General features: G+C 72.2%; 89 protein-coding genes and 1 pseudogene (1 of these 90 cut by a window edge). 35 read left to right on the top strand and 55 right to left on the bottom strand.

Going from position 1 to position 114,058, the window contains the following annotated elements; translation table 11 throughout:
• Both HEQ75_RS09925 and HEQ75_RS09930 read right to left on the bottom strand, forming a co-directional pair.
• Positions 1-4,393, bottom strand: a pseudogene (locus tag HEQ75_RS09925) (calcium-binding protein); the annotation flags it as partial.
• Positions 4,394-5,452: 1,059 nt separating this feature from the next.
• Complete coding sequence (locus HEQ75_RS09930) at positions 5,453-7,027, bottom strand: ABC transporter substrate-binding protein (protein WP_168029850.1); 1,575 nt, start codon at positions 7,025-7,027, stop codon at positions 5,453-5,455.
• Between the two features lie 104 nt (positions 7,028-7,131).
• Here HEQ75_RS09930 and HEQ75_RS09935 point away from each other — a divergent pair, with 104 nt between their 5' ends.
• Positions 7,132-8,565 carry an amidase gene (locus HEQ75_RS09935; protein ID WP_168029852.1) on the top strand — a complete coding sequence of 478 codons (1,434 nt, stop codon included), beginning with the start codon at positions 7,132-7,134 and terminating at the stop codon, positions 8,563-8,565.
• Here HEQ75_RS09935 and HEQ75_RS09940 read toward each other — a convergent pair.
• The 3 genes from HEQ75_RS09940 to HEQ75_RS09950 form a co-directional block, all read right to left on the bottom strand.
• Positions 8,557-9,798, bottom strand: coding sequence for an aminotransferase class III-fold pyridoxal phosphate-dependent enzyme (locus HEQ75_RS09940; RefSeq protein ID WP_168029854.1), 1,242 nt, complete (start codon positions 9,796-9,798; stop codon positions 8,557-8,559). The two genes, HEQ75_RS09935 and HEQ75_RS09940, sit on opposite strands and share 9 nt — an antisense overlap.
• Before the next feature lie 101 nt (positions 9,799-9,899).
• Positions 9,900-12,065: an alpha-ketoacid dehydrogenase subunit alpha/beta gene (locus tag HEQ75_RS09945; protein ID WP_328733499.1), complete on the bottom strand. Its 2,166-nt coding sequence runs from the start codon at positions 12,063-12,065 to the stop codon at positions 9,900-9,902.
• Positions 12,062-12,778: a GntR family transcriptional regulator gene (locus tag HEQ75_RS09950; RefSeq protein WP_168029856.1), complete on the bottom strand. Its 717-nt coding sequence runs from the start codon at positions 12,776-12,778 to the stop codon at positions 12,062-12,064. Before HEQ75_RS09950 ends, HEQ75_RS09945 begins: the two co-directional genes overlap by 4 nt.
• 79 nt (positions 12,779-12,857) lie before the next feature.
• On the opposite strand from HEQ75_RS09950, the gene HEQ75_RS09955 reads away from it, so the two are divergent.
• The gene (locus tag HEQ75_RS09955) at positions 12,858-15,161 is read left to right on the top strand and encodes a penicillin acylase family protein (protein WP_168029858.1); all 2,304 of its coding nucleotides are present in this window, start codon (positions 12,858-12,860) and stop codon (positions 15,159-15,161) included.
• 64 nt (positions 15,162-15,225) lie between these two features.
• Positions 15,226-16,767 carry an ABC transporter substrate-binding protein gene (locus HEQ75_RS09960; protein ID WP_168029860.1) on the top strand — a complete coding sequence of 514 codons (1,542 nt, stop codon included), beginning with the start codon at positions 15,226-15,228 and terminating at the stop codon, positions 16,765-16,767.
• A 9-nt stretch (positions 16,768-16,776) separates the two neighbouring features.
• Here the strand turns inward: HEQ75_RS09960 and HEQ75_RS09965 are convergent, their stop codons facing one another.
• From HEQ75_RS09965 to HEQ75_RS10005, 9 genes are all read right to left on the bottom strand, one after another.
• On the bottom strand, positions 16,777-17,727 hold the full coding sequence (locus HEQ75_RS09965; RefSeq protein ID WP_168029867.1) for an ABC transporter ATP-binding protein: 951 nt from the start codon (positions 17,725-17,727) through the stop codon (positions 16,777-16,779).
• Complete coding sequence (locus tag HEQ75_RS09970; protein ID WP_168029869.1) at positions 17,724-18,701, bottom strand: ABC transporter ATP-binding protein; 978 nt, start codon at positions 18,699-18,701, stop codon at positions 17,724-17,726. The genes HEQ75_RS09965 and HEQ75_RS09970 overlap by 4 nt, the downstream gene beginning before the upstream one ends.
• Complete coding sequence (locus HEQ75_RS09975; RefSeq protein ID WP_168029871.1) at positions 18,698-19,567, bottom strand: ABC transporter permease; 870 nt, start codon at positions 19,565-19,567, stop codon at positions 18,698-18,700. The genes HEQ75_RS09970 and HEQ75_RS09975 overlap by 4 nt, the downstream gene beginning before the upstream one ends.
• A complete protein-coding gene (locus tag HEQ75_RS09980) occupies positions 19,564-20,481 on the bottom strand; it encodes an ABC transporter permease (RefSeq protein WP_168029873.1) in 918 nt (305 codons plus the stop codon). Before HEQ75_RS09980 ends, HEQ75_RS09975 begins: the two co-directional genes overlap by 4 nt.
• Before the next feature lie 57 nt (positions 20,482-20,538).
• Positions 20,539-21,669: a hypothetical protein gene (locus tag HEQ75_RS09985; protein ID WP_168029875.1), complete on the bottom strand. Its 1,131-nt coding sequence runs from the start codon at positions 21,667-21,669 to the stop codon at positions 20,539-20,541.
• Between the two features lie 62 nt (positions 21,670-21,731).
• Positions 21,732-22,862 carry a trypsin-like serine peptidase gene (locus HEQ75_RS09990; RefSeq protein ID WP_168029877.1) on the bottom strand — a complete coding sequence of 377 codons (1,131 nt, stop codon included), beginning with the start codon at positions 22,860-22,862 and terminating at the stop codon, positions 21,732-21,734.
• Positions 22,863-23,220: 358 nt separating this feature from the next.
• The gene (locus tag HEQ75_RS29035; RefSeq protein WP_168029878.1) at positions 23,221-24,729 is read right to left on the bottom strand and encodes a S8 family peptidase; all 1,509 of its coding nucleotides are present in this window, start codon (positions 24,727-24,729) and stop codon (positions 23,221-23,223) included.
• A gap of 9 nt (positions 24,730-24,738) precedes the next feature.
• Positions 24,739-25,689 (bottom strand): hypothetical protein, encoded by a 951-nt coding sequence (locus HEQ75_RS10000; protein WP_168029880.1) that lies wholly within the window; start codon positions 25,687-25,689, stop codon positions 24,739-24,741.
• A 55-nt stretch (positions 25,690-25,744) separates the two neighbouring features.
• Positions 25,745-26,203: a hypothetical protein gene (locus HEQ75_RS10005; RefSeq protein WP_168029882.1), complete on the bottom strand. Its 459-nt coding sequence runs from the start codon at positions 26,201-26,203 to the stop codon at positions 25,745-25,747.
• A 106-nt stretch (positions 26,204-26,309) separates the two neighbouring features.
• Here HEQ75_RS10005 and HEQ75_RS10010 point away from each other — a divergent pair, with 106 nt between their 5' ends.
• Positions 26,310-27,539 (top strand): YcaO-like family protein, encoded by a 1,230-nt coding sequence (locus HEQ75_RS10010; protein WP_168029884.1) that lies wholly within the window; start codon positions 26,310-26,312, stop codon positions 27,537-27,539.
• 44 nt (positions 27,540-27,583) lie between these two features.
• Positions 27,584-29,626 carry a BTAD domain-containing putative transcriptional regulator gene (locus tag HEQ75_RS10015; protein WP_168029886.1) on the top strand — a complete coding sequence of 681 codons (2,043 nt, stop codon included), beginning with the start codon at positions 27,584-27,586 and terminating at the stop codon, positions 29,624-29,626.
• A 36-nt stretch (positions 29,627-29,662) separates the two neighbouring features.
• Here the strand turns inward: HEQ75_RS10015 and HEQ75_RS10020 are convergent, their stop codons facing one another.
• From HEQ75_RS10020 to HEQ75_RS10030, 3 genes are read right to left on the bottom strand one after another with little or no spacing between them, the layout of a single operon-like run.
• Positions 29,663-30,103: a hypothetical protein gene (locus tag HEQ75_RS10020; protein WP_168029888.1), complete on the bottom strand. Its 441-nt coding sequence runs from the start codon at positions 30,101-30,103 to the stop codon at positions 29,663-29,665.
• 25 nt (positions 30,104-30,128) lie between these two features.
• A complete protein-coding gene (locus HEQ75_RS10025; RefSeq protein ID WP_168029890.1) occupies positions 30,129-31,616 on the bottom strand; it encodes a peroxidase family protein in 1,488 nt (495 codons plus the stop codon).
• A complete protein-coding gene (locus HEQ75_RS10030; protein ID WP_168029891.1) occupies positions 31,540-32,607 on the bottom strand; it encodes a sulfotransferase family 2 domain-containing protein in 1,068 nt (355 codons plus the stop codon). Before HEQ75_RS10030 ends, HEQ75_RS10025 begins: the two co-directional genes overlap by 77 nt.
• A gap of 104 nt (positions 32,608-32,711) precedes the next feature.
• Between HEQ75_RS10030 and HEQ75_RS10035 the strand changes: the two genes are divergently transcribed.
• The 4 genes from HEQ75_RS10035 to HEQ75_RS10050 all read left to right on the top strand — a co-directional run bounded on the left by HEQ75_RS10035 (position 32,712) and on the right by HEQ75_RS10050 (position 36,898).
• On the top strand, positions 32,712-34,004 hold the full coding sequence (locus tag HEQ75_RS10035; RefSeq protein WP_168029893.1) for a sulfotransferase family 2 domain-containing protein: 1,293 nt from the start codon (positions 32,712-32,714) through the stop codon (positions 34,002-34,004).
• Between the two features lie 111 nt (positions 34,005-34,115).
• The gene (locus HEQ75_RS10040) at positions 34,116-34,904 is read left to right on the top strand and encodes a tellurite resistance TerB family protein (protein ID WP_168029895.1); all 789 of its coding nucleotides are present in this window, start codon (positions 34,116-34,118) and stop codon (positions 34,902-34,904) included.
• A gap of 69 nt (positions 34,905-34,973) precedes the next feature.
• On the top strand, positions 34,974-36,050 hold the full coding sequence (locus HEQ75_RS10045; RefSeq protein WP_168029897.1) for a mandelate racemase/muconate lactonizing enzyme family protein: 1,077 nt from the start codon (positions 34,974-34,976) through the stop codon (positions 36,048-36,050).
• Positions 36,047-36,898, top strand: a complete 852-nt coding sequence (locus HEQ75_RS10050; RefSeq protein ID WP_168029899.1) for a sugar phosphate isomerase/epimerase family protein — start codon at positions 36,047-36,049, stop codon at positions 36,896-36,898. Before HEQ75_RS10045 ends, HEQ75_RS10050 begins: the two co-directional genes overlap by 4 nt.
• Here the strand turns inward: HEQ75_RS10050 and HEQ75_RS10055 are convergent.
• Complete coding sequence (locus HEQ75_RS10055; protein ID WP_168029901.1) at positions 36,888-37,619, bottom strand: maleate cis-trans isomerase family protein; 732 nt, start codon at positions 37,617-37,619, stop codon at positions 36,888-36,890. The two genes, HEQ75_RS10050 and HEQ75_RS10055, sit on opposite strands and share 11 nt — an antisense overlap.
• A 177-nt stretch (positions 37,620-37,796) precedes the next feature.
• Here HEQ75_RS10055 and HEQ75_RS10060 point away from each other — a divergent pair, with 177 nt between their 5' ends.
• Positions 37,797-38,531, top strand: a complete 735-nt coding sequence (locus HEQ75_RS10060; RefSeq protein WP_168029903.1) for an SH3 domain-containing protein — start codon at positions 37,797-37,799, stop codon at positions 38,529-38,531.
• A 65-nt stretch (positions 38,532-38,596) separates the two neighbouring features.
• The gene (locus tag HEQ75_RS10065) at positions 38,597-40,264 is read left to right on the top strand and encodes a thiamine pyrophosphate-binding protein (protein ID WP_168029905.1); all 1,668 of its coding nucleotides are present in this window, start codon (positions 38,597-38,599) and stop codon (positions 40,262-40,264) included.
• A 7-nt stretch (positions 40,265-40,271) separates the two neighbouring features.
• On the opposite strand, the gene HEQ75_RS10070 is transcribed toward HEQ75_RS10065, so the two are convergent.
• The 9 genes from HEQ75_RS10070 to HEQ75_RS10110 form a co-directional block, all read right to left on the bottom strand.
• Positions 40,272-41,363 (bottom strand): isocitrate/isopropylmalate dehydrogenase family protein, encoded by a 1,092-nt coding sequence (locus tag HEQ75_RS10070; protein ID WP_168029907.1) that lies wholly within the window; start codon positions 41,361-41,363, stop codon positions 40,272-40,274.
• On the bottom strand, positions 41,354-42,046 hold the full coding sequence (locus HEQ75_RS10075; RefSeq protein WP_168029909.1) for a GntR family transcriptional regulator: 693 nt from the start codon (positions 42,044-42,046) through the stop codon (positions 41,354-41,356). Before HEQ75_RS10075 ends, HEQ75_RS10070 begins: the two co-directional genes overlap by 10 nt.
• A gap of 345 nt (positions 42,047-42,391) precedes the next feature.
• Positions 42,392-44,338, bottom strand: coding sequence for an NADH:flavin oxidoreductase (locus tag HEQ75_RS10080; RefSeq protein ID WP_168029911.1), 1,947 nt, complete (start codon positions 44,336-44,338; stop codon positions 42,392-42,394).
• Positions 44,339-45,316: a Bug family tripartite tricarboxylate transporter substrate binding protein gene (locus HEQ75_RS10085; RefSeq protein ID WP_168029913.1), complete on the bottom strand. Its 978-nt coding sequence runs from the start codon at positions 45,314-45,316 to the stop codon at positions 44,339-44,341.
• A 119-nt stretch (positions 45,317-45,435) separates the two neighbouring features.
• The gene (locus tag HEQ75_RS10090) at positions 45,436-46,404 is read right to left on the bottom strand and encodes an ABC transporter ATP-binding protein (RefSeq protein ID WP_168029922.1); all 969 of its coding nucleotides are present in this window, start codon (positions 46,402-46,404) and stop codon (positions 45,436-45,438) included.
• Positions 46,401-47,411, bottom strand: coding sequence for an ABC transporter ATP-binding protein (locus tag HEQ75_RS10095; protein WP_168029924.1), 1,011 nt, complete (start codon positions 47,409-47,411; stop codon positions 46,401-46,403). The genes HEQ75_RS10090 and HEQ75_RS10095 overlap by 4 nt, the downstream gene beginning before the upstream one ends.
• Positions 47,401-48,252 (bottom strand): ABC transporter permease, encoded by an 852-nt coding sequence (locus tag HEQ75_RS10100; RefSeq protein ID WP_168029926.1) that lies wholly within the window; start codon positions 48,250-48,252, stop codon positions 47,401-47,403. Before HEQ75_RS10100 ends, HEQ75_RS10095 begins: the two co-directional genes overlap by 11 nt.
• Entirely contained in the window at positions 48,252-49,256 is a 1,005-nt protein-coding gene (locus HEQ75_RS10105; RefSeq protein WP_168029928.1) for an ABC transporter permease, read from the bottom strand. Before HEQ75_RS10105 ends, HEQ75_RS10100 begins: the two co-directional genes overlap by 1 nt.
• A gap of 40 nt (positions 49,257-49,296) precedes the next feature.
• The gene (locus HEQ75_RS10110) at positions 49,297-50,895 is read right to left on the bottom strand and encodes an ABC transporter substrate-binding protein (protein ID WP_168029930.1); all 1,599 of its coding nucleotides are present in this window, start codon (positions 50,893-50,895) and stop codon (positions 49,297-49,299) included.
• A gap of 200 nt (positions 50,896-51,095) precedes the next feature.
• On the opposite strand from HEQ75_RS10110, the gene HEQ75_RS10115 reads away from it, so the two are divergent.
• From HEQ75_RS10115 to HEQ75_RS10130, 4 genes are all read left to right on the top strand, one after another.
• A complete protein-coding gene (locus tag HEQ75_RS10115; protein ID WP_168029932.1) occupies positions 51,096-51,848 on the top strand; it encodes an SDR family NAD(P)-dependent oxidoreductase in 753 nt (250 codons plus the stop codon).
• A 5-nt stretch (positions 51,849-51,853) separates the two neighbouring features.
• Entirely contained in the window at positions 51,854-53,914 is a 2,061-nt protein-coding gene (locus tag HEQ75_RS10120) for a hydantoinase/oxoprolinase family protein (protein ID WP_168029935.1), read from the top strand.
• Positions 53,911-55,875 (top strand): hydantoinase B/oxoprolinase family protein, encoded by a 1,965-nt coding sequence (locus tag HEQ75_RS10125; protein ID WP_168029937.1) that lies wholly within the window; start codon positions 53,911-53,913, stop codon positions 55,873-55,875. Before HEQ75_RS10120 ends, HEQ75_RS10125 begins: the two co-directional genes overlap by 4 nt.
• Positions 55,876-55,982: 107 nt before the next feature.
• The gene (locus HEQ75_RS10130) at positions 55,983-56,978 is read left to right on the top strand and encodes a Bug family tripartite tricarboxylate transporter substrate binding protein (RefSeq protein WP_168029939.1); all 996 of its coding nucleotides are present in this window, start codon (positions 55,983-55,985) and stop codon (positions 56,976-56,978) included.
• A 16-nt stretch (positions 56,979-56,994) separates the two neighbouring features.
• On the opposite strand, the gene HEQ75_RS10135 is transcribed toward HEQ75_RS10130, so the two are convergent.
• The 8 genes from HEQ75_RS10135 to HEQ75_RS10170 are packed head-to-tail and all read right to left on the bottom strand — an operon-like array spanning position 56,995 to position 67,674.
• Entirely contained in the window at positions 56,995-58,326 is a 1,332-nt protein-coding gene (locus HEQ75_RS10135) for an LLM class flavin-dependent oxidoreductase (RefSeq protein WP_209318468.1), read from the bottom strand.
• Between the two features lie 14 nt (positions 58,327-58,340).
• Positions 58,341-60,344: a hydantoinase/oxoprolinase family protein gene (locus tag HEQ75_RS10140; RefSeq protein ID WP_209318469.1), complete on the bottom strand. Its 2,004-nt coding sequence runs from the start codon at positions 60,342-60,344 to the stop codon at positions 58,341-58,343.
• A 10-nt stretch (positions 60,345-60,354) separates the two neighbouring features.
• Complete coding sequence (locus HEQ75_RS10145) at positions 60,355-62,127, bottom strand: hydantoinase B/oxoprolinase family protein (protein ID WP_168029943.1); 1,773 nt, start codon at positions 62,125-62,127, stop codon at positions 60,355-60,357.
• 12 nt (positions 62,128-62,139) lie between these two features.
• Complete coding sequence (locus HEQ75_RS10150) at positions 62,140-63,114, bottom strand: ABC transporter ATP-binding protein (RefSeq protein WP_168029945.1); 975 nt, start codon at positions 63,112-63,114, stop codon at positions 62,140-62,142.
• Entirely contained in the window at positions 63,102-64,106 is a 1,005-nt protein-coding gene (locus tag HEQ75_RS10155) for an ABC transporter ATP-binding protein (RefSeq protein WP_168029947.1), read from the bottom strand. Before HEQ75_RS10155 ends, HEQ75_RS10150 begins: the two co-directional genes overlap by 13 nt.
• Positions 64,106-65,005, bottom strand: coding sequence for an ABC transporter permease (locus HEQ75_RS10160; protein ID WP_209318470.1), 900 nt, complete (start codon positions 65,003-65,005; stop codon positions 64,106-64,108). Before HEQ75_RS10160 ends, HEQ75_RS10155 begins: the two co-directional genes overlap by 1 nt.
• Positions 64,992-65,969 (bottom strand): ABC transporter permease, encoded by a 978-nt coding sequence (locus HEQ75_RS10165; protein ID WP_168029951.1) that lies wholly within the window; start codon positions 65,967-65,969, stop codon positions 64,992-64,994. Before HEQ75_RS10165 ends, HEQ75_RS10160 begins: the two co-directional genes overlap by 14 nt.
• Positions 65,970-65,985: 16 nt before the next feature.
• Positions 65,986-67,674, bottom strand: a complete 1,689-nt coding sequence (locus tag HEQ75_RS10170) for an ABC transporter substrate-binding protein (RefSeq protein WP_168029953.1) — start codon at positions 67,672-67,674, stop codon at positions 65,986-65,988.
• A gap of 166 nt (positions 67,675-67,840) precedes the next feature.
• Here HEQ75_RS10170 and HEQ75_RS10175 point away from each other — a divergent pair, with 166 nt between their 5' ends.
• From HEQ75_RS10175 to HEQ75_RS10185, 3 genes are all read left to right on the top strand, one after another.
• Positions 67,841-69,580: a M28 family metallopeptidase gene (locus HEQ75_RS10175; protein WP_168029955.1), complete on the top strand. Its 1,740-nt coding sequence runs from the start codon at positions 67,841-67,843 to the stop codon at positions 69,578-69,580.
• Positions 69,577-70,974, top strand: coding sequence for a M20 family metallopeptidase (locus HEQ75_RS10180; RefSeq protein WP_168029957.1), 1,398 nt, complete (start codon positions 69,577-69,579; stop codon positions 70,972-70,974). Before HEQ75_RS10175 ends, HEQ75_RS10180 begins: the two co-directional genes overlap by 4 nt.
• Before the next feature lie 144 nt (positions 70,975-71,118).
• Positions 71,119-71,685 carry a histidine phosphatase family protein gene (locus HEQ75_RS10185; RefSeq protein WP_168029959.1) on the top strand — a complete coding sequence of 189 codons (567 nt, stop codon included), beginning with the start codon at positions 71,119-71,121 and terminating at the stop codon, positions 71,683-71,685.
• Between the two features lie 91 nt (positions 71,686-71,776).
• On the opposite strand, the gene HEQ75_RS10190 is transcribed toward HEQ75_RS10185, so the two are convergent.
• Positions 71,777-73,543, bottom strand: coding sequence for a PAS domain-containing sensor histidine kinase (locus tag HEQ75_RS10190; RefSeq protein ID WP_168029961.1), 1,767 nt, complete (start codon positions 73,541-73,543; stop codon positions 71,777-71,779).
• Positions 73,544-73,804: 261 nt separating this feature from the next.
• On the opposite strand from HEQ75_RS10190, the gene HEQ75_RS10195 reads away from it, so the two are divergent.
• From HEQ75_RS10195 to HEQ75_RS10225, 7 genes are all read left to right on the top strand, one after another.
• Positions 73,805-75,139, top strand: a complete 1,335-nt coding sequence (locus HEQ75_RS10195) for an imelysin family protein (RefSeq protein WP_168029963.1) — start codon at positions 73,805-73,807, stop codon at positions 75,137-75,139.
• Positions 75,140-75,141: 2 nt separating this feature from the next.
• Positions 75,142-76,557, top strand: a complete 1,416-nt coding sequence (locus HEQ75_RS10200) for a di-heme oxidoreductase family protein (protein WP_168029965.1) — start codon at positions 75,142-75,144, stop codon at positions 76,555-76,557.
• Complete coding sequence (locus HEQ75_RS10205; RefSeq protein WP_168029967.1) at positions 76,557-77,633, top strand: imelysin family protein; 1,077 nt, start codon at positions 76,557-76,559, stop codon at positions 77,631-77,633. Before HEQ75_RS10200 ends, HEQ75_RS10205 begins: the two co-directional genes overlap by 1 nt.
• Complete coding sequence (locus HEQ75_RS10210; protein ID WP_168029969.1) at positions 77,633-78,709, top strand: DUF1513 domain-containing protein; 1,077 nt, start codon at positions 77,633-77,635, stop codon at positions 78,707-78,709. Before HEQ75_RS10205 ends, HEQ75_RS10210 begins: the two co-directional genes overlap by 1 nt.
• A 103-nt stretch (positions 78,710-78,812) precedes the next feature.
• On the top strand, positions 78,813-79,340 hold the full coding sequence (locus HEQ75_RS10215; protein ID WP_168029971.1) for a MarR family winged helix-turn-helix transcriptional regulator: 528 nt from the start codon (positions 78,813-78,815) through the stop codon (positions 79,338-79,340).
• Positions 79,337-80,941 (top strand): benzoylformate decarboxylase, encoded by a 1,605-nt coding sequence (gene mdlC / locus HEQ75_RS10220; protein ID WP_168029973.1) that lies wholly within the window; start codon positions 79,337-79,339, stop codon positions 80,939-80,941. Before HEQ75_RS10215 ends, mdlC begins: the two co-directional genes overlap by 4 nt.
• Positions 80,942-80,991: 50 nt before the next feature.
• Entirely contained in the window at positions 80,992-81,963 is a 972-nt protein-coding gene (locus tag HEQ75_RS10225; protein WP_168029975.1) for a Bug family tripartite tricarboxylate transporter substrate binding protein, read from the top strand.
• 136 nt (positions 81,964-82,099) lie between these two features.
• Here HEQ75_RS10225 and HEQ75_RS10230 read toward each other — a convergent pair whose 3' ends face one another.
• From HEQ75_RS10230 to HEQ75_RS10260, 7 genes are all read right to left on the bottom strand, one after another.
• A complete protein-coding gene (locus HEQ75_RS10230; protein WP_168029977.1) occupies positions 82,100-84,052 on the bottom strand; it encodes an alpha/beta hydrolase domain-containing protein in 1,953 nt (650 codons plus the stop codon).
• A gap of 122 nt (positions 84,053-84,174) precedes the next feature.
• Complete coding sequence (locus tag HEQ75_RS10235) at positions 84,175-85,044, bottom strand: isocitrate lyase/PEP mutase family protein (protein ID WP_209318471.1); 870 nt, start codon at positions 85,042-85,044, stop codon at positions 84,175-84,177.
• A gap of 25 nt (positions 85,045-85,069) precedes the next feature.
• Positions 85,070-86,170: a mandelate racemase/muconate lactonizing enzyme family protein gene (locus HEQ75_RS10240; RefSeq protein ID WP_168029979.1), complete on the bottom strand. Its 1,101-nt coding sequence runs from the start codon at positions 86,168-86,170 to the stop codon at positions 85,070-85,072.
• A gap of 50 nt (positions 86,171-86,220) precedes the next feature.
• Positions 86,221-86,646 carry a hypothetical protein gene (locus HEQ75_RS10245; protein WP_168029981.1) on the bottom strand — a complete coding sequence of 142 codons (426 nt, stop codon included), beginning with the start codon at positions 86,644-86,646 and terminating at the stop codon, positions 86,221-86,223.
• Complete coding sequence (locus HEQ75_RS10250) at positions 86,643-87,395, bottom strand: DUF2786 domain-containing protein (RefSeq protein ID WP_168029983.1); 753 nt, start codon at positions 87,393-87,395, stop codon at positions 86,643-86,645. The genes HEQ75_RS10245 and HEQ75_RS10250 overlap by 4 nt, the downstream gene beginning before the upstream one ends.
• 76 nt (positions 87,396-87,471) lie before the next feature.
• Positions 87,472-88,383 (bottom strand): DUF6282 family protein, encoded by a 912-nt coding sequence (locus HEQ75_RS10255; RefSeq protein WP_168029985.1) that lies wholly within the window; start codon positions 88,381-88,383, stop codon positions 87,472-87,474.
• Positions 88,384-88,399: 16 nt separating this feature from the next.
• On the bottom strand, positions 88,400-89,188 hold the full coding sequence (locus tag HEQ75_RS10260) for an HpcH/HpaI aldolase family protein (RefSeq protein ID WP_168029987.1): 789 nt from the start codon (positions 89,186-89,188) through the stop codon (positions 88,400-88,402).
• Between the two features lie 162 nt (positions 89,189-89,350).
• On the opposite strand from HEQ75_RS10260, the gene HEQ75_RS10265 reads away from it, so the two are divergent.
• Complete coding sequence (locus HEQ75_RS10265) at positions 89,351-90,145, top strand: IclR family transcriptional regulator (RefSeq protein ID WP_168029989.1); 795 nt, start codon at positions 89,351-89,353, stop codon at positions 90,143-90,145.
• 87 nt (positions 90,146-90,232) lie between these two features.
• A complete protein-coding gene (locus HEQ75_RS10270; RefSeq protein WP_168029991.1) occupies positions 90,233-91,138 on the top strand; it encodes a cupin domain-containing protein in 906 nt (301 codons plus the stop codon).
• A gap of 271 nt (positions 91,139-91,409) precedes the next feature.
• Here the strand turns inward: HEQ75_RS10270 and HEQ75_RS10275 are convergent, their stop codons facing one another.
• Together HEQ75_RS10275 and HEQ75_RS10280 are read right to left on the bottom strand one after the other, a co-directional pair.
• Entirely contained in the window at positions 91,410-92,195 is a 786-nt protein-coding gene (locus HEQ75_RS10275; protein ID WP_168029993.1) for a DNA-binding transcriptional regulator, read from the bottom strand.
• A complete protein-coding gene (locus tag HEQ75_RS10280) occupies positions 92,192-93,202 on the bottom strand; it encodes an NAD(P)H-quinone oxidoreductase (protein ID WP_168029995.1) in 1,011 nt (336 codons plus the stop codon). Before HEQ75_RS10280 ends, HEQ75_RS10275 begins: the two co-directional genes overlap by 4 nt.
• A 224-nt stretch (positions 93,203-93,426) precedes the next feature.
• Here HEQ75_RS10280 and HEQ75_RS10285 point away from each other — a divergent pair, with 224 nt between their 5' ends.
• Positions 93,427-94,230, top strand: coding sequence for an amidohydrolase family protein (locus HEQ75_RS10285; protein ID WP_168029997.1), 804 nt, complete (start codon positions 93,427-93,429; stop codon positions 94,228-94,230).
• 17 nt (positions 94,231-94,247) lie between these two features.
• Here the strand turns inward: HEQ75_RS10285 and HEQ75_RS10290 are convergent, their stop codons facing one another.
• Entirely contained in the window at positions 94,248-95,462 is a 1,215-nt protein-coding gene (locus HEQ75_RS10290; protein WP_168029999.1) for an MFS transporter, read from the bottom strand.
• 4 nt (positions 95,463-95,466) lie between these two features.
• On the bottom strand, positions 95,467-96,042 hold the full coding sequence (locus HEQ75_RS10295) for a GNAT family N-acetyltransferase (RefSeq protein ID WP_168030001.1): 576 nt from the start codon (positions 96,040-96,042) through the stop codon (positions 95,467-95,469).
• A gap of 76 nt (positions 96,043-96,118) precedes the next feature.
• Between HEQ75_RS10295 and HEQ75_RS10300 the strand changes: the two genes are divergently transcribed.
• The gene (locus tag HEQ75_RS10300; RefSeq protein ID WP_168030003.1) at positions 96,119-97,021 is read left to right on the top strand and encodes a LysR family transcriptional regulator; all 903 of its coding nucleotides are present in this window, start codon (positions 96,119-96,121) and stop codon (positions 97,019-97,021) included.
• Positions 97,022-97,247: 226 nt separating this feature from the next.
• On the opposite strand, the gene HEQ75_RS10305 is transcribed toward HEQ75_RS10300, so the two are convergent.
• From HEQ75_RS10305 to HEQ75_RS10315, 3 genes are all read right to left on the bottom strand, one after another.
• Positions 97,248-98,663 (bottom strand): MmgE/PrpD family protein, encoded by a 1,416-nt coding sequence (locus HEQ75_RS10305; RefSeq protein ID WP_168030005.1) that lies wholly within the window; start codon positions 98,661-98,663, stop codon positions 97,248-97,250.
• Positions 98,660-99,619, bottom strand: a complete 960-nt coding sequence (locus HEQ75_RS10310; RefSeq protein ID WP_168030007.1) for a Bug family tripartite tricarboxylate transporter substrate binding protein — start codon at positions 99,617-99,619, stop codon at positions 98,660-98,662. Before HEQ75_RS10310 ends, HEQ75_RS10305 begins: the two co-directional genes overlap by 4 nt.
• 120 nt (positions 99,620-99,739) lie before the next feature.
• Positions 99,740-100,531 carry an SDR family NAD(P)-dependent oxidoreductase gene (locus tag HEQ75_RS10315; protein ID WP_235961477.1) on the bottom strand — a complete coding sequence of 264 codons (792 nt, stop codon included), beginning with the start codon at positions 100,529-100,531 and terminating at the stop codon, positions 99,740-99,742.
• Between the two features lie 94 nt (positions 100,532-100,625).
• Between HEQ75_RS10315 and HEQ75_RS29040 the strand changes: the two genes are divergently transcribed.
• From HEQ75_RS29040 to HEQ75_RS10345, 6 genes are all read left to right on the top strand, one after another.
• Entirely contained in the window at positions 100,626-101,417 is a 792-nt protein-coding gene (locus tag HEQ75_RS29040; RefSeq protein ID WP_168030009.1) for an IclR family transcriptional regulator, read from the top strand.
• A gap of 95 nt (positions 101,418-101,512) precedes the next feature.
• On the top strand, positions 101,513-102,712 hold the full coding sequence (locus HEQ75_RS10325; RefSeq protein WP_168030011.1) for a CaiB/BaiF CoA transferase family protein: 1,200 nt from the start codon (positions 101,513-101,515) through the stop codon (positions 102,710-102,712).
• Between the two features lie 13 nt (positions 102,713-102,725).
• Complete coding sequence (locus tag HEQ75_RS10330; protein WP_168030013.1) at positions 102,726-103,511, top strand: enoyl-CoA hydratase; 786 nt, start codon at positions 102,726-102,728, stop codon at positions 103,509-103,511.
• Positions 103,511-104,407 (top strand): alpha/beta fold hydrolase, encoded by an 897-nt coding sequence (locus HEQ75_RS10335; protein ID WP_168030015.1) that lies wholly within the window; start codon positions 103,511-103,513, stop codon positions 104,405-104,407. The genes HEQ75_RS10330 and HEQ75_RS10335 overlap by 1 nt, the downstream gene beginning before the upstream one ends.
• Positions 104,408-104,461: 54 nt before the next feature.
• Positions 104,462-106,033, top strand: a complete 1,572-nt coding sequence (locus HEQ75_RS10340; protein WP_168030017.1) for an ABC transporter substrate-binding protein — start codon at positions 104,462-104,464, stop codon at positions 106,031-106,033.
• Positions 106,030-107,469 (top strand): amidase, encoded by a 1,440-nt coding sequence (locus HEQ75_RS10345; protein ID WP_168030019.1) that lies wholly within the window; start codon positions 106,030-106,032, stop codon positions 107,467-107,469. Before HEQ75_RS10340 ends, HEQ75_RS10345 begins: the two co-directional genes overlap by 4 nt.
• Here HEQ75_RS10345 and HEQ75_RS10350 read toward each other — a convergent pair.
• The 5 genes from HEQ75_RS10350 to HEQ75_RS29050 form a co-directional block, all read right to left on the bottom strand.
• Complete coding sequence (locus tag HEQ75_RS10350; RefSeq protein ID WP_168030021.1) at positions 107,456-108,484, bottom strand: protein-glutamate methylesterase/protein-glutamine glutaminase; 1,029 nt, start codon at positions 108,482-108,484, stop codon at positions 107,456-107,458. The two genes, HEQ75_RS10345 and HEQ75_RS10350, sit on opposite strands and share 14 nt — an antisense overlap.
• Positions 108,485-108,494: 10 nt before the next feature.
• A complete protein-coding gene (locus HEQ75_RS10355) occupies positions 108,495-109,061 on the bottom strand; it encodes a chemoreceptor glutamine deamidase CheD (protein WP_168030023.1) in 567 nt (188 codons plus the stop codon).
• Complete coding sequence (locus HEQ75_RS10360) at positions 109,061-109,900, bottom strand: CheR family methyltransferase (RefSeq protein ID WP_168030025.1); 840 nt, start codon at positions 109,898-109,900, stop codon at positions 109,061-109,063. The genes HEQ75_RS10355 and HEQ75_RS10360 overlap by 1 nt, the downstream gene beginning before the upstream one ends.
• Positions 109,897-112,275 carry a methyl-accepting chemotaxis protein gene (locus HEQ75_RS29045; RefSeq protein WP_209318472.1) on the bottom strand — a complete coding sequence of 793 codons (2,379 nt, stop codon included), beginning with the start codon at positions 112,273-112,275 and terminating at the stop codon, positions 109,897-109,899. Before HEQ75_RS29045 ends, HEQ75_RS10360 begins: the two co-directional genes overlap by 4 nt.
• 94 nt (positions 112,276-112,369) lie before the next feature.
• A protein-coding gene (locus HEQ75_RS29050) for a methyl-accepting chemotaxis protein (RefSeq protein WP_209318473.1) crosses the window boundary here: on the bottom strand, positions 112,370-114,058 show its 3' portion. It continues 513 nt past the right edge of the window; the window shows 1,689 of its 2,202 coding nt (coding positions 514-2,202); its start codon lies beyond the right edge, outside the window; its stop codon occupies positions 112,370-112,372.

Below are 114,058 nucleotides of genomic sequence, written 5' to 3' on the forward strand. Positions count from 1 at the left end.
CCTCGGCATTGCCGTAGAGCGCATCGGCATAGATCGAGCCTTCAAGGTTCTCGATGCTGTCGTAGAGGTCGCCAAGGGCCTCGCCGGTGTTCGGCGAGTCAACGGACTGCACACCCAGTCCGACCGGCCGTACATCGTCGAGCGAGGCGGTCACACCGGAGCTGGCATGGGCGTAGCTGGCGGTGTCGATGCCCTCGCCACCGATCAGCTCGTCGCCGCCGGCACCACCCTCCAGCGTGTCGTTTCCGTCGCCACCCGCGAAGACGTTGTCCTCGGCGTCGCCGATCATCAGGTCATCGAGGCTGGTGCCGATGATGCCCTCGATCGCGAGGACCTCGTCGATGTTCACGCCATGGGTGACGTAGCCGAGGTCGAGCCTGACCTCGATCGCCTGGTCCAGGTCGTCGAAGACGGCCGTGTCGAAGCCCTCGCCGCCCAGCAGAAGGTCGTTGCCCTCGCCGCCGATCAGCGTATCCGCGCCGTAGCCGCCATCAAGGATATCGTCACCGCCGAGGCCCGTGAAGGTGTTGTCGACATAGCCACCGGCATAGCTCACGTCGCCGATGATCCAGTCATCCGCCAGCGTGCCGATGACATCCTCGATGCTCTCCAGCACCTGGCCGGTCGTGGCCTGGCCGCTTTGCTGCGTCGGGTCCAACGAGACCAGGACGCCGGCCACGAAGGCGGACGTGTTGTAGTTCACACGGTCAACGCCGTCGCCGCCGATCAGCGTGTCGGCGCCGAGCGTCGCATCGAAGCGGTCGTCGCCTTCGCCGCCATCCAGCAGGTTGGCCTCGTCACTGCCACGCATGGTGTCGTCGTAGTCGGTGCCGATGGCGCCCTCGATCGAATAGAGGTCGTCATCCTCCCATTCGCCTTCGGCATCCTCTTCGCCCAGGTCGATATAGAACGCTTCCTCCGCGGCGCTGTAGTCGACGATGTCGAAGCCTTCGCCGCCGGAGATCGTGTCGTCGTCCTCGCCGCCGATCAGCGTGTCGTTGCCATCGCCGCCCCGAAGGGTGTCCTCTCCGTCCGTGCCGGTGATGACGTTCGCCAGCAGGTTGCCGATCAGTTCCTGGTTGTCGCCCGTGCCGGTCAGGTTCTCGATGTTATCCCCCAGCGTGTAGCTGGGCCCGTCGGTCAGGACCAGGTCGGTCCCTGCCCCGAACAGCTCCACCAGCGTCATGTCGGGACCGTTGATGACATAGACGTCGTTACCTGAACCACCCGCCAGCGTGTCGTTCCCCGCGCTGGACACCAACTCGTCGTTGCCGGCACCGCCGAAGAGCGAGTCGTCGCTGCTGCCACCCGTGAGCGTGTCGTCATAGCTCGACCCGACCACGATCTCGATGGACGTCAGCGAGTCCGTCCCGATGGCGGTCCCGGTGGCGATGTTGGAGTCCAGCGAGACGGTCACACCCAGGTTGGAGTAGGAGTAATCCGCGGTGTCGATGCCGTCGCCGCCGTCGAGCTGGTCGTTGCCGGTGCCGCCGTGCAGCGTGTCGTTGCCCTCTCCGCCCAGCAGCTGGTCGTTGTTACCGCCGCCGTACAGCAGGTCGTCGCCCAGGCCGCCGGTGAGGATGTTGTAGAGATCGTCGCCGGTGATCGTGTCGTTGTGGTCGGACCCGATGACCCATTCGATGCCGTTCAGCGAGTCACCCTCGGCATCGGCGCCGGAGCCGGTGCCGGCCGTGAGATCGACCTCGACCGCCGCCGTGGACCCGGCATAGCTCGCCGTATCCTGGCCCGCACCGCCGTCCATGACGTCGCTGCCCCCGCCACCGATGAGCACGTCGTTCTCCAGGCCACCCTGCAGCGTGTCGTTGCCCAGGAGGCCGGACAGCGTGTCGGCAAGGTCGGAACCGGTGATGACGTTGTCGTCGCTGTTGCCGAGCAGCTCCTGGCCCGCCGATGTGGAGGTGCCGGTCAGGTTCTCGAGATTCGTCGCCAGGGTGAAGCTGGCGAGATCGGTCCTGACGGTGTCGATGCCTTCATTGGCATCCTCGACCAGCGTCATGCCGGCATAGGCGACCACGAAGGTGTCGTTGCCTTCGCCGCCGATCAGCGTGTCGGTGCCGGCGCCACCGGTCAGGGTGTCGGCATAGTCCGACCCTTCGACCGCCTCGATCCCCAGCAGCGTATCGCCCTGCGCGTCGCCACCGAGGCCGAAGCCGACGCCCCCCAGAAGGGTGACCTGCACGGCCGTTCCGGAGTCATCGTAGGAAACCAGGTCGTTGCCATCGCCGCCGATGAGCGTGTCGTTGCCATCGCCGCCGGCGAGCGTATCCGCGCCGGCTTCGCCGGACAGCACGTTCCCGCCCGCATCGCCGGTCAGCGCGTCGTCCTCGCCGGAACCGATCAGGTTCTCGATGCCGCTGAGCGTGTCACCCTCGGCCGCGCCACCGGATTGGAGCCCATCGAGGCTCAAATCCACCGTCACGCCGGCCAAGGAGCCGACATAGCTGGCCGTATCGGTGCCAGCCCCACCGATGATCACGTCTTCCTGGTTGCCGCCAACCAGGAGGTCGTTGTCGTCGCCGCCATCCAGGGTGTCGCCGCCGTTGCCACCCAGCAGGGTGTCAGCGCCCGAGAGGCCGTTGAGGATGTCGCCATTCAGTCCGCCGCTCAGCGAGTTGTCTGCCGTGGAGCCGTCCAGCGTGTCGGCTAAGGTGGTGCCGATCGCATGCTCGACGTCAACCAGCGAATCGCCGAAAGAACTGGTGCCGGCGGTCAGGTCGAGGATGAGTGCGGCACCGGTGTAGGTCGAGTAGTCCGCCGTGTCGTTGCCGTCGCCGCCGATCAGCGTGTCGTTGCCCTCGCCGCCGATCAGCGTGTCGTCGCCGCTGCCGCCATCCAGCGTGTCGGCGGTCAAACCGCCCAACAGGGAGTCGTTGCCGTTGCCGCCGGACAGCGAGTCGGGCCCCTCCAACCCACTCAGCGTGTCGTTTCCTGAACCACCCTGGAGCGTATCGATGTCGTTGCCGCCGACCAGCGAGTCATCGCCGCTACCGCCAGACAACATGCTGCCAAGGTCATTGCCAACGAGATAGTCGTCCCCGTCGCTGCCGATCACGCCTTCAATGCCGCTGAGCGTGTCACCCTCGGCATGGCTGCCGGTGCCCAGATTGGTGGTGAGGTTGACCACCACGGCACCCGAGGAGTCGGAATAGTCGGCGATATCGAAGCCCGCGCCGCCCACCAGCGTGTCTGCCCCAGCGCCACCGATCAGCGTGTCGGCGCCATCGCCGCCGGACAGGCTGTCGTCGCCCCCAGCGCCGTCGAGCTCGTTGCCATCCGCGGCACCGTTGAGGGTGTCCGCATGGGAACTGCCGATGAGGTTCTCGATGCCGTTCAGCTCGTCACCCGTCGCATCGCCGCCGTCCGCGGTGTCGAGGCCGAGGTCGATGACGACACCGGTCCCCGAGCCCTCGTAGCTCGCCGTGTCGATGCCGTCGGCACCGTCGATCAGATCGTTGCCCTCGCCGCCGCGCAGCGTGTCATTGCCGAGGTCGCCCAGCAGGGTGTCGTCGCCGAGGCCGCCGATCAGGCGATCGTTTTCAGCGCCGCCGTTCAGCGAATCGCCGCCGTCGCCGCCGTCGAGGCTGTCGCTGCCGGCGCCGCCACTGAGCGTATCAAATCCGTCGTTGCCGGTCAGCGTGTCGGCGCCGTCAGCACCAGTCACGAAGTCGCTGCCTTCGCCACCGGAGAGCAGGTCGTTGCCGCCGCCGCCCCCGATGGTGTCGTTGCCGCTACCGCCATCGAGCGAATCGTTGTTGTTTCCGCCGGCGAGCGAATCGTCGCCGTCGCCACCGCTGAACCAATGCGGTCCGGCGCTGCCCGAGATCGTGTCGTCGAAGTCGGTTCCAATCGCGAACTCGAAGCCCGAAAGCACGTCCGAGTCGCCGCCGGTGAGTGTGGCCGTGAAAGAACCGAGGGCGAGGTCGATGGGGCCCGACGCCCCGGAATAGTCGACGATGTCGTAGTTGCCGTCGCCACCATTCAGCGTGTCGGCACCCTGGCCGCCGATCAGCGTGTCGGCGCCGCTGCCACCTTCGAGCGAATCGTTGCCATCGCCGCCCTGAAGCACATCGTCGCCATTGTCACCTTCCAGGGTGTCGTTGCCCAAGCCGCCGTTGAGGATATCGTTCCCGCTGCCGCCGCCGAGTTCGTCGTTGCCATCGCCGCCGTTGAGTATGTCGTCGCCAAGGCCACCGGCCAGCGTGTCCTGGCCATCGCCACCAGTCAGGTTGTCGTTGCCTTCACCGCCATCGAGGATGTCGTTGAGGCCGAGGCCGTCCAGGGTGTCATTGCCCCCGAAGCCGTTGATGGTGTCGGCGACGGTGTCGTCGCCCAGCAGCACTTCGCTGGTTTCGTTGCCGTTGATCGCGCTCATGCTCAAGGTCCCGTCTTATTCGTGAATGCCGGCGCGTCGCACCGCGGCGTGAATGGAATTGCTTCAGCCACCCCAGGCGGGTGGCGGGATCGTCTCAGGCGGTCAGGGCCGCGCTGCGCCTAGGCGTCTCGCATGTCCGCGCACAGCGGCGTTCACACGCGCCAGACCGCCATCGGGGCGGGGCGCTGGCCGGCGTGACAGGGGCGCCTGGGCCGGCAAGGGGCGGCGGTGCGGGCCGCGCCCGCGGGATGGCCAGGACGAAGCCGGGACGAGGGTCGCCGCCGCCAGTGCAGCACGCGGCGACGGGCGCAAGAATTCTGGCACAGCCATTGTGTCAAGACGGCTCTCTTCCCCAATAGCCGAGGCGACGCTCCGACACTCCTGGGCCGGAATATGAAATGAACCGGCGCCTCCACGCGCCCGTCCCTCTCGGCTGTCGTCCATGAACATGCGCCTCCACCTGTTTTAGGCCGGATAAGCTTGGCTCACGGGAAAGTAACCGAGAGTGGTGGCTGCGCTTAGCCCCGTTTCTGTCGAGTATTGTAGGGCAAGGCGTCAACGACCGCCGGTCCGACAGGATCACGACGACACAACCTCTGCGTGCGACGCCGTCTCGCGGCCATCCGGCGGACCAGGCCGCGGCGCGATGGCGGGCGGCGCGCGGGCCGGCCGCAACTGGGATCACAGGGACGCGAAGCGCCGAGCAACGGCGCGCGCGATGGCAGCGCCCTGCCACCGCCTGGCAAGACCCTGGTCAGATGTGGATCAATTTCCACGCACGGGGCGGGAAGTTGAGCGCGCGGCGCAGGCCCGGGGCCGGCCATGCCAGCCGACATACTGCCTACATTCGCCTACAATACCCGATCAGGGGTGCAACAACCGCAGGCGGTCGGTTCGGTAGGCAAATGGGCTGCACCTGGGCGCAAGGCGCCGCGACCCCCGGCCGGCGCACCCTGCGCGGGGGTTGTCCGCGCAGGGTGGGCCCGGCGCTGCGCGGGCCTGGCCCGCGCCCCGGCGCGGGAGAGCCTGGGGGCGTGGCGGGGCAGGCGTCGCGGACTGCTACGCCTTCTCGACGTTCCAGAAGATCGGGAAGGAGGATTGCATGAGGCCGCTGAGCGAGGTGCGGTAGGCGGCGGGGATGGTGAACTGGCCCCACATGACGGAAGGCGTCAGCGCATAGGCCAGGCGCTGGATCTCCGCCGTCAGGCGCTGGCGCTCGGCCGGCGTCTCGGCATTGGCGAAGTCCCGCGTCAGGGCGGGGATGCGCGGGTCGCAGGACCAGCCGGGATAATCGGCGCAGGTATTGGCGACGTAGAAATGCGTCAGCGGCGTCAGCATGTCGACGCCGTTCGAGTAGACGGAGAACATGCTCCAGCCGTCGCGGCGCGCACGGCGGGCGAGCACCGTGCCCCAATCCATCTGCTGCTCCTCCACCGTGAAGCCGGCCGCCTTCATGTTCTCCACCAGCACCAGCGCCGCGGTCTGCGAGATGGAGCCCGCCACCTCCAGGAAGATCACCGGCTGGCCACGATAGGCAGTCCTCGCCAGTTCCGCCCGCGCCTCGGCGATGGAGAAGGTGGCGCCCTCGGCACCGGCGGTGGTGCTGTAGGGCGCGTCGCACATCCAGAAGCTCGGGCATTGCGGGGCGCGGAAGCGTTCCGGAATCCCGATCGCCTGCAGCACCGTGTTCTGTTCCACCAGCTTCCACAGCACGCGGCGCACGGCCGGGTCGTCGAAGGGCGGCGCCGCGTGGTTCAGGCGGAAATTGCCCTGGAACTGGTGCAGCCCACCCAGCGACAGCAGGCGGATGTCGCGGGAGCGTTCCAGGCGCTGGATCCAGTCGAACGGCACATATTGCTGGTAGTCGATCTCGTTCGCCAGCAGCGCCGTGGCACCCGTCGCCTGGTCCGGCATGACGCGCAGCGACAGGCTGTCCACCTTCACCACCTTGCCGCCGGCCAGGAAATCAGGCGCCTCCCGGCGCGGCACGTAGTCGGGGAATTTCTCCAGCACCATGTAGTTGCCGGGTCGGTACTGGTCCGGCCGGAAGCGGAAGGGGCCGGAGCCGATGATCTCCGTGATGCGCGCATCGCCCGGCGTCCGCGCCAGGCGTTCCGGCAGGATGAAGGGCACCGGCGCGTTGGGCTTGCCGAGCACGTCCAGCACCAGCGGGAAGGGCCGCTTCAGCACCAGTTCGAAGCCCAGCGTGCCCTTCGTGGTCAGGCTGGCATGCGCATCCCGCAGCATCCGCCCCAGCGCATCCTTCGGCATCCATCGCTGCAGCGACAGCACCACATCGGTGGAGGTGACCGGCGTGCCATCATGGAACTTCATCCCCGGCCGCAGGGTGAAGGTCCAGGTGAGACGGTCGGCGGAGGTGGTGTGGCCTTCCACCATCTGCGGCTGGATGCGGCCCTGGCCATCCATGGCGTAGAGCGTGTCGAAGATATGGAAGCCGAAGGTCCGGGTGATCGCCGCCGTGGTCATGTAGGGGTCGAGGATCACGACCTCCGATTCCAGCACCAGGTTGAGCTGGCTGGCAGCGCGCGCCCCGGGCGGGCGGATGAGGCCGGCGGCGGCCAGGGCGCTACCGCCTGCCATCAGGCCACGGCGGCCGATCAGGCTTTGGGACATGCTCCGATTTCCTCTTCCCTGGGCGGGGTTGGCCCCTCGCCGTTCGATATATCCTATGCCAGCATGATCCCCGGGAAGCGGGATGCGCAAGAAGGAAACGGGCGATGGACGATACGGATCTGCTGTTCATGCCGGCCACCCAGGCCGCAGCGCTGATCCGCCGGCGCCGCCTGTCGCCGGTGGAGTTGACGCAGGCGGTGCTGGCGGCGATCGACCGCACGCAGCCAAGGCTGAACTGCTTCGTGACGGTGCTGCATGACCAGGCGATGGACAGCGCGCGCCGGGCGGAGCAGGCGGTGATGGCGGGCGCGGCGCTCGGCCCGCTGCACGGCGTGCCGCTGCACATCAAGGACCAGGTGGATACCGCGGATGTCCTGACCACGCATGGCTCCGCCATCTTCGCCAGCAACGTGCCAGTGCGGGACGACGCGACCGCGGCGCGGCTGAAGGCGGCAGGCGGCATCCTGCTGGGCAAGACCACCATGCCGGAATTCGGGCACAAGGGCCTGACGGATGGGCCGGCCTTCGGCACCACGCGCAACCCGTGGGATCTCTCGCGCACCACCGGCGGGTCTTCCGGCGGCGCCGCGGCGGCGGTCGCGGCGGGGCTGGGGCCGCTCGGGCTGGGCACGGATGGCGCCGGGTCCGTCCGCATCCCGGCGGCCTGCTGCGGCATCGTCGGCCTGAAGGCGACGCTCGGCACCGTGCCGTGGGAGGCCTCCGCCGACACCTTCGCGAACAACGTCTATGCCGGGCCGATGACGCGCACGGTCAGCGACGCGGCGGTGATGCTTTCCGTCATCGCCGGGCCGGCCGAGCGCGATGCGCAGAGCCTGCGCGGGCCGGGCCTGGCGCCGCTGCCGCCGGGGCTGGTGGGCGGCGACCTGCACGGGCTGCGCGTGGGCTACATCGCGCGCGCCTGCAACGCGAAGGTGCAGACGGAGATGGCGGCGAACACGCTGGCCAGCCTGGATGTCCTGGAGGCGCGCGGTGCCCTGGTGGAGGAGGTGACGGACGCCATCGACTGGATGGAGTTCCAGGGCCGCATCATGTACCAGGCGGGCTTCTTCGTGAGCTGCACGCCGCATCTGCCGCAGTGGCACAACCGGATGGACCCGGTGCTGCTGGCCTTCATGGAACGCGGCGCGGGTTTTTCGCTGACCCAGTTCCGCGAGGCGCAATTCGCCCGCACGCAGCTGTTCCGCACGATCCAGGGCCTGTTCAACCGCTACGACATCCTGGTGACGCCAACGCTGACTCGCACCGCCCTGCCGGCGGATTTCGACGCCGCCGATGGCCAGATCGAGATCGAGGGCGAGCTCTGCGGCATCACCCGGCAGGGCTGGAGCAGCTACATGTACCCGTTCAACCTCACCGGCCACCCGGCGCTGACCATCCCCTCGGGCTTCGCCTGGGACGGGCTGCCGACGGCGGTGCAGTTCATCGGGCCCTGGGGCGCGGAGATGAGCCTGCTGCGCCTGGGCGCGATCCTGGAGGAGGACCGGCCCTGGGCGCATCATCGGCCGCCTTCAGGGTGACAGGCGCGCCACCGCGGCGAAGCCTTCCTCGGCCGCCGCCAGCCCGCGATCCACCGCCGCGGCATCGTGCGCGCAGTTGAGAAACATGTTGTGGCGCGGGTGGAAATAGGCCCCGGCAGCCAGCGCTGCGGCGCAGAAGGCCTCGCCGAGGCGGAAATCGACATCGCGCTCGAATTGCAGCAGCGGCATCTGCGGCGGGCCGGATTGAAGGATGGCAAGGCCGTGGCGTTCCGCGCCGGCCGCCAGCCCGTCGCGCAGGCGCTGGCCCATGGCCCGCATCCGGGCCGGGCCGTCGATGCGGTGCAGTTCCGCGATCGTCGCCAGCGCGGCCGCCATCGGCACGGCGCCGCACCAGAAGGAGCCGGTGGTGAACACCTCGGTGGCCGCACGGCGCAGCCACTCGCGGCCCGTCACGGCGGCGAGGGGGTGGCCGTTGGCGATCGCCTTGCTGTAGGCAGCGAGGTCCGGCCGCACGCCCAGCGTCTCCCACGATCCGCCAAGATGCAGCCGGAAGCCGGCGCGCACATCGTCCAGGATCAGGGCCGCGCCCTGATCGTCGCAGATCGTCCGCAGCGCCTGGGCGAAGCCGGGCGCCGGCAGGTCCAGGGTGCGGGCCATGTCGTGGCGGAAGGCGGTGACCAGGATGCCGGCCAGGTCGCCACGCGCCGCCTCCGCCGCCGCACGGACCGAATCCGCGTCGTTGTAGTCGTAGAACAGCAGATGCGCGCGATCCTCCGCGGTGACGCCGGCCATGGAGGGCGAGCACCAGGGCACCGCGCCGTGGTAGGAACCGCGGGCCACCAGCAGCTTGCGCCGGCCGGTGCCGGCGCGGGCGATGGTGACGCAGGCGGTGGTCGCATCCGTGCCGTTCTTCGACAGCAGGCACCAGGCGGCGTGCGGGATGGTCTCCACCAGCCGCTCGGCCAGATCCACCAGCACCGGCGCCGGACCGTTCATGCAATCGCCCAGCGCCGCCTGTCGCTGCGCCGCTTCCTCCACCGCCGGATGGTGGTGGCCCAGCACGATCGGGCCCCACGAGGACATGAAATCCACCACCTCCCGCCCATCGGCGTCCCACAGCCGGCAGCCCTCGGCGCGGCTGTAGTATTGCGGGTAGCCCTCGGGCAGCCGCGCGGCGTTGAGATGGCCCCAGAGCCCGCCCGGGATCACCCGCCCGGCACGCTCGCGCAGCGCCGCGTCGCGGCTGGTGTTGGCGAAATGGGATTCGGGCATCCGGCGCTCCATGGCATGGGATCTGGTCGTGATGGGCGTGCCGTCCAGGGTCGGGCAACGGGCGAACTTCCCGGAGCGCCGGCTTTGGCAGGCCGGCGCCGCTACCGCATCAGCCGCCGCAGACCCTCGGCCACCGTCGCGGCCTGCGCCAGCGCCGCCTCGTTCAACGGGCGGGAGACGACGGGCGCGGCGCGGCTGCCATGCACGCGCCCGATCTCCGCATCCAGCCAGTCGAAGCAGCGGCGCTGGATCTCGTCCACCCAGCGGGCGCCATGCGCCGTGCCATGCGCGGTCTGCTCGGCGATCAGCACGCGGTTGGTGCGGCGGATGCTGGCCTCGATGCCGGGCCAGTCCATGCCCTCGATATCCAGGCAGCGCAGGTCGAGGATCTCCGCGTCGACGCCGGTCTCCGCCACCGCCGCCTCCGTCTCCGCCACCATGGCGCCATAGGTCAGCACCGTGCAGGCCGCGCCCGGCCGGACCCGCCGCGCCGTGCCGAAGGGCAGGATATAGTCGAGGTCCCGCGGCACCGGCCCGCTGGTCTGGAACAGGCCCTGATGCTCGATCATCAGCACCGGATCCTCGCAGGCCAGGGCAGCGTTCATCAGCCCGACGTAATCATGCGGCGTCGAGGGGTGCAGGATGCGCCAGCCGGGATAGGCCGCGAACAGCCCGGACGGGTCCATGGAGTGCTGCGACCCATAGCCCGCCGCCGGCGAGACCCGCGCGCGCACCACCAGCGGAATGCCGAAGCCGCCGCCGAACATGTGCGCGAACTTGCCGATGCCGTTGAACATCTGGTCGGCGGCGACGATGGTGAAGTCGCCGAACATGATGTCCACCACCGGCCGCAGCCCGCACAGCGCGGCGCCCAGCGCCATGCCCGTGAAGCCGTTCTCGCAGATCGGCGTGGCGAAGACGCGTTCGGGGAATGTCTCCATCAGCCCTTTCGAGGAGCCGGAGACGCCGCCGCGCAGCCGGTGCACATCCTCGCCGATCAGCACGATGCGCCGGTCGCGCTCCATGGCGTGCAGCAGCACCGCGGCCACGGCGTCGATGTACTTCACCGTCTGCCGCGCCGCGGCGGGCACCGCATCGGCTTCCTGCACCCGCAGCCCGCGCAATTCGGCCAGGTCGCCGCGGATGCCTTCGTCGATGCTCGCCGCCGCCGGCAGCAGCCCGGCGCGCAGCCGCGGCGCATTGGCGCCGGGCGGCGTCTCCGTCAGCGCCGCGGCCGCGACGTCCACCGCCGCCTGCGCACGGGCCTGCAGCGCTGCCAGGCCGGCCGCGTCCAGCACGCCCATCCGCGCCAGGCGCGGCGGCAGGGTCTCGACCGGGTCGCGCGCCCGCCAGGCCTCCTCCTCCGCCCGGTCGCGATAGCCGAACTGGCTGCCCAGCAACGGGCCGGACTGGTGCAGGAAGCGGTAGCACAGCGCCTCCACGAAGACCGGCCCGCCCTGCGCCGCGATCCGCGCCCGCGCCCATTGCATGGCCCGGCGCACCGCCAGCACGTCCATGCCGTCGCATTCGAGGGCGGGCACGCCGAACATCGCGCCGCGCGTGGTCAGCCGGGTTTCCCGCGTCTGCTCCGCCACATGGGTGGAGACGGCGTAGAGATTGTTCTCCAGGAAGAAGATCACCGGCAGCCGGTAGAGCGCCGCCAGGTTGATCGCCTCCAGAGTCTGGCCGGCCATCAGCGTGCCGTCGCCGAAGAAGGCGACGGAGACGTTGTCCCGCCCCAGCACCTTGTCGGCCAGGCCATAGCCCACCGCATGCGGCACATTGCCGCCGATGATGGCGGAGGAGCCGACGATGCCGGCTGCCGCGATCCGCATGTGCATCGATCCGCCGCGGCCGCCATTGTAGCCCTGCGACAGGCCCATGATCTCCGCCATGGTGCGCCGCAGCGCGGTGCCCGCGGCATCCGGCAGCGCATCGCGCAGCGGGTCGTAGCCGGGGGCCAGCGTGGCGTTCAGCAGCTTGGCCAGGATCTGATGGTGCGCCCGGTGGGTGCCATTGATCTTGTCCCCGGTGCCGAGCACGGACATGGCGCCGACGGCACCCGCCTCCTGCCCGATCGAGGCATGGGCCGGGCCATGGATCAGCCCGGCGCCGTGCAGTTCCAGGATCTTCTCCTCGAAGCGGCGGATCAGCAGCAGCTGCTCCATCCAGGCGCGCAGCGCGGCGGGGTCCTCCGCGGCCCAGTCGGCCTCCTCCACCTCCAGGCGGAACCAGGGGGTCTCCGTGCCGATCGGCTGCTGCTTCACGGCATGCCGTCCTGCGCCAGCGCCGTCAGGTGGCGCAGCAGCCCGGCGCCGCCCTCCTCCATATCCGCCTGCACGGCGCTGCGCGTCGCCGCCGGATCGCGCGCGCGCAGCCCGTCCAGGATGTCGAGATGCCGGTGGCGGCCGGGATAGGTGGGGCGCGCATGCGGATACAGGTGGTTCAGCATCGGGCCGTTGCGCAGCCAGATGCCCTCGATCACCGCCAGCAGTTCCGGCATCGCGGCGGCACGGTAGAGGCCGTGGTGGAAGCGCCAATTGGCGCGCACCGCCGCCGGCCCCTCCTCCGCCGCCTCGGCGCGCACCAGCTCGGCATGGGCGCGTTCCAGGGCGCGGATCTCCCCGGCGGTGATCCGCACCGCCGCCTCCTCCGCCGCCAGGCCTTCCAGCGCCGCGCGCACCCGGCGCAGTTCGCGGTACTGCGCCAGGGTCAGGCCGGCGACGGTGATGGCCTTGGCCTGTTCCATATGCAGCGCGCGTTCGCGCACCAGCTGCATCACCGCCTCCCGCACCGGGGTTTCGGAAACGCCGAGCTGCAGCGCCAGCTCCCGCATCTTCAGGCGCTGGCCGGGGCGCATGCGGCCCTCCATCAGCGCGGCGCGCAGCTCGCCATAGACGCGGCCGGTCAGGTTGTCCCGGCCGACAGGGGCGAGGAAGGCGATGTCGCCCGGTTCGGGGCGGAGGAGGCTGGCGCTCATGGCGTCATCGTATTTGATATATCGACGCCAGGGCAATCCCATGGCCAGATGCGTGACTGGAAACGTCGGAAGGCCCCGCATGAACCCCAGTCCCGAGGCGCTGCGCGCCGCCCTGCCACCGCTGGATGGGGCCCTGCCCCTGCCGGGCCTGGCCGCGCCGGTGACGGTGCAGCGCGACGCCTGGGGCATCCCGCACATCCGTGCCGAGGGCGGCGCGTCGGACGCCTATCGCGCCCAGGGCTTCGTGCATGCGCAGGACCGGCTGTTCCAGATGGAGTTGAACCGCCGCCGCGCCCTGGGCCGGGCGGCAGAGTGGCTGGGCGCGGCCGCCGCCGCGGGCGACATCCTGGCCCGCCGCCTGGGGACGGAAAGCGCCAGCCGGCGCGACTTCGCCGCGCTGGGGGCGGAGGCGCAGGCAATGCTGGAAGCCTATGTCACCGGCATCAACGCCTTCCTCGACAGCGGCGCGCCGCCGGCCATCGAATACACGCTGCTGCAGGCGGTGCCGGAACGGTGGGAGCCCTGGCACCCCATCGCGGTGATGCGGCGGCTCGGCCTGCTGATGGGCTCGGTCTGGTTCAAGCTGTGGCGCGCCGCGGCGCTGCCGCTGCTGGGGGCCGACGGCATCGCGAAGCTGCGCTACGACGATGGCGGCCGCGACCTGCTGCTGGTGCCGCCGGGGGCGGAGGCGGCGCGCCTGGCCGCGGACCTGGATGCGCTGCGCCCGGCCATCCTGGCGCTGCTGGAGGCCGGGACGGTGGACCAGACCGGCGGCGGCAGCAACAACTGGGCGGTGGCGCCGGCACGTTCCGCCACCGGCCGCCCGGTGGTCGCCGGCGACCCACACCGGGTGTTCGAGATCCCGAACATGTACGCCCAAGGGCACCTGGCCTGCCGCGACTTCGACGTGGTGGGGCTGACCGTGCCGGGCGTGCCGGGCTTCCCGCATTTCGCGCATAACGGCCAGGTCGCCTGGTGCGTCACCCATGCCTTCGTGGACATCCACGACCTGTACCTGGAACGCTTCGACGCCGACGCCAGCCACAGCCGCGGGCCGGATGGCTGGGTGCCGGTGACCCGGCGGCAGGAGAGCATCGCCGTGCGCGGCGGCGCACCGCGGACGTTCGAGGTGCTGGAGACGCGGCACGGCCCGGTGATCGCGGGCGATCCGGTGCACGGCCAGGCGCTGGCGCTGCGCTCCGTGCAATTCGTGGTGACCGACCTGTCCTTCGACTGCCTGCCGCGCATGCTGCGCGCCGGCAGCGTGGCGGCGCTGTTCGAGGCGACGCGCGGCTGGGGGCTGATCGACCACAACCTGGTGGCCGGCGACGTGGCAGGGCAGATCGGCCATCAGGTCCGCGCCCTGGTGCCGGTGCGGCCGCGCGCCAATGGCTGGCTGCCGGTGCCGGGCTGGATCGCCGCGCATGACTGGGCCGGCATGATCCCGCATGCGGCGATGCCGCGCGTGATGGACCCGCCGGAGGGGCTGATCGTCACCGCCAACAACCGCATCGCGGCGGAGGAAGGGCCTGACTACCTCTGCACCGATTGCCACCCGCCCTATCGCGCGCAGCGCATCCTGGAGCGTCTGCGGGCGGAGCCGGAGGCGCGCAGCGTGGAGGGTGCGGCCGCCCTGCATGGCGACACGCTGTCCGCCAACGCGCTGCTGATCCGCGACCGGCTGGCCCGGATGGCGGCGCCCGCCGCGCCCGGCGCCGCCGCGCTGCGTCAACAGCTGTTGCAATGGAATGGCCGGATGGAGGCCGGATCGGCCGCCGCCACCGCCTATGTCGGCTTCCGCCGCGCCCTGACCGGCATCCTGCTGGCGCGCAGCGGGCTGGCCGCGCTGGCGGGCGATGCGCTGCTGGCGGTGCCGCCCGGCGTGGCGCCGGCGAACCAGCTCTGGTGGATGCTGCCGACCCTTTTGCGGAACGAGGATTGCGGCCTGCTCGGCGGGCTGGACTGGGATGCGGCGCTGCGCCAGGCGCTGGAGGAGGCGGCCAGCGCGTCGCGGCCCTGGGGCGAGGCGCACCGGCCGGCGCTGGCGCACCCGCTCTCGGCCCTGTTCCCGGACTGGGCGCCGCTGCTGGACCCGCCGGCGCTGCCGGTCGGCGGCGACACGGACACGGTGCTGGCCACCGGCTTCTTCGCCGCCGCGGGCGATGCCGCGGCCTATGGCGCGCTGTCGCGCTACGCCTTCGACGTCGGCGCCTGGGAGAACAGCCGCTGGTCGGTTTTCCACGGCGCCTCCGGCCATCCCGGCAGCCCGCACTATGCCGACCAGCATGCGGTCTGGGCCGGCACGGCGATGGTGCCGATGCTGCACGACTGGGCGCGCATCGCGCGGGCGGCGCGCTGGACGCAGACACTCGGCGCGCCGTGAACTCTGCTTGCGGGCGGGCGGCGCCGTTCCTAGGCTGCCCGGACAAGAACGGGAGAGCTGGAAGATGAGCATCGGACGCAGGCTGCTGGGCAAGGGCATCGCCGCCGCGGGGGGTCTCGCGATCCCCGGCCTGCTGGCGGGGGAAGCACAGGCGCAGCGCGGGCAGGACACGCTGCGGCTGGTGTTCCGCGACGCGGTGCCGAACATCGATCCCTATTTCAACAGCCAGCGCACCGGGCTGATCCTCGGGCACCAGGCGTGGGACGGGCTGGTGCATCGCGACCCGGAGAGCTTCCGCGTGGTGCCGGCGCTGGCCACGGAATGGCGCTGGGTGAATCCGCTGCTGCTGGAATTCACCCTGCGCCAGGGCGTGAAGTTCCATGACGGCAGCGACTTCACGGCGAAGGACGCGGCCTACACCATCAACACCGTCTCCAAGCCGGAAACCCGGGTCGCCACGCCCAGCAACTACGCCTGGATCGACCGCGCGGAAGCCGATGGCGACTTCAAGCTGCGCCTGCACCTGAAGCGGCCGACGCCGGCGGCGCTGGACTACCTGGCGCTGGTGACGCCGATCTGGCCGCAGGCGTACCGGGAGCGTGTCGGCGCCGAGGGCTACAGCCGCGCGCCGATCGGCACGGGGCCCTACCGCATCACCAAGTTCGATGTCGCCAGCGGCGTGGAATACGAGCGCTTCGATGGCTACTATGCGGGTGGGCCGAAGGGCAGGCCGGCGATCCGCCGCATCACCGTCCGCTTCGTGACCGATGCGGCGACCGAACTCACGGAGCTTCTGGCGCAGCGGGTCGACTGGATCTGGAACATGAACCCGGACCAGGTGGCGAACGTCAACCGCATTCCCTTCCTGACCACGCTGCGCCAGGAATCCATGCGCATCGGCTATCTCAGCCTGGATGCGGCCGGCCGCAGTGGCGACACACCGATGAAGAATCTGAAGGTCCGCCAGGCGGTGTGGCATGCGCTGGACCGGAAGACCATCGCGGAGAAGCTGGTCAGCGGCGGGTCCCGGGTGCCGGTCGCGCCCTGCTACCCCTCGCAGTTCGGCTGCAACGCCGATGCCGCCATCCAGTACGACTACAATCCGGAGAAGGCGAAGCAGCTCCTGGCCGAGGCCGGCTACCCGAACGGCTTCGACATCGAGCTGACCAGCTATGTGCAGCCGCGGCAATGGTCGGAAGCGGTGCAGAGCTACCTGCAGGCGGTGGGCATCCGCGCCCGGCTGAACCTGCTGCAGGTGGCCGCCCAGATCCAACGCGCCTGGCGTGGCGAGCTGGCGATGTCCATGGGCAGCTGGGGCAGCTACTCGATCAACGACGTCTCCGCCATCCTGCCGAACTTCTTCGGCAACACGAATGACGATTACGCCCGCGACGAGACGTTGCAACGGCTGCTGGTGGAAGGCGGCTCCTCCGCCGACGAGGCGGTGCGCAACGCGGCCTATTCCGCCGCCATCAAGCGCATCACGGAACAGGCCTATTGGGTGCCGCTGCACACCTATGTCAACACCTACGCCTTCAACCGGCAGCTCGACTTCAAGGCCTTCCCAGACGAACTGCCGCGCTTCTACCTGGCGAAGTGGAAATAGCCGGGTGCGCTATCCGGCCAGGTGGCACTCCACCTGGCCGGTCGGCAGCGCCGTAAGGCGCGGCGCCTGCGTCGCACAGGGCGCGAAGGCCTTCGGGCAGCGCGGGTGGAAGCGGCAGCCCGGCGGCACATTGGCCGGATCCGGCATGATGTCGCCCAGCCCCACATCCGGCACGCCCAGCCCCGGCTCCGGCGTCAGCACGCTGTCCAGCAGCGCCCGCGTATAGGGGTGCTGCGGATCGCGGAACAGCGCCTCCGACTCCTGGCGTTCCACGATGCGGCCGAGATACATCACCGCCACCTCGCTCGCCACATGCTCCACCACCGCCAGGTTGTGGCTGATGAACAGGTAGGTCAGGCCGAGGTCGCGGCGCAGCTCCGCCAGCAGGTTCAGGATCTGCGCCTGCACCGAGACATCCAGCGCGCTGGTCGGCTCGTCGCAGATGACGATGCGCGGCCGCAGCACCAGGGCGCGCGCGATCGCCACCCGCTGCCGCTGGCCGCCCGAAAGCTGGGAGGGGAAGCGGCCGCCCTGTTCCGCCGAAAGCCCGACGCGCTCCAGCGCCTCCGCCACCCGGCGCTGCATCGCCGCGCGCGGAATGTCGCCCTGCGCGGCCAGCGGCTGCGCCACGATGTCGCGCACGCGGCGGCGCGGATTGAGCGAGGAGAAGGGGTCCTGGAACACCGGCTGGATCAGCCGTGCCCGCGCGCGGCGGTCCATCGTGTCCAGGCGCTGGCCATCGACCAGCACCTCCCCCTCGCTGGGCGGCATCAGGCCGAGGATCATGCGCGCGAGCGTGGATTTGCCGCAGCCGCTTTCGCCGACCACGCCGAGCACGCTGCCCGCCGGCACGGCGAAGGACACGCCATCCACCGCCACCACCTCCCGCGGCCTGGCGAAAAGCCCCTGGCGGACGCGGAAGACGCGGCGAAGGCCGCGCACCTCGATGGCCGGATTCATGCGGCCTGCCGCCCCGCCCAGCCCGGCTGCAGCGTGCACAGCACCTCATGCCCCGGCGCGGCGGCACGGCGCGGAATGGCGCCGGCGCAGGCGGGCTGGGCGTGGTCGCAGCGGTCGCGGAAGGCGCAGCCGGCGAAGCCGGGCGGGATGCGCGGCACCACGCCGGGAATGCTGCCCAGCGGATCGCCGCGCTTCACCTTGCCCGGCACCGGCACGCAGGCCAGCAGCCCGCGCGTGTAGGGGTGCTGCGGGTCGCCGAAAAGCTGCGCGGTCGGCGCGCTTTCCACCACCTCCCCCGCATACATGACGGAGACGCGGTCGGCGATGCGGGCCACCACGCCGAGGTCATGCGTGATCAGCAGCACGCCAAGGCCGAGGTCCCGCCGCAGCCCTTCCAGCAGCCGCAGGATCTGCGCCTGCACGGTGACGTCCAGCGCCGTGGTGGGTTCGTCGGCGATCAGCAGTTCGGGGTCGCACATCAGCGCCATGGCGATCATCACGCGCTGCCGCAACCCGCCCGAGAGCTGGTGCGGGAACTGCCCGAGGCGCAGGCCCGGCGCGGTGATGCCGACGCGGCCCAGCAGCTCCGCCGCGCGGTCCACCGCCTGGGCGCGCGGCGTGCCGCGATGCCGGCGCAGCACCTCCGTCATCTGGCTGCCGACGGTGTAGGCCGGGTTCAGGCTGGTCATCGGCTCCTGAAAGATCATTGCCATGCGATCGCCGCGCAGCCGCGACATCGCCCGCTCCCCCAGCCCGCCGATTTCCTGCCCCGCGAAGCGCAGCACCTCCGCCTGCCGCCGGCCGCCGCGTGCCAGCAGCCCCATGATGGCGAGCGAGGTGACGGACTTGCCGCAGCCGCTTTCGCCCACGAGGCAATGCGTCTCCCCCTTCAGCACGCTGAGCGAGGCGCCGCGCACCGCCTCGGTGGTGCCGAAGGTAACGCGCAGCCCCTGCACCTCCAGCAGCGGGGTCATCGGGACAGGTCCGTGCCGAGCATGTCGCGCAGCGCGTCGCCCAGCAAATTCACGCCGAAGACCAGCACGAACAGCGCGATGCCGGGCACCAGGATGACCCAGGGGGTGAAGAACATGTACTCCTTCGCCTCCGCGATCATCAGGCCCCAGGAGGGCAGCGGCGCCGGCACGCCGAGGCCGAGGAAGGACAGCGCGGCTTCCAGCAGGATGGCCAGCGCCATCTCCAGCGTCGCCACCACGGCCAGGTGCGTGGCGATGTTGGGCAGGATCTCGCGCAGCAGCACGCTGGCGTGGGAGGCGCCGGCGCACCAGGCGGCGCTGACATAGTCCAGCGTGCGCAGCTGCATGGTGGTGGCGCGCGCGACGACGGCGAAGCGGTCCCACAGCAGCAGGCCCAGCACCAGGATCACCAGCAGGAAGCTGGTGCCGAGCAGCCCGGCCACGGCCAGCGCCACCAGCACCACGGGGATCGACAGCCGCGCGGTGATGGCGAACATCACGACATCGTCCACCCGCCCGCCATAGAAGCCGCCCAGCACCCCGATGGTGGTGCCGATGAGGCCGGAGGTGATGACGGTGGCCACGCCGATCACCAGCGAGATGCGCGCGCCATGGATGAGGCGGGAGAGGTAGTCGCGGCCAAGCTGGTCGGTGCCGAGCAGGTTCAGCGGCGTGCCGCCTTCCATCCAGCTCGGCGGCACCAGGCGGCGGGAGAGGTCGATGGCGTAGGGGTCGTGCGGCGCGATCCAGGGGGCGAGGATCGCCACCACCACCACCAGCCCCACCACCAGCGCGCCGAGCAGGAAGCTCGCGTTGCGCAGCAGCCGGCGCGTGGCGCCGACGCCCGGAAGGATGGCGCCGCTCACGCCGTGCGCAGCCTGGGGTCGAGCACGGCGTTCAGCAGGTCCGCCAGCAGGGTCAGCGCGATGTAGATCAGCGCCAGCACCAGGATCACCGCCTGAACGACGGGGAAATCGTTCTTGCTGATGCTCTCCCACGCCAGGTAGCCGACGCCGTGCATGGCGAAGACCGTCTCGATGACGATGGACCCGCCCAGCATGAAGCCCAGCTGCACCGCCGCGATGGACACGACCGGGATCGCCGCGTTGCGGAAGCCGTGCTTCACAAGGATGGACAGGCGCGAGAGCCCCTTGGCGCGCGCGGTGCGGATGTAGTCGGAGGCCAACGCCTCCACCATGCCGCTGCGCGTCAGGCGCATCAGCGACGGGATGGCGGAGAAGGCCAGCACGATGCCGGGCATGACGTAGTACTCCCAGCCCCCGGTGCCGGAGATCGGCAGCCAGCCCAGGTTCAGCCCGAGCACGACCATCAGGATCAGGCCGAGCCAGAAGGAGGGCATGGCCTGGCCGATGAGCGCCACCAGCATCACGCCGCGATCCACCCAGCTGCCTTCCCGTACCGCGGCGATGATGCCGAGCGGCAGCGCCACCACCAGCGCCATCAGCAGCCCCACCAGCCCGAGCGTCATGGTGATGGGCAGGCGATGCGCGATGAGGTTGGCGACGCGGTCCTTGAAGAAATAGCTCTCGCCGAAATCGCCCTGCACGGCGCGCAGCAGCCAGTCCAGATATTGCTGGGCCAGGGGGCGGTTCAGCCCATAGGCCTGGCGGATCAGGTCCACATCCTCCTGCGTCGCGTTCGGGCCGGCGATGGAAATCGCAAGGTCACCCGACAGGCGCGTGAGCAGGAAGCTCAGCGTCAGCACCGTCAACGCGACAAGGATGGCGACGGTGAGCCGGCGCAGCAGGAAACGGACCATCGCAGCAAGCCTAGTCGCCGCAACGGTCCGCTTGCAAGCGGCGGATTGCGCGCGGCGTCAGCGCGGGCCGGTCAGCATCCCGCGCAACGCTTCGCCCAACCGGGCCGAGACGTCGTTGGAGAGCTGGTCGCGGCGCAGCGCTTCACCGATCGCACGGATGAAGTCGCCGGATTGCTGCGCTTCGGTCAGCGTCACCTCGACCCGGAGATTGACCGGGTCCTGCACCACCAGCCGCGTCGTCGCGCCCGCCGCATCGATCCGCGGCACCGCCACATGGCCGCCGGCCAGCAGCGGATGGAATTCCGGCTCGTGCAGGATCTCGCGCCGGCAGTTCATTATCTCCCGGATGTTCGTGGCCAGCGCGCCGGCCCGGCAGGCGGCGGCCGGGGCCGCCAGCCGGCCCAGGTCGAAGACCTCGGCCAGCAGCGTGACCGGCCTGGCCGCGCCGGGGGCCAGGCTGCTCATCGCAACCTGGAACACCAGGCTCTTCGCATCATTGCGGCCGCGCTGCGCGCCGCTCTGGCCGAAGAACACGACCACGGGGCTGAGCCCGACATGGCCGAGCAGCGGCTGCGCTGCCTCCCCCGCCGGGCCGGCCAGCGTGAACTGCCGGTAGTACAGGCTGAATTCGGCATAGACCTCCGGCACCCCCAGCACCTGCAGCGCCGTGTCGCGCCGGGCGGCCCGGGCTGCCTGCCGCAGCCTGGTGTTGAGATCGTCAAGCGGGGTCTTCCACGCGCTCTGCGACGGCGCGAGCCCCAGCACCGGCGCGTCCGCGTCCAGATCCATGCTGGTCAGGCGCCCGCGCAGGAAGACCAGGCATCCCGCATCCGGCTCCACCCTTTCGCCCGCGAAGCGCAGCAGAGGGCCCCGACCGCTCGCGGTGCTGGACGCCCCATAGGAATCGGCGAACTGCTCCAGGTAGCGGCCGGCGATCTCGAAGGCACGCTCCACCGCCACGCCGGCGACAGTGGCGAGCACCGAGGCGGCGGCCTCGGCCGCCACCGCCGCGCCGGCCGATTCCATGCGCGCCCCGGCGGTGCTCATCGGGCAGGAATCGAACAGCAGCGCGACGGCGGGCGAGGCCGCGGCCGGCCAGGTCCGTGCCGGCGCTGCCTCCTGCGCCATGGCGCCGGCGGGCGGCGCGGCAAGGGCCAGGCCAAGGCAGGCCGATCTGATCCAATCCATCCGAAGCATGATCCTGGTCCTTCTCGAGAGGGTTGCCGGCACGGCAGCGGCCGGTCGGAGATTCACGGCCCGGCCCGGCGCTGCACCCAGCCGGGCACGGCGGTGCCAAGGTTCACGGCGATCGAAGGCATCCCGTCGAAATCGCCACGGGCACCGCAATCGCTTTCAGCCTCCGCCCGGCTGGCCTGGCCAATGCCGCCGGTATGGATGCCGAGCAGCGCCGCCTGCGCCGGCCGGCCGCCTTCGGCATCCGAAATCGCCAGCACCGGCCCGCCGCTCCAGCCGGCTTCGACGTTGCAGCCATAGAGGAAGCAGCCGCGCGCCGTGGTCCAGGCAATGCGGCAATCGGCCCGCACCTCGTGCCGCAGCAGGGGCGACCAGTTCTGTGCAGGCGTCACGCGCGGCGCCTCCCCGCTGCGCGCGTAGCCGAGCACCACCTGCAGGCCGACCAGGGTGATGCGCTGGAAGGCCTGCGGCCGCGCCATGGGCATCGGCGCCGCCACCCGCGCATCCGCCACCGGCGCGGCCAGCCGCAGGATGGCGAAGTCGCCGACCCGCTGCCGCCTGTGGAAGCTTCCCGTGGCATGATCCGGATCGACCACCGGCTCGGCGACCTGCAGGGGCCGGTCCGGCTCCGTCCAGCGCGCGAAACCCACGGCGATCCGTGGTGGCGTGCCGCCTCGGCTGCTGTCGAAGTCCGGGTCGTAGAGGCAGTGCCGCGCGGTTGCGACATGCTGCGCATCCAGCAGCAGGCCCGTGCAATGCACCCGCCCCGCAGTCGGACCGGTGCTGGCGAAGACCGCGCCCATGCGGGGATGGATGGCGGCCAGCGCGGCGGCGATGCGCGCTGCCTCGCCGCCGGCTGGCGGCGCGCGATCCAGCGGTTGCAGGCAGGCCTGGTCGTGCGCTTCCAGCAGCAGGCGGATGTCCGGCGTGCGGGCGCGGCGCAGCACCTCGCCGTAGCTGGGCCGCCGGCCGAACACGGCGCGGTAGATCGCGTCGGCCAGGGCCACCTTCGCCTTGTCGCACGCCGCGATGCCGTCCCTGTCCCGCAGATGGGCGTCGCGTGCCGTGGCCGGCAGGTCGCGGGATGGCGGGTCGAGCGGGGTGGTCGGCAACGCCGGTCCATTCGGCAGAAGCGGCGCGCGCGGCGCCGGGTCCGTGGCCGGCAGCGGCGCGCGGGTGTTCTCCATCTGGTGGGGGCCGCGATCGGGTGGGATCTGAAACTGGGTCCCGAGGGCGAAGGCCGGCAGGCGCCCTGGTCCGCCGAGCGTGGGAGGATCGAGCACGGCGCGTGGCGTCTCAATCACGACGGGCGGGCGCGGAATGAACGGGCCGGGCGTCGATATCCCCGGCGTCGATATCCCAGGTGGCGCGCCCGAGGAGGGCGCCGGCGCGCTGAAGCTGCCAGGCGCCCCGGGGCCCGGCTGTGCGGCGACGGGGGCGGACAGGCCGAGAAGGCAGGCGGCGACAAGCGGTTGGCGGTGCATTGTTCTCTCCCTTCGACATGGCGGTGTCCTGGCCCGGCAGCCGGTCAGGCCAGTGCGGGCGTCACGTCAGCCCCTGGGCCTCCTGGATGGCGCGGAGCAGGTTCAGCCGGCCGAATCCGGCATGGTTGTTGCGGCCGTTCCGGTAGGGGTACGGCCCGATGCGGTCGGCGGTGCGGCACAGCAGGTCCCGCACCTGGTCCTCCCGCAGTTCGGGACGGGCGGAGAGCACCAGCGCGCAGGCCCCGGCCACCAGCGGCGTGGCGGCCGAGGTGCCATGGAAATCCGCCCGGTAGACCCCGGGGCCCGTACCGCCCGGGCGGACGGAGGTGGTCAGGTTGCGCATGCCGGGCGCGGCCAGGCCGACGGTCGGGCCATGGCTCGTCGCCCAGCGGGTGACATCCGGATCGTTGAAGGTCTTCACCCGATCCTCCGGCGTGCTGGCCCCCACGGTCAGGACCTGCGGCAGCGAGGCGGGGAAGCCGACCGGCCCGCCATCATTGCCGGCCGCGACCACCACGACGCAGCCGCGGCCGCCACGCCCCCGGGTCCGCGCCTGCTCGATCTCGGCCGCAATGTCGGAGGAGGGCATGCAGAACCAGCTGTTGCTCAGCACATCGGCCCGGCCGGTCTGCCAGGCCCAGCGCAGGCCGCGCCACAGGTCGTTGGTATCGATCAGCGCATCCTGGTCGCTGGCAAAGCTGCGGCCGATGCGCACCGCCACCAGCGCACAGCCGGCCGCCACGCCGCGGATACCGATGCCGTTGCCGCCCACCGCCGCCGCAAGCCCGGCACAGGCCGTGCCATGCGTGTCCCAGCCATAGGGTTCCTGGTAGCCGTCGCCGTCGATTGCATCGAAGGTCGCCGCCACGGCGGCGGCCAGGTCCGGGTGTCCGGTATCGACGCCGACATCGAGCACGGCGATTCGGATCGCCGGATCGCCGCCGACCAGCGCCTGTGCCTCCAGCGCCTTGATCTGGCTCAGCGCGTATTGGTCCCTCAGCATCGGGTCCGGCCCGCCGCCCGGAAGCCGCGGGCCGGCGCCGCCGCCGAGCAGCACGAAGTTCGGCTCCGCATAGGCCACGGCGGGATCGGCCGAGAGGCGCCGGCAGATGGCGAAGACATCCGCCGCATCAGGGGCCCGGGCCAGGATGCGGGCCGTGTCCTGGCGCAGCGGCACCAGGCGGTGGCGCTGCAACAGCGGCGCCGGATCCGCGTCCCCCCGCATGGCGAAGATCACGCGCTCCGTCGGCACCACCTGCGCCGTGCCGAGGCGGAACACCGGCAGCGCGCGCGCGACCTCCGGCTGGCGGTCCAGCGCAGCGATCGCCGCGGCGGGCGCCGGCGCGCCGACGGCCTGCGGCAGCAGCGGCAGCAGCGTCAGCCGCTGCTTCGGCACCTCCCGCCGCGCCGCGAAGGGCTGCAGGCCGGGCACCGACGCAACGGCGCGCGCCCGCCCGCTTTTCGGCGGCGCATCGTGGAAGCGCAGGGCAATGGCCGTGGGGTCGAGCGGCAGGCGCACGCGGCGGCCGAGCGCCGTGTACTGGTAGGACATGGCGTCGATCCCCCGCACCGTCTGCTGCTATTGCGCGGCCTTGCCGATGGCCTGGATCTGGGCATCGAGCGCCGAGAGCGCGCCGAAGGCGCTCGACCAGCGATCCACCGGCTTGTTGGTCACGTCCGCGCCGCAGACCGGATGCAGGGCCAGCGTGCCCTCCTCCGGCAAGGGAAAGAGCTGCACCCGGTCGGGGTCGATGACGGTCAAGGTGGCGAGGACGTCCGGCGTTGCCGCCCGCGAGCCGCGGATCTCGAGTCGCACCGACATGCAGGTCGGCACCGGCCAGTAGGCCGCCTTCCGGGCCTGCGGCTGCTGCAGCAGCGCCGCGAACTCGACGCGTGTGATGCTGCCATCCGCGGTGACCGGCGGCCCGGCCCGGGTCACGCTCCAGCGGTAGCAATCGCCCGAATCGGGCACGCTGCGCGGCTCGGCGCCGATCATCGCAGGGCCGGCGAGGTCGATGTAGAAATCCGGCAGCGCCACCGCGGCGCAGGGCCCCTGCTGCCGCGCCGGCGGCGTGACGCGGTCGGCGCTGAGCAGCCCGCCGCCGAGGCGCAGGCCCGTCGCCACCACGCTGCCGATCTGGTTGATCCGCGTCACGGTCTGGTCTGTGAAGGTGTTCCCGACCGTGAGCGGAATGGCCGTGTTCTCGAGCGTGCTGATCGCCAGGACGTTGCGCGAGGCGAGATCCTGATACGGCCGGGCGCGGAAGCGCAGGCTGCCGGGCGTGGGCAGCGCGGCGATGCGGTAGCTGCCCGCGGCCGCACCCGGGGCCCGGTCGCGGCTCACCGCCAGACGGGTGATCGGCAGGGCGATGGGCAGGCTGCCCTGCTCGGCAGCGGCCACGGCGTCGGCGGGGGCGGTGACGGGGCCCTGCGGCTCCAGCACCACGGCGGATTGGCCGCAGCCGGCCAGGGCCAGAAGGGGAAGCAGGCCGGCCCGAAGCCCCGGGCTGCCGGCGATGGCGTTGCGCATGATGGATTCTCTCCTCGGCCCGCATCGGGGCCTGCCCAGGCTGCCTGCCATCCCGTCAAGGCAGCGTGAGGCGCGCGTGACCGGGCATGTGCCATTCCCCGATCCAGGGTTGCTGCGCCGCGCGGATGCGCCAGCGCAGGCCGGCCGCGAGCCGCCCCGCCGCGATCAGCCGCAGGGCCGGCGGGCTGCCGATCAGCCTGGCGAAGCCGCCCGCCGCGCGCCACCGCCCGGCGATCCGCAGGCCGGGCGACCAGTGGCCCAGCAGCTGGAAGAGGATCCCCGGGCGCTGCGGGGGCGCAGCGACGCGCTGCCCCAGCAGGGTCTGGCGCGGCGCCAGGCGCGGCGGCGCCGCGTCGGCGCCGGCCGCCCCGGCCAGGGCGATCGCCAGGGTGAGGCCCCCGGGACCGAAGCGGGAGACGATGAGCCAGGCATCCACCGCGCGGCGGTGGCGCTTCGAGCCGGGTGCGACGACGAGACGGCCGCGCATGGCGACGACGAAGCCATCAGGGGGCATGGGCAGGACCTGTGCGGTGTCCTTTTCCCTCGGCCAGGGCGCGTGAGCCCTGCGTGATTTGCCGCTCCTGCGCTAGGCTGAAGGCACCGTGGCGAAGGGAGGGCGCGTGGAACTGCCGCCGCAGGCCCTGTCGGAGGCCATGGCCCGGCTGCAGGGCGGGGGCGCCCCATCAGAGGGCGCCGCGGGCGGGCGCCGGCTGCTCGCCTGGCTCGGCTGGGAGGCGCCGGTCGAGGAGTCGCGCCGGCTGGACCGCATTGCCCTGCTGCGGGTGGCGCTGCTGTGCCGGCCGGTCTTCGGCCTCGTGCTGCCCAGCCGGCCCGGCCTCTGCGCCATCGGCGCCCGGCTGGACCTGGAGTCGGCAATCGGGGAGGCGGGCCTGCCGGTGCTCGGCGCGTCCGGGGTCGGGCTCACCCCGGGCCGCGCATTCGCCGCCTGCATGGGGGAAGCGGCGGAGCGGCTGGCCCAGGTGGAACGGCCGGAAGACCGCGACGGCGGGGACATGGTTGCGCTGTGCTCCTGGCAGGGTGAGCCGGCGGGGGACTGGCCGAGGGACCTGGTGTTCCGGCGCGCCGCAGCACGCCGCACCCTGCAGCCGGCCGCGCCGCTCAGCATCGGCTGCGCCGCCGGGCCCTGCTGGCCCTCGGCGCGGCGGGCCGCCCTGCTGGAGGTGATCGAGCGCGACGCGGTGGCGCTGTGGTGGCGCGGCGGCATCCCGGCGACGCGCCTCGCCGCGGACCATCCCGCCGCGCGCGCCGCCACCGCCCTGCTCCGAGAGGGCGGTGGCGTGCCGGCGGCGGGGGCCGAGATGCTGCTGGACCTCACCACCGATCTCGGCGTGCCCACCGTCGCCGCCATCGCCTTCGATGGATCGGGCAGCGGCTTCCTCTGCGGCACCGCCGCCGGGCCGCTGCTGGAGGAGGCGGCGCGCGCGGCGGTGATGGAGCGGCTGCAGAACGAGCTGGCCGTGGCCCTGGCCGCGGCGAAGCGGCAGGAATTCGGCGCATCGGCGCTGGGGCCGCGTGACCGGGCGCATCTGCTGCGCCACGCGACGGTGACCGCCGAGGCCCTTCCGATCATCGCCGCCGCGGCGGCGCCCCGCGGCCCTGCCCCGCCCGGCCCGGATTTTGCCGCCATCGCCGGCCGGCTGCAGGCGCGCGGCCACGCGGTGCTGGTGCACGACCATCGGCGCGCGGTGCCCGGCATCCCGGTGAGCCGCGTCCTCGCCACCGGCCTGGCCTGCGAACCCTCCACCGACCTGCCACCGCGCCTGGCCGCCGCGATCGCGCGGACCGGCGGCGGGCCAGGCCACCGAATGCGGGTTTCCCTGTTCGCGTGAAGCCTCCTACTCTGCAACGGTCTCTTACGGTGGGCGGGAGTCGCATGGAGGACGCAGCCGTCATCAGCGAGGCGCCGCCCGGCGCGCAACCGGATGGCGCGCCGCTCACGCTGATGCTGTTCGGGCCGCTGCGCCTGCTGCGCGGGGCGGAGGAGTTCCGCTTCCGCAACCGCAAGGCGCGCGCCGTGCTGGCCTGCCTCGCCCTGGCGGAGGGCCAGGAACTGACCCGCGAGCGCATCGCCGGGCTGCTCTGGAGCGAATCCGCCGAGGACAGGGCGCGTGCCTCGCTGCGACAGGTGGTGCACGAGATCCGGGAGGTGCTGCCCGCCGGCACGCTGCGCGCGGATCGCATGACCGTGGCACTGGAACCCGGCCGCATGCGCCACGACCTCGCCCCGCTGCTGGCGCTGCTGGCCGAGCGGCGGATCGATCCGCGGCTGCTCGACACGGCGGGGCTCGTCGACCAGTTCCTCGAGGATCTGGAGGATCTCGATCCGGCCTTCGCGGAATGGGTGCGGTCGCGCCGTGCCGCGCTGCAGGAAAAGCTGGTGGCGGAGTTGGAGGCGATGCTGCGGTCGGCGCAGGGCGCGCGGGGCCGCGCCGCTGCCCGGGCGCTGCTGAACCTGGATGCGACGCATGAGGAAGCCTGCCGGCGCGTCATGCAGGATGCGGCGCGGGAAGGCGACGTGGCTGGCGCACTGCGGGCCTATGAGGCGCTGTGGAACATCCTTGACCAGGATTTCGACATGGAGCCCTCCCCCGCGACGCAGGCGCTGGTGGCGGACATCAAGTCGGGACGGCTGCCGCCCGCGCTGCCCAGCGCCACGCCCCCGGCCGCCGCCCCCGCGGCGGAGCCGGACGGGTCGCGGATGGCGCTGCTGATCGAACCCTTCGTCGTGCATGGCGTGCCGGAGGGGCGCGTCTACCTGGTGCACGGCTTCCGCCATGACCTGATCGCCTGCCTGGTGCGATTCCGCGAGTGGTTCGTGGTGGATGGCGGCGAGCTTCCGGCGGCGGCGGCGCGGTCCTGGCGCGTCTCCAGCCGCTACGCCATCAGTGCCGTCGCCTATCAGGCGGGCGACCGGATCAGCCTGGTGCTGACGATCCGCGAGGCCGACAGCGGCGTGGTGATGTGGAGCGAGCGGTCGGACCTCGACCTGGCAAGCTGGGCCGAGGCGCAGCGCAGCCTGGTGCGCAGCATCGCCACCTCGCTGAAGGGCAAGGTCTCCGCCGCGCGGCTGGCGAACCTGCCGCTGCACCGCGGCGCGGCGCTGTCGGCGCATGACCGCTGGCTGCTCGGCCAGTCCGTCATGCGCGGGTTCCGCGGCGACCGTTATGCCCGGGCGCGCGAATTGTTCGAGGAGGCGATCGCCGAGGATCCGGATTTCTCGCCCGCGTACAGCAGCCTGGCGCAATCCTACAATGGCGGGCACATCGCCAATCCTGGCAGTTGGCGCAGCCGCGCGACGGAAGCGAAGGCCCTGGCCCTGGCGCGCCGGGCGGTGGAGCTGGACCCGCTGGATTCCCGGGCGCATCTGGTGATGGGCTGGTCCCTGGCGATGTCCGGCCAGGGCCCGCTGGCGGTGCCGCACATGCGCCGCGCCACGCAGCTCAACCCCTATGACAGCTGGACGCTGGTCTCCGCCTCGCTGTTCCACGCCTTTTCCGGCCAGCATGAGGAGGCGCGGCGCCTGGCCGATGCGGCGCTCGACATGTCGCTCGTCGTCTCACCGACGCTGTGGGGCTACCAGGTGGTGGTCGCCTATCTGCGCGGCGACGATGCGGCGACCATCGAGGCCTGCGACCGGGCGCAGGATGTCATCCGCACCCTGCCGGCCTGGCGCGCCGCCGCGCTGTGGAATCTCGGCCGACAGGAGGCGGCGCGGGCGGCGGCGGCGCGATTCTTCAAGATGGTGCGCGCCGCCTGGGTCGGGTCCGCGCCGGCGGAGGAGGAAGCGATGGCGCGCTGGCTGCTGCACCAGTATCCCTTCGCCGAAGCCGCCTCCTGGGAACGCCTGCGCCGCGGCGTGGGCGGCGCAGGCATCCGGGCGGAAGGGCTTCGCTTCGGCGCCTGGTACGGCGACTGACCGCACGGGCGCCGACGCCGCCATCCGCAGCGGGCGCTATTCGCAGTGGGCGATGGTGTAGTCGCCGATCCGCCGCGCCTGCAGGCGCAGCTTCTGCTCCGGCGTCGCCTCCTCCTGCGTGCCGTCGATGGGGTCGGGCTCGTAGAAGTCGGGCAGCCCGTAGGTCGAACCCGGCTGCGTCAGCCGGGCCTCCTTGGCGCGGATGAGGTCCGCCGGCGGAATGCGCAGCACCATCTCATTGGCGCGGTAGTGCACGACGGTCAGCGTGTCGACATGCGCCGGGATGTTCGGCCCGGCGCCCAGCGCCACCAGCAGGTCGCGCAGCTCCTCGATCGTCCTCGGCACCGGATGCAGCGTGCCGTTGGTGTAGATGCTGTCCTGCGTCGACCAGCTCTTCACCAGGTTGCCGAGGATCTCCCAGTTCTCGACGGTCATGGTCTCCAGCGTCGGTGCGGCGGGGGGGGTGGTGTCGCCCATGGTGGCGTGCTCCTTCAGGTTGCGGTCAGAGGAAGGCGGGGTCTGCGGCCTCGAGGCCGTGCTCGCGCGCGACGAAGCGGATCAGCGCAGGCATCATGGCCTGATCCGGCAGCCGGTCCGCAGCGACGGTGATGCCAAGCGCCCCGGCCAGCGCCAGCAGCGCCGGGCGGAGCGCCGGCTCCGGCCACTGCCCGGGCTGCTCGCCGGGCAGCGGGTCGCCCAGCATGGCGCCATAGAAAGTCTCGGCGAGAAGGATGGACCCGAGCGGGCCGAGCCTTGCGCCGCCATGCGTGTGCTCCGCCTCGAACAGGACGTAGAAGGGCAGCGGCGGGTCCGCCGCCAGGCTGGCGATATCCGCGGCGGGCAGCGGGTCGAAGCGGTTGCTGCGGGCGGCCAGCCAGGCGGCCAGCGCCGCGTGCCGGTACGCGGCATCGGCCAGGGGCTGGTCGTCGAAGGCATCGGTCCAGCCCTTCCGCGCCGCCTGCGCCGCGATCGCGTCATGCAGCGCGTCCACCGACCAGAGCGGCACGGTGGCGGCGCTCGCCAGATCCTGCATGGCCAGGCCATGGCCCGGCGCGGGGCCCTCGAACAGCTCGGGGTTGATGAGGGCGGCGATGTAGCGGGGCTTGATCAGAAGGCTGCGATTTGCCGCAGGCGTCGGGGCAAGCCCGTCGAAGAAGTCGCTCCAGCGGATGATCCAGTTCGCGCCGAGCGGCATCTGCGCCGCGCCGCGCGCGCTGGTCTGCCGCAGCGCCGCCTTGATGCCGTGCCGCGCTGCCGCGTTGATGCGGTATTCGGGGCGCACCATGCTGTGCGCCGCGCGCATGGCACCGTGCGAGAATTCCAGCGCCACGCCGGGCAGCGACCCGGGGCAGGCGCTGTCGGGGTCCAGCAGATCCGCCGCCGTCGCCCGTCGGTAGCGGTCCTGCACCGGGCCGTGCAGCAGCCGGGCCAGCAGGTCGTCGCGCAGGATGCGCCGGTAGACCAGCGTCGTCGCCGCCCTGGCCCAGGCGAAATGCGGCTCCCGCGCGCGGTCCGCCGGCCCGGCCGCCCGGCCGCCGGAGGACAGGCCGAGAAACGCGTTGTGCACCAGGTGCCAGAGCGCCGTCATCTGCGCCAGGATCGCGTGGTCCTCGTTGCGGGGATCGCAGATCAGCGGGTCGGTCAGCGGCGGCGCCGCGGCGTCCGTGGGGCCGGAGACGCGGGCGATGTCGCGCTGCGGCGCCGGCCCCGTCGCCCCCGCCGGGCGCCTCATCGGGCCGAGGCGCAGCGCGCTGCGGGTGATGTCCCTGGCATCGTCCGGCGCATAAGCGTGCGGCGAGGCGAAGGGGCCGAGCCCGTACAGCGTGTCCAGGCGCAACCGCGCCATGCGGCCGTTGCGGGCGGCGACCCGCCCCTGCGGCATCTGCCAGAACGGCGTCGGCGTCTGCACGCAGTCATGCGCCGCGAGTTGCAGCAGGTAGGTGTAGCCGGAGGGGATCGCCGGATTGCCCTCCCGCTCCAGGTCCGGCATGGCCGGGTGCAGGATGCGGGCCAGGCGCCACAGCGTGGCAAGGGACTCCGGATCGGTGCCACGCCGGCTGCGTTGCGCGGCATCCGGTGTCGCCAGAATGTGCCGGTAGCCCTCCAGGCCGGCGATGTCGACGGACGGCGCCGCGCCGGCCGTCCGCATGGGGCAGGTTGCCCAGGCATTTCCCCCATGCGCTCGTGCCATGCCCGATCACTCCGCCCGATGGCGGAGACAGGATCACGCGGCGCGTGAGTCCATCGTGATCGGCCGCGGCCGATGGGCGGGCGGGCGGGTCAGAAGGCGTAGCCGCCCCATTCCAGCTCCTCGTGGACCGCGCCTCCACGCAGCGCCGGAGGTCGGCATCGTAATAGGCGCGGTAGGGCGCATGGGCGCCGCGGTTGCGGTGCGGCAGCGCCAGCGGGCCGAGGCCGATGGCCTGCGTCACGGCGGCGAAATCCTCGGCCAGCCGCTCGAAGCGCATCAGCCGGTTCAGCTCCGCATCCAGCGCGCCGCCGGGCGTTGTGCGGATGAAGTCGCGCAGGGTGGCTTGGCGTGCCACCAGGTCCAGGAAGGCGGCGCGGTCGAAGCCCTGCACCTTGCCGGCGGCGACGCGGTGCGGCGAGAAATAGGCGCTGACCAGGCGCTCGAACGGGTTGCGGATGGTGGCGAACTTGTAGAGGCCGGCATACAGCGCCTGCGGCAGCGCCTGGCGGTAGTCGCGCAGCCGCGCATGCTTGACGGTGCCGAAGCGGTCGTTGCGGATATCGAAACGCTCCGTTCCGTCCTGCGAGCCGCTGACGGTCTTGCAATCCTCGGAATAGGGCAGCAGCGCCTCGGCCACGGAATTGCCGCCGGACTTGCCCCGATGGACGAACAGGAAGGCGTGCTGGATCGAGATCACGGGCGTCCTGCGTTCCTTCCATGGGCCGGTGGCCTGCCTGGCCAGGGGCCGGCACGCCGCCCCGTCGGGCAAGGCCACTCCGTCGAAATGCAACCCTTGCGTGCTATGCACCGGATCATTTTCAACTATGATGCAGCTTCGGTCAACGCCATGCCCGCCCCCGGCCGGCATTCCACCCACGGCAAGGTTCCAGGCCCGTGCAGCCGAAGCTTTTCCACCTGCATGTCTCGAAATGCGGCGGCACGTCGCTCAACGCCCTGCTGGACCTGCAGGCCCATGCCGAGCGCGCGCGGCCGGCCGGCGCCTTCTCCCGGCAGCTTCGCCAGCGCGGCGTCCAGCGCGTGGACATCGCCTGCCTGCAGGACCCCCTGCTGCGGCCGCAGATCGTCGAGGCGGTGCAGGAGAGCATCGACTGGTTCGACATCCTGCACGGCCATTTCGACCTCTCCCCCTGGCTGTCGGGGGAGGACACGGTCTTCACCGTGCTGCGTGAGCCGGCACGGCGGGCGCTGTCGCAATTCCATGACTATCGCCGCCTGGCACCGCACGACTATGCCCACAAGGCGGAGGACTGGCAGGCGGTGCATGAGGCCGCGCGGGGCGATGGCGGCTTCGCGCCGTTCCAAGCCCGCTGCGCCGCGCTGAGCCCTTTCCGCAGCATGTTCGAGGATCACCAGTGCCGCGCCCTGACGCAACATGAGGTGCCCCAGGCCGAATTCGATGCCATGCCGCCGGCGGCACGGGCCGAGGCGGCCTGGCGGACACTGCAATCCCGCTGCACCCGCTTCGGCGTGCTGGAGGAAGTGGACGGCCTGCTCGGCGCCCTGGCGCGCGACCAGGGATGGTGCCCGCCGGACCCCCTGGCGGTCAGCAACCGCGCAACGCCGGAAGGCGAGGACGACCCGGCGGGGCTGGCCAAGGCCGAAGCCATCACCCAGGGCGACCGCATCCTCTACGACCGTGCGGTGGCGGCGCTGCGCGACCGGCCCGGTTCCGCCTACACCATCGCGGAGTTCGAGGCGGAGTTCGCCGCCGCCCGCCTGGCCGGGCTCTCGCCGGCGCGGATCGGCGCGGAGCATGTCTTCGACATGAACATGCCGCTGCCGAGCCGCGGCCTGCATGGCCGCGACGCCGCCGGCACGCGGGATTGCTGCCGCTGGGTGGGCGCCCGGGCGGAGGCGCTGGTCTACCTGCCGGTGCCGGGGCCGGGCGCGCGGCTGACGCTGCGGCTGTACAACAAGGGCTGGGTCGATCCGGCGCTGCGCGCCGCGCTGACCGTGTCGGTGGATGGCGTGCCGGTGCGAACCAGCCCCGAGCCGCGGCGCGAGGTGGCGGAGGCGCTCCGCTTCCAGGCCACCAGCCGGCGCGGCTGGATGCGCATCGGCCTGCATTGCGCGCGGGCGATGACGGATGCCGAGGCCGGGCATGCCGGGAGCGATGGCCGCCGCAAGGTCTTCAACCTCTGGCGCTGCAGCTACGAGATCGGCTGAGCCCCGCGGCCTCGGCCGACGCACCGCCTGATGCCGCGGATTTGGCGCCGGTGCCTTCGGGGAATGCCCGGACGCCTTGCGAAAGCCCCCCCGCATCGCAAGATCCGGCCCATGATCGACGCCAAGGCCCTGCTCGAACGTTTCCTCGGCCCGCAGCCGAGCCACCCCGGTGCGGCCGGCGGCCCGCCGGAGCGGTCCCTGCCCGCCGCCCCGCCCGGCGCCTCTCCCTGGGGCAGCGCAACCGGCGCCGGCGGTGGCCTGGCGGAGGCCGCGCGCCAGGCGGTGGGTCGGGCCGGGGGCCTTGGCGGCATGGGCGGCTTCGCCGGCGGGGCGGCGGCCGGCGGCCTGCTGGGCCTGCTGCTGGGCGGCAAGAAATCCCGCGGCGGCAGCCTGCTGAGCCATGGCGGCGCCGCGGTGCTCGGTGCCCTGGCGCATCGTGCCTGGCAGAACTGGCAGACCGGCCAGGCACCCGCCACCGCCCCCGTTGCCACCCCGCAGGACCAGGCGGAGCCGCGCTTCCTGCCGGCGGCCGCCCCGGCCGCGGATGGCGGCCCCTTCGAACTGGCGCTGATCCGCGCCATGATCGGCGCCGCCCGGGCCGATGGCCATGTGGATGCCGAGGAACGCGCCCGCATCTTCGCCCAGGTGGAACGCGCCGGGCTCGACGCGGAGGCCCAGGCCTTCGTCTTCGATGCGCTGGACCAGCCGATCGGCGTGACGGAGGTCGCCGCCGCGGCGCGCACGCCGGAACAGGCCAGCGAGCTCTACCTGGTCTCCCGCCTCGCCGTGGATCCGGACCACCCGGCGGAGCGCGCCTACCTGGCCGCCCTCGCGCACCGGCTGAAGCTGGCGCCAGACCTGGTGCAGCATCTGGACCGGCAGGTGGACGCGGCGGGCTGAACCGCCCCCATCTCGTCCGCGGCCGCCCCTGCTGCCAGACTGGGCGCGTCGAGGCGGGGGATGGGCGCGATGAAGATCACCGGGGTTGAGACGCACCTGCACCGCAGCGCCTTTACCTACGGCGCCGGCGCGCAGGGCGGCGGCGGCAATCTGCGGCTTTCGGCCATCGACACGCTGCTGGTGCGGGTGGCGGTGGAAGGCGGCCTGCATGGCTGGGGCGAAGGCTTCGGCTTCACCCTGGCGGCCACGACGCGCGACGCGGTGGAGCGGCTGATCGCCCCGGCCTGCCTGGGCCAGGATGCGCGCGACATCGCCGGGATCGGCGCGCTGCTGCATCGGCGCTTCCACAATTTCGGCCGCAACGGGCCGGTGGGCTTCGGCATCGCCGCCATCGACATCGCGCTGTGGGACATTGCCGCCAAGGCCGCGGGCCTGCCGCTGCACGCGCTGCTGGGGCCGGCAGGCCGCCGCCAGGTGCCGGCCTATGCCAGCCTGCTGCGCTATGGCGATGCCGAGGCCGTCGCGCGCAACACCGCGCGGGCCATCGGCGCCGGCTATCGCCGCATCAAGCTGCATGAGGTGGACATGGCCTGCATCCGGGCCGCCCGCGCCGCCGCGCCGGCCGAGGTGCCGATCATGCTTGATGTCAACTGCGCCTGGTCGGACCCCGCCGCGGCGCGCGCCTTCCGCGAGGGCGTCGCCGGCATGAACATCGGCTGGTTGGAGGAGCCGATCTGGCCGCCGGAGGATTTCGCCGCGCTGGCCGCCCTGCGCGCCCTGCCCGGCTGCCCGATCTCGGCCGGGGAGAATCTCGGCGGCCCGGTGGATTTCGCCCGGGCCTTCGCGGCCGGCGCGGTGGATGTGGCGCAGCCCAGCGTCACCAAGCATGGCGGCCTCTCCGGCCTGCGCGAGGTGCAGGCGCTGGCGGCGGCGGCCGGCGTGGCGGTGGTGCCGCACAGCCCCTATTTCGGCCCCGGCCTGCTCGCCACCCTGCACTGGCTGGCGGCGGCAGAGGAAGCAGCGCCGATCGAGATCTACTTCGCCGACCTCGCCACCCCGCCCTATGGGGCGGCGCTTGCCGTGCGGGATGGCCAGCTGGCGGTGCCGCAGGGCCCCGGGCTGGGGCTGGAGCCGGTCGGGCTGTGAGCGGGGCCCTGGGCGCGCCGGAGCGCGCATGGCTGCGCCGGCTGGCCATCAGCCTCTACGGCGCGCCGCCGGACCTGCCGGTGGAGGATTTCTGCGCCCTGCTGGCACGCCACGGCATCGGCGGCATCGGCCTGACGCCGCCGGTCTTCGCCGCCCTGGCGCCGGAGGCCATCGCGGCGATGCTCACCCGGCACGGGCTGCGCGCCGCCTCGCTGAACTCCGCCGGCTACCTGCTGCACGCCGACCCGGCCGAGGCCGCCGCGCAGGCGGCGCTGGAAGCGCGGCTGCTGGCCACGGGACGGCTGCTGGGCGCGCCGGTGAACGTCATCCCCGGCGGGCTGCTGCACACCCGGCCCGGGCCGGGCGGCGCCGATCCGGCGGCGCTGCGGGCCGCCACGCGCCGCGCCCTGGCGGGGCTGGCGGCGCGGGCCGATGGCGCGGTGCTGGCGCTGGAGCCGATGCACCCCATGGCGCTCGGCCTGCGCAGCGTGCTGAACCAGATCGACGCGGCCCGGGCCGCGCTGGCCCCCCTGCCCGGCTTCGGCCTGACGCTGGACCTGTTCCATTCGCATTGGGATGCGGGGCTGGAGGCGCTGCTTGACCAGGCGCCGGGCCTGCTGCGGGTGGTGCAGATCTGCGGCGTGGACCTGCCGGCGGATGGCGGCCCGCCGCGGCGCGCCGCGCTGGACCGCGGGCAGGTCGATGTCGGTGGCTTCCTGCGGGCGCTGGACGCGGCGGGCTATGGCGGGATGCTGGAATACGAGGTGTTCTGGGACGCCATGGGCCGTCCCGCCGCGGAGGATCTGGTGCAGGACGCCGTGCGCGGCTTCCTGAGCCTCAGGGGATAGGCGCCGGCAATTCGCCCAGCAGCCGGCCGACGCCGGCAATCGGCGCGGTTTCGCCGAAATGCCGCAGCAGCGCCCACATCCCCGCCTGGTTGGTGGTGACGATGGGCTTGCCCAGCCGCGCCTCGATGGCCTGTGCAACGCCCAGGCAGGGCATGTTGCCGCCGGGCATCAGCACCGCCTGCGCCTCCGGGTGGTCGGCACCGCAGGCCAGTTCGATGATCGCCGCCGGCGACATCTCGGCGATGGCGAAATTGTCGCGGAAGCCGCCGAAGCGCGTCGCCACGGTCGCAAGGCCGCAAGCCGCCAGGTAGTCCAGGCTGGCGGCGGCGATCTCGGCCGGGAAGGGCGCGGCGAAGCCCACCCGCGTCACGCCCAGCGCCGCCAGCGCGTCCAGCACCGTCTGCGCCGCCGTGAAGGCCGGGGCGCCGTGGCACCAGCCCTGCATCTCCTGCCGGATCTGCGCATCCCACGCCCGGCCCAGCCAATAGCTGGCCGCGGTCTGGCACAGAAGCACGGCGTCGACGCGCGCATCGGCCAGGCTGGCGCTGGCGCGGCGCAAATCGGCGAGTTGTTCCTGCATCCCCGCCGCATCCAGCCGCGTCATCGTCAGCCGTGCGAAGTGGAAGGACAGGTTCGGCGGCATGAAGGCCGGGTAGTCGCGCTCGACGGAGGTGTTGGAGGACGGGATGAGCATGCCGATCCGGCGCCAGGGGCGGGCCATTTTCAGCGGCTCTGCAAGGCAACGGGGTGGGGCATGGGCGGGGGAGATCCTGGCGCGGTGGCAGCCAGGGTGCCGGGGCCGGCTTCGCCCCGCAACCGGGCGATGCGCCCGCGCAGCGGAACCTTCCGAACCGCGGCGCGTCCTGTCTGCTGCAACCGCCAGCCAGGCCCCCGATTCATGCGCCCGCGCGCCGTGCTCCCCATCCTGCTGATCCTCCTCCCGCTCGGGCTGCTGGGGGCCGTCGCGGCGGCGATACTGGGCCGTGGCGAAAGCGCACAGGAGGAGGCTGCGGCCCAGGCGGCGGCCGAGGCCGCCTCGGGCAGCCCGGCGGAACGCGCCGTCGCGGCGTTGCGCACGCATCTGGAGCGCACCGGGCAGGCCGGCGTGCTGGTCGGCCCCAAGGTCTTTGCGCTGGAGACGCCGGGCCAATGGGCGGTCTGCGCGCATCTCGACTCGCCACAGGGCCCGGACCTGGTGGCACGGGTGATCCCGGCCAGCGGCCGGTTCGGCGCCGGCGGCCGGGAGCCGATGGTGGTGCTGGAGGACGCGCCCGGCCTGTGGCGCGGCGGCACCCCCGGCATGCCGCGGCAGCGCTACTGTGGCAGCCCGGCGCCGACGCCCCGGCTGGCAGCGCCCGAGGCCGCGCCCGGCCTCACGCCGGCCGCCGCGCAGGAGGCGCCGCCGCCGGCGTCCGCCACGGTGGAGGAGGCCGCGGCGACGCCGGGCGTCACCGTCATCAGCCCGGTCCGCGTCCGCGCCGGCCCCAGCGGCGAGGCGGAGATCCTGTGGGTGGCCGAGCGTGGCCGCGCCTTCTCCGTGCTCGGCCATGCCCCCGGCGGCTGGGTGCAGCTGGGTGAAGGCAGGGAGCCGGCCGGCTGGGCGCATTCAAGCCTGCTCGAACCGACGCTCTGACCCCCGGGCGGGCTCGCCTGCGCCCGCCCGCCGCGCCAGACTGCCCCCGACCAAGGGGGAACACGATGAACGGCGCCGAATTCCTGGCGAGGAGCCTGAAGGCTTCCGGCCAGACGCATCTCTTCTTCGTCGATGCCGTGCTGCGGCGGACGCTGCTGGCGATGGAGCGCGTCGGCGTGCAGCCCGTGCTGGCGCATACCGAGAAGGCCGCCGCCTACATGGCGGACGCCTATGGCCGAATCGCCGGCCGACCCGGCGTGGTGGCGGCGCAGTCGGTCGGCGCGGCCAATCTGGCGGCGGGGCTGCAGGATGCCTGGCTCGGCCGCAGCCCGGTGCTGGCGCTGACCGGCCACAAGCCGAACGACCACCAGCAGCGCAACGCCTACCAGGAGGTGCCGCACGCGCCCCTCTTCGCGCCCATGACCAAGCATGCGGCGCGGGTGGAGACGGCGGCGGACCTGCCGCGGCAGCTGCGCCAGGCCTGGGCGGCGGCCACCGCCGCGCCGCCGCGCCCGGTGCATCTCGACCTCAACGGGCTGATGGGCGAATTCGTCGAGACCAGCGATACGGAAGCGGTGCCGGAGGCGCTCGGCGCCACCCTGGCGGCCTGGACGGCGCCGCTGCATCGCCCGGTGGCGGACCCGGCCTCGGTCCGGGCGGCGGCGGCGGCCCTGGCCTCGGCGCAGCGCGTGGTCATCGTCGCCGGCGACGGCGCCGCGCTGTCCGGCTGCGGGGGGGCGCTGCTGGCGCTGGCGGCGGCGCTGCGCGCGCCCATCGCCACCTCGCTCGGCGCGCGCGGTCTGATCGACACGCGGCATGACCTGGCCATCGGCGTGGTCGGCAGCTACGCGGCGCCGCCGGCCAACCAGGTGGTGGCGGCGGCGGAGCTGGTGCTGTTCGTCGGCTGCGACACAGGGGACCAGGTGACCCATGCCTGGCGGGTGCCGCGCCCCGGCGTGCGCGTGGTGCAGATCGACGCCGACCCGCTGGAATTCGAACGCAGCTACCCGGTGGAGGTGGCGCTGCTGGGCGACCCGCGGGCAACGCTGGAGGCGCTGCTCGAGGCCCTCGGTCAACCCGCGCGCGACGGCGCGCTGCTGGCGGAGGCCCAGGCGCTGATGGCGGCCTGGCGCGCCGCGGTCGCGCCGCGCCTGGCCAGCGAGGCCAGCCCGATCGACCCGGCGCGGCTGGCGGCCGAGATCACCCGCGCCCTGCCGGCGGACGGCATCCTGGTGGCGGATACCGGCTATTCCGGCATCTGGACCGGCACGCTGGTGGATCTGGCGCCGGGGCAGACCTATCTCCGCGCCGCAGGCTCCCTCGGCTGGGCCTTCCCGGCGGCGCTGGGGGCCAGATGCGCGGCGCCGGGGCGCAAGGTGGTGTGCTGGTCGGGCGACGGCGCGCTGTACTACCACCTGACGGAGCTGGAGACGGCGAAGCGGCGCGGCATCGCCGTGGTACTGGTGGTGAACAACAATTCCGGCTTCGGCCAGGGCTGGCCCAACTACCTGAAGCAGGCCGGCAACCGGCCCGTGGCGGCGGAACAGGTGCTGCGCTTCGGCCCCACCGATTTCGCCGCCATCGCCCGTCAGTTCGGCCTGCGCGGCATCCGCGTGGAACGGCCGGGCGACATCGCCGCCGCCCTGGCCGAGGCCCTGACGGCGGAGGAGACGGTGGTGGTCGATGTCGTCACCGACATCGACAGCCGCGCGCCGGAACCCTGGACGCCCTGACCGGGCTTCAGCCGGGAATCTCGGCGGCGATGGCGCGCGCCACCTCCGCCGTGCCGCTGCCGCCGAATTCGGCGCTGCGCAGCCCGCCGCGGAAGGCGGCATCCACCGCCGCCTCCAGCTCCGCCGCGGCGTCGCTCCAGGCCTGGCCGGCGCCCTCCGCCCCCAGCCAGTCCAGCATCAGCGCGGCGGAAAGGATCATCGCGGTGGGGTTGGCGATGCCCTTGCCGGCGATGTCCGGTCCGGTGCCGTGGCTCGGCTGGAACACCGCGTGGTCGTCGCCGATATCGGCGGAGGGCGCATAGCCCATGCCGCCGATCAGCCCTGCGCCGAGGTCCGACAGGATGTCGCCGAACATGTTCTCGGTCGGCAGCACGTCGAAATCCCAGGGCCGCCGCACCAGGTCCAGCGCCATGGCGTCGATGTAGTGGGTGGCGGCCGGCACCTCGGGGAAGGTCTGGGCCACTTCCAGGAACACCTTGCGCATGAAGGCGAAGCCGGTGAACACATTGGCCTTGTCCACCAGCGTCACCGTCTGCTTGCGGCCGAGCCGCGCGGCGCGGCGCTCCGCCAGGCGGAAGGCGAAGCGGGACAGGCGCTCGGTCGTCGCACGGGTGATCACCATGGTGTCCCGCGCCTCCCGGTCCTCGATGATCTCGCCGCGGCCGCGGGCGGCGAACAGGCCTTCCGTGCTTTCGCGCAGGATCACCATGTCGATCTGCGCGGCGCGCGCATCGGCCAGCGGCAGCTTCACGCCGGGGATGGCGCGGATCGGCCGCACCCCGGCATAGAGGCCGAGGCGGAAGCGCAGGTCGAGCTGCGGCGCGATCTCGGTGCCGTCCGGGTAGCGGATGCCGGGCCAGCCCATGGCGCCCAGCAGGATGGCATCGGCCTGCCGCGCCCGTTCGAACACCGGCTCCGACATCGCCGTGCCGGTTTCCTGGTAGGCGAAGGCGCCAGCCTGCAGCGATTCCGTCGACAGGCCGAGCCCATGCCGCCGCACCAGCTTGCCCAGCACGCCCATCGCAGCCTCCGTCACCTCCACGCCGATGCCGTCCCCCGGCATCACCGCGACGTGGACGCTGTTGCTTTTCAGACCCATGCAAGGCCGCTCCGTTCGATCAGGGCAATCAATTCGCTGCCGCCACGCCGGCGGTGGCGGTGGAACATCTCCCGCGCCGCATCGCCATCGCCGGCGGCGATCGCCTGCATGATGGCGCGATGCTCGGCGGTGGAGGCGGCGGGCAGCGGGCGCATGTTCAGCGTGAACATCCGGGCGCGGTGCGACTGGTCCCAGACCTGCATCGCCATGGCGGCCAGGCGGCCATTGCCGCACAGCTCCACCAGGCCGCGGTGGAAGGCCTCGTCGGCCGCCGCCCAGGCACGGCGATCCTCCGCCGCCAGCGCGGCCTCCATCGCCGCGCAGGCCTGGTGCAGCGGCGCCAGGGCGGCGGCGGGCAGGCTGCGGCGCGCCAGCAGCTCCGCCGCCGTCGGCTCCAGGCTGGTCAGCACCTCGTAGATCTCGCGCATGTCGGTGGCGGAAATCGGCAGCACGCGCATGCCGTGGCGCGGCGTGATGGACACCAGCCCTTCCTGCTCCAGCCGGATCATCGCCTCCCGCACCGGGGTGCGGGACATGCCGAGCAGCACGGCGAGCTCCGCCTCCAGAAGCTGGGTGCCGGGCGGCAGGGCATCGTCCAGGATCATGGCGCGCAGGCGCTGATGCGCGTCACCGGCGGCGGTGGCGGCGCGCGGTCGGGCGGGCGCCTCCAGCGGGGCCTGCATGACGATCCCTCCGGAGGGTGGCGGATTCAATAACGCATGCATTGTTTGCCGCGCTGCCCCGGAGGCGTCAAGGCCGGCTAGAGCCGGTTCACCGCCAGCGAAGACGGTGAAACGGCTCCAACGCATTGTCTCGACGCATTTTCCGAGTCGTCTTGCGAAGCCGCAAGGCTTGAAAATGCCCCAGAACCTGTGAACAGTTGGGGGTCGGGATGCGGCCGGCGAGGGATTATTGGTGCTGGGCAGGAAGACAGCGCAGCCGATGGCTATCCGTCGGCGAGCATGGCTGACGCACCCGGCGCGGAAAAGCACCGCCGGACGCGCCCGCAGCCCAAACGTCAACAGGCCCTAAACCGCCTCCCCCGCCCATTGGCCGTCCCGCACCGCGGAGATCATCAGCCGCGGCGCCTGGGCATCGCCAATGCGCAGCACCGGCAGCCCTGCCGCCTGCAAGGCGGGCGCCAGCGCCAGATCGGGGCGGCGCGGGGTGGACCAGGTGAACAGGGCCACGCCCGGCACCGCCGTCTCCGCCCCCGTCAGCAGGTGGCGGAAGCGCAGAACGCCGCCGGCGAAGGCCACCGGCTCCCGATGGATCAGCATCTCGAACCGGTCGCCCGCCGCGGCCAGGCGGCGGTGCACGCCCTGGGCGTAAAGTCCCGGCACGTCGCGGGCGATGCCATCGCGCGGCGTCAGCAGCAGCAGCCGGTCGAAGCGCTGCAGCAGCAATTCGGCGGCGGCGTAGGTGGCGGCGGTGTGGTCGTGGTCGAACAGCACGGCCAGGCCAGCGCGGGGCGCCTGCTCCGCCAGCAGCCCCGCCACCGCCTGGCGCAGGTCGCAGCCGCCGAGGCCAGGGGCGCGCGGCGGGCCCATCGCCGCGCCGGTCGCCAGCACCACCGCCTCCGGCGCCAGGGCCAGCACCTGCGCCGCGCTCTCCCCCTGCGCCAGCGTCACGCCGGCCTGCGCCACGCGCTGCGCCAGATGGTCCAGGAAGCGGCCGATATCGCCGCAGCCCGGCAGCGCCGCATGCAGCCGCGCGGCGCCGCCCAGCGCCGCGCCGCGATGCAGCAGGGTCACCGCATGGCCGCGTTCCGCCGCCACGGCCGCCGCCTGCATGCCCGCGATGCCGCCACCCACCACCACCACCCGTCGCGGCGCTTCGGCACGCGGCGGCGGCGGCGCGGCATCGGCCGCGGTGCCGCCGCGCGGATTGACGCTGCAGGCGATGGTGTTGGCGCGGTCGATCTCCCCCCAGCAAGCATTGCAGTAGATGCAGGGCCGGATCGCCGCCGCCCGCCCCGCCAGCGCCTTGACCGGCCAGGCCGCATCCGCCAGCAGCGGCCGCGCCAGCATCACCAGGTCCGCATCACCCGATGCCAGCAGCGCCTCCGTCATCGCCGGCCCGGCGATGCGGCCGATGCCGGCGAGGGGCACGCCGCCGGCGGCCTGGCGCAGCCCCGCCCAGGCGGCGCGGAAGGGCATCGTCGGCTCGTGCATGTCCGGCGCATGCATCCACAGGCTGGGCCCATGGCTGCCCTGGCTGAAGCAGAGCAGGTCCGGCGGCGTCTCCGCGACGATGGCCGCCGTCAGCCGCGCCGCCTCCGCCGGGTCGATCGAGCCCGGCACGCCGTCATCCGCCGGCAGCTTCAGCCCGATGATGAAGCCGGCACCGCAGCGGGCGCGGATGGCGGAGAGGATGGCGCGGGTGAAGGCGCTGCGCCCCAGGGCATCGCCGCCCCAGCGATCCTCCCGCAGATTGGTCACGGGGGAGAGAAATTGCAGCGGCAGGAAGCCATGCGCCGCCGAGATCTCCACCCCCGAGAATCCGGCGCGCTGCAGCCGCGCCGCGCTGTCCGCATATTCCTCGACCAGCCCTTCCACCTCGGCATCCGTCAGCGCCCGCGGCACGGTCCAGGACGCCGCATCCACCACCGCCGAGGGCCCCACCGCACTCAGCGCCCGGGCGTCGCGATGCGCGTTGCCGGCGTGCCAGAGCTGCCCGAGCAGCGCCGCCCCCTGCCCTTCCACCGCCGCCGCCAGCCGCGCCAGCCCATCCGCCTGCGCCTCGTCCCAGGCCGCGACCCGGGCCGGCACGGCGGCGGAACGGCAGGCGGCCAGCGCCTCCGTCACCACCAGCCCGGCGCCGCCGGCGGCGCGGGCGGACAGATGCGCGACGAGCGCCGGCGTCACCGCCCCGTCGCGCGGCATGCGCGAGGTCATCGCGGCAAAGCCGATGCGGTTGCGCAGCCGCCGCCCGGCCAGGGTGATGGGGTCGGCGAGGCGCGGGAAGTCGGTCATTCAGCCCGCCGCGGCGCCGGAGGCCTCGACCGCGCGGCGCCACTTCTCCAGCTCCTGCCGATGGATCGCCGCCGCCTGCTCCGCCGTGGTGCCGGTGACGGTGGCGCCGAGCTGCGACAGGCGCGCCTGGATCGCCGGCTTGGCGAGGGAAACGCGCACCTCGGCCGACAGCTTCTCGATGATCGGCGCCGGCGTGCCGGTGGGGGCGAACAGCATCACCCAGGCGCCGGCATCGAAGCCGGGCACGGTTTCCGCCACCGCCGGCACATCCGCCATCAGCGGCGAACGCTGCGCGCCGGTCACCGCGATGGCGCGCAGCTTGCCCTCCGCCAGGAAGCTCGGCACCGTCAGGATGCCCTCAATGCACATCTGCACGTCGTTGGACATGATGGCCTGCAGCGTCACCAGCCCGCCGCGATAGGGCACATGCGTCGCGTTCAGCCCGGTGGCCGCCCGCAGCATCTCCATCGCCAGATGGTTGGTCGCACCAATGCCGGAGGAGGCGTAGTTCAGCTTCCCCGGATTGGCCTTGGAATGGGCCACCAGCTCCGCCAAGCTGTGCACCGGCAGGCTGGGGGAGACCACCAGCACCTGCGGGAAGGTCACCATGTGCACCACCGCGGCGAAGTCCCGCTGCACATCGTAGGTGAGGTTGCGCAGCAGGGCCGGGCCGATCGCCATGTTGCCGGGCGAGCCGACGAGGAAGGTGTCGCCATCCGGCCGCGCCCGTGCCGCGATCTCCGTGCCGATGCTGCCGCCGGCGCCGGTACGGCTTTCCACGATGAAGGGCTGGCCCAGCCGCTCCGTCAGGTCCTGCGCCACCAGCCGCGCCACCACATCCACGGCGGAGCCGGGCGTATAGGGGAAGATCAGCCGCACCGGACCGCGCGGCCAGGCGGGTTGCGCCAAGGCGGGGGTTGCCAGAAGCCCGGCCGCCGCCAGGCCCAGGCCGCGCCGACCGATCGGGAATGTCCTCATGGCCTTGTCTCCTCCATGCTGCCGCTTCGCTGGCGGCTTGTGTGGCAGGAGGGTGCGGCCGCTTGCCCAGCCGAGGCAAGGCTGGCGCAGACAGGCAAGGGCTCAGTCGCGCCGCGGCATCACTCCGCGAAGTGGCAGGCGGCCGCCTGGCCCGGCCAATCCGCCCGCAGCGCCGGATCCTGCTGCGCGCACAGCGCCTGGGCGCGCGGGCAGCGGGTGCGGAAGCGGCAGCCGGAGGGCAGGTTGGTCGGGCTCGGCGGCTCCCCTTCCAGGGAGAAGGTGTCGGTCACACGGGCGCCGCCGATGCGCGGGATCGCCGCCAGCAGGGACTGCGTGTAGGGGTGGCGCGGCGTGGCGAAGATCCGCGACGTCTCGCCGATCTCCACCACCCGGCCGAGATACATCACGGCGACGCGGTCGCAGATCATCCGCACCACCGACAGGTCGTGCGAGACGAACAGGTAGGTCAGGCCGAATTGTTCCTGCAGCGACAGGAACAGCTTCAGGATCACCGCCTGCACCGAGACATCGAGCCCGGAGGTCGGCTCGTCCAGGATGACCACGGAAGGCTTGAGCGTGAGGATGCGCGCCAGCCCGACACGGCGCTGCTGCCCGCCGCTGATTTCATGCGGGTAGAGGTCCAGATGCGTCTCCGGCAGACCGACCGCGGCCAGGATCTCACGCACCCGCGCCTCGCGCTCCGGCTCCTTCAGCGCGGTGTGGACGATCAGCGGTTCATGCAGGGAGGCGCGGATGGTCCAGCGCGGGTCCAGCGAGGCGCCGGGGTCCTGGTAGCAATATTGCAGATGCTGGCGCAGGCCGCGGCTTTCATGCGGGCGCAGGCGCGCGATGTCCTGGCCCTGGAACATCACCTCCCCGGCTGTCGCGGTGTGGATGCCCATCAGCGTCTTGCCGAGGGTGGATTTGCCGCAGCCGGACTCGCCGACGATGCCGAGGATCTCGCCCGGCTGCACGGTGAAGGAGACATCGTCCAGCGCCCGCAGCCAGCCGATGCGGCGCTTCCACAGATTGCGCACGGGGAAATACTTGCGGAGGTCGCGCACCTCCAGGATCGGCGCGGCACTCATGCCTCGGCATCCGTCAGCCGGTGGTGGCAGCGCACGACATGGCCCGGCCCGGCCTGTTCCGGCGGCGGCCGCTGCGCAAGGCAGACGGCGGAGGCGCGCTCGCAGCGCGGGTTGAAGCGGCAGCCGGGGGGTGGGTCGATCAGGCGGGGGATCTCGCCGGGAATGCCGCGCAGCCCGGTCTCGGCGGAGGGCAGGCTGTCCAGCAGCTTGCGGGTGTAGGGGTGACTGGGCCGATTGAAGAACTCGGCGACCGGCGCTTCCTCAACCTCCTGCCCCGCATACATCACGGTGATGCGGTCGCAGATCTCATAGGCAGCGCCGAGGTCATGGGTGGTGAACAGCACCGCGACGTTGTGTTCCCGCGCCAGCCCCTTCAGCAGCTTCAGGATCTGCGCCTGCACCGTCACGTCCAGCGCCGTGGTGGGCTCGTCCGCGATGACCAGCTTCGGCTCCGGCAGCAGTGCCATGGCGATCATCAGCCGCTGGCGCTGCCCGCCCGAGACCTCGTGCGGGTATTTGCGCAGCAGCGCCTCCGGGTTCGGCAGCTGCACCTGGCGCAGCATCGCCACCACCCGCGCGTGATCCGCCTCGCGGCGCGCGCGGCCGGTGGGCGGGTTGGCGGTGCGGGCCAGCGGCGACTTCCAGCGCATCAGATCGGCGATCTGCGTGCCGATGGTGAAGACCGGGTTGAAGGCGGTGGAAGGGTCCTGCGGGATATAGGCGATCTCCCGCCCCCGCACCTCCGCCGCCAGACGGGCCTCCGGCAGGTCCAGCAGGTTGCGGCCGCCGAAGGTCACGCGGCCGGAATCGATGCGCGCCGCATTGGGTGGCAGGATGCCGAGGATGGCGCGCGCCAGCGTGGTCTTGCCGCAGCCGGATTCACCGACCAGGCCGCGGATCTCGCCCGGCCGGATGGCGCATTGCACGCCATCCAGCACCCGCGCGATGCCGGCATCCGAGGCGAAGGAGACGCGCAGATCCTGCACCGCGATCAGGTCACCGTCCACGGGAAGCCCGCCGCAGCCGGGGGTCGAGCACGTCGCGCAGGCCGTCGCCCAGCAGGTTGAAGCCCATCACCACGATGAAGATCGCCAGCCCGGGAAAGGCCGCATACCACCAGGCCATGGGCAGGTACTCCCGGGACTCCGCGATGGTGCGCCCCCATTCGGGTGTCGGTGGCGGCGGGCCGAGGCCGAGGAAGCCGAGCGTCGCGGCGGTGAGAATGGTGCCACCCATGCCGATGGTGGTGCGCACGATGATGGAGGAGGAGATGGAGGGCAGGATGTGCAGCACCATGACGCGGAAGGGCGAACAGCCCAGCGCGATGGCGGCCTCCACGAAGGTCTCCTTCTTGCAGGACCGGGTCTCGGCATAGACCAGCCGCGCCCAGAAGGGCCAGTAGGTGACCGACAGCGCCAGGATGACGTTCTCGATGGAAGGGCCGAGGGTCTGCGCGATGGCGATGGCCAGCACGATCTGCGGCACGGCGAGGAACACGTCGGAGCCACGCATCAGCAGGTCGCTGCCCAGGCCTTCGTAGTAGCCGGCGACGAGCCCGATCGGCACGCCGATCAGCACCGCGACGAGGATGGCGACCACGGCGATGGTCAGCGTGATGCGCGCGCCGAACAGCAGCCGCGAATAGATGTCGCTGCCCATGCGGTCCGTGCCCAGCCAATTGTCCGGGTTGGGCGGGCTGAGGCGGATCCCGGTGTGGAACTCCGCCACATCGGCCGGGTGGGTGGACAGGATCGGCGCCAGGATGGCGGCCAGCACCACCACCAGGATCAGCGCCAGCCCGAACATGGAGGCGCGATCCTCCGCCAGCTTGCGCAGGACTTGTCGCATCAGCGGGTCTCCCGCGGGTCGATCAGCCCCTGCAGGATATCGACCACGAGGTTCACCACGATGAACATGGTGCCGGCGACCAGCGTGAAGCCCATCACCGCGTTGTAGTCGGAGTTCAGGATCGAATTCACCGCGAAGAGACCAAGGCCGGGCCAGTCGAACACCGCTTCCACCACCACGGCACCGGCGAGCAGGATGCCGAAGATCAGGCCGATCTGCGTGACGGTGCCGATCAGCGCGTTGCGCAGAACGTATTTCCACACGATCTGCCAGCGCGGATAGCCCATCGCCGTCTCGTACAGCACATAGCTGCTCTCCAGCGCGTTCAGCACCCCGGCACGGGTGAAGCGCACGATGGTAGCGGCCGCCGGCAGCGCCAGGGTGGCGACCGGCAGCACCATGTGGTGGAAGGCATCCAGAAGCGTTTCCATGTCCCAGTTGATCAGGGAATCGATGACGTAGAAGCCGGTGATCGGCTCCGGCCCCCAGCCCTCCACGCGCCCGGTCAGCGGCGTGATGCCGAGTTGCATGGAAAAGAACAGCTGCAGCAGGATGGCGAACCAGAAGCTGGCGATGGCGAGGCCGGCGATGGTCACCAGCCGCAGCGCGTGGTCGATCCAGGAATTGCGCTTGAGCGCCGCGACCACGCCCAGCGGCACGCCCACCAGAGTCGCCACCACCACTGTCACCAGCGTCAGTTCCAGCGTTGCCGGCAGCCGGCTGAGCAGATCCTCCGAGACCGGGCGGCCGGTGTAGATGCTGCGGCCCATGTCGCCGGTGAAGATGGATTGCACGTAGCGCAGGAACTGGATGTGCAGCGGCTGGTCCAGGCCCAGCCGCTGGCGCATCTCCGCGATGGTGGCGGCGGAGGCGTTCTCCCCGGCCGCGAAGGCCGCGGGGTCAGCCGGAATCACGTGCGAGATGAAGAAGACGATCGCCAGCAGGCCGAGCAGCGTGGGGACGAACCACACCATCCGGTTGACGACAAGGACAAGGATCCTCACCGGGCAGCGCCGTACGCCGCCCGGGGTGGCCGACGCGACCTCACGTGATGCTGAGCCAGCGCATCTCCTGCCCATCGCCGATCGGGCAGAACCGCACGCCGCTGACATTCTTGCGGAAGGGCCCGTACCACTTGGTGTTGTGGATGAAGATCGCCGCCGCATCCTCCGACGAGATGCGCGCCACCTGTTCGTACAGCGGTGCGCGCTTCGCCTGGTCCGGCGTGGCCAGCGCCTCGTTCAGCAGGCGGTCGACCTCCGGGTTCGCGTAGTAGCTGGCATTGCCGCCGCGGTGGCGGTTGGTGTGCAGCAATTCGCCGGCCCAGTTGTGCGGATCCGCGTAGTAGGTGGAGCGCCAGAGGAACAGCAGGTCGTACATCTGCTCCGGGTCGCGCATCTTGTTGGACACCACGGGCCAGGGCTCGTTCAGCAGGCGGCTCGGGATGCCGGCGCGGGTCAGGCCGTTCTGCAGCAGGGACGCCGCCTGGATCGACTGCTCGTAGCCGATCATGCCGGCGACCACGATCTCCCGCATCGGGGCCTGGACGCGGGCCAGATACCACTTCGCCTTGTCGATGTCGTAGGTGTAGCCCGGCAGGTCCTTCGGCGCGCCCCACATCGGGTTCGGCACCACGCCGGTGTTCCGCACCACGGAGCCGCCGAGGATGTTGTTGATCCAGCCATCATAGTCGAAGGCATGGCAGAGCGCCTTGCGGAAGTTGATGTCGTTCATCGGCGCGCGCTGGTTGTGAATGCAGGAATAGAACAGCCGCGTGGATTCCGCCTCCATCACGTTCAGGTTCGCATCCGCCTGCAGCCGCACGATCTGGTCCTGCGGCATGTAGGGGTCGGTGCCCTGGAAGTCGCCGCGGATCAGCCCCAGCACGCGGCTGTTCACCTCCGCCACGTAGCGGAAATCGATCTCCGCGATGCCGGCCGGGCCGAGGAAGTGCTTGTCGAAGCGCTGCGCCAGGAAGCCGCGCGCCGGGTCGAACCGGCGGATGATGTAGGAACCCGAACCCGCGTCGTTGCGGCCGATGAAGGCCTGGCCCCAGTCTCCGTCCCGCTCGTTGCGCTTGAGCAGGGCACTGTTCACCACATAGATGTCGTGCGTGGTGGCGGCGAAGATGGCCGATGGCGTGGTCAGGTTGAACTGCACCGTGTGGCGGTCCAGCGCCTTGGTGCTGCCGGGCGCGACCAGCGGGGCAAAGAGCGGATAGGCGCCCTTCTTCACCGCCAGGATGCGCTCCATCGAATAGACCACATCCTCCGACGTCAGCGGCGCGCCGTCATGGAAGGTGACGCCCTGGCGCAGCTTGAAGGTGTAGGTCTTGCCGTCTTCGGATGCGGTGTAGGATTCGGCCAGCCACGGCTCCAGCTTCGGCGGGTTGTCCACCCAGCGCATCAGACCGTCGTAGCAGTTCAGCCGGTAGGCCACGCGCCCCACATCGAAGGTGGCGTGCGGGTCCATCGTGTCATAGGCGCTGCCATTGGCGAAGACGATGCGCCCGCCGCCGCCGCGCTGCGCTTCCGCGATATGCGGCATGCCGACGGCACCGGCGGTGCCCAGGGCGGCACCTGCCTTCAGCAGGTCGCGGCGACCGATACCCGCCACGAGATCCTTCGTGTCGCGCGTTGCCATTTGAGCATCCCCGTCTCTGGTCGCGGGATGCTGCACTTCGGCGAACGCGCCCGTCAAGCCGCGTTCGACAGGACAAAGGCGCCCCGCGCGGTTGCCGCCGGCGCTCGGCACCGATAGCGTTCGCGTCGGCGCGCCGCGAGGCGGCGCCGCACGCCGCCCCGCCGCCCCGCCGCCAAGGCCCGCCGAAAGGATCCACCCTGATGCCCACCGAAAGCAAGGTCGCATTGGTGACGGGTGGTGCCCGCGGCATCGGCCGCGGCTGCGTGCACGCCCTGGCCGAACGCGGCCATGACATCGTCATCGTCGATATGCTGCGCCCGGAGATGGAGCGCACGGCGGCGGAGGTCGCCGCCATGGGCCGCGCCGTGATGGTCGAGGAGGCGGATGTGGCCGACCACGGCCGCGCCCGCGCCATCGCCGCCGCCGTCGCCGCCCGCTTCGGCCGCTGCGACGTGCTGGTGAACAATGCCGGTCGCGGCAACCCCACCGGCATCCTGGACATCACCGAGGAGGGCTTCGACCGGACCATCGCGGTGAACCTGAAGTCCTGCTTCAACTACATCCAGGCCTTCGTGCCGATGATGCTGGAAGGCGGCGGCGGGCGCATCGTCTCCATGTCCTCGCTCAATGCGCATACCGGCGGCGTCACCAGCGCCGTCTCCAAATTCTCCTACGCCGCGGCCAAGGCCGGCATCATCGGCATGACCAAGGCGCTGGCCAAGGAACTGGGTCCCACCATCGCCATCAACTGCGTCTGCCCCGGCGTGATCGAGACCGAGGTCGGCAACAGCCTGACCAAGGCGCGCGGGCCGGAACTGGCCAGGAAGATCACGCTGGGCCGCCTCGGCACCCCGGCCGACGTGGCGCAGCTCGTCGCCTTCCTGGCCACCGTGGAGCCCTGCTTCATCACCGGCCAGGCCATCACCATCGACGGCTTCCAGTGGGAGATCTGAGCGCCATGGCGCCCCGCTCCTTCCGTGTCGGCGTCGATATCGGCGGCACCTTCGCGGATTTCTGCGTGCTGGACGAAGCGACCGGCGCGCTCTCCACCCTCAAGGTGCTGTCCACGCCCGCGACGCCGGGGCGCGAAGTGATCGACGGGCTGCAAGGCGCCCAGCAGCGTTTCGGCATCGCTCCCTCGGAGATCGCCTGGTTCACCCACGGCACCACCGTGGGCGTGAATGCCGTGATCCAGCGCAAGGGCATCCGCCTGGCCCTGTTCGTCACCCGCAACTTCCGCGACGTGCTGGAACTCGCGCGGCTGAAGACGCCCGACCCCTACGACCTTCTCTCCCGCCGTCCGGACCCGCTGGTGCCGCGGGAGCGGGTGATGGAGATTGAGGGTCGCCTGAACGCCGATGGCAGCGAGGCCGCGCCGCTGGTGGAGGATTCCGTGGTGGCGGCGCTGGCGGCGGCAGAAGCGGCGGGCGCGGAAGGCATCGTGCTGGCGCTGCTGCACAGCTACCGCAACCCGGCGCAGGAACACCAGGCGCGCGCCATCCTGCAGCGGCTGCGGCCCGACATGCCGGTCTTCTGTTCCGCCGATGTCTGGCCGATCATCCGTGAATACGAGCGCAGCATCACCGCGGTGGTGCACGGCCATGTGCAGCCGCGCGTCGCCTTCTACCTCGCCTCCCTCCAGGCGGCGCTCGCCGGGGCGGGGGTGGCGGCGGAAGCGATGGTGACGAAGTCCAATGGCGGTGTGATGCGCGCCGAACTGGGCAAGACCCGCTGCGTGGAGATGCTGCTTTCCGGCACCGCGGCCGGCGCCATCGGCGCCGCCTTCGTGGCGCGGGAAGCCGGCGTCGCACGGGCGATGAGCCTGGACATCGGCGGCACCAGCGCCGATGTCGCCGTCATCGCCGATGGCGCGCCGAGCTATGGCACCGGGGAGCGGGTCGGCGACTTTCCCGTCTACATCCCGACGGTCGCCGTCACCTCCATCGGCGAGGGCGGTGGCTCGATCGCCGCGGTGGATGCGCTGGGCCGGCTGACCGTGGGGCCGGAAAGCGCCGGCTCCACCCCCGGCCCGGCCTGCTATGGCCGTGGCGGCACGCGCGCCACCATCACGGATGCGATGTGCGTGCTCGGCTTCATCGGCCATGGCGCGCTGGGCTACAATGCGGTGCAGGTGCGCGCGGACCTCGCCACCCAGGCGGTGGACGGGATCGCGCAGGCGCTGGGCCGCACACGCCAGCAGGCGGCGGAGGCCATCGTGCAGGTCGCCGTCAGCGGCATGTACCGGGAGGTCAGCAAGCTCGCGGCACGGCAGGGCGTGGATCCGCGCGATTTCTGCCTGATGCCCTTCGGCGGCGCCGGCCCCATGCTGGGCGGGCTGCTGGCGCGCGAGCTTGGGATGCGGGAGATGCTGATCCCCGCCACGCCCGGCGTGCTGTCCGCCCTCGGCGGGCTGATCGCCGATATCCGCAGCGATTTCATCGAGACGGTCTATGCCGATCTCGATTCCGCTACCCTCCCCACCCTGCTCGCCGCCTTCGCCCGGCTGCGGGTGGAGGCGGAGCGCTGGATCCGGCAGGACCAGCGCTTCACCGGCGCCATCGCCTTCCGCCCCTCCGCCGAGATGCGCTACCGGGGCCAGTCCTTCGAGATCGAGGTTCCGCTGCAGGAATCCTGGATCGAGGCCGGCGACCTGGCGGCGATGACCGAAGCCTTCCACCAGGCGCATGAGACGCTGTACGGCCATGCCGACCGCGGCGCGCCGCTGCAGGCCATCGCGCTGCGCATCGTCGTCGCCGGCACCGTCCCGGCGCCGCGCCTGCCCGAACAGGCGCGCGTGGCGGGCACGCCCGAGGTGCTGCGGGAGGTGGAGATCTGGCTGGATGGCCGCGCGCAGCGCGCGCCGCTGTACCGCCGCGACGCGCTGCGCCATGGCCACCGCTTCGCCGGCCCCTGCATCGTGCTGCAGGATGACTGCACCAGCTGCATCCCGCCCGGCATGGCGGGCGAGGTGGACCGCATGGGCAATCTGCGGCTGACGCAGGAAGGCGCGCGCGCATGAGCATCGACCCCGTCACGCTGCAGATCTTCGGCAACCACGCCCAGGCGGCGGCGGAGGCGATGGCCTTCACCCTGTTCCGCACCGCGCATTCCACCTTCGTGAAGGAGACGGAGGATTTCACCACCGGCCTCTGCACGCCGGAGGGCCAGACCTTTGCCAGCCCGCGCGAACTCGGCGCCACCTGGTTCATCGGGCTGGAATACGGCCCGGTGATCCGCGCGCTGTCCGATTATCGCGAGGGCGATGTCGGCATGACGAACGACCCTTACAGCGGCTTCGTCTGCACCCATTCGCCGGACATCCATCTGTGGAAGCCGATCTTCTGGGAAGGCGAGCTGGTGTGCTTCGCCGTGGGGCACATCCACAACACCGATGTCGGCGGCGCCGTGCCGGCCTCGCTGTCCCGCGCGCTGACGGAGGTGCACCAGGAAGGCATCCGATTCCCGCCGGTGAAGCTGGTGGCGGAGGGGGTGCTGGACCAGCGGCTGCTCGACATCATGCTGCTGAATGTGCGCGCACCGACGCAGAACTGGGGCGACCTCAAGGCCCAGCTCGCCGCCATGACGACCGGCGAGCGCAAGGTGCACGAGATGATCCGCCGGTTCGGCCTGGCGACCTTCCGGGCGGGGATGGAGGGACTTCTGGATTTGGCGGACCGGCAGGCGCGGCGCGTGCTCGCCGGCATCCCGGATGGCGACCACGAATTCCACGACTACCTGGACGAGGATTCGCCGGGCGGCCTGCCCTGCCGCCTGCAGCTGAACCTGCGCATCCGGGGCGAGACGGCGGAGCTGGATTTCACCGGCTCCGACCCGCAGCTCACCGCCTCGCTCAACATGCCCACCGGCGGCTCGGCGCGGCACATCCTGCTGATGGTGGGCTGGAACTACGCGCTGTATTCGCTGGACCCGACCATCCTGCTGAATGGCGGGCTGCTGCGGGCTGCCACCTGCATCGTGCCGGAAGGCACGGTGCTGAACCCGGTCTTCCCCGCCGCCGTCGGCATGCGCTCCATGACCTGCATGCGCCTGCAGGGCGTGGTGATCGGCGCCTTCCAGCGCGCCGTGCCGGGCCGCCTGCCCGCGGGGCCTGCCAGCGGCGGGCCGATGCTGAATGTCAACACCACGGACAACCGCACCGGTCGCCGCGTGATGGCGGCGATCGACCCCATCACCGGCGGGGCCGGCGGCTCCCCGCAGGGCGACGGCATGGATGGCTCCGGCGCCAATAGCGGCTTCCTGAAGAACACGCCGGTGGAGATCAACGAGGCGGAGGTGCCCATCCGCATCCTGCGCTACGGGCTGGAGCCGGATAGCGGCGGCGCCGGTTTGCATCGCGGCGGGCTGGCGACGGTGCTGGAATTCCGCGTCCATGCACCGGGCACCGTCGTCACGGCGCGCAACCGCGACCGCACCCGCTTCCGCTCCTGGGGCGTGCAGGGCGGGATGCCCGGCGCGCCTTCCCAGTTCTGGCGCAATCCGGGCACGGCGCGGGCGGAGAATCTGGGCAACACGGATGTCGTCACGCTCGATCCAGACGATGTCATCCGCATCGTCTGCTCCGGCGCCTCCGGCTGGGGGCCGGCCTGGCAGCGGCCGGAGGCGGCGGTGCTGACGGACCTCGCCGCCGGCAAGATCAGCGCGGAAGCCGCCGCCCGCGACTATGGCGTGGTGCCCGGCGATGCGGCGGCAACCCAGGCGCGCCGCACGGCCCTCGCCGCCACGCCGCGCCCGGATTTCGACGCCGGGGCGGAACGCGCGGCCTTCGAGCAGGTCTGGACCGATGCGAATTACGCGGCGCTGACCGGGATCCTCGCCGCCCTGCCGATCCATTGGCGGCACTTCGCCAAGCGCCGCCTCTTCGCCGAGGTCGCCGCCAGCACGGCACGGCGCGGCGATGGGCAGGAAGTGCACCAGGCCTTCGCGGCGCTGCGCGCGGAATTCCCGCAGATCGTCGGCTGACGCGGCGCTGTTCCGCCCTTCGGAATTGCGCCACGCCCGGCTTGCCCACCCGCCGCACCACCCCCAGGCTAGCGCCGCCCGCAGGCGGGCCAAAGGGGAGGATTGCCATGACTGAACCCGGACCGCAGGGCACCGGCCGCCGCCGCGTGCTGGCGGGTGCTGCCGTGCTGGGCGCCACCGCCCTCGCCGCATCGCCGCTGCGCGCCGCCACCTGGCCCAGCGGCCCGATCCGCATCGTTATCGGCTTCGGCGCCGGCGGCCTGGCGGACCTGACGGCGCGGCTGGTCGGCGAACAATTGTCGCAGCGCCTGGGCCAGCAGGTGGTGGTGGACAACCGCCCGGGCGCCGGTGGCGCGGTGGCCGCGCGCGCCGCGGCGGCGGCGGAGCCGGATGGCCACACGCTGATGATCCTCAGCACCGGCAACGCCATCAACGCCTCGCTGTTCCGCAACCTGCCCTACGACCCGGTGGCGGATTTCACCGCCATTTCAGCCATGGTGTCCTTCGACCTGCTGATGCTGACCGGCGCCAATTCCCCGCTGCGCAGCGTGCAGGACGTGCTGGCGCGCGGCCGTGGCGGCGGCGGCCTGGCCATCGCCACGATCAGCCCCGGCAGCACGCAGAACCTGGCGGCGGAATGGCTGAAGGTGGCGGCCGGGCTGGACGCCACGGTGGTGCCCTACCGCACCACGCCGGAGGTGCTGACGGCGACGCAGCGCGGCGATGTGCAGATCGCCTTCGATTCCTACGCGGCCTCCCGCGGCGCCATCGAGGGCGGGCAGGTGCGCGCCCTGGCCAGCACCGGCGAAAGGCGGTCCCGCCTGCTGCCGGCGCTGCCGACGCTGCGCGAGGCGGGCCTCGGCGATTATGCCGTCACCGGCTGGAACGCGCTGTTCGCCCCCGCGCGCACGCCGCGCCCGGTGATCGAGACGCTCAGCCGGCACCTGGGCGACATCCTGGCCATGCCGGCGATGCAGACGCGCCTGCTGCAACTGGGCGTCGAGCCGGCCTACAACAGCATGGCGGAGATGACGGCCCTCCTGGCGCGCGACATCGCGCTGTGGAAGCAGGTGATCGACCGCGCGGGCATCGCGAAGCAGTAGCGCGGACCCGCCCGCGCTACCTCTCGTAGCGGTTCGGCGGCACCGGCAGGCCCAGATGCTCGCGTAGTGTGGTGCCGGTGTACGCCGTGCGGAACAGGCCGCGTCGCTGCAATTCCGGCACCACCATCGCCACGAACTGCTCCAGCGGCTTCGGGTAATGCGGCGAGAGCAGGGTGAAGCCGTCGCAGGCGCCCTGCTCCACCCATAGCGCCATGGTGTCCACGATGCGTTCGGGCGTTCCCACCAACAGGTGATGCCCCAGCGAGGTCGCCAGGTAGCGCGCCGTCTGGATGATGGAGAGGTTGTCCCGCTTCGCCTTGTCCATCAGGTGCCGCTGGCGCGCCTGCGCCGCGTTGCTCAGCGGCAGCGGCGGCAGGGGGGCGTCGGGCGGCAGCGCGAAGATGTCGAGGTCGCCGCACAGCCGCGCCAGCAGTCGCATGGAATTCTCATCCGAAAGCAGGCCCTGCAGGTCGCGATACTTCGCCTGCGCCTCCTCCTCCGTCGCGCCGATGATGGTCATCAGGCCGGGCATGATCTTGATATGTGCCGGATCGCGCCCGTGTCTTTCGGCGCGCGCCTTGAGGTCCCGGTAGAAGGCCTGCGCCTCCGCCAGGTCGCTCTGCGCGGTGAAGACCAGATCCGCGGTGCGGGCCGCGAGTTCCATGCCGGGGCCGGAGGAACCGGCCTGGGTGACCACGGGCCGGCCCTGCGGGCAGCGCGCCACGTTCAGCGGGCCGCGCACCTTGAAGTGCTTGCCCACATGATCCTGGAAATGGATTTTTGTCGGGTCGATGTAGTGGCCGCTCGCCTTGTCGCGGATCAAGGCGCCCTCACCGAAGCTGTCCCAGAGGGCGGCGACAACGTCGAAGAATTCCTCCGCGCGCTCGTAGCGCTCGGCATGCAGCATATGGTGGTCGGCGCCGAAATTCCCCGCCTCGTCCTCGATCTGGGAGGTTACCAGGTTCCAGCCGGCGCGGCCCTGGCTGATATGGTCGATGGAGGCGAAGCGGCGGGCGATGTTGTAGGGCTCGTTGTAGGTGGTGGTCGCCGTGGCGATCAGCCCGATGCGCTGCGTCACCACGGCGAGTGCCGCCAGCAGCGTGGTGGGTTCCAGATAGGCGGTGCGGCCCTGGCCCAGGCGATAGCGGCTGACGCCGTCCAGCGCGCCGCTGCCATTCACCGCGACGGTGTCCTGGAAGAAGATCGTGTCCATCTTCCCGCGCTCCGCCACCTGCGCGATGTGGACATATTCGGAAAAATCCATGTCGCATTCGGTGACCGCGTCCGGATGCCGCCAGCCGGCGGAATGGCTGCCCGGCGTGAACAGGAAGGCGGCGAGGTGCATCATCGGGTCGGCCCTTCTCAGCAACGGCGCAGCAGGATGGCGCCGGCGGGCAGCACCGTCGCCTCCCAGCCCGGCGGCACCAGCGTGGTGGCGTCCAGCTGGGTGAGGATGGCGGGGCCGCGCAGCACATCCCCCTGGCCGAGCGCGGCCCGGTCGTACAGCGCCGCCTCCGCGGTGCCACCCTCGAAATGCACGGGCTGCGTGGCATAGGGGCTGGCGCCCCTGCCGGCGGGCAGCGTGGGCAGCGCCGGTGGCGGCAGCGCGCCCACCGCCTCCAGCCGCAGGGTCACGATTTCCGCCCGGCCCTGCGGCAGGTCGAAGCCGTACAGCGCGCGATGCGCGGCGGCGAAATCCGCGGCCGCTGTCGCCCCGCGCCAGGGCACCGGCAGTTCGCCGCCCTGCCCCGCATAGCGCATCAGCACCACCCGCGCCGTGGCGCGCGCCGCCGGCGCCACGCCTTCCTCCGCGAACCAGGCTTCCGCCTCCGCCTCCAGCGCCGCGAAGCCGGCCTCGATGGTGGCGAGGTCCGCCTGGTCAGGCCGGACGGAGCGGCTGAACTCCGCGCGCAGGTCGGCCGAGAGCAGCCCCTGCGCGCAGAGCACGCCGGGCGCCGGCGGCACCAGCACCCGGTCGATGCCCAGCATCGCCGCCAGCGCGCAGCCATGCAGCGGCCCCGCGCCACCGAAGGGCACCAGCGCGAAGTCGCGCGGGTCGTGCCCACGCTCCACGGAGACCACGCGCAGCGCGCCGACCATGTTGGAATCGACCACGGCCAGGATGCCGCGCGCGGCCTCGTGCAGCGACAGGTTCAGCGGCGCCGCCACTTCCCGCATCACCACGGCCTCGGCCGCCGCAGCGTCCAGCTGCATGCGGCCACCGAGCAGGGCGGTGGGCAGATGGCCGAGCACCACATGCGCATCCGTCACCGTGGCACGCTGCCCGCCGCGCCCGTAGCAGGCCGGGCCGGGATTCGCGCCGGCGCTTTCCGGCCCCACGGCCAGCGCGCCTTCCGCCGTGACGCGCGCGATGGACCCGCCGCCGGCGCCGATCGTCACCATGTCCAGCATCGGCAGCGGCAGCGGCCAGTCGCCGACGGAACCGCGCTGCGTCAGGTTGATGGCGCCGCCCTGCATCAGGCAGATGTCGGCGCTGGTGCCGCCGATATCCACCGTGAGGATCTTCGGCACGCCCGCGGCCTCCGCCATCGCGCGTGCGCCGACGACGCCGGCCGCGGGGCCGGACAGCGCGGTGACGGCCGGCGCACGGCGGATGGAGGCAGCGCCGGCCACGCCGCCATTGGATTTCATCAGCAGCAGCGGCGCGGCGATCGCATCCTCCGCCAGCCTCTCCTCCAGCCGCTGCACATAGGTGGCGACGGCGGGCATCACCTGCGCGTTGAGGATCGCGGCCAGCGACCGCTCGTATTCCCGCACCACGGGCAGCACGTCGACCGAGGCGGTGACGGCGATGCCGGGCAGCGCCGCGCGCAGCATCGCCGCCACGCGGCGTTCATGCGCGGGCGCGGTGAAGGCGTGCAGCAGGCAGACGGCCACGGCGGCCACCCCGGCCTCGCGGCAGGCTTCCGCCGCGCGCAGCACGCTGGCCTCATCCAGCGGTAGCAGAACGCTGCCATCGGCCGCCACGCGCTCCGTCACCTCGAAGACGCGGGCGGGCGGCACGGGGCGCTGCGGCTTCACCCAGGCGTGCAGATTGGCGCGGCGCGGAATGTCCTGCCGGCCGATCTCCAGCACGTGGCGGAAACCCTGCGTGGTGACCAGCGCGGTGGCGGCCCCCTTGTTCTCCAGGATCAGGTTGGTGGCGATGGTGGTTCCGTGCAGCACGCGGCCGATACGCACCGCCTGTTCCCCCGCCGTCTCCAGCACCAGCCGCACGCCGTTGAGAAAGCCCTCGGAGGGATCATGCGGGGTGGAGGGGGTCTTGGCCGTCCAGGCCCGGCCGGTTTCGGAATCCTGCAGGGTGATGTCGGTGAAGGTGCCGCCGATATCGACCGCGACGGACAAGGGGCGCGGTTCAGTCGAGGGCATCGGCATAGCTCCGGCGATGGAAGGCGCGGGTTTCGGGACGCTGCGCGCGCAGCGCCTGCGTCGCGGCCTCGTCCACGGCGCGCCCGTCGATGACCACGCCGTAGGACTCGCGCGCCGCCGTCACGGACACAAGCCCGCCCAGCACATCCGCCAGCACCGCACCGGGAGGCCGGTCGAACGGGTGCCCCCGGCCACCGCCGCCGCCCGTCTCGATTCGCAGAATGTCGCCGAGCACCAGGCGGTTGCCGTCGGACAGCGGGCGCAGCGCGCGTTCGCCCGGCGTGCCGGGGTTCACCACCACCCGGCCGGGCCCGCCGGATTGGCCGCCCGCCGCGCCCCAGGGCGGATTCTCCACCCCGTCGATGCGGATGGCGAGCACGGCTTCCTCCGCCATCACCTCGTATTCGCGGACGATGCCGCAGCCGCCGCGCCAGCGGCCCGGCCCGCCGCTATCGCGGTTCAAAGCGTATTCGCGCAGCCGCACCGGGTATTCCAGCTCCAGGAACTCGACCGGGTAGTTCTCCTGCGCCACGAAATACACGCCGTCGATGCCGTCCGCGAAGCCGCGCGCGCCGTAGCCGACGCCGATGCCATCGCTCATCAGGAAGGGCTTCTTGTCCATGGTGCCGCGCAGGAGCATGATGACGTAGGCGGCATGCGCGGCCGGCGCCTCGCCACCCGCCACGGAAACCAGGCCGTTCAGCGCCGCCAGCATGCGCATCATGGTCAGGCCGCGCATGCCGAGTGCCGCGGGGAAACGCGGGAACAGCAGGGAGCCTTCGCGCAGCCGCACCTCGTCCAGCGATTGCGGGCCACCGGCATTGACCACCTGCGTCGGGTCGCCGCCGAGGAAATAGAGGCCGAGCGCCATGCCCGGCACGTCCGGATTCATGAGGAAGTTCACCGGTCCGGGCGACTGGTCGTCCGTCTCCGTCGCGTCCAGGATGAAGCGGTCATCCGGCGTGCGCGTTAGCGCGAAGCGCAGGCGCAGCGTGCCGCTGCCATGGCCGTCGCCATCGATGCGGTCGGTGAAGCGGTGCGTGCCCACGGGGAAGGTGCGCCGCAGCCGCTCCCGCACCGTGTCGCGCGTGCGCGCCAGCAGCTGCCGCAGCGCATCGGCCAGCACCGGCGCACCGAAGCGCTGCGCCACTTCCCGCATCCGCACCACGCCCAGCTCCACGCTGGCCATCAGCGCGCGCGTGTCGCCCTGCGCCTGCGCCGGGTAGCGGGAATTGCGGTAGAAGATGTTGAGCGCGGCATGGTTGATCTCGCCTTCGCGGATCAGCCGCGTCGGCGGGATGATGACGCCCTCGTGGAAGATCTCCGTCGCATCCGGGCTGATGGAGCCGGGCCGCAGCCCGCCGATATCCGCGAAATGCGCCCAGCCCATGACGAAGGCGACGCGCACATCGTCGAGGAACACCGGTGCCAGGAAGACCTGGTCGTTGGAGTGGCTGACGGCGCCGCGCGATCCGTAGCAGTCATTGTACCAGTAGAGGTCGCCCGGCCTGATCGTCTCGATCGGGAAGTCACGGAAAACGGGACCGCAGATGTCACCGAAGACCGGCACGTTGGACCCCACCGCCATCACGCCATCCGCATCGAACAGCGCGGTGTAGAAATCCTTCTTCTCGCGGATGAAGGCGGACATGGCGGTGCGCTCGATCAGCGCCTCCATCTCCGCCTGCGCCGCGCGGATGGCGCCGCGCACGATCTCGAGCGTGACGGGGTTGCAGAGCCGCGGGGCGACATCATCCATGCGCGGTGATCCTCAGGCGAGATGGCAGGCGGCGTGGCGGCCGGGGGCGATGGCGCGCAGCGGCGGCGCTTCCTCCGCACAGCGGGCGAAGGCCAGCGGGCAGCGGTCGCGAAAGGCGCAGCCGCTGGGCTGGTTGAGCTGGTCCGGCAGCCCGCCGCGGATCGGCAGGTCGCCGCGGTCCTGGTCCACCCGCGGCACCGGCACGGCGGCGACAAGGGCGCGGGTGTAGGGATGCGCAGGCGCGGCGATCACCTCCGCCGTCGGCCCGCTTTCGACGATGCGGCCGAGATACATGACGGCCACCGCCTCACACACATAGCGGATCAGCGCCAGGTCGTGGCTGATGTAGATGGCGGCAAGCTGCAATTCGTCCCGCGCCCGGCGCAGCACATTCAGCACGCCGGCGCGGACCGAGACATCCAGCATGGACACCGGCTCATCCGCGATGATCGCGCGCGGATGCGTCACCAGGGCGCGCGCCAGCACCACGCGCTGCAACTGCCCGCCGGAGAGTTCATGCGGGTGGCGGTCCAGATAGGCCTCCGGCGGGTCCAGCCGAACCCGCCCCATGGCCTCGCGGATGCGTGCCTCCTGCTGGTCCGGCGGCACGCCGAAATTGCGCAGCGGCTCGGCCAGGCTGCGGCGGATGGTGAAGCGCGGGTTCAGCGCATCGAAGGGGTTCTGGAAGACAAGCTGGACGCGGGAGCGGAAGGGCAGCAGCGCCGCGCCGCGCAGGGCGGAGACGTTCTGCCCCTCGAACAGCACGCTGCCGCTGGTGGCTTCCTCCAGACGCAGCAGCAGCCGCGCCGTGGTGGTCTTGCCGCAGCCGCTTTCCCCGACGATGCCCAGCGCCCGCCCGGCCGCAACCTCCAGCGAGACGCCATTGACCGCGCGCAGCACCGGCCTTTGCCCCCGCATCATGTCGCGCAGGCTGCGGGAGGCCGGGAAGGCCTTCACCAGATCATTCGCGGCGATCAGCGCGCCCATGTCGCGGCCTCCGAGGCCAGGGGCCGCAGCGCGGGCGCTTCCGGGGCACGCCAGCAGGCCACCTGGTGGTCCGGCGCGTGTTCCACCAGCGCCGGATCCTGGGCGCAGCGTGCCTCGGCGAAGGGGCAGCGCGCGGCGAAGCGGCAGCCGCCGGGCGGGTTGAGGAGCGAGGGTGGCGCACCCTCGATCGGCACCAACTCGCCGCCGGCACGCTCCAGGTCCGGGAAGGCGTTCATCAGCCCCATGGTGTAGGGGTGCAGCGGTGCCTCCAGCACGGCGCGTACCGGGCCGCTTTCCACCACCCGGCCCGCATACATCACCACGACGCGATCGCAGGCATAGGCCACCACCGCCACGTCATGCGTCACCAGGATCATCGCCAGGCCGAGCCGCGCCTGCAGGTCGCGCATCACATCCAGGATCTGCCGCTGCACGATGACGTCCAGCGCCGTCACCGGCTCATCCGCGATCAGCAGCGCCGGATTCAGCGCGAGCGCCAGCGCGATGGAGGCGCGCTGGCGCATGCCGCCGCTGAACTGGTGCGGCCAGTCGCGCAGCCGGCCTGCCTCCAGCCCCACCATCGCGAACAGCGCCGCCGCCCGCGTCCCCGCCGCGGCGCGGGACAGCCCGCCGCGCTCCACCAGCACCTCCTGCATCTGCGCGGACAGGCGCTGCACCGGGTCGAGCGCGTTCATCGCCGTCTGCGGCACGAAGGCAAGCCGCCGCCACAGCAGCTTGCGGCGTTCCGCCGGCGCAAGGGTGACAAGGTCCCGGCCCTCGAACACGGCGCTGCCGGCGGCGATGCTGGCGGCGCGCGGCAGCACGCCCATCAGCGCGCGGCCGAGGGTGGATTTGCCGCAGCCGCTTTCGCCGACCAGCCCGACGATGCCGGCCGCCGGCACGGTGAAGCTGGCGCCATCCACGGCACGCACCGGCCCGGCGGCGGTGCGGTAGTGCACCGCCAGGTCGCGGACATCGAGCAGCGCGTCCATCAATCCCCCAGCTTCGGAAACAACAGCTTCTCCGACCCGCGGGAGACCAGGAAACCGGCCAGCACCAGCGCCACGATGCACAGACCCGGCGGCACGAACCAGCTCCACACCCCGCGCGAGAGCGCCTGATTGGCGAAGGCGTCCTGCAGCATCAGACCCCAGGAGATGGCGGCCGGATCGCCGAAGCCGAGGAAGGAGGCGGAGGCCTCCGTCAGGATGGCCCAGCCCACGGCGATGGAGCCGTAGAGTGCCGCGAGCGGCGCCACCTGCGGCGCGATATGCACGAAGATGATGCGCCAGGTGGAACAGCCGGTGACGCGCGCCGCCTCCACCCATCCCCGCTCGCGCAGCGACAGGACCTGGGAGCGGATGACGCGCGCCGTGTTGGGCCACAGCATCAGCGCGACGGAGGCGACCAGCGTGGTGGTGCCCGGCCGCGTCAGCGCCGAGATGACCAGCACGAAGGGCAGGAAGGGCAGGCCGAGGATGATGTCGGCGATCCGCATGATCACCCGATCCACCCAGCCGCCCAGATAGCCAGAGAGCAGGCCGAGCAGCGTGCCGATCACCACCACGAAGAAGGCGGCCGTGACCCCGACCTGCAAGGCGGATCGGCTGCCATGGACAAGCTGCGAAAACACGTCCCGCCCGCCCGCCGTGGTGCCCAGATAGTGGGTGGTGGAAGGCGGCAGGTAGCGGGCCACGCGGTAGGCGCCGCGGAACAGGATCTCGCGCGGATCATGGGTGGCGATCTGGTCGGCGAAGATCGCGGTGACGATGAACAGCAGGTAGATGGCAAGCCCCGCCACGGCGAAGGGCTGCCGCCGCAGGAAGCCCAGCGTCGCCCGCACGAAGCCCGGCAGCACCGGCCGGCGTGCCACCGCGCTAGCGCCGGGCACCGACGGACACCCTCGGGTCGAGCCAGGCATAGAGCAGGTCCGCCACCATGTTCATCAGCACCAGCACGGCCGCGATCATGATGAAGGCGCCCTGCGCCAGGGGATAATCCGCGCCCTGCACGGCGGAGACCAGCACGCGGCCGAGGCCGGGCCAGGAGAATACCGTCTCGATCACCACATTGCCGCCGAAGGAACTGCCGAGGCCGAGCGCGAAGGCCGTCGCCACCGGCAGCAGCGCGTTGCGCGCCGCGTGGCGCATCACGATCGCCCAGCGCGAGAGGCCCTTCATCCGCGCCATGACGATGAACTCGTCGTTCAGCACCTCCAGCATCGTGGCCCGCATCAGCAGCAGCGGCAGCCCCTGCAGGTAGAGCGCCAGCGTCAGCGCCGGCAGGACCAGGTGCCAGAGGAAATCCACCGAGGTCAGCCGCGCCCATTCCGAGGTGAATTCGGACCCTGCGACATTGGCGCCGCCGGAGGGAAAGATGCCCCAGGCGAAGGACAGCCAGGACAGCAGCAGCATGCCCAGCCAGAATTCCGGCGCCGCGCGGGTGATGAGCGCGGCGGGGATGGCGATGCCTTCCGTCACCGTGCCGCGCGCGAAGGCCAGGAAGGCGCCGGCGACGATGCCGAAGGCATAGGCGATGACCAGCGCGGTGACGGTCAGCGCGGCCGTGTTGGGCAGCGCCGCCAGCAGGATATCCAGCACAGGTCGCTTCTGCAGGAAGGAGACGCCGAGGTCGCCGCGCAGCAGGCTGCCCAGGTAGATCAGGTACTGCTCGGGCAGCGGCTTGTCGAGGCCGAAGGATTGCAGCAGGTCGGCGCGCATTTCCTCGCTGAAGGAATCCGACAGGAAGTTCAGTGTCGGATCCCCCGGCATCAGCCGGAACAGCAGGAAGGTCAGCGTCGCCACCGCCCAGAGCACGAAACCAGCATGCGCGACCCGCGCGCCGAAACGCTTCACGAGGTCAGCCGGCCTCTCACTGGAAGGGCGTGGTGGTTTCGCGCACCCCGGCCGGGTAGTGCAGCCGGCCGCCGACCACGCGATAGCCGGCTTCCTGCAGCAGCCGCTTCGCGCCATCCAGGTTGCCGCCCGGCACGCGGCCGACGATGCCCGCATCGTGCCAGGCTTTAAGCGCCGGGGAGACCATGGAATTGGCCGGCACCGCCTGCCCGTTCCACGCCGCGCCGGCCATCATCTCCCGGTTCACGGCGGCAGAGAGCGCGCGGCGGAAGGCGGCGTCGCTGAAGGGCGCACGGCGCAGGTTCATGCCGACGAACTGGAAGCCGATATCCACCTCCTCCCGCACGGCGATCAGGCGCGGGTTCTGCGCCGCCATCTCCTTCACCAGGTCGGGGTCGCCGAAGTAATCGGCCAGCACGTTGATCTCGCCACGACGGAAGGCGCCCAGCGTGGCTTCCGTGTTGGTCATGATGCGCATGATCCAGCGATCCGCCTTGGGCTTCGCCCAATGGTTCGGGTTGGCTTCCAGCACCACTTCCTCGTTCACGCGGGAGCGCACGAAGCGGTAGGGGCCGGAGCCGATGGGCCTTGCCTCGACATAGGATTCGAGGTTCTCCGGCCGGCCCTGATACTCCGCCAGCACCGGCGCCCAGATCTTCTTCTGCACGATGTTCAGCTTCGCCAGCACGGCGATGCGGAAGGCGGCGTCCGGCCGCTTCAGCTTGAAGCGCACGGTCTTCGCATCGGTGGCTGTCACGCTGGCGATGTTCTGCACGAAGGGGCGGTACATGGGCGATTCATTGCCCACGCCCGGCGCCTCGAAGGAGAACACAACATCCTCCGGCGTCACGGGGTCGCCATTGTGGAAGGCCATGCCGTCGCGCAGCACGCAGTCGATGGTGGTGGCGTCCGGCTGCACCACGCGTTCCGCCGCCCAGGGCTGCGGCAGCCCGTCCGGGCCCACGCGCATCAGCCGGTCCCAGATCAGATCCGTCACCCAGCTGTCCGGCGCGCCGCTGACATAGAAGGGGTTGGTGGCCTTCACCGGTTCGGTGCTGTTGACGATGATGTCGCGCTGGGCGCCGGCGGGGGTCAGGCTGATCCAGTTCCAGAAATTGCGGATGCCGAGGCCGGCCTGCTTCACCGCGCTGGCCTCGACGAAGACCTGCTTGTTGAAGGCGTGCAGGTTCACCGGATGCACCAGGAAGGCATAGGGCTGGTCCTGGTTCACCACCTCCTGCACCTGGCGGACGATCTGCTGGCGGCGCGCCTGGTCCAGCTCGCTCCGCTGGGCTTCCGCCAGGCGGTCATAGGCCGGGTTGTTGTAGCCGACGAAATTGTAGCCGGTGGCGATGTTGGCCGAATGCAGCAGGTTGTAGACCATCTCGTCCGGGTCACCGCGCTCCGGCCGGCCGACCATCTGCCACATGGTGAAGTCCCAGCGCTGGCGATCGTACCAGACCACCTGGCTCATCTGCTGGTTGGGCAGCGGCCGCAGCTCAACCTGCAGGCCGAGCTTGCGCCATTCCTGGGCAATCAGCTCGGCCGCCTGGTAGGCCGCGGGGGCGGCCGCCTGCGGCCGGGTGATGAGCACCAGCGGGCGGATGGGATCGCCCGCCGCGCCCTGCGCCTGGGACGGCGCCGGTGCCAGTCCCTTGAACCCGGCCAGGGCCGATGCGGCGAGGAGGATGGAACGACGGTTCATGCGCGGGCCCCCGAAAACCTTCGCCGGATGTCAGCACATTCCATGCCAGACGCACCACAGAATCCTGCGAGCCCGGCGATCGCGCTTCGGCATCGCCCCAGGTGGCTTGCCTACCGCGCCGCCCGGTGCTGCCATCGGCCGCCGCGCCGCGAGAGGGGACCCCGCCATGCCGATCACCGCCGAGGAACAACGCTTCCTGGACGCCGTCACCCTCGACGCGCCCTGGGACCTGGTGACCACCTTCGCGGGGATGCATCGCTGGCGGCCGGAGGATGTGAACCAGGCCGCCGACATCATCGTGGAGAAGCTGCGCCGGCACGGCATCCCGGTGGCGGTCCACACGCCGGATATCTGCCTGTCCGTGCCGCTGGACGCCGCCGTGACGGCGGGCGGCGTGCGCTACCGCGCCAAGCCGCCCTCCTCCGCCCTGTCCGTGCCGGGCGGGCGCACCGCGCCGCTGGTGAAGCTCTCGGCCAATCCCAAGGCGCTGCGCTCCTACTCCCGCGACATCGCCACGCTGTTCGGCGGCTCCATCACCTCGGTGGAGGAGGCGAAGCGCATGGTGGGCGGGAAGATCGTCATCATGCAGGGCTTCGGCAACCCGGCGCTGACCAGCCTGATCGAGGAATGGGGCGGGGTGGGGCTGATCGCGGTGAACCCCGGCATCGACATCCACTGGGGCACCTGCACCACCATCTGGGGCAGCCCGGACCTGCATGACCTGCCGCGCAAGCCGAAGATCCCCGTCGTCGCCGTGAACAACCCGGACGGCCTGAAGCTGATGGCGCTGGCCGAGGCCGGCGGCGAAGCCACCATCATGACGGAGATGCTGGAAGGCTGGTTCCCGCAGAGCATCCCCGTGGTGAGCATCCCCGGCACCGAGGAGCCGGACAGGTTCGTGCTGCTGCACGGCCACTATGATTCCTGGGAGGTCGGCGTCGGCGACAACGCCACCGGCGATGCGACGATGCTGGAGATCGCCCGCGTGCTGTGGGCGAAGCGCGGCGAGCTGAAGCGCAGCGTGCGCATCGCCTGGTGGCCCGGCCATTCCACCGGCCGCTATGCCGGCTCCACCTGGTTCACCGATGCCTTCGCGCAGGACCTCGACGAGAACTGCCTGGCGCAGATCAACTGCGACAGCCCCGGCTGCCGCTGGGCCACCTCCTACCACCAGACCCGCGCCTTCTCCGAAAGCGCCGCGCTGGCCACGCAGGCGATCCGCGACGTGGTGCCGGATGCCGATATCCGCACCATGCGGCCGCCGCAGGCCGGCGACTATTCCTTCAACAACATCGGCCTGCCCAGCTTCTTCATGCTGTCCAGCACGATGCCGGAGGCCCTGCGGAAGGAGAAGGGCTACTACGACGTCTCCGGCTGCGGCGCGAACATCGCCTGGCACACGGAGAACGACACGCTGGAGATCGCCGACCAGGACGTGCTGATGACGGACATGAAGATCTACCTTCTGTCCGTGCTGCGCATCGCCAATGCGGAAGCCCTGCCCTTCGACTGGTCCGCCACCTGCGACGAATTCGACGCCACCATCGCCGGCTACGAGAAGGCGTCCCAGGGTGCCGCCGACCTCGCCCCCGCCCGCGCGGCCGTGGCCGGGCTGCGCGCGGCGCTGGCCGGGCTGGAAGCCGCGCCGCTGCCGGCGCGCAATGCCGCGGTGCAGGACCTGTCCCGCATCCTGGTGCCGATCAACTACACCCGGGAGGCGCGCTTCGCGCACGACCCGGCCTTCACCGTGCCGCCGCTGCCCGGCCTTGCCGTGGCGGCGGAATTGCCGACGCTGGAGGCCGCGCTGCAGAAGCCGGCGCAGGTCGAGTTGATGCGCGGGCAGAACCGCTTCGTCGCCGCGCTGCGCGCCGCCACGCGCCGCGTGCAGCAGGCCACCGGCGCATGAGCCGCGAGGCCGCCATCGCCGCCGCGCGCGGCATGCTGGAAGACGGCAGCCTGCTGGCGCTGCTGGCGCGGCGCGTCGCCATCCCGACCGCGAGCCAGGACCCGGACAGCGGGCCGCATCTCTGGCGCTACCTGGAGGCGGAGATGGCGCCGGACCTGGCGCGCATCGGCTTCACCTGCTCCGTCCACCCCAACCCCACCGGCAGGGGCGGCCCCTTCCTGATCGGCCGGCGGATCGAGGATCCGGCGCTGCCGACGCTGCTGACCTATGGCCATGGCGACACGGTGCGCGGGCTGGATGCCGAATGGCTGGAGGGGCTTTCGCCCTGGGTGCTGACGCAGCGCGGGGATCGGCTCTACGGCCGCGGCATCGTCGACAACAAGGGCCAGCATGCCTGCAACCTGGCGGCGCTGGAAGCCGTGCTCAACACGCGCGGCAAGCTCGGCTTCAACGTCACCATCCTGCTGGAGACCAGCGAGGAAGTGGGCTCCCCCGGCATCGACGAATTCTGCCGTGCGCATCGGGAGGCTTTGAAGGCGGATGTGCTCATCGCCTCCGACGGGCCGCGGCTGGTGCCGGAGACCCCGGCGCTGGTGCTGGGCACGCGCGGCGCGCTGGCGCTCGACCTGCGGGTGAAGTACCGCGAAGGCGGGCATCATTCCGGCAACTGGGGCGGTCTGCTGGCCAACCCCGGCGTGCGCCTGGCGCATGCCATCGCCGCCATCATCGACCGCGACGGCCATGTGCTGGCACGCGACATCCTGCCGGAGCGCATCCCGAACAGCGTGCGCGCGGCGCTCGCGCAGTGCCGCGTCGATGGCGGCGCGGACGGGCCGGAGATCAACCACTGGTGGGGCGAGCGCGGCCTGACGGCGGCGGAGAAGGTCTTCGGGTGGAACACCTTCGAGGTTCTCGCCTTCCAATGCGGCCATCCGGAAGCGCCGGTCAACGCCGTGCCGCCCGAGGCTTTCGCGCGCTGCCAGATCCGCTACACGGTCGATCGCGACCCCGCCACCTTCGTCCCCGCCATCCGCCGCCATCTGACGGAAGCCGGCTTCGACGACGTGGCGGTGGAGGCGGTGCGCTCCGGCGCCGAATGGGCGGCGACGCGGATGGACCCGGACGGGCCCTGGCCGCAGTTGGTCGCGGCCTCCATCCTGCGCAGCACCGGCAAGGCGCCGATGATCGTGCCGAATGCCGGCGGGTCGCTGCCGAATGACAGCTTCGCCATCACGCTCGGCCTGCCCACGGTCTACATCCCGCATTCCTACAGCGGCTGCTCGCAGCATGCGCCGAACGAGCATGCGCTGCTGCCGATCATGCGGGAGGGGCTGGAGATCGCGGCAGGCCTGTTCTGGGACCTGGGCGAGCAGGCCTGGCCGAAGCCCGCCTGATCGTCAGCGTGCCCCTGGCCGGGCCTTGTCACGCCGCCCAGGGCCTGCTCGGTCAGGCCCGCGCGCGCCGGGCGCGGAGGCTGCGCCAGGTCGCGGCGATGCCGCCCCCCTTCACAGCCGGGCCGGCCACCCGACATGCGCACCATGTCACGGTTGCACGCCTTGGCCCGCCGGGCCTTCCTGCTGTCTGCCCTGTCGCCCCTGTCGGCGAGGGCGGAGGCTGAGCCGGGCTGGGCGGCCTTGCGCCAGGGCGGCATCGTACTGTTCCGCCACGCCATCGCGCCCGGCGGCGGCGACCCGCCGGGAATGCGCCTTGGCGATTGCAGCACCCAGCGCAACCTGGATGCCGCCGGCCGGGCCCAGGCGCGACGCATCGGCGCCGCCTTCCGCGAACGGGGCATCGCGGTGGGCGCGGTGCTGGCTTCCGCCTGGTGCCGCGCGCAGGACACGGCGGCGCTGGCCTTCCCGGGCCGCGTGGCCGGCGAGCCCGCCTTCGATTCCTTCTTCGCCGATCGCAGCACCGTCGCCGCGCAGACCGAGGCGGCGCGGCGCCTGCTGCGGGGCTGGTCCGGCCCTGGAGCGCTGGTGGTCGTCACCCACCAGGTGAACATCACCGCGCTGACCGGCATCTTCCCGGCCTCCGGCGAGGGCGTGGTGCTGCGCCGGGCCGAGGGCGGGGATCTCGAGGTGGCGGGCCGCATCCAGCCCTGAGGAGCTTCGGGAAGGCCGCCGGCAGGATCGGGCGGCAACTCCCGCGGCACGGCTGCGCGCGCTGGACACGACGCCCGCGGCGGATCGGCGGTCAGCCGGCCTGCTGGCGGCGCGGGTGCAGGGGCAGGTCCAGGGTGCAGACCAGCCCCTCCGCCTGCCAGTCCAGCGTCACCGTGCCGCCCAGCTGGTGCGCCACCGTCGCTTCCAGCACGCGGGAGCCGAAGCCGCGGCGTTGCGGCGGGGCCGCCAGCTTCGGCCCGCCCGCCTCGGTCCAGGACAGGTTCAGCCGCTGCCCATCGCCCGCGGCCCCGTGCAGGCGCCAGGCGATCGCCACATGGCCGCCCAGGACCGAGAGCGCGCCATGTTTCAAGGCATTGGTCGCCAGCTCGTGCACCGCCATGGCCAGCCCCTGCGCCAGGCCCGGCGAAAGCCCCACGGCGGGGCCGGACAGCGCCACGCGCTGGTCAACCACGAAGGGGGCGATCTCGCCATCCAGCAGCGTCCGCAGATCGGCGCCGCTCCACCGGCTTTCGGCCAGCAGGGTCTGGGTCCGCGCCAGGGCGGCGACGCGTCCCTCGATCGCCCGGATGTAGCTGGGCAGGTCGGGGGCACGCGTCAGGCGCAGCGCCGCCTGCACCACGGCCAGCGCGTTCTTGGCGCGATGGTCGACCTCCCGCGCCAGCAGCGCCTGGCGTTCCTGGGCGCGCCGCACCTCGGTCACGTCCCGCGCCACCCCGGCCAGCACCAAAGGCGCGCCCGTGGCGGGATCGGTCTCCACGACGGTGCCGCGGGAGGCGATCCAGCGCCAGCCGCCATCCGGGCGGACCAGACGGAACTCCACATCGTAGCGCGCCGTCCGGCCCTCGATCACCTCGCGCAGCCGCGTCTCCAGCATCTGGCGGTCCTCGGGGTGGATCGGCGCCAGCCAGGTCTGCAGGTTGAAGCCCTCGGTCAGCTCCGGGAAGTCCTCCGCCAGCAGGCCTCTCCGGCTCGCCTGGTCGGCGCGGATGTCATATTCCCAGGTGCCGAATTCCGCCGCCTCCAACGCCAGGCGCAGGCGGGCCTGGCTGTTGCGCAGCGCCGCCTCGGCCTGCTTGCGCGCGGTGATGTCCATATGCGCGCCATAGGTCAGGTCCCGGCCGCCCACGCGGATGCCCTGCGCGCGCACCAGCACGTCCCGCACCGTGCCATCGCGGGTGCGGTGCCGGGCCTCGAATTCCTGCGCGCTCGGCCCCACCACGCTGCAGCGGCCACGGGCGCGGATGGCGGTGGCGTCGCCCAGCACGTCGATGTCGCCGATGCGCAGCGCGCAGAACTCGGCATGGCTGTAGCCGTAGTCCCGGCAGGCCCGCTCGTTCACGTCCAGGATGCGGTGCGTGACAGGGTCCAGCACGAAGACTGCGAAGGGGGAGGCATCGAACATCGCCCGCAGGCGCGCCTCGCTTTCCCGCGCCGCCGCCTCCGCCGCGCGCATCTCCGTCACGTCCACGTTCACGCCCATCATGCCCAGGAAGCGGCCTTCCGGGCCGAAGCGCGGGCTGGCCTCCGTCCGCAGGTAGCGATAGGTGCCGGAGGCATGGCGGTAGCGGGCCTCCACCACGAAGGCGGTCCGGTCGCGCAGGCTGGTGTCGAAGACGGCGAAGAGGTCGGCGGCATCTTCCGGATGCAGCGTCGCCTCCCAGGTGAAGCCCTCCGCCGAGGCGACGCCCCAGAAGGCGCGGAGCGCGGCATTGAGGTAGACGCAGCGGCCCTCCGCATCGCCGATCCACAGCATGGCCGGCATGGCTTCCGCGAAAAGCTGGAACTGCGCCACCTCGGCCGGAACGCCGCCTGCCCCCTCGGCGGGCGGGGGCTGCAACCCGTCGACGGGCGGCGACCCCGGCCGCGCGGCGGCCTGCCCCGCATCGATCGCCCGGCGGGGGCCAAGTCCGGGAGACACCCTACGAGGCTTGCGCGGGGCCATCCTGGTTCTCTCAGGCCGGGGCGGAGGGCTGTCAACACCGCATCGTCCCCTGGCCGCGGCGGGATCCGGCTGGCGCGACGCCTCGATGCGCCTGGTTGCGGCCTCGCCGGCGCGGGTCTACATGCAACTGGTTCTCAATCGCGGAAAGGTCCCGCCATGCCAAGCCGCCGCAGCGACACCGCGCGCCCCCCGGCCCAACGCTTCCCCGCGGCGCCTAGGGCCACCCGCCGCGCCCTGCTCGCCGCCGGCCTGCTGCTGCCGGCCGGCTTGGCCCGGGCGCAGGCCGCCCCCTCCAAACGCGCCATCCTGGCAACCTATGGCGACATGGCACAGGCGATGTATGCCGATGCCCTGGCCGCCGCCCGCGCCCTGCAGGCCGCCGTCGCGCGGCTGGTGGCGGCCCCCTCCGCCGCGACGCTGGAAGCCGCCCGCCAGGCCTGGATCGCCGCCCGCGTGCCCTACCAGCAGACCGAATGCTACCGCTTCGGCAACCCGGTGGTGGATGAATGGGAAGGCCGGGTGAATGCCTGGCCGCTGGATGAGGGGCTGATCGACTACGTCGCCGGCGACACCTATGGCGACAGCAACGACGAGAACCCGCTCTACACCGCCAACATCATCGCCTCGCGCCGGATCACCCATGCCGGGGAGACGATCGACGTCGCCACCATCACGCCGGAGGTGCTCGCCGCCCTGCATGAGATCGGTGGCGTGGAGGCCAATGTGGCCATCGGCTGGCACGCCATCGAATTCCTGCTCTGGGGCCAGGACCTGAACGGCACCGGCCCGGGCGCCGGCCGCCGCCCCCATACGGACTATGTGGTGGGGCCGGACAACACCGGCGGCAACCCGGAACGCCGCGCCGCCTACCTCACCACCGTCACCGCCATGCTGGTGGCGGAGCTGGAGGCGATGGTGGCCGACTGGGCACCGGACGGCGCCGCCCGCCGCGCCGTGACCGCCCAGGGGCCGGATGCCGGCCTGGCCGCCATCCTCACCGGCCTCGGCAGCCTGTCCTATGGCGAGCTGGCCGGGGAGCGGATGAAGCTTGGCCTGCTGCTGCACGATCCGGAGGAGGAGCATGACTGCTTCTCCGACAACACCCACAACAGCCATCTCAACAACGTGGTCGGCATGCGCGCCGTCTATCTCGGCGAATACCGCCGCACCGATGGCACCACGCTGCGCGGCCCGGCCATGACCGGCTTCGTCCGCGCCGCCCTGCCGGCGCTGGACCTCGAGATGCGGACGCGGCTGGACGCCACGCTGGCCGCCTTCCAGGCGATCAGGACGCGGGCCGAGACGGTGGAGGCCTATGACCAGATGCTGGGCGAGGGCAATGCCGCCGGCAATGCCCTGCTCCAGGCCGGCATCGACGCGCTGCTGGCGCAGACCCGCACCATCGAGCGCATCGCCGGCGGCCTGCGCCTGCGCACCAGCTTCGAAGGCTCGGACAGCCTGGACAACCCCGCGGCGGTCCGGCGCCCCTGACCATGCGCCTTCTCCTTCCGGCGGTCGCCCTGCTGCTGGCCGGCGCCGTCGCCGCGGATGACGGGCCGGACCCGGCGGAGCTCGCCCCCGGCGGCACCGCCACGGTGCGGGACACCGGCGATGCCCGCGCCTTCTCCCTGCCCTCCGCCAGCCTGGCGCTGGAACGGCAGTTCGACTTCAAGCTGGGCGACGGGGTCTTCCGCAAGCTCTGGGTCTCCTCCCCCTCCTCCACCACCAGTTCCGACGGGCTGGGGCCGCTGTACAATGCGCGCGGCTGCCAGTCCTGCCACCTGCGCGACGGCCGCGGCCGGCCGCCGGAGCCGGGGGAGCCCGCCTCCTCCCTGCTGGTCCGCCTGTCCGTGCCCCCCGGCCAGGCGCGCGGCCCGGGCCCGGCGCCGGGCTGGCTGCCGGCCGACCCGGACCCGACCTATGGGTTGCAGCTGCAGACCTTCGGCATCGCCGGCCACCCGGCGGAAGGTCGCGTGCGGGTCGACTGGACGGAACAGCCGGTGCCGCTGGCCGGTGGCGAGACGGCCTCGCTGCGCCGCCCCGCCTGGCACATCGCCGATTGGGGCTATGGCCCGCCGGCGCCCGGCCTGATGCTCTCGCCCCGCGTGGCCCCGCCGATGATCGGACTCGGCCTGCTGGAAGCGGTGCCAGCGGCGGCGATCCGTGCCGGGGCGGATCCGGAGGATCACGACCGCGACGGCATTTCCGGCCGCGCGGCGGATGTGTGGAGCGCGCATCTCGGCATCCCCGCGCTCGGCCGCTTCGGCTGGAAGGCGCAGGCGCCGACCCTGCCGGACCAGGTGGCGGACGCCTTCGCCGCCGACATGGGCCTGTCCACCCGCATCAACCCGGCGCATGCCGGCGAATGCACCGCCGCCCAGGCCGATTGCCGCACCGCCCCGCATGGCGCGCCGGAGGATGGCGGGCCGGAGGTCGATCCACGGCTGTTCGAGCTGGTGGTGTTCTACGCCCGCAACCTCGGCGTCCCCGCCCGCGCCGCGCCGACGCCGCAGGTGATGCGCGGCCGTGCCCTGTTCCGGGAGACCGGCTGCGCCGCCTGCCACCGGCCGAGCTTCACCACCGGCGCCATCCCCGGGCGGCCGGAGCATTCGCACCAGCGCATCTGGCCCTACACGGACCTGCTGCTGCACGACATGGGAGAGGGCCTGGCCGACCACCGGCCGGAAGGCGCGGCGGATGGGCGCGAATGGCGCACCCCGCCGCTCTGGGGGCTGGGCCACACCCTGCGCGTCAGCGGCCACACCCAGCTGCTGCATGATGGCCGCGCCCGCAGCGTGCTGGAGGCGATCCTCTGGCATGGCGGGGAAGCCCAGGCGGCGCGCGATGCCGTGGCCGCGCTGCCCCGCGCGGAGCGTGCCGCGCTGCTGGCCTTCCTGGAGAGCCTGTGATGCCCACCCGCCGCGCCCTCGCCGCGCTTCTGGCCCTGCCGGCCCTGGCGGGATCCGCATGGGCCCAGCCGATGGAGCCCGCGCGCGCGGCGCTGCGGGCTGCCGTCAGCCGGCACGTGCTGCCGCGCCACGCGGCCTTCACCGCGGCGGCGGCGGCCTTCGCCTCGGCGACCGCGGCGCTGCGCACGGCGCCGGAGGCGGCGCGGGCCGACGCGGCGCGGGCGGTCTGGGCGGCGCTGGCCCTGGCCTTCCAGGGCATCCGACACCTCCGCTTCGGGCCGATGGAGGCCTTCGACCACGGCTTCCGCATCACCCTGTTCCCGGACCCGCGCAACGCCACCACGCGCGAACTGGCGGAGCTGCTGCGGGAGGGTGACCCCGAGTCCATCACGCCGCAGGCCTTCGCCCGCGGCCGCGTTGCCGCCCAGGGCCTGCCGGCGGCGGAGCGCCTGCTGTTCGGCGAGGCGGCGCCCCGCCTGCTGGCCCCCGACGAAGCCTTCCGCCGCCGCCTGCTGGCCGCCATCGGCGCCAATCTGTTGGCCATCGCGCAGGCCATGCAGCAGGAATGGGCGCCGCAGGGCGGGGCGTTCGGCACCGAGCTGGAAGGCACGCCGGGCGGCGTCTTCCGCAGCCCGCAGGATGGCCTGCTGGTGCTGTTCAAGAGCCTGCATGGCGGGCTCGAATTCCTCGGCGAGCGCCAGGTGGCCCGCGCGCTCGGTGCCACCGCCCGCCAGGCCTTTCCGCGCCGGACGGAGGCGTGGCGCAGCGGTGCCTCCCTGGCCCTGGTCCAGGCCGGGCTGGCGGCGCAGGCGGAGCTGTGGCGCACCGGCTTCGCGCCGCTGGTCGCGGCGCAGGATGCCCCGCTCGCCGCCCAGGTGGCGCAGGGCTATGCCGCCGCCGAGGCCGCCGCCGCCGCCATCGCCCCCAGCCTCGAGAAAGCCGTGGTGCAGCCGGCCGGGCGCGCCGCGGTGGAGGCGCTGTTGCTGGCCAGCGGTCAGGCGCGCCGCCTGCTGACGGAGCGCGTGGCGCCGGCCATCGGCCTGCCCGTGGGCTTCAATTCGATGGATGGCGACTGATGACCACCCTGCCCCGCCGCGCCGCGCTCGCCCTGCCCTTCCTGGCCCTGGCACGCCCGGCGCCGGCGGCCGAGGCCGGCTTCCTCGCCGCCGCCGCCGATGCCGAGGGCCGCTGGCGCGTGGCCGCCTTCGGCGCGGACGGCGCGAAGCGTTTCGAAAGCGCGATGCCGGCGCGCGGCCATGGCGCGGCGGTCGGGCCCGATGGCGGCACCGCCGTGCTGTTCGCCCGCCGCCCCGGCCACTTCGCCCTGGTGCTGGACCCCGCCTCCGGCGCGCTGCGCCAGGTGGTGGAGCGCGCGCCGGGGCGCTGGTTCTGCGGCCATGGCGCCTTCTCCGCCGATGGCGGCACGCTCTGGGCCAGCGAGATCGATGCGACGGGCGAGGGCGTGGTCGGCGTCTATGCCGTGCGGCGCGGCTATGCGCGCATCGGCGAATTCCCGACCGGCGGCGCCGATCCGCATGATGTGCGTCTGGCGCCGGACGGCGCCTCCATCTGGGTCGCCAATGGCGGCATCCGCACCGATCCGCGGCTGCCGCGCACCCGATTCGAGTTGGAGGCGTTCGACAGCTCGCTGGTGCGGCTGGACACCGGCTCCGGCCGCCTCCTGGCGCGGCACCGGGTGGCGCAGGATGCCAGCCTGTCGCTGCGCCATCTGGCGCTGGCGCCGGATGGCACGGTGGCCATCGCCATGCAGCATGAAGGCCCGCGGCAGGACCGGCCGCCGCTGGTGGCGCTGGTGGATGCGGCCGGGCTGGCGGTGCTGCCCGGGCCGGCTGCAGGCTGGGGCCTGCTGGACCACTACATCGGCAGCGCCGCGGCCAGCGCCGATGGCACGCTGTTCGCCGTGACCAGCCCGCGCGGCGGAGCGGGGCTGGTGATCGAGGCCGCAAGCCGCCGGGTCCGCGCCGCCTTCACCCTGCGCGATGGCTGCGGCGTGGCGGCGGCGCCGGGCGGCTTCCTGGTCACCTCCGGGCTTGGCGGCGGCGTGCTGGTGGCCGCCGACGGCACGCAGCGGCGGCTGGAGAACCCCTTCCTCGCCGGCCTGCGCTGGGACAACCACATGGTCCCGATCTGAAGCGGGCATGGCGCCGCGCGGATAAGGCTTGAACGGATCGTTGGATATCCTACCATCCCCGCCAAGCGCGGCAGCAGCCGCCGAAGCGGGAGGACCCCCGGGGATGTCGCAGCCGGCCCGCAAGGCGCGCCGCATGGCCGAGGCGCCAGCCGCGCCGCGCCTCGCTCTGGCGCATGAGGCGCCAGCCGGGCAGCTGCCGGTGCAGCTCGGCCCGCTCGGCGTGCAGCTCGGCTTCCTGCTGCGCCTCGCCCAGGAAGCCGCCTTCGACGCCTTCGCCGCGCGCACCGGCCAGGCGGCGCTGCGCCCCGGCCGCTACTCCATCCTCGTCATCATCGCGGCCAATCCCGGCATCTCCCAGACCGCGCTCGGCGCCGCGGCGGGGCGCGACAAATCCACCCTGACCCCGGCCCTGGCGGACCTGGAACGCCGTGGCCTGATCCGCCGCGACCGGCCGCCGCAGGACCGCCGGAGCTATGCGCTGACCCTGACGGAGGTCGGCCGCCAGGTGCTGGAAGGGCTGCGCCACCACGCCGCCGCGCATGACGCGGCGCTGGAGGCGCTGGTCGGGCCGGCGGACCGCGCCGCCTTCGTCGCGGTGCTGCGCCGCATCATCCAGGGGATCGGCGCATGACGACCACGGTGCGCCAGGCGGTGCTGGACCTGCTGCGCGAGACCGGCATGACCACGGTGTTCGGCAATCCGGGCTCCACGGAAATGCCCTTCCTGGACCGATTCCCGGCGGATTTCCGCTACGTGCTCGGCCTGCAGGAAGCCTGCGTGGTCGGCATGGCGGACGGCTTCGCCCGCGCCACCGGCCGCGCCGCCTTCGTCAACCTGCACTCGGCGGCGGGGGTGGGCCATGCGCTGGGCAATGTCTTCACCGCCTGGCGCAACCAGGCGCCGCTGGTCATCACCGCCGGCCAGCAGCAGCGCGCCCTGCTGCCGAACCACCCCTTCCTGGGCGCGGTGGAGGCCGCCAGCTTCCCGAAGCCCTATGTGAAGTTCAGCATCGAGCCGGCGCGGGCCGAGGACGTGCCGGCCGCCATCGCCCAGGCCTGGCAGGTGGCGATGCAGCGCCCCTGGGGTCCCACCTTCGTCTCGGTCCCGGCGGATGACTGGGGCGCCCCCTGCCAGCCGGTGATCCCGCGCCGCGTCGCCCCTGCCATGGCGCCGGACCCGGCCCTGCTGGCGGAGGCGGCCGCGGCGCTGGCCGGCGCCCGCAACCCGGTGCTGGTGGCGGGGCCGGAGGTGGACCAGGAAGGCGCCGGCCCCGCCCTGGTGGCGCTGGCGGAGCGGCTGGGCGCGCCGGTGCTGACCAGCCCCTTCGCCGCCCGCATCGCCTTCCCCGAGGATCATCCGCTGTTCGCCGGCTTCCTGCCCGCGGCGCCGCAGGCGGTCTCCGACCGGCTGATGCGCCACGACCTGGTGCTGGTGGTGGGCGCGCCGGTCTTCACCTTCCATGTGGGGGGGGAGGCCGCGATCTTCCGCAGCGCCATCCCGATCTGGCACTTCACCACGGATGCCGAGGCCGCCTGCGCCGCGCCGGCCGGCACCAGCGTGCTGGGCGCGCTGGGCCTCGCCCTGCCGGCGCTGACGGCCGCCCTGCCCGCCGCGCCGATTGGCGCGAGGCGCCCCCTGCCCGCGCCGCGGCCGCGGCCGGCGCCGCCCGAACCCGCAGACCCCATCCCGGCCGAATACCTGCTGCACCGGCTGCACCACGCCATGCCGGCGGAGGCGGTGCTGGTGGAGGAGGCGCCCTCGCACCGCCCGGCGATGCAGGCGCAGATGCCGAGGGTGCGCTGGGGCAGCTTCTTCACCATGGCCAGCGGCGGGCTGGGCTATTCCCTGCCCGGTGCGGTCGGCATCGCGCTCGCGCAGCCCGGCACGCCGGTGGTCTGCCTGATCGGCGACGGGTCCATGATGTATGCCCCGCAGGCGCTGTGGACCGCGGTGCAGCAAGGGCTGAACCTCACCGTCATCGTCATCAACAATGGCGGCTACGGCGCCATGCGCAGCTTCGGCCAGGTGCTGCAGGTGCGCGACGTGCCGGGCATCGACCTGTCGGGCCTGGATTTCGTCAGCCTCGCTCGCGGCATGGGCTGCCCCGGCGTGCAGGTGACCCGCGCCGCGGATCTGGATGCCGCGCTGGCCGAAGCCTGCGCCGCGCCCGGCCCGAGGCTGGTCGAGGTCGTCGTCGATGCGGCCGTGCCCACCCTCTACCACAAGAGCTGAGAGGGAACCCGGCCGCCACCACCACCACCACACGACAGGGAGGACCGAGAATGCGAAGCATCAGGATCGACCGACGCGGGCTGCTGGCCGCCGCCGCCCTCGCGCCATGGCCCGCCGCCGCCCAGGCCTGGCCCACCCGGCCGCTGCGCCTGGTGGTGCCCTTCCCGCCCGGCGGGCTGGTGGATGTGCTGGCGCGCGCCATCTCCCAGCGCCTGACGGAGCGGCTGGGACAGCCGGTGGTGGTGGAGAACCGGGCCGGCGCCGGCGGCAATATCGGCGCCGATGTGGTGGCGAAGGCGGCGCCGGACGGCCACACGCTGCTGGCCACCTCGCTGGGCCCGGTGGCGGTGAACCAGTTCATCTACCGCAGCATGCCCTTCGAGACGGACACCGCCTTCGCGCCCATCGTGCTGCTGGCCAGCACGCCGAAGGTGCTGTGCGTGGCGCCGGACCGCCCGTGGCGCAGCGTCGCCGATGTGGTGGCCGCGGCGAAGGCGCGGCCGGGCGTGCTGACGGCGGGCTCCGCCGGGCCGGGCAGCAGCCTTCACCTGGCGCTGGAACTGTTCAAGCGGACCACCGGCACCGACATCCAGCACATCCCCTATCGCGGCGCCGCGCCGGCGGTGACGGATCTGGTGGCCGGGCAGATCGACATGGCGATCGACAACCTGCCCAACATCCTCGGCCAGATCACCGCCGGCCGCGTCCGCGCGCTGGCCGTGGCCACGCCGGGGCGCCTGCCGCAACTGCCCGATGTGCCGACCATGGCGGAAGGCGGCTTCGACTTCGTCTTCGGCACCGCCTTCGGCCTGGTCGCCCCCGCCGGCACCCCCGACCCCATCCTGCTGCGGCTGGCGGAGGCGGTGACGGCGGCGCTGCGCGACCCGGCGGTGGGCGGCAGGCTGGCGCAGCAGGGCGCCCTCCTCGGCGGCGGCACGCCCGGGGATTTCGCCGCGCTGATCGCGCGGGAGAAGGCGACGCTGGCGCCGGTGATCCGCGCGGCGGGAATCCGCGCGGAGTAAAGGCTTCGCCTGCCTCAGGCGCCGGCGCCGCCTTCAGGGGCTTGGCGCGCGCCACCGGGCGCGGCGGCCATCCGGCCGCTCGCCCGCCTGCGGCGGGCGCCGGTCGAGCCCATCGGCGGCGGGCATTGCCCGCCGTTCAGGGCGCCAGCTGCGCCAGCCGCCCGGCCTCGGCCGCCGCCACGGCACGGGCCGCGTCCTCGGCCAGCAGCAGCCGCTCCGCCACCATGCGGGCCGCCGCCTGGCGCACCGCGGCGACGTAGGCGGCCTGGTCGGCGTAGCGCTCCTCGATCGAGGGGCGCGGGTCGCCCGCCGCCTGCCGCGCCGCGCGCGTCGCCGCGAAGGGCGAAACCGCGCCCTGCAACGGGAACAGCGTGCCGGCGCCGAACCCCTCGGCGCGCGGGTTCCAGCCGGTATAGCTGGCACGCGGCACCGCCAGCGGCAGCATCCGGATGCCCGCGATCGCCATGCCATCCGCATCGGCGCGCGGCACGAAGACCGGATAGGTGCCGATCTCGCGCGGCGGGAACACCGACTGGTCGGAAATGCTGGCCCCGGTGTGGATCCCGGCATAGGGCAGCCCCGGAATGCCCTGCGGCACCGCCGCCTCCGCCGCCACCAGCGTGCCATGGGCGCGCATCGGCACGCGGCTGGCCGGCGGGGTCACGCCTTCCGCCAGCCATTCCTCCATCGCCACCAGCAGCGCCCGCATCGGCGCGCCGGCATGCATCGGGTTCACCGGCAGCGCCATCGTCGGCGCCTGGCGCAGCTGGCCGCCCGGCGCGGCGAAATGCGGCGTGCCGGCCACCATGTAGGCGCGCACATCCTCCGGCAGGTCCAGGTGGTTGCCCGCCAGATCCGTCACCAGCAGCGAGGCGCGGGAGGCCCACCATTCATGCTCGCTGTCGGTCTGGATCACCCGCGGGCAGGTGTTGTTCAGCCGGCAGCGCAGCATCAGCCCGTCGCGCCGGCCGGACAGCCGGTCCGCCAGCGTCGCATAGGTGAAGGGGAAGGTATCCGCCTGCCAGGCGGGATCCTGCGGGTGGCGCGCATTGCGGCCGGCCAGGCCGAAGCGGTAGTTCGTCGCCATGCGCCGGGCGCCGGCGACATGCGGCATCAGCCCGTCGAACACCATCCGCCCCTGCTCATCCTCGTTGAAGCCGAGCCAGAGGAAGTCGCGCAGGAAGCGCCCGGACTGCGAGACGCCGAAGCCGATGGCGCGGCTGACCGTGGGCCGGCCGGCGACGGCCAGCGGGTTCGTCGTGCCGCCCTCCCGTCGCAGGAAGGCGGCGACGTCCCGCGTCGCGGCGAAGCCGAGGCCGAGCACCACCGGGTCCTTCGCCGTATAGGTCACCTCATACAGCGCGGCGGCGTCGAAGCCGCTCGCCGGCCGGGTGATCTCGACCCGCTGCGGGCCGGTGGCGCGGGGGGAAAGCCCCGGCGGCGTCTGCCGCGGCTCTGCCCAATGGCCGCGCACCGTCACCGCCAGGCTGGCATTGTCCGCGATCGTCCAGGACAGGTTCGCGGTGGCCGGGTTGCGGGTGTGGTCGAACAGGAATTCGTCCCGCGCCGGCCCCGTGACGCCCGCCAGCGCGGGGGCGCGCAGCGCGAGTTGCAGCGGCTGGGAGGGGATATCCGCCTGCCAGCCGATCCAGGCCATGGTGTAGCCGCGCCCGTGCAGGAAGCCGATCCCGGCATCGGCCGCCTGCGCCGCCCGGTTGGCGCCTGGCTGCGCGGCGTCGTCGAACAGTTGCGGCGCCAGCTTGCGGCCGCGATTGGGCACATCCACCAGCAGCGTGCCATTGCCGCGCGCGGGGTCGGCCGGGCGCAGCAGCACCACATCGGCCACAGCCTCCACCCGCCCCTGGGCGTTACGCGGGGCGCGGTCGATATCGGCGATCACCGCGTTGCGGGGATCGGCAGGATCGACGGCGATGGTGGCGCGCGCGGTGATGCGCTGGTAGGGGCCGGCCGCGCCGAAGCTGCGGCCCTCGAAGGCAGGCGTCGTCTCGATCACCTCGAAGCGCACGACCTCGGCCGCCGCCGGCAGCGCGAGGCCGCCAAGCGCACAGGCCAGCAACAGATGTCGCATGGCGTCATTCCCTCCGCGGCGATTGGCGCGCCGTTCGCTGCCCCTCGCACGCGCAGGTCGGGGCTGCCCCTGCGCGCGGAAGTCCAGCATGGCGGGACAGATTGCGCCAGCCAGGGAAAGGCTCAGCCCTTCGCGAGAAAGGCGGCGGCGGCCTTGTCGTAGTCGGCATAGCCGAGCGTGGCGCGCAGTTCCGCCGGCGGCAGGGCCATCACCGCCTCCGCCTCCCCCGCCTGCAGGGCTGCCAGCCCCGCCTTCAGCCCCGCCGCGGCCGGGGAGAGCAGGCCCGTGGGATAGGTGCCGATCTTCAGCCCCAGCGCCGCCGCCTGCGCCCGGTCCGGCGTGGCGCGCGGGGCGCCGGGGGACAGCACGGCAAAGCACGGCCGCCCGGCGGCGGCGGCGACGAAGCCGCGGATCTCGTCGTCATCCGCCGGCGAATCGAGGAACAGGATGTCCGCCCCCTCCTCGACGAAGGCGGCGATCCGCGCCGCGGCTTCCGCGAAGCCCTGGGTCGGGCGGCAATCGGTGCGGGCCAGCACCAGGATGCCGGATTCCCGCGCCGCCAGCACCGAAGCGCGCACCTTCATCCGCGCTTCCTCCCGCGGCAGGCAGGGCTTGCCGGCGGCGGTCAGGGCACGCGGGGTGATCTTGTCCTCGATCAGGATGGCGGCGGCGCCGGCGCGACCATAGGCGGCCACGGTGCGCTGCACGTTCATCGCATTGCCATAGCCATGGTCGCCATCGGCCAGCACCAGCAGGTCCGGCGCCGCGCCGCGCACCATCTGGAAGCTGTCGAACATCTCGGCGAAGGAGACCAGGTCCAGGTCCGGCCCGCCCAGCCGGCTGGCCGCGACGCAGGAGCCGCTGAGGAAGGCGGTGGCGAAGCCGGCTTCTGCGGTGAGCTTGGCGCTCAGCCCGTCCCACACCGCCGGCATGGTGACGAAGCCCGGCGCGGCCAGCAGCGCGCGCATCCTCTCCGGCGGTGTCTTCGGCATGGCCATCCTCCCCTGGTACGGCGCGTCACGGCCGCAGCACGCAATCCTTCAGCACCTCCGGCCGGAATGCCAGCCCATGGCCGGGCGTCTCCGGCGCATGGATCATGCCGCCCTCGATGCGCGGCCGGCTGACCCAGACATCGTCGAGCAGCCCCATCTGCTCCGCCCAGATGCCGTTCGGGATGCTGGCCAGCAGGTGCACGTTCAATTCGGGGAACAGATGCGGCGCGATGCTCATGCCCCAGGTCTCGGCGACGGTGGCGATCTTGCGCAACTCCGTCAGCCCGCCGCGCATCGGGTCCGGCTGCAGGATGGGCAGGCGCGGGTTTTCCAGGAAGGGCTTCAGGTCGGCGCGGCCGAAATGCGTCTCCCCACCCACCACGCGCAGGTCCAGCGCCTCGGCGCAGCGAAGGTAGCCGGCATAGTCGTCCGGCAGCACCGGCTCCTCCAGCCAGTAGATGTCGAATGCCTCGAACTTCCGGCCCATCTGGATCGCCACATCGGCCGACCAGCCCATGTTCACGTCGATCATGATGTCGATGTCCGGCCCCAGCGCCTCCCGCATCCGCCGCACATTGTCGAGGTCCGTGCGCAGGTCGCCGATATGGGCCACCTGCATCTTGATGGCGCGGTAGCCCTGTTCGACGTAGCGCTGCGCCTTGGCGATCATGCCGTCGCCGCGGGCGCCGCGGAAGCAGCCGCTGCCATAGATCGGGATGGCGCTGCGGTAATGGCCCCAGAGCCGGTGCAGCGGCAGGCCGGCCGCCTTGCCCAGCACGTCCCACAGCGCGATGTCGATGGCCGATTGCGCCATCATCGCCACGCCGCCGCGGCCGCCGGTCAGCGTCACGCGCCACAGGTCGCGCCAGATCGCCTCGACGGCGCTGGCGTCGCGGCCGATCAGGCGCGGCGCCATGGCCTCCTCGATGCAGGCGCCGATGGTGCGTTGCAGGGGCAGGTTCAGCAGGTGCAGGTAGCCCATGCCGGCCAGGCCGGATTCGGTCACCACCTCCACCACCACCAACTCCCGCATCGCGCCCAGCGCGTGGCCCGCCATCCAGGGGTCCTCGGCCCAGGGCATGCGCAGCAGCGTGGTGCGCACTTCGCGGATGGTCAGGTCGTGCATGGCGGTTCCCCCGGTGTTGGCCGCCAGGGCAGCATGACCCGGGCGGCGGCTCAAGCGCCGGCCAGCAGCGGCCTTGCCGCGGGGTTCCAGGCCAGCCCCGCCTCGGCCAGGCTTTCCGCCAGCAGGCCAGGGTCCATGCGCGCGTGGCGCACCAGCAGCCCGACATAGACACCCAGGAAATCCGCCCCGTGATTGCCCGGGGTGCCGTCATCCGGATCGGTCATGGCGTGGGCGATCTCGTGCAGCAGCACCCAGCTCGGCAATTCGGCCGGCGCTTCGATCGCGAGCCGGCTGCCGGTGGCGAGCGTGGCGCGGCTGGGGCGCTTCGGCCGCACCCGGGGTGGCCAGCGCAGCCCCTCCGACGCCCAGACATGATCGACCAGCGCCTGCATCCGGGCGAAGGGCACGCGGGAGGCATCGCGCGGCGCCACCACCCGGTCCTCCCACGCATAGACGGCGCGGGCCTGCCGGTTCATCGGCGCGGCAGCGCCCTGGTGCCGCCGCCCTGTCCCACCGGCCGTTCCAGGCCCACGCGGCCGCCGGCCTCCATGCCGTGCCGGTAGGCGGCGCCATCGGCGACGCGCCGCGTGGTGGTGCGGGAACGGAGCCGAATGCCAAGGCCCCTGAAGGCCTCCGCCAGGCGCTGTTCCTTCACCAGCACCAGCGCCGTGCCGGTACTGTTGGCCTGCGCGGCGGCGGCGGCCTGCCGGCGATGCGCCGCCAGCTCGTCCATCCGCGCCGCCACGCGTTCCGCGAAGCCGTAGCGGAAGCTGCGCAGGCGCTGCTGCGGGGTGCGGCGGCTGCGGCGATAGGCCTCGCTGGCACGGAAGACCGCTTCCTCATGGTCCACCGCCCCCGCCACCAGGTGCAGCAGGTAGACGCCCATCAGCACGTCCGGCTCCAGCCCGAACAGCACATAGCCGTAGCGGCCGTTCATCCAGCCGCGCGTCTCCGTCATCCGGATGATGGCCATGAAGATGCCGCCCAGCGCCTGGGTCCGCGGGCCGGTCAGCACCGTCTCGCGCTGGATGCAGAGCTCCTCGCGCAGCTCCACCTCGGACATGGTGAGGCCGTAGACCTCCAGCAATTCGCCGACCTTCTGGGCGGCGATCAGCGCCTCGGCCTCCGAACACCCGCGATCCGTGGTCTTGGCGGCCAGGGCGCGGATGCGCGCCTTGACCTTCTCCAGCTCCGTCTGCTGCCGCGTCTCCAACCCGGGGTCCATCCTGCCTTGGGGGGGGGGGAGCCCCGAGATGGGCGATCCCCCGCCGGATGGCAACGGGTTTCCCGCGGGGTCCGCTTCAGCCGGCCGGCGCGTTGGCCCCGATGCGGGCCAGCTGGGCGGCGTTGCTGCCGACCATCTTGCGCACCTCCTCCACCGAATAGCCCAGCGACAGGCACAGGCCGATGATCTGCCGGAAGCCTTCCACCGGCAGGGTCGCATTGGCCTGGCCGAGGTCGGAGCCGAAGAAGGTGCGGTCCACGCCCGCCGCCTCGATCAGCGCCTTGAGGAAGGCGTCGTCGTAGCATTTCAGCCGGCCGGGGATGAACATGCAGATCGAATGCTCGATCCAGGCGCCAATCGAGACCAGTTCCTTCACGTCGGACAGGGAGGCGCCGACGGTGTAGCTGGGGTGGTTCACCAGCAGGCGCGTGCAGCCACGCTGCTTCGCCTCCTCGAACAGCGGCCACACCTCGCTGATGTGCAGATGGCCGCAGGACAGCACCACGTCATGCTCGGCGATGATGTCGAGCACCTGCTTGACGTTGTCCAGCAGATCGCCGCGCGCATCGACGACGCTGAGCGCCACCTGCTTCAGCATCTTGCCCTTGGTCGGCAGCAGCGATTTGCGGTGGCCTTCGCGGATGTGGTTGGCGGCGGAGACGGTGGGCATCCAGACCACGCGCGCGCCGCACTTCACCGCCGGTTCCACCGCGAAGGGGTTCACGCCGCCGACCGAATTGTTCAGCACGATGCTGCCGATCGGCTCGGCCTTCGTCGCCTTGCCCGATTCCTTCAGCACATCGACGAAGGGGCCGGTGGGGTAGTAGTGGTCCTTGAACAGCACGGCGCGCATGCCGGCGGCGGCGGCCTGTTCCAGCGCCTGCTCATGGTTCAGCGCGCGCGCCATCACGGAGGGGCCGCTGTGGCAATGCAGGTCGATGGCGCCCTGCATCAGGTCGTCCACCAGCTTCGGATCGGCAAGGCTCATCCTGTCTCACTCCCTTTCAGGCGCCGGGCTGGCCGAGCGCGCGCATCTCGGCCAGCGCCCGGGCGGCGGCCTGCTTCATGAAACCCTGGTCCGAGGAATGGACGAAGGCGGTGGCGCCGACCTCGCGCAGCCAGGTGGCCTCCGCCATCCCGCCGACGAAGACCATCACCGGCTTGCCGGCGCGCCGCGCCGCGGCGGCGATGCGGGCCACCGCGTCGCGGATCGGCGGCGAGTCGTTGGAAGGCGCGGCCAGCGCCGCGGTCAGGTCGCCGCGGCCGATGAACAGCGCGTCGATGCCGGGGGTGGCGGCGATGGCGTCGATCTCCTCCAGCGCTTCCGGATCCTCGATCTGCGCCACCACGGTGGTCGCGGCATCGGCGGCGGCGATGTAGTCCGCCATGCGGCCGCCGCCATAGCCGGCGGCGCGGACGGAGCCGGAATAGCCGCGCCGGCCGCCGCGGTAGCGCGCCGCCGCGGCCACCTGCGCCGCCAGGGCGGCGCTGGCCACATGCGGCACCAGCACGCCGGTGGCGCCGCAATCCAGCACGGACAGGATGTGGTGCGCCGCCGCCGTCGGCACGCGCACCAGCCCGGCCGCGCCGGTGGCGCGCGCGGCGAACAGCGCGGCATCGGTGGCCTGGCGGTCGAAGGGCGAATGCTCCTCATCCACCACGACGAAGTCGAAGCCGATGCCGCCCAGGATCTCCGTGGCGTGCAGGGTCGGCGTCTTGATGAAGCTGCCGACCAGCAGGTCGCCGCGCTGCAGGCGGGTGCGGAAGCTGTCGGCGGGGCTGGGGCTTGCCATGCTGGCTCCGGTTGGCGGCGCGGGGTTTGACGGGCGCGGGTTGTCTTGCTACGAGTCGTTCTGTTTATCGGAACAGTGGTTCGTCAAAAGAAACACCGCGGGAACCATCCGTCCAGCCCCGCCTGGTGTCAAGCCGGACCTCCGGCAGGGAAAGGATCCCGCATGCCCCGCATCGACGGACCGCCGCGCGGCGAAGGCCTGCAGGCTGTCGCCATCGCCTTCGAGATCCTGGAATACCTGGCCGCCCAGCGCGGCGGCGTCGGCGTCTCCGACCTCGCCCGCGCGCTGGGCACGACGAAAAGCCGCGTCCACCGCCACCTGCGCACGCTGCTCGCCTGCGGCTACATCGTGCAGAACGCGGCCTCCGAGAAATACGGCGTGGGCAGCCGCCTGGTGACGCTGGGCCGCACCGTGGCCGAGCATTTCGATCTCGCCAGCATCGCGCGCGAAACGCTGCACGAATTGCGCGACCGCCTCGGGCAGTCCGTGGTGATCAGCCGGGCGGATCCCGCCGGCGCCGTGGTGCTGGCGACGCTGCCGGGGCGCGAGGCGATCGAGATCGTGGTCAAGCCGGGTTCGCTGATGGCGCTGCACTGCACGGCGCAGGGCAAGCTCACCCTGGCCCATGCCGATGCCGCGCTGCGCGAGCGCGTGCTGCTGTCGCGCCTCGACCTGCGCACGCGCCACACCATCACGGACCCGGAGGTGCTGCGCGCGGAGCTGGCGCGGATCCAGGCGCGCGGCTGGGCCACCGCGCCGGGCGAGAGCATGGAGGGCGTGAACGCGCTGGCGGCGCCGATCTTCGATGGCGGGGGGGAGATGGTGGGCGCCGTCGCCATCCTCGGCTCCATCCAGTTCATCGCCGCGGAGCCGGCGGAGGGGCAGATCCGCCAGCTGCGGCAGGCGGCGGCGGCAATTTCCGCGAGGCTTGGCCACCGGGACGCGGCGGGGCGTTGACAGGCGGCGGCAACGGCAACAGCATCGGACGCAACAACGGAACACTGTTCCGTCATACGGAACAGATGCCCAGGCTGGAGACGCCCCATGGCCTATGATCCCTCCGACCCCCGCGCCGCCCTGGCCCCCGCCCCCGCCAGCCCCGCCGGCAGCAACGCGCCCTACACCCCCGCCCACTACGCCCGCTTCTACGAGACCGCGCCGCAGGAGGATGCGGACGGCATCCGCAGCTGGTACGTCCGCGGCCGCAACTTCATCATCGCTTATTCCGAGGTGACGGACGGCGCCGTGCTGGAACGCCACGACCAGCCGGACGAATACGTGCTGCTGCAGCCGGAAGCCGCCACCACCGTGATGGTGACCGCCGGGGCGGAGACGCAGACGGTGGCCGGCCACAGCGTCTGCTTCATCCCGCCGGGCGACAGCCGCCTCGTCATCCAGGGCGCCGGGCGCATCGTGCGGCTGTTCACGCCGCGCAGCACGGACCTGGCGGCGCTGTGCAGCAACCAGGCGGCCTTCGCCGAGCCGGATCCGCGCATCCCGCCGCTGCAGAACTGGCCGATGCCGCCGGACGGCTTCCGCATCCGCCGCTACAGCCTGGAAGTGCCGAAGGAAGCCGGCCGCTTCGGCCGCATCTGGCGCTGCACCACCTTCATGGTGAACTACCTGGACCCGGCCGCCGGCCCGCGCGACCTGCGCAAGCTGTCGCCGCACCACCACGATGATTTCGAGCAATGCTCGCTGGTGCTCGATGGCGGCTACACCCACCACATCCGCTGGCCCTGGGTGCCGGACATGACCGCCTGGCGCGAGGACGAGCATGAATATTGCGGCGCCCCCTCCGTCACCGTCATCCCGCCGCCCAGCATCCACACCTCCCGCGCCGAGCAGGCCGGGCAGATGGTGGACATCTTCTGCCCGCCGCGCGTGGATTTCTCCCGCAAGCCCGGCTGGGTGCTGAACGCTGCGGATTACCCGATGCCGTCCGGGTGATGACAGATCCCGGTGATCGTGACCGATCACTGCCTCAATCGCCGGCGTCGGCCTCCTGCGGCTTGGCTGCGCGCGACGTGGCGCGGCGGCCGCTCGGCCGCTCGCCCGCCTCGGGCGGGCGCAGGTTCCAATCAATGGAATTTGGTATGAGGCCCGGGCCGGGCCTGGTGCGATGCGCTGCGGACCGAGCATGGTTTCCCCCGCGGCGAGCCTAGGCCAGGCCCGCCGCGGCTCGCAGCGGCATCGCGCGCCATTCCGCAGGGCGGAAGGCTCAGCGTTCGCGACTGTGGGAGAGGCGTTCCATGGAGGCGGTGATCTGCCGGCTCGCCTCCTGCAGGGCGGGCACCAGCACGTCCACCAGCGTGGCGTGGCTGACGACGGAGCGGAAATAGGACAGGCCGATGGTGCCGGCCACCTGGCTGCCCAGCAGGATCGGCACCGCCACCGTGTCCGAGCTCCGCGGCTCCACCGCCGGGTCGCGCAGCGCATAGCCCTGGCGCCGCACCGTGGTGACGATGCCCTGCACCACCCGCTCCAGGTTCGGCGGGCAATCCTCGGGATCCGGGGAGGCGGCCAGCATGCGCAGCAGGATCTGCCGCTCCGCCTCCGTGCAGAAGGCCAGCCAGGCGCGGCCCAGCGCCCGCGTCACCATGCTCAGCCGCACGCCGATCGTGGCATGGAAGGGCGAGACGCTGCTCTCGGCGATGGTGCTGACGCTGATCGCGACCCGCGCCTGGTCCGCCACCGCGATCGCCGCCGGCCATTTCAGCCGCCGCGTGAGGTCCGCCGCCCAGGGCTTGCCGGCTTCCGCCACCAGCGGCCCGCCATGGAAGCCGCAGCTCAGCGCCGCCACTTCCGAGGTGATGCGGTAGCCGATGCCGCGTTCCCCCTTCGCCACCAGCCCCGCCGCGGCCAGCGTGCCGAGCAGGCGCATGATGGTGGGCTTGGGCAGGCCGGTGTTGCGGTGCAACTGGTCCACCGTGGTGTTGCGCTGGCGGTTCAGCTCCTTCAGCAGGGCCAGCGCGCGCAGCACGGATTGCACCGGCGGGTCGCTCATCCGCCGGGCACCGAAGCGGCATCCGGCGCCACGGCCAGCACCAGCTTGCCGATCTGCCGGTTGCCATCCAGCACCGCCTGGGCCGCCGCGGCGTCCGCCAGCGGGTGCACGCCGCAGACCAGCGTGCGGATCAGCCCCTGTTCCAGCAGCGGCCAGGCCTGCGCCCGCAGGGCCGCGGCGATGCGGCCCTTGTAGGCGGGCGGCCGGGCGCGAAGGGTGGAGCCTGTCAGCGTCAGGCGGCGGATGTAGATGTCGCGCGTGCTGATCTCGGCGCGCGGCGCGCGGTGGCTGGCGATCAGCACCAGCCTGCCATCCGGCGCCAGCAGGTCCAGCTCCGCCTGGGTGTAGTCGCCACCCTGCGAATCCAGGATCACGTCGGCGCCGCGGCCGCCGGTCAGCGCGCGGACCTGCTGCGGCCAGTCGGCGTCGCGGTAGTCCACCACGCCGGTGGCGCCCATCTGCCGGCACACCGCCTGCTTCGCCGCGCTGCTGCTGGTGGCCAGCACCGTGGCGCCGCGCAGCCGCAGCGCCAGCTGCATGGCCGCCAGGCCGACGCCGCTGGTGCCGCCCTGCACCAGCAGCGTCTCGCCTTCCGCCAGCCTGCCGAGATCCATCACGTTGTTCCAGGCGGTGAAGAAGACCTCCGGCAGGGAAGCCGCCTCGATGAAGCTGAAGCCGCGCGGCACCGGCAGGCATTGCAGGGCGGGGGCGATGCTGTGCTCGGCATAGCCGCCGCCGGCCACCAGCGCGCAGACCGCATCGCCCGGCCGCGGCCAGGCGACATCCGGTGCCGCCGCCTCCACCACCCCCGCGATGTCGAGGCCGGGGATGTCGGTCACGCCCGGCGGCGGCGGGTACAGGCCCTTGCGCTGCTGCACATCCGGCCGGTTCACCCCGGCGGCGGCAACCCGCAGCCGCACCTGGCCCGGGCCGCATTCGGGCAGCGGGCGCTCCGCCAGGGCCAGCACCTCCGGCCCGCCATGGCCCCTGTATTCCACCACCCGCATGCGCGCCCCTTCCCCCCTCCCGCCGGTCCGTTGCCGGCGGCCGCCAGGGTGCCACCGTGGCGGCGCCAGGGCGCAGGCGGTGCCGCGTCATTCCGGCATCCGGAATGGCAGCACGTCAAGCGCGCCGCGGGCGCGGGGGCGGATGGCCAGGGCACCCCGGGATGCGCGAGAACGGCGGTGGGGTCCGCTTCCCTGGTAGCGGGCGCAGGGGAGAGGCAGAGCCGATGATCGACGCGCCGCTGGTGGACACGCATTTCCACCTCTACACCGCCGACATGCCGCTGATCGGCACCGCCTGGCACCACCCGCCGGCGGATGCGACCACCGAGGACTTCATCGCGACGATGGACGCGCACGGCGTCGGCTTCGGGGTGATCGCCGCGGCCAGCCTGAACGGCAGCTATCACGACTACACGCTGCGCGCGCTGCGCCGCCACCGCCGCTTCCGCGCCACCATCAACGCGCTGCCGGAGCTGGACTTCCACACGCTGGAGCGGATGAAGGCGGAAGGCGTGGTCGGCATGCGCTTCGTGCTGAGCCGCGCGCCGGCGATGCCGGATCTGCGCAGCCCGGAGTACCGCCGCCTGCTGAAGCGCGCCGCGGACCTCGACTGGCATGTGCAGCTGCTGGACAACAGCCCGCGCCTGCCCGCCACGATCGAGACGCTGGAAGGCTATGGCGTGCGGCTGGTGATCGACCATCTGGGCAAGCCGGACCCGGTGGCGGGGGTGAATTGCCCGGGTTTCCGCGCCGTGCTGGCGGCGGTGGAGCGCGGCCGCACCTGGGTGAAGCTTTCCGCCGGCTTCCGCATGGCCTCGCCGGAGGCCGCGCGCGGCTATGCGCAGGCGCTGGTCCGCGTGGCGGGCGGGGCACGGCTGCTCTGGGGCAGCGACTGGCCCTTCGCCGCCTTCGAGGACCGCGTCACCTACGCCGACACCCTCGCCGCCTTCCATGACTGGGTGCCGGACCCGCTGCTGCGGGCGCAGATCGGCGGGGATACGCCGATGCGGCTGTATTTCCGGGATTGAGCGGGGAGCCGAGCAGCCTAGGCCTTCGCGGCGGGCGGCGGGCGGGTTGCCACGGTGAAAGCCGCCAAGGCGACCAGCGCGACCAGGGCGAGGGCGAACAGCGCGACGCCATACCCTCCCGAAGCCGCCCAGAGCCACGCGACCGCGAGGGGGCCGGTCGCCGCCGCGACCGCATTCGCCGTCGCCACGATCCCGGCGGCGGAGGCATAGGCCCGGGTGCCGAAAAGCTCCGCCGGCGCCGCGCCGCGGAGGATGGTGAGCACGCCATTCGCCGCGCCGTAGGCGAGCACCGCCATCGCGGCGGCCAGCGGGCCCCCTGCCGCGGCAAGCCCGGCCAGGGCCAGGACGGCCACCGCCAGCGCCGTGATGCCCATCGCGCGCAGCGAGGCGTGGCGGCCGATCGTGCGCTCCACCAGCCGCCCGGCCACCTGCATCGGGCCCAGCAGCGCCGCGACGGCCACGGCTGCCGCCATGTCGAGCTGCTTCGACAGCAGGGCCGGCACCAGGTGCATCGCCACCGAGGCGCTGACCGCGGCGGTCAGAAGCGTCGAGCCGGAAAGCCACCAGAAGCCGGGATGGCGCAGGATCTCCCGCAGCGTGGCGCCATCGCCGCCCGCCATGCGCGGGCGCACGGCGTCGTTACCCCGGGCCGGCCGTTCCAGGCACAGCCAGTGCAGCAGGGCACAGGCGGCGTTGAGCGCGGCAAGCACCAGCAGCGTCGCGCGCCAGCCCAGCCCCTCCACGGACAGGCCGACGAGCGGCCAGGACAGCGTGCTCGCGAAGCCGCCGGCCAGGGTGACGGCCGCGATGCCGCGGCGTGCCTGCGCGCCGCCGAAGGCGGCGGCCACCGCGGCGAAGGCGGCCTCGTAGAGGGTGAAGGCCATGACCGCGCCGATCGCGATCCAGGCGGCATAGAGCTGCCATAGCGCCTCCGCGCGGCTGGCCGCGGCGAGGCCCAGCCCGGCGGCGAGCGAGCCTGCGGTCATGACGCGCCGTGCGCCGAGGCGGTCGATCAGCCGCCCGGCGAGCAGCGCCGCGGCGCCCTGCGCCAGAAGCCCGGCGGAGAAGGCACCCATCACCGCGTCGCGCGAACCGCCGAGATCGCCGGCCATCGCCGGCACCAGCATGGCGAAGGCGTAGTACAGCGAGCCCCAATGCACCAGCTGGCTGGCGCCCAGCGCGGCAGGCACGCGCCAGGGCAGGCGCGGCGCCGCGGCATCCCCTGGCTGCATGGCCTCAGCCCTCTCCGAGCGGCGCGGTGGCCTCGCCGCGGCCGAGCGGGCGCTGCAGCAGCACGCTGTCCAGCCAGCGCCCGTGCTTGCGACCGACGGCATGCAGCGTGCCGACCACCCGGAAGCCGAGCGCCTGGTGCAGGCGCACCGAAGCCAGGTTCGCACTGTCGCCCACCACCGCGACCATCTGCCGCAGCCCGAGCGCCTCGCAGCGCGCGATCAGCTCGGCGAGCAGCCGGGTGCCGATGCCCCGCCCGACGGCGTCGTGCCGGGCATAGATCGAATTCTCGACGGTGTTCCCATAGGCCGCGCGGGGCCGGTAGGCGCCGGCATAGGCGTAGCCGAGGATCGCGCCGTCCGCATCCTCGGCGACCAGATAGGGCAGCCTGCGCATCAGGATCTCCACCCGGCGGCGCCGCATTTCCTCGACACCGGGTGGCTCGAGCTCGAAGGAGGCGGTGCCATGCCGCACATGGTGGCCATAGATGGCCGTGATGGCACCGAGGTCCTCGTTCCGCGAGGGCCTGATGCGGATGGCCGGGGCCGGCCGGGCGGGCAGGGAAAATGCTTGCGTGTCCATGGCCGCAGGGTGCCGCCGGCCTCCGCGCGACAACAGCAAGTTTATCTGATGCGCCGCATGCTGATAAGTTTCCGGCATGCGCGACCCGAGCCTCCGCCAGCTGCGGACCTTCCTCTCCGTTGTCGATACCGGCGGCGTCACGGCGGCGGCGCAGGCGCTCGGCCTGACCCAGCCGGCGGCCAGCCAGCAGCTGCGGGAGCTGGAGCGCGCCCTGGGTGTCCGGCTGCTGGAACGGGTCGGCGGGCGTGCGGTGCCGACAGCGGCGGGGCGGGCGCTGATCGAACCCGCGCGCCGGGCGCAGGCCGCGGTCGAGGATGCGATGGCGGCGGCGGGCGCGCATCGGGCGGGGGAGACCGGGCGCGTCCGCCTCGGCACCGGGGCCACCGCCTGCATCCACCTTCTGCCGCCGGTTCTGGCGGAGCTGAACGAGCGCATGCCGGGGCTCGAGGTCATCATCGCCACCGGCAACACGCCCGACATCCTGCAGCGGGTCGAGGAAGGCGAGCTGGATGCGGCGCTGGTCACCTTCCCCACCGCGCTCGCCCGTTCGCTGACGGCGACGCGCATCGCCACGGACCCGCTGCTGGCGCTGCTGCCCGAAGCCATGGCGCCGGCCGGCCGGGCCGCGCTGACGGCGGCGGAGCTCGGGGACCTGCCGCTGATCCTCTATGAGGGCGGCGGCACCACGCGCGCCATCATCGATGGCTGGTTCCGGCGCGCCGGCCTGGCGCCCCGGCTCAAGATGGAACTCGGCAGCGTCGAGGCGATCAAGGTGCTGGTCGCGAGTGGCCGGGGCTGTTCCGTGCTGCCTTCGCTGGCACTCGAGGGCCAGGTTCCGGGCACCGTGGTGCGGCCGCTTCGCCCGGCCCTGTCACGCCAGCTTGCCGTCGTGCTGCGCACCGAGAAGGTCGTCGACCGCGGGCTCGGCCGCCTGCTGAGCGCCTTGAAGGCGGGCGGCGCCGAGGGGCCGGGGCGCTGAAGCGCGCCACCGCGCCGCCCAACGCTGGCGCCTTCCCCGGCCAGGGGCGCATCGGCGGCAGGGCGCCGGGCCAGGGCCCGGGCCTGGCGGGCATCACATGGCGCCGAGGACGGGGTGCGGACCGTCGGGTGGCCGCGGCACGGCCCGGATCTCCTCGTGTCGGTCCGGTGGCAGGATGCACACCGGGACGCCGACGGCGATCCAGCCGACCGGCACCGCCACGGAATCAGCCGGTGGCAGGCTCCGGCAGGACATGGCCTCCCACCCCCCGCCCGATCCCTGCGAACACCGCCGCCGCATCCGCCGCCCCGCCCAGCCCCAGCAGCGCCGCGATCGTCGCCTCCAGCGCCGCCGCCGGCATCAGATCCCCCGCATTGGCGCGAAACTTGGCCAGTACATCCGCCTCGGTCATCGGGTTGGCGCGGGTGCCGCGCATGTCCTCGATGCGGTGCGCCAGCACGCGACCGTCGCGCAGCGTGATCCGCACCTCGCCGCCGGACCGGGTGGGCACTGTGGCCGGGTCGTCCTCATAGGTCACCAGATCGGCCAGGGCGTTCACCTGCGGGTCGCGCAGCGCGTCTTCGGCATAGGCGCCCTTGTCCATCCGGCCACGCACCAGCGCCTCCGCCACCGTGTGCTGCAGGCTGATGCGGCCGTGCCAGCTGGTGGCGGGGCGGCGCTTGTCGGCCACCGGCTCGCACATCGTGGCGAAGGAGCGCCGGCCGATCAGGCACAGGATGCCCGCCACATCCGCGGGCCGGATGCCATGCGCCGCGCGCAGCGCCAGCGTTGCCTCGATATGCGGCATCATGGTGAAGGCGCAGGGATGCACCTTGGCGGCGATGTCCAGAACCGCCCATTCCTCGCCCAGCCCGGCGCCGATGCGGTCCAGCCGCAGGTCGGGCTCGCCCTGCACATGGCTGCGGAACCAGCCGAAGCGGCCCTCGAACACCGGGCGCGGGCCGGAAAGCCCGGCCTCGGCCAGCGCCACCGCGCGCAGCGCGCCGGTCGCGGCCATGCCGACATGCATCATCTTGGTCGCGCTGCCATCCTCGAAGGCCGCATTCAGCCCGGCGGAGAGGCTGCCGGCATGGCCCAGCGCATCCGCCGTGGTGGCCGCATCCAGCCCGCGCAACCGCGCCAGCGCCAGGGTGGCGCCAAAAATCCCGAAGACGGCGGTGGGGTGGAAGCCCAGCGTGTGCAGCCGCACCGGCGGCACCAGCCCCAGCCGGCAGGTCAGCTCCATCCCCGCCAGCACGGCGGTCAGCAGCGCCGCGCCATCCGGCCGCCGCCGTGGCAGCTCCGCCAGAACGGCGGCCAGCACCGGCGCGGTGGGGTGGATGAAGCTTTCGATATGCGTGTCGTCGAATTCCAGCACCGCGGTCAGCACGCCATTCACGAAGGCCGCCGCCATGGGAGAGACCTCCTCCGTCTCGCCCAGGATCTGCGCGCCGGCCCCCGGATCGGCGGCCACCGCGGCGCGCCTTGCGGCCTGCGCCATCGGCTCCGCCCGCGTCGCCAGCATCACCCCCACCAAATCCAGGATGCGCAGCCGGATGGCGGCCGCGACCGAAGGCGGCACCGCCTCCGGCCGCAGCCCCACCGACCATGCCGCCACGCGCAGGCTGATCGGCTGGCTCATTCGGTGCGCAGGCCGGTGGCGCGGATGATCGCGCCGAACTGGCGATGGTCCTCCTGCAGATCGGTGGCCAGCTGCGCCGGGTCGCGGAAGCTGGGCACCACGCCGACGCGCGCCAGCTTCGCGCGGAAGGCGGGCTCCTCCAGCGCGGCGCGGACATGGCCGGCCAGCGTCGCCACCACCGCAGGGTCCATCCCCGGCGGCCCCATCAGCGCCTGCCAGCCGGAGGTGCGCACGCCGGGGTAGCCGCCCTCGGCCAGGGTCGGCAGGCCGGGCAGCTGCGGCAGCCGCGTCTCCCCCACCGCGGCCAGGCCGCGCAGCCGGCCCTGCACCACATGCTGGATCACGCCGGTGTCGATCATGAAGTCGATGTCGCCGGACAGCATCGCCTGCACCCCGGGGGCGGAGCCGCGGAAGGGCACGTGTTCCGCGGTGAAGCCGGCTTCCCGGCACAGCATCTCCGTCATCACATGCAGGGTGGAGCCGATGCCGGCGGAGCCGTAGTTCAGCTTGCCCGGATGCGCCTTCGCATAGGCGATGAACTGCGCCAGGTCGGCCACCGGCAGGCCATTGCGCACCGCCAGCAGGCGCTGGGATTCGCTGATATTGGCAATCGGCGTGAAGCCCGCGACGGGGTCGTAGCCGACCTGCGCCAGATGCGGCTGGATGGCGAAGATGGCGTTGCCCGCCAGCATCATCACATAGCCATCCGGCGCGGCGCGGTTGATGGCGCGGGCCGCGATGGACCCGCCGGCGCCGCCCTGGTTCTCCACCACCACGGGCTGGCCGAGCCGGGTCGCCAGCGCCTCTCCCACCAGGCGGCCCACCAGGTCGCCGGTGCCGCCGGCGGCATAGGCGACGACCAGCCGCAGCGGGCGGTCGGGCCAGGCGGCGCGGGCCGGCCGCGCGGCCATCCCTGCCAGCAGCAGCCCCAAGGCACCGCGGCGCGGCATCCTCATTGCGTCGTGCATCCGCCTTCCTCCCTGTCCCGCCGGCTTCACCCGCCGGCCTGGCCGGAGCCTAGGGCGCCGCCTCGCGGCGCCGGCGCGCTTTCCGCCGGCGTTCCGCATCGCGGAATATCAGGGCAGGTAGGCGCCGCCGCTGACATGGATCGACTGGCCGGTGATGAAGCGGCTTTCCGGCAGGCACAGATGCAGGATCATCGCCGCCACCTCCTCCACCCGCCCCTCGCCGCCGGTCAGGATGCGGCTGCGGCCGCCGCCGCTCGGCGCCTCCCCGGCCGAGGCGCTGCGCGGGCCGCCGATCAGCCCCGGCACCACGCAGTTGACGGTGATGCCCTGGCCGCCGAATTCCACCGCCAGCGCCTTGGTCAGCCCGACCAGCCCGGCCTTGGCGGTGCTGACATGGGCGCGTTCATGCGCGCCGACATGGCCGGTGACGCCGCCCATGTTGACGATGCGCCCGCCGCCGGCCGCGATCATGTGCGGGATGGCGGCGCGGGCACACAGGAAGGCGCCGTCCAGCACGATGCCGGTCACCCGCCACCATTCCGCTAGCGTCATGTCGCAGAAGGGCGCGATGGCGCGGTCGGCGGCGTTGTTCACCAGGATGTCGAGCCGGCCGAATTCGGCCACGGCGGCGGCGACCATGGCGGCCACCGCGGCTTCCTCCGTGATGTCCGCCCGCACTGCCAGAGCGCGGCCGCCGGCGGCGCGAATCTCCGCCGCCACCGCCTCGATCTCCGCCACCGCGGCGCGCGTGTTCACCACCACGGCGGCGCCTTCCCCGGCCAGGGCAAGCGCCGTGGCGCGCCCGTTGCGCCGCGCCGCGCCCGTCACCAGGGCCACCTTCCCGTCCAGCCGCCCCGCCATCGCCCCGCCCCCTTCGCTGTCGCGGGCAAAGACTACCATTGCCACCGTCCGGCCGCAGGCGTTCTACTGTGCAAAGCTTCCATCCAGCGGAATGTCCTGATGTTCCCCGGATGGGGCCGGAGGCCGAGGCAGGGTGGCAGGGCGCGCACAGGTGGCGGAGGATGCGGCGGCGGGCGTGGCCGCGCGGGTGGTGACGCTGCTGCGCGCCTTCGCCGAGGGCGGCGACAGCCTCTCCATCAAGGAATTGTCGGAACGCCTGGCGCTGCCCGCCAGCACGCTGCACCGGCTGCTGGACCAGCTGCTGCAGGCCGGCATGATCGACCGCGCGCCGCGCCGGCGCTACCGCGTCAGCGCGGAGTTCAGCCGCATCGGCGCACTCGCCGCGCGCAAGACCGGCGTGCTGCGCCTGGCCCGCCCGGTGGTGGAGGAGGTGGCGCGGGAGACGGCGGAAACCGCCATGCTGGGCATGCTGCTGCCGCAGACGCTGACCATGATGTTCGTGGACAAGGCGCCCGCCGCCCTGCCCCTGCCCTACCCCATCCGCATGCACCGCGCCCGGTCCCTGCTCTGGGGCGCGACCGGCCTCTGCATGCTGGCCTGGCTGGGGCGGGAGGAGCTGGCGCATGTGCTGGGAAGGGGCGAAACCTCGCCGGTCGATGGCCAGGCGCCGCCGGACCGGCGGGCGCTGGCGGACCGCCTGGCACGCATCCGCGCCCGCGGCTACGCCATCACCCGCGGGGAACAGACGCTGGGCGCGGTGGGCATGGCCGCGCCGGTCTTCGGCGCCAGCCGGCAGGTCGTCGCGGATCTCTGCCTGACCTTGCCGCAGGCGCGCTTTGCGGCGCGGGACGAGGCGCGCTTCGGCCAGGTGCTGACGGCGCGCGCCGCCGCCCTCTCCCGCCTGCTGGGTTGCCCGGCAGGATGAGCCCGCTTTTCCGCCCAACGGAATTCTGCCCCTGCCCTGCGTTGCCCACGCCGGACCGGCACCCCTAGCCTTGCCCCACCCGCCCAGGAGGCTCCATGCCCGCACCGCGCCTGCCGCTCTCCCGCTTCCGCGTCCTCGACCTCACGGCGCATCGGGCCGGCCCGACCTGCGCGCGCCAGCTGGCCGATTGGGGCGCCGACGTCATCAAGATCGAGCCGCCGGCGTCGCTGGATGATGAGCCGGGCGGCGGGCTGATCGGCAAGCGGCACGGCTCCGACTTCCAGAACCTGCACCGCAACAAGCGCAGCCTGACACTCAACCTGAAGCAGGCCGAGGGCAGGGCGATCTTCTTCAGGCTGGTCGAGACCGCCGATGTGGTGCTGGAGAACTACCGGTCGGACGTGAAGACGCGCCTCGGCGTGGACTACGAGGCTTGCCGCAAGGTCAATCCGCGCATCGTCTATGGCTCCATCGCCGGCTTCGGCCAGGACGGCCCCTATGCCACGCGGCCGGGCGTGGACCAGATCGCGCAGGGGATGGGCGGGCTGATGTCCATCACTGGGCTGCCGGGCCAGGGGCCGGTGCGCGTCGGCATCCCGATCGCGGACCTCACCTCCGGCCATTTCCTGGCGCAGGGCGTGCTGATCGCGCTGCTGGACCGGGAACACACCGGCGAGGGCCAGTGGGTGCATACCTCGCTGCTGGAAGCACAGATTGCCATGCTGGACTTCCAGGGCAGCCGCTGGCTGATGGACGGCGAAGTGCCCGGCCAGGCCGGCAACGACCACCCGACCAGCACGCCCACCGGCGTGTTTCCGACCACCGACGGCACGGTGAACATCGCCGCCGCCGGGGACCGGCTGTACCGCCGGCTGTGCGAGGCGCTGGGCCGGCCGGACCTGATCACCCACCCGGATTTCGACGACACCGGCAAGCGCCGCCGCAACCGCGTGGCGCTGAACCAGGCCATCGCGGCGATCACCGCCACGATGTCGAGCGCGGAGGTGGTGGCGCTGCTGACCCGGGCCGGCGTGCCCAGCGGCCCGATCTACAGCATCGACCAGACCTTCGGGGATCCGCAGGTGCAGCACCTGGGCATTGCGCGGCAGGTGGAACACGCGGAACTGGGCACGCTCGGCGTGGTCGGCCAGCCGATCAACCTCTCGGCCGCGCCGCAGCCGGCCACGCTGCGGATGCCGACGCCGGAACTGGGCGAGCACAGCGACGTGCTGCTGGCTGAGCTGGGCTACGACGCGGCAGCCATCGCGGCGCTGCGCGCGCAGAACGTGATCTGAGGGAGCGGCGGCGATGACGGGACGCATGCTGTCGGAGAAGACCGGCGGAATCGGCTGGATGACCTTCAGCAACCCGACCAAGCGCAACGCCATGTCGCTGGAGATGTGGGGCGCCATGGAGGCGATCCTGGCGGATTTCCAGGCCGACCCGGCGATCCGCGTGGTGGTGATGCAGGGCGATGGCGATCGCGCCTTCGTCTCCGGCGCGGACATCTCCCAGTTCGAGAAAAGCCGCAGCGACGCGGAATCCGCGGCCGCCTATGCCGCGGTGTCGGACAGCGCGCGCGCCATGCTGAACGCCTTCGACAAGCCGCTGATCGCGCTGATCCGCGGCTATTGCCTGGGCGGCGGGCTCGGCATCGCCATGGCGGCGGATATCCGTTTCGCTGCCAGCGATGCGCGCTTCGGCATTCCGGCGGCCAATCTCGGCGCCGCCTATTCCTCCGACAGCCTGCGGCGGCTGGTGGGGCTGGTGGGGCCGGCGGCGGCGAAGGACATCCTGTTCTCCGCCCGCCGGCTGGAGGCGGAGGAGGCGCTGCGCCTCGGCCTGGTCTCCCGCCTCTGCGCGCCGGAGGCGCTGGAGGCGGAGGTGCGCGCCTACGCCACGCTGCTGGCGCAGAAGGCGCCGCTGTCGCTGCGCGCCTCCAAGGCCATCGTGAACGAGTTGATGAAGCCGGAAAGCGCGCAGGATGCGGCGATGATGCGTGGCCATGTGGAGACCTGCTTCAACAGCGCGGATTACACGGAGGGCCGCCGCGCCTTCATGGAAAAGCGCAGCCCGGTGTTCCAGGGGCGCTGATGCAGGACGTGCTGCAAAGCCTGGCGCCGATCCCGCCCGACATGGCGGCGCTCGGCACGACGCCCGCGGCGATCGAGGCGCAGGTGGCGGGCCTGGCGCAGCGCCGCGAAACGCCCTGCGGCGACGGCAGCCTGGTGTGGCATGTGTGGGGCGAGGGCGGCCAGGCCCCGCCGCTGGTGCTGCTGCATGGCGGGTATGGCGGCTGGAGCCACTGGATCCGCAACGTGCTGCCGCTGTCGCGCGACCGCCAGGTGCTGGCGGTGGACCTGCCCGGCCTCGGCGAATCGGCGACGCCGCCGGAGCCCGAGAATCCGCAGGCCATGGCCGCCATCGTCGTGGACGGGCTGCACCGCCTGCTGCCGGGCGGCGCCGCCCTGGACCTGGTGGGGTTTTCCTTCGGCGGCGTGCTGGGGGGGCCGGTGGCAGTGCAGCTTGGCGCGGCGCTGCGGCGCTTCGTCATCGTCGGCTCCAACGGGCTCGGCCTGCCGCGCGCGCCGATGGCGCCGATGGGCTCCTGGCGCCGCCAGCCGGACCGCGCGGCGCGGCTGGCCGTGCACCGCCAGACGCTGGAGGTGCTGATGTTCGCCGATGCGGCGCGCATCGACCCGCTGGCGCTGCACCTGCAGGAGCACAATGCGGAGGCCGGGCGCGTGCGCAGCCCGGTGATCAGCCGCACGGACATCCTGGCCCGCAGCCTGCCACCGCTGCGCGGGCGCCTGGCCGGCATCTGGGGCGCGCAGGACAATGTCGGCCGCGGCGCCATCGCGGCGCGGCGCGAGGTGCTGCGCGCCGCCGACCCCGCCCTGCCCTTCCATGTGATTCCAGGCGCCGGCCACTGGGTGAGCTACGAGGCCGCGGAGGCCTTCAACGCCACCCTGGCCGGCCTGCTGGCCTGAGGCGTTGTTCCACCCACCGCCAGCCCCAGGCTGGCACAGCGAAAGGAGATTGCGATGGCCACCCTTCCCCGCCTCGCCGCCGGCAGCCTGGCCCTGCTGCTGGCCGCCACGCCGCTGCACGCCGCTGAACTCCGCATCGGCCTCGCCGCCGCGCCCACGTCGCTCGACCCGCACTACCACAACAACGGGGTCAACAACTCCCAGGCCCGGCACGTCTTCGATTCGCTGACGCACCAGGACGCCAATCAGCAGATCACCCCCGGCCTGGCGGAATCCTGGCGGCTGGTCGACGACGACACCTGGGAGTTCAAGCTGCGCCAGGGCGTCACCTTCCACGACGGCTCGCCCTTCACCGCCGAGGATGTCGCCTTCTCGCTCGAACGTGCGCCGCGCGTGCCGGGCAGCCCGAGCTCCTTCGGCACCTACACCAAGCAGATCAAGAGCTGGACGATCATCGACCCGCACACCATCCAGCTGCACACGAACGGCCCCGCGCCGCTGCTGGCGATCGATCTCAGCTCCGTCGCCATCGTCTCCCGCAAGCACGGCGAATCGGCGACCACGGCGGATTACCAGGCGGTGCGCGCGGCCATCGGCACCGGCCCCTACCGGCTGGTGGAACACCGCCCGAGCGACCGGATGGTCTATGAGCGCAACCCGAGCTACTGGGGCGGCGCGGAGCCGTGGGAGCGGGTGACCTTCCGCATCGTCACCCTCGGCCCGGCCCGCGTCGCCGCGCTGCTGGCCGGCGATGTGGACATGATCAACGAGGTGCCGAGCACCGACATGGCACGGCTGCGCGGGCAGGACAGCGTGCGGCTGTGGTCCGGCAGCACCAACCGCATGACCTTCCTGTCGCTCGATGTGCAGCATGACGTGCCGATCCCGGGCAATGCCTCGGACAATGAGGGCAACCCGCTGCCGCGCAACCCGATGCAGGACCTGCGGGTGCGCCAGGCGCTGTCCCTGGCCATCGACCGCGGCGTGATCGTCGATCGGGTGAATGAGGGCCAGGCGGTGCGCGCCAACCAGCTCGTCCCGGAAGGCTTCTTCGGCTACAACCCGGCGATCCAGCCGGAGACGCCGGACCCGGAACGCGCCCGCCGCCTGCTGGCCGAAGCCGGCTATCCGAACGGCTTCCGCATCGTCCTGCACACCAGCAACGACCGCATCGTGAATGCCGCGCGCACCGTGCAGGCGGTGGCGCAGATGTGGGGGCGCATCGGCGTCCGCACCGCCATCGAGACCATGCCGCACACCGTCTATTCCGGCCGCACCGCGCGCTTCGAACTCTCGCACATGCTGCACAGCTGGGGCGCCGGCACCGGCGAAGCCGCGGGCAGCTTCGTCGGCATCGTGCACACGCGCGGCGGCGCCTATGGCGGCTCCAACCGCGGCCGCTATTCCAACCCGCAGGTGGATGCCGCCATCCGCCAGGCGCTGGTGACCGTGGATGAGGCCCGCCGCCGCGCCATCCTGCAGGACATCATGGTGACGGTGATGGACAGCCGCGCCATCCTGCCGCTGGTCTTCTGGGTCTCCACCTGGGCGACCAGGCCCGGCCTCGTCTACACGCCGCAGACCAACCAGGCGACGCTGGCCACCGCGACAAGGCTGGCCCCGTGACCGACCCCTGCGACCTGCCGGCGGTGGAACTCCGCCGGCTGATCGGCAACCGCCGGCTTTCGCCGGTTGAATTGCTGCAATCCTGCCTGCGCCGGATCGAGACGGTGAACCCGGCGGTGAACGCCGTGGTGGCACTGGATGCGGAAGGCGGGATGGCGGCGGCGCGCGCCGCGGAAGAAGCGGTGATGCGCGGCGACAGGCTTGGCGCGCTGCACGGCCTGCCGGTGGGTGTGAAGGACCTGAACGACACCGCCGGGCTGCGCACCACCTATGGCTCGCCGATGTTCCGCGACCATGTGCCGGAGCGTGACGAGCGCATGGTGGCCGCCCTGCGGCAGGCCGGCGCCATCATCCTGGCCAAGACCAACACGCCGGAATTCGGCACCGGCGGCAACACGATCAACGATGTCTACGGCGCCACCGGCAATGCCTTCGACCCGGCGCTGTCCTGCGCCGGTTCCTCCGGCGGGTCCGGCGTGGCGCTGGCCACGGGGATGCTGCCGCTCTGCACCGGCTCGGATACCGGCGGGTCGCTGCGCAAGCCCGCCGCCTGGTCCGGCGTGGTGGGCTTCCGGCCGACGCCGGGGCTGGTGGCCTCCGAAAAGCGGCGCATCGGCTGGTCCACGCTCTCGGTCCAGGGGCCGATGGGGCGCGACGTGGCGGACACGGCGCTGCTGCTCTCCGCCATGGCCAGCCCCGATACGCGCGACCCGATGGCCGCGACGGTGGAGGCGGAGGCGCTGGCGCTGCGCCGGCCGGTGGACCTCGCCTCGCTCCGCGTCGCCTTTTCCGTCGATCTCGGCTTCGCGCCGATCGCCCCCAGCATCCGCCGCGTCTTCGCCGCCCGCATGGCGGCGCTGGGGGGAAGCTTCGCGCGCTGCGTGGACGAAGCACCGGACATGGCGGGCATCGACCGCGCCTACCGCGTCATCCGCTGCGTGAACTTCCTGGCCGGCTTCAAGCGGCACTACGAGCGTGACCCGATGCTGCTGGGCGCCAACACGCGCGGCAACTACGAGGAAGGGCTGCGCTACAGCCTGGCGGACCTGGCCGCCGCGCAGGCGGAACAGACCCGCATCTACCGCGCCTTTCAGGAGTTCTTCACCCGCCACGACCTGTTGCTGAGCCCGACCCAGGCGCTGACGCCCTTCCCCAAGCAGCTGCCCTATCCGACGGAGATGGAGGGCATGCCGCTCAGCGGCTACTTCGCCACCTCCGGCATCACCTACGGCATCTCCATGACCGGCCACCCGGCCCTCTGCATCCCCTGCGGCGTGGACGAGAACGGCATGCCCTTCGGCCTGCAGGTGGTGGGGCCGCGTGGCGCGGATGGCTTCACGCTGGATGCGGCGCTGGCGCTGGAACGGCACTTCGCCGCGATGCCGGCATTCCGCCGGCCGCTGCCGGACCTGGCCAGGCTTGCTACTTCAGCGTGACGATCTCCTCCGTCAGCCGGTCCAGCGGCATTTCCGCCTCCACCGCCCCGGCCTGCATCGCCGCCTTCGGCATGCCGTAGATCACGCAGCTCGCCTCGCTCTGGCCGAGGGTGCGGGCGCCGGCGCGGCGCATCTCCAGCAGCCCGCTGGCGCCATCCCGGCCCATGCCGGTCAGGATGATGCCCATCGCGCCGCGCCCGGCCACGGCGGCGACGGAGCTGAACAGCACATCCACCGAGGGCCGGTGCCCGGACACCGCCGGCCCGTCATGCAGCCGGCAGGCGAAATGGGCGCCGGTACGCGCCAGTTCCAGGTGCCGCGCGCCGGGCGCGATGTAGACATGGCCCGGCAGCACCCGCCGCCCATCCTCGGCCTCCGTCACCACCATGGCGCATTGCTGGTCCAGCCGCCGCGCGAAGGAGGAGGTGAAGCCCGCCGGCATGTGCTGCGTCACCAGCACCGCCGGCGCCGTGGCGGGCAGGCGCGTCAGCATGCGCTGCAGCGTCTCCACCCCGCCGGTGGAGGCGCCGATGGCGACGATCCGCCCGGCGGTGGAAAGCCGCGGGTCCACCTGCAGCGGGGCCTGCGCGGCAGGCCGCGACTGGCGCGCCTGTGGCCGGCTGGCGGCGGCGGCCTTCACCTTCGCCACCAGTTCCGCGCCCAGCTCCAGCATCCCGCTGCGGATGTCGATCAGCGGCTTCGGCAGATAGTCCACCGCGCCCAGTTCCAGCGCGCGCACCGCCGCATCGGCGCCCTTCTGCGTCAGGGTGGAGACCACGATCACCGGCATCGGCCGTAAGGCCATCAGCTTCTCCAGGAAGCTGAGGCCATCCATCCGCGGCATCTCGATATCCAGCGTCAGCACATCCGGCGACAGCGCCTTGATGCGGTCCCGCGCGATGATCGGGTCCGGCGCGGTGCCGACCACCTGGATGGCGGGATCCCGCGCGAGAAGCTCCGTCAGGATCTGCCGGATCAGCGCCGAATCGTCGATGACCAGCACCTTGATGGGCATGCCCGCCTCCTCAACCGAACAGATCGACGGCGCCAGGGCGCAGCCGCCGCGGCAGCACGCGGCCGAACCGCGCCTCCTCCGCCATCACCTGCGCCGCGTGGTGCGGCAGCAGCATCATGAAGGCGCGGCCACTGACCGGGCGGTACAGCACGCGCCGCGCCAGGCCCCCGCGCAACTGCCGGACCAGCGGCTGCATGCCTTCCGCCTGCAGATAGGCCTCGACATAGCTCGCATTGCGCTCGCCGATGCCGAGGTTGTCCTGCGCCAGGCGGGCGCCGCCGAACAGCTTCACCTCCAGCCGGCCGCGCTGGCCGCCGCGCAGCAAGATGTCGTTGATCAGCCGCTCCATCGCGAAATTGCCGTAGCGCAGGCTGGACGCCGCCTTGCCCCAGGCGCCGTCGCGGCTCTCCGGCAGCATGAAGTGGTTCATGCCCCCCACCCCCGCCACCGGGTCGCGGATGCAGGCGGCGACGCAGGAACCCAGCACGGTGCCGATCACCAGGTCCGGCAGCCCCGAGACATGGTGCTCCCCCGGCCCCACCTTCACCTGCTGCAGGCCGCGCGCCGGGTCCTGCATCACCGGACGAGGCGATGCACGGTGCGGCCCAGATGCTGGAACCGGTCGGAGACCCGATGCAGCGTTTCCGAATGGCCGACATACAGGTGCCCGCCGGGCACCAGGATGTCGGCAAAGCGGTCGAACAGCCGCGCCTGCGTCGGCTTGTCGAAATAGATCACCACGTTGCGGCAGAACACGGCATCGAAGCGGCCGCGCATCGGCCAGGCGCCCAGCAGGTTCAGCGGCAGGAAGCGCACCAGCGCCTTCAGCGAAGGCGCCATCTCCACCGTCTCCGCGTCCAGCGCCCGGACATGCGCCTGGCGCAGCGCGGGCGGGATGCTGGCGGCGCGTTCCGCGGCGTAGCGCCCGGCGGTCCCCAGCGCCACCATGTCCGTGTCGATGTCGGTTGCCAGGATGCGGGCATCCCACTGCGCCAAATCCGGCATCGCCTGGCACAGCGTCATCGCGATGCTGTAGGGCTCCTCGCCCGAGGAACAGCCAGCGGACCAGATCCGCAGCCGCCGCCCCTGCCGTGGCAGGGCCGGCAGCAGTTGTTGCGCCAGATGCGCGAAGTGATGCGGTTCGCGGAAGAAGCCGGTGAGGTTGGTGGTGATCGCGTTGATCATCCGCACCTCCTCCTCCGCCCCCTCCGGCCCGTCGAGCACGGCGATGTAGGCGGCGAAGCTGGGCAGCCGCAGCGCGCGCAGCCGGCGCCGCAGCCGCCCATGCACCAGGTCGCGCTTGCCCTCGCCCAGCGCGATGCCGGAGACGCGGCGCACCCGCGCGGCAAGGTCGGCGAATTCCGCCGCCGAGAGCTGGATCTCCCCGGGATCGGGCGCCTGCAGGGTGGCGCTCAAAACTCCTCCCAGGCCTGCGCCTCGGCGGGCCTGCGGGCACTGGCCGGCCTGGCCGTGCGCGGCGCGGCGGCTTCGGCCTGGCGCGGCGGCGAGGGGCGGGTGGCCATCCCCGGCGGCAGGGTGAAGCCCGCCACCATCCGGGACAGCGCCTCCGTCTGTTCCTCCATGGATTTCGCCGCCGCCGCGGCTTCCTCCACCAGCGCCGCGTTCTGCTGCGTGATCTTGTCCATCTGCGAGACGGCGACGTTCACCTGCTCGATCCCGCCGCTCTGTTCCTGCGACGCCGCCGAGATCTCCGCCATGATGTCCGTCACCCGCTTCACCGACACCACGATCTCGTCCATCGTCTGCCCCGCGGAAGCCACCAGCTTCGACCCGCTGTCCACCTTGCCGACGCTGTCGGAGATCAGCGCCTTGATCTCCTTCGCCGCATTGGCGCTGCGCTGCGCCAGGTTGCGCACCTCCGCCGCCACCACCGCGAAGCCGCGCCCCTGTTCGCCCGCGCGCGCCGCCTCCACCGCCGCGTTCAGCGCCAGGATGTTGGTCTGGAAGGCGATCTCGTCGATGACGCCGATGATGTCGCTGATCTTGCGGCTGGACTGGCTGATGCCGTCCATCGTCCGCACCACCTCCGTCACCACGGCGCCGCCGCGCACCGCGATCTCGGAGGCCGAGGCGGCCAGCTTGTTCGCCTGCTGCGCGTTGTCCGCGTTCTGCCGCACCGTGCCGGTGAGTTCCTCCAGGCTCGCCGAGGTCTCCTCCAGGCTCGAAGCCTGCTCCTCCGTCCGCTGCGAGAGGTCGGTGTTGCCCATGGCGATCTCGCGCGCCGCGGTGCTGATGGTGCCGCAGCTTTCGGTGATCGTCGCCACCACGCCCGCCATGGTGTCCAGCATGCCGTTCACGCCGGCGCACAACGCGCCGATCTCGCCTTCCTTGCCCTCCATCGGGATGCGGCGGCTGAGGTCGTTGGCCTGGGCGGCGGTGACGATCGCCTGCGTCTGGCCCACCGCGTCGCGCAGCGCCTGCGCGACGCGCAGCTGCGCCTCCATCGTGTCCAGCATCGCGTTCACGCCGGCGCAGAGCCGCCCGATCGCGCCGTCCAGCCCGGCCGTCGGGATGCGGCGGGAGAAGTCCTGGCGCTGCGCGGCGGCGACGATCTCCTCCGTCTCCGCCACCGCCGCGGCCAGCGCCTGCGCCGCCCGCACCTGCGCCGTCACGTCTGTCGCGTACTTCACCACCTTGAAGGGCTTGCCGTTCAGGTCGAGGATCGGGTTGTAGCTGGCCTGGATCCAGACCTCCGCGCCATCCTTGCGGATGCGCCGGTACTGGCCGGAATCGTATTCGCCGCGGCCCAGCTTTTCCCAGAAGGCGCGGTAGGTCGGGCTCAGGCGCTCCGCCTGGTCCACGAACATCGCATGGTGCTGGCCGCGCACCTCCGCCGCCGCATAGCCCAGAACCTTCAGGAAGTTCGCATTGGCGTGCAGCACCTGGCCGTCCAGCCCGAATTCGATCACCGCCTGCGCCTTGTCGATGGCCGCGAGTTGGCCTTCGAAATTCGCCGTCTCCAGCTTCTGCGCGGTGATGTCGGTGGCGTATTTCACCACCTTGAAGGGCTTGCCGGCCGCGTCGAGGATGGGGTTGTAGCTGGCCTGGATCCACACCTCGCGCCCGGCCTTGCCGATGCGCTTGTACTGCCCGGCATCGTATTCACCGCGACCAAGCTTCTCCCAGAAGGCACGATAGGCCGGGCCCTGGCGTTCCGCCGCATCCACGAACATGGCGTGATGCTGCCCGCGCACCTCTTCCTGGCCGTAGCCGAAGGTCGCCAGGAAGTTCGCGTTCGCCTCCAGCACCCGGCCATCCAGCCCGAAGGCGATCACCGCCTGCGCCTTGTCGATGGCGGCAAGCTGGCCCTGCGCATTGGCTTCCCTCTGGCGGCGTGCGGTCACATCCGTGGCCAGGGCCAGGAAGCGCGCCACCTGCCCGGCATCGTCCTGCACCGGAAGGCCCTGCAGTTCCAGCAGGCGTTCCTGCCCGTCCGGCAGATGGTGGCGCAGCGTCGCCCGGCTGGGCTGGAGGCGGGCCAGCCCGGCGAGGAAGTCGCGATAGGCCTCCGCGCCACGCTCCGCCGGCGCCAGCAGCGCCGCGTGCGGGCGGCCGCGCAGCCCCTCCACTGTTGTGCCGAGCAGCGCCGCGAAGCCTGGTGTGGCATCCGCCACCAGGCCATCCGGCGTCAGCTCCACCATCGCCAGACCCTGTTCCAGGGCCGATAGCCGGGCCCCCAGGTCGCGCAGCGCCGCGCGGCGGTCACGCGTCTGGCGGCGGTCCATGAAGCCAGGCGGCGGCATGGCCTGGGTGGTGCGGCTGATGAACATATCGGTCTCCACAGGGCACGGTCGCCGCGGGAACGCGGCACAAGGGGGGTATCGCCGCGCGGGCGCGGCGCTGAAGAAGGGCCCCGCGCGGGCCTCAGAATTCCTTCCAGGCGCCTTCTGGCGGGGCCTGATCGCCTGGGGGCAGCCGGCGCGGCGCGGGCGCGGCTTCGGCACGACGCGTTGGCGCCGCACGCAGGGGTGGCGCGGCCATCCCCGGCGGCAGGGTGAAGCCCGCCACCATCCGGGACAGCGCCTCCGTCTGTTCCTCCATGGATTTCGCCGCCGCCGCGGCTTCCTCCACCAGCGCCGCGTTCTGCTGCGTGATCTTGTCCATCTGCGAGACGGCGACGTTCACCTGCTCGATCCCGCCGCTCTGTTCCTGCGACGCCGCCGAGATCTCCGCCATGATGTCCGTCACCCGCTTCACCGACACCACGATCTCGTCCATCGTCTGCCCCGCGGAAGCCACCAGCTTCGACCCGCTGTCCACCTTGCCGACGCTGTCGGAGATCAGCGCCTTGATCTCCTTCGCCGCATTGGCGCTGCGCTGCGCCAGGTTGCGCACCTCCGCCGCCACCACCGCGAAGCCGCGCCCCTGTTCGCCCGCGCGCGCCGCCTCCACCGCCGCGTTCAGCGCCAGGATGTTGGTCTGGAAGGCGATCTCGTCGATGACGCCGATGATGTCGCTGATCTTGCGGCTGGACTGGCTGATGCCGTCCATCGTCCGCACCACCTCCGTCACCACGGCGCCGCCGCGCACCGCGATCTCGGAGGCCGAGGCGGCCAGCTTGTTCGCCTGCTGCGCGTTGTCCGCGTTCTGCCGCACCGTGCCGGTGAGTTCCTCCAGGCTCGCCGAGGTCTCCTCCAGGCTCGAAGCCTGCTCCTCCGTCCGCTGCGAGAGGTCGGTGTTGCCCATGGCGATCTCGCGCGCCGCGGTGCTGATGGTGCCGCAGCTTTCGGTGATCGTCGCCACCACGCCCGCCATGGTGTCCAGCATGCCGTTCACGCCGGCGCACAACGCGCCGATCTCGCCTTCCTTGCCCTCCATCGGGATGCGGCGGCTGAGGTCGTTGGCCTGGGCGGCGGTGACGATCGCCTGCGTCTGGCCCACCGCATCGCGCAGCGCCTGGGCAGCGCGCACCTGCGCGGTGATGTCGGTGGCATACTTCACCACCTTGAAGGCACGGCCATTCTGGTCCAGCACCGGGTTGTAGCTGGCCTGGATCCATACCGCCTGCCCGCTGCGGCCGATGCGCCTGTACTGGCCGGCATCGTATTCACCGCGGCCCAGCTTCTCCCAGAAGGCGCGGTATTCCGGGCTCTGCCGGTAGGCCGGATCGACGAAGATCGCATGGTGCTGGCCGCGCACCTCCTCCAGCGTATAGCCCACCACGCCGAGGAAATTCGCGTTGGCATGCAGCACGCGGCCCTCCAGGTCGAATTCGATGACGCCCTGGGACCGGTCGATGGCGGCAAGCTGGCCCTGCTGCGTGCGCAGCTCCGTCACATCCATCCATTCCAGGATGTTGCCGTCATAGCGGCCCTGCGCATCATGGCTGGCGGTGACGTTCAGCGCGAATTTCAGCCGGCCGACGCTGATATCCGTGCTGAACGGCAGCTTGGACGCATCCGCCAGCATGCGGCGCTGGTGCGACGGGTCGCGATGGAAGGTGTCGATGCAGGTGCCGACGATGCGGGCCGGATCGAAATGCGGCCACAGCTTGCGGAATTCCTCCACATGCCGCGCCAGCAGCAGCTCCGTCGTGCGGTTCACCTGGGTGAC

This window comes from Falsiroseomonas selenitidurans (genome assembly GCF_012103215.1).
In the GTDB taxonomy this organism is placed as follows: domain Bacteria; phylum Pseudomonadota; class Alphaproteobacteria; order Acetobacterales; family Acetobacteraceae; genus Falsiroseomonas; species Falsiroseomonas selenitidurans.

What these genes read in the sequence shown, in the direction of transcription:
- HEQ75_RS09930 (WP_168029850.1), bottom strand. Translation starts at nt 7,027, where the DNA reads ATGTCCCAAAGCCTGATCGGCCGCCGTGGCCTGATGGCAGGCGGTAGC.
- HEQ75_RS09935 (WP_168029852.1), top strand. Translation starts at nt 7,132, where the DNA reads ATGGACGATACGGATCTGCTGTTCATGCCGGCCACCCAGGCCGCAGCG.
- HEQ75_RS09940 (WP_168029854.1), bottom strand. Translation starts at nt 9,798, where the DNA reads ATGCCCGAATCCCATTTCGCCAACACCAGCCGCGACGCGGCGCTGCGC.
- HEQ75_RS09950 (WP_168029856.1), bottom strand. Translation starts at nt 12,778, where the DNA reads ATGAGCGCCAGCCTCCTCCGCCCCGAACCGGGCGACATCGCCTTCCTC.
- HEQ75_RS09955 (WP_168029858.1), top strand. Translation starts at nt 12,858, where the DNA reads ATGAACCCCAGTCCCGAGGCGCTGCGCGCCGCCCTGCCACCGCTGGAT.
- HEQ75_RS09960 (WP_168029860.1), top strand. Translation starts at nt 15,226, where the DNA reads ATGAGCATCGGACGCAGGCTGCTGGGCAAGGGCATCGCCGCCGCGGGG.
- HEQ75_RS09965 (WP_168029867.1), bottom strand. Translation starts at nt 17,727, where the DNA reads ATGAATCCGGCCATCGAGGTGCGCGGCCTTCGCCGCGTCTTCCGCGTC.
- HEQ75_RS09970 (WP_168029869.1), bottom strand. Translation starts at nt 18,701, where the DNA reads ATGACCCCGCTGCTGGAGGTGCAGGGGCTGCGCGTTACCTTCGGCACC.
- HEQ75_RS09980 (WP_168029873.1), bottom strand. Translation starts at nt 20,481, where the DNA reads ATGGTCCGTTTCCTGCTGCGCCGGCTCACCGTCGCCATCCTTGTCGCG.
- HEQ75_RS09985 (WP_168029875.1), bottom strand. Translation starts at nt 21,669, where the DNA reads ATGGATTGGATCAGATCGGCCTGCCTTGGCCTGGCCCTTGCCGCGCCG.
- HEQ75_RS09990 (WP_168029877.1), bottom strand. Translation starts at nt 22,862, where the DNA reads ATGGAGAACACCCGCGCGCCGCTGCCGGCCACGGACCCGGCGCCGCGC.
- HEQ75_RS10000 (WP_168029880.1), bottom strand. Translation starts at nt 25,689, where the DNA reads ATGCGCAACGCCATCGCCGGCAGCCCGGGGCTTCGGGCCGGCCTGCTT.
- HEQ75_RS10005 (WP_168029882.1), bottom strand. Translation starts at nt 26,203, where the DNA reads ATGCCCCCTGATGGCTTCGTCGTCGCCATGCGCGGCCGTCTCGTCGTC.
- HEQ75_RS10015 (WP_168029886.1), top strand. Translation starts at nt 27,584, where the DNA reads ATGGAGGACGCAGCCGTCATCAGCGAGGCGCCGCCCGGCGCGCAACCG.
- HEQ75_RS10020 (WP_168029888.1), bottom strand. Translation starts at nt 30,103, where the DNA reads ATGGGCGACACCACCCCCCCCGCCGCACCGACGCTGGAGACCATGACC.
- HEQ75_RS10025 (WP_168029890.1), bottom strand. Translation starts at nt 31,616, where the DNA reads ATGCCGGACCTGGAGCGGGAGGGCAATCCGGCGATCCCCTCCGGCTAC.
- HEQ75_RS10040 (WP_168029895.1), top strand. Translation starts at nt 34,116, where the DNA reads ATGATCGACGCCAAGGCCCTGCTCGAACGTTTCCTCGGCCCGCAGCCG.
- HEQ75_RS10045 (WP_168029897.1), top strand. Translation starts at nt 34,974, where the DNA reads ATGAAGATCACCGGGGTTGAGACGCACCTGCACCGCAGCGCCTTTACC.
- HEQ75_RS10055 (WP_168029901.1), bottom strand. Translation starts at nt 37,619, where the DNA reads ATGGCCCGCCCCTGGCGCCGGATCGGCATGCTCATCCCGTCCTCCAAC.
- HEQ75_RS10060 (WP_168029903.1), top strand. Translation starts at nt 37,797, where the DNA reads ATGCGCCCGCGCGCCGTGCTCCCCATCCTGCTGATCCTCCTCCCGCTC.
- HEQ75_RS10065 (WP_168029905.1), top strand. Translation starts at nt 38,597, where the DNA reads ATGAACGGCGCCGAATTCCTGGCGAGGAGCCTGAAGGCTTCCGGCCAG.
- HEQ75_RS10070 (WP_168029907.1), bottom strand. Translation starts at nt 41,363, where the DNA reads ATGGGTCTGAAAAGCAACAGCGTCCACGTCGCGGTGATGCCGGGGGAC.
- HEQ75_RS10075 (WP_168029909.1), bottom strand. Translation starts at nt 42,046, where the DNA reads ATGCAGGCCCCGCTGGAGGCGCCCGCCCGACCGCGCGCCGCCACCGCC.
- HEQ75_RS10080 (WP_168029911.1), bottom strand. Translation starts at nt 44,338, where the DNA reads ATGACCGACTTCCCGCGCCTCGCCGACCCCATCACCCTGGCCGGGCGG.
- HEQ75_RS10085 (WP_168029913.1), bottom strand. Translation starts at nt 45,316, where the DNA reads ATGAGGACATTCCCGATCGGTCGGCGCGGCCTGGGCCTGGCGGCGGCC.
- HEQ75_RS10090 (WP_168029922.1), bottom strand. Translation starts at nt 46,404, where the DNA reads ATGAGTGCCGCGCCGATCCTGGAGGTGCGCGACCTCCGCAAGTATTTC.
- HEQ75_RS10100 (WP_168029926.1), bottom strand. Translation starts at nt 48,252, where the DNA reads ATGCGACAAGTCCTGCGCAAGCTGGCGGAGGATCGCGCCTCCATGTTC.
- HEQ75_RS10110 (WP_168029930.1), bottom strand. Translation starts at nt 50,895, where the DNA reads ATGGCAACGCGCGACACGAAGGATCTCGTGGCGGGTATCGGTCGCCGC.
- HEQ75_RS10115 (WP_168029932.1), top strand. Translation starts at nt 51,096, where the DNA reads ATGCCCACCGAAAGCAAGGTCGCATTGGTGACGGGTGGTGCCCGCGGC.
- HEQ75_RS10120 (WP_168029935.1), top strand. Translation starts at nt 51,854, where the DNA reads ATGGCGCCCCGCTCCTTCCGTGTCGGCGTCGATATCGGCGGCACCTTC.
- HEQ75_RS10125 (WP_168029937.1), top strand. Translation starts at nt 53,911, where the DNA reads ATGAGCATCGACCCCGTCACGCTGCAGATCTTCGGCAACCACGCCCAG.
- HEQ75_RS10130 (WP_168029939.1), top strand. Translation starts at nt 55,983, where the DNA reads ATGACTGAACCCGGACCGCAGGGCACCGGCCGCCGCCGCGTGCTGGCG.
- HEQ75_RS10135 (WP_209318468.1), bottom strand. Translation starts at nt 58,326, where the DNA reads ATGATGCACCTCGCCGCCTTCCTGTTCACGCCGGGCAGCCATTCCGCC.
- HEQ75_RS10145 (WP_168029943.1), bottom strand. Translation starts at nt 62,127, where the DNA reads ATGGATGATGTCGCCCCGCGGCTCTGCAACCCCGTCACGCTCGAGATC.
- HEQ75_RS10150 (WP_168029945.1), bottom strand. Translation starts at nt 63,114, where the DNA reads ATGGGCGCGCTGATCGCCGCGAATGATCTGGTGAAGGCCTTCCCGGCC.
- HEQ75_RS10155 (WP_168029947.1), bottom strand. Translation starts at nt 64,106, where the DNA reads ATGGACGCGCTGCTCGATGTCCGCGACCTGGCGGTGCACTACCGCACC.
- HEQ75_RS10170 (WP_168029953.1), bottom strand. Translation starts at nt 67,674, where the DNA reads ATGAACCGTCGTTCCATCCTCCTCGCCGCATCGGCCCTGGCCGGGTTC.
- HEQ75_RS10175 (WP_168029955.1), top strand. Translation starts at nt 67,841, where the DNA reads ATGCCGATCACCGCCGAGGAACAACGCTTCCTGGACGCCGTCACCCTC.
- HEQ75_RS10180 (WP_168029957.1), top strand. Translation starts at nt 69,577, where the DNA reads ATGAGCCGCGAGGCCGCCATCGCCGCCGCGCGCGGCATGCTGGAAGAC.
- HEQ75_RS10185 (WP_168029959.1), top strand. Translation starts at nt 71,119, where the DNA reads ATGTCACGGTTGCACGCCTTGGCCCGCCGGGCCTTCCTGCTGTCTGCC.
- HEQ75_RS10195 (WP_168029963.1), top strand. Translation starts at nt 73,805, where the DNA reads ATGCCAAGCCGCCGCAGCGACACCGCGCGCCCCCCGGCCCAACGCTTC.
- HEQ75_RS10200 (WP_168029965.1), top strand. Translation starts at nt 75,142, where the DNA reads ATGCGCCTTCTCCTTCCGGCGGTCGCCCTGCTGCTGGCCGGCGCCGTC.
- HEQ75_RS10205 (WP_168029967.1), top strand. Translation starts at nt 76,557, where the DNA reads ATGCCCACCCGCCGCGCCCTCGCCGCGCTTCTGGCCCTGCCGGCCCTG.
- HEQ75_RS10210 (WP_168029969.1), top strand. Translation starts at nt 77,633, where the DNA reads ATGACCACCCTGCCCCGCCGCGCCGCGCTCGCCCTGCCCTTCCTGGCC.
- HEQ75_RS10215 (WP_168029971.1), top strand. Translation starts at nt 78,813, where the DNA reads ATGTCGCAGCCGGCCCGCAAGGCGCGCCGCATGGCCGAGGCGCCAGCC.
- mdlC (WP_168029973.1), top strand. Translation starts at nt 79,337, where the DNA reads ATGACGACCACGGTGCGCCAGGCGGTGCTGGACCTGCTGCGCGAGACC.
- HEQ75_RS10225 (WP_168029975.1), top strand. Translation starts at nt 80,992, where the DNA reads ATGCGAAGCATCAGGATCGACCGACGCGGGCTGCTGGCCGCCGCCGCC.
- HEQ75_RS10230 (WP_168029977.1), bottom strand. Translation starts at nt 84,052, where the DNA reads ATGCGACATCTGTTGCTGGCCTGTGCGCTTGGCGGCCTCGCGCTGCCG.
- HEQ75_RS10235 (WP_209318471.1), bottom strand. Translation starts at nt 85,044, where the DNA reads ATGCCGAAGACACCGCCGGAGAGGATGCGCGCGCTGCTGGCCGCGCCG.
- HEQ75_RS10240 (WP_168029979.1), bottom strand. Translation starts at nt 86,170, where the DNA reads ATGCACGACCTGACCATCCGCGAAGTGCGCACCACGCTGCTGCGCATG.
- HEQ75_RS10245 (WP_168029981.1), bottom strand. Translation starts at nt 86,646, where the DNA reads ATGAACCGGCAGGCCCGCGCCGTCTATGCGTGGGAGGACCGGGTGGTG.
- HEQ75_RS10250 (WP_168029983.1), bottom strand. Translation starts at nt 87,395, where the DNA reads ATGGACCCCGGGTTGGAGACGCGGCAGCAGACGGAGCTGGAGAAGGTC.
- HEQ75_RS10255 (WP_168029985.1), bottom strand. Translation starts at nt 88,383, where the DNA reads ATGAGCCTTGCCGATCCGAAGCTGGTGGACGACCTGATGCAGGGCGCC.
- HEQ75_RS10260 (WP_168029987.1), bottom strand. Translation starts at nt 89,188, where the DNA reads ATGGCAAGCCCCAGCCCCGCCGACAGCTTCCGCACCCGCCTGCAGCGC.
- HEQ75_RS10265 (WP_168029989.1), top strand. Translation starts at nt 89,351, where the DNA reads ATGCCCCGCATCGACGGACCGCCGCGCGGCGAAGGCCTGCAGGCTGTC.
- HEQ75_RS10270 (WP_168029991.1), top strand. Translation starts at nt 90,233, where the DNA reads ATGGCCTATGATCCCTCCGACCCCCGCGCCGCCCTGGCCCCCGCCCCC.
- HEQ75_RS10275 (WP_168029993.1), bottom strand. Translation starts at nt 92,195, where the DNA reads ATGAGCGACCCGCCGGTGCAATCCGTGCTGCGCGCGCTGGCCCTGCTG.
- HEQ75_RS10280 (WP_168029995.1), bottom strand. Translation starts at nt 93,202, where the DNA reads ATGCGGGTGGTGGAATACAGGGGCCATGGCGGGCCGGAGGTGCTGGCC.
- HEQ75_RS10285 (WP_168029997.1), top strand. Translation starts at nt 93,427, where the DNA reads ATGATCGACGCGCCGCTGGTGGACACGCATTTCCACCTCTACACCGCC.
- HEQ75_RS10290 (WP_168029999.1), bottom strand. Translation starts at nt 95,462, where the DNA reads ATGCAGCCAGGGGATGCCGCGGCGCCGCGCCTGCCCTGGCGCGTGCCT.
- HEQ75_RS10295 (WP_168030001.1), bottom strand. Translation starts at nt 96,042, where the DNA reads ATGGACACGCAAGCATTTTCCCTGCCCGCCCGGCCGGCCCCGGCCATC.
- HEQ75_RS10300 (WP_168030003.1), top strand. Translation starts at nt 96,119, where the DNA reads ATGCGCGACCCGAGCCTCCGCCAGCTGCGGACCTTCCTCTCCGTTGTC.
- HEQ75_RS10305 (WP_168030005.1), bottom strand. Translation starts at nt 98,663, where the DNA reads ATGAGCCAGCCGATCAGCCTGCGCGTGGCGGCATGGTCGGTGGGGCTG.
- HEQ75_RS10310 (WP_168030007.1), bottom strand. Translation starts at nt 99,619, where the DNA reads ATGAGGATGCCGCGCCGCGGTGCCTTGGGGCTGCTGCTGGCAGGGATG.
- HEQ75_RS10315 (WP_235961477.1), bottom strand. Translation starts at nt 100,531, where the DNA reads ATGGTAGTCTTTGCCCGCGACAGCGAAGGGGGCGGGGCGATGGCGGGG.
- HEQ75_RS10325 (WP_168030011.1), top strand. Translation starts at nt 101,513, where the DNA reads ATGCCCGCACCGCGCCTGCCGCTCTCCCGCTTCCGCGTCCTCGACCTC.
- HEQ75_RS10330 (WP_168030013.1), top strand. Translation starts at nt 102,726, where the DNA reads ATGACGGGACGCATGCTGTCGGAGAAGACCGGCGGAATCGGCTGGATG.
- HEQ75_RS10335 (WP_168030015.1), top strand. Translation starts at nt 103,511, where the DNA reads ATGCAGGACGTGCTGCAAAGCCTGGCGCCGATCCCGCCCGACATGGCG.
- HEQ75_RS10340 (WP_168030017.1), top strand. Translation starts at nt 104,462, where the DNA reads ATGGCCACCCTTCCCCGCCTCGCCGCCGGCAGCCTGGCCCTGCTGCTG.
- HEQ75_RS10350 (WP_168030021.1), bottom strand. Translation starts at nt 108,484, where the DNA reads ATGCCCATCAAGGTGCTGGTCATCGACGATTCGGCGCTGATCCGGCAG.
- HEQ75_RS10355 (WP_168030023.1), bottom strand. Translation starts at nt 109,061, where the DNA reads ATGCAGGACCCGGCGCGCGGCCTGCAGCAGGTGAAGGTGGGGCCGGGG.
- HEQ75_RS29045 (WP_209318472.1), bottom strand. Translation starts at nt 112,275, where the DNA reads ATGTTCATCAGCCGCACCACCCAGGCCATGCCGCCGCCTGGCTTCATG.